The sequence below is a fragment of the Polaromonas sp. P1_F4 genome (genome assembly GCF_056405675.1).
The window spans coordinates 335,345-447,689 of sequence record NZ_JBFUBP010000003.1 but is presented as its reverse complement, the minus strand read 5'-3'; the positions used below and the strand labels follow the sequence as shown (position 1 = coordinate 447,689).

At 62.1% G+C, this 112,345-nt stretch carries 108 protein-coding genes (2 of these 108 cut by a window edge); 58 read left to right on the top strand and 50 right to left on the bottom strand.

Going from position 1 to position 112,345, the window contains the following annotated elements; all coding sequences use genetic code 11:
- Positions 1-2,126, top strand: the 3' portion of a protein-coding gene (locus AC1DYQ_RS09695) for a penicillin-binding protein 1A (protein WP_477686608.1). The gene continues 328 nt to the left of window position 1, outside the view; only the last 2,126 of its 2,454 coding nucleotides appear in the window; the start codon falls outside the window, past its left edge; the stop codon is at positions 2,124-2,126.
- A gap of 115 nt (positions 2,127-2,241) precedes the next feature.
- Here AC1DYQ_RS09695 and AC1DYQ_RS09690 read toward each other — a convergent pair whose 3' ends face one another.
- On the bottom strand, positions 2,242-3,339 hold the full coding sequence (locus AC1DYQ_RS09690; protein ID WP_477686607.1) for an ROK family protein: 1,098 nt from the start codon (positions 3,337-3,339) through the stop codon (positions 2,242-2,244).
- A 177-nt stretch (positions 3,340-3,516) separates the two neighbouring features.
- Positions 3,517-3,729, bottom strand: coding sequence for a CsbD family protein (locus tag AC1DYQ_RS09685; RefSeq protein WP_477686606.1), 213 nt, complete (start codon positions 3,727-3,729; stop codon positions 3,517-3,519).
- Positions 3,730-3,985: 256 nt separating this feature from the next.
- Here AC1DYQ_RS09685 and AC1DYQ_RS09680 point away from each other — a divergent pair, with 256 nt between their 5' ends.
- Both AC1DYQ_RS09680 and AC1DYQ_RS09675 read left to right on the top strand, forming a co-directional pair.
- The gene (locus AC1DYQ_RS09680; protein ID WP_457278742.1) at positions 3,986-4,435 is read left to right on the top strand and encodes a surface-adhesin E family protein; all 450 of its coding nucleotides are present in this window, start codon (positions 3,986-3,988) and stop codon (positions 4,433-4,435) included.
- A gap of 120 nt (positions 4,436-4,555) precedes the next feature.
- Positions 4,556-5,206 (top strand): FHA domain-containing protein, encoded by a 651-nt coding sequence (locus AC1DYQ_RS09675; protein ID WP_477686605.1) that lies wholly within the window; start codon positions 4,556-4,558, stop codon positions 5,204-5,206.
- Between the two features lie 25 nt (positions 5,207-5,231).
- Here the strand turns inward: AC1DYQ_RS09675 and AC1DYQ_RS09670 are convergent, their stop codons facing one another.
- Complete coding sequence (locus AC1DYQ_RS09670; RefSeq protein WP_477686604.1) at positions 5,232-6,002, bottom strand: PDDEXK family nuclease; 771 nt, start codon at positions 6,000-6,002, stop codon at positions 5,232-5,234.
- Between the two features lie 276 nt (positions 6,003-6,278).
- Here AC1DYQ_RS09670 and AC1DYQ_RS09665 point away from each other — a divergent pair, with 276 nt between their 5' ends.
- Together AC1DYQ_RS09665 and AC1DYQ_RS09660 are read left to right on the top strand one after the other, a co-directional pair.
- Entirely contained in the window at positions 6,279-6,638 is a 360-nt protein-coding gene (locus AC1DYQ_RS09665; RefSeq protein ID WP_477686603.1) for a translation initiation factor Sui1, read from the top strand.
- A gap of 8 nt (positions 6,639-6,646) precedes the next feature.
- Positions 6,647-6,856: a DUF3820 family protein gene (locus tag AC1DYQ_RS09660; RefSeq protein WP_477649268.1), complete on the top strand. Its 210-nt coding sequence runs from the start codon at positions 6,647-6,649 to the stop codon at positions 6,854-6,856.
- An 8-nt stretch (positions 6,857-6,864) separates the two neighbouring features.
- Here the strand turns inward: AC1DYQ_RS09660 and AC1DYQ_RS09655 are convergent, their stop codons facing one another.
- Positions 6,865-7,269, bottom strand: coding sequence for a RidA family protein (locus AC1DYQ_RS09655; RefSeq protein ID WP_477649267.1), 405 nt, complete (start codon positions 7,267-7,269; stop codon positions 6,865-6,867).
- Between the two features lie 150 nt (positions 7,270-7,419).
- Between AC1DYQ_RS09655 and AC1DYQ_RS09650 the strand changes: the two genes are divergently transcribed.
- The gene (locus AC1DYQ_RS09650) at positions 7,420-8,361 is read left to right on the top strand and encodes a LysR family transcriptional regulator (protein WP_477686602.1); all 942 of its coding nucleotides are present in this window, start codon (positions 7,420-7,422) and stop codon (positions 8,359-8,361) included.
- Positions 8,362-8,489: 128 nt separating this feature from the next.
- Here the strand turns inward: AC1DYQ_RS09650 and AC1DYQ_RS09645 are convergent, their stop codons facing one another.
- Positions 8,490-8,726 (bottom strand): hypothetical protein, encoded by a 237-nt coding sequence (locus tag AC1DYQ_RS09645; protein ID WP_477686601.1) that lies wholly within the window; start codon positions 8,724-8,726, stop codon positions 8,490-8,492.
- A 1,022-nt stretch (positions 8,727-9,748) separates the two neighbouring features.
- On the opposite strand from AC1DYQ_RS09645, the gene AC1DYQ_RS09640 reads away from it, so the two are divergent.
- Both AC1DYQ_RS09640 and AC1DYQ_RS09635 read left to right on the top strand, forming a co-directional pair.
- Positions 9,749-15,838, top strand: a complete 6,090-nt coding sequence (locus tag AC1DYQ_RS09640) for a calcium-binding protein (RefSeq protein WP_477686600.1) — start codon at positions 9,749-9,751, stop codon at positions 15,836-15,838.
- 202 nt (positions 15,839-16,040) lie between these two features.
- Entirely contained in the window at positions 16,041-16,814 is a 774-nt protein-coding gene (locus tag AC1DYQ_RS09635; RefSeq protein ID WP_477686629.1) for an AAA family ATPase, read from the top strand.
- A 13-nt stretch (positions 16,815-16,827) separates the two neighbouring features.
- Here the strand turns inward: AC1DYQ_RS09635 and AC1DYQ_RS09630 are convergent, their stop codons facing one another.
- Positions 16,828-18,942, bottom strand: a complete 2,115-nt coding sequence (locus AC1DYQ_RS09630; RefSeq protein WP_477686599.1) for an oxidoreductase — start codon at positions 18,940-18,942, stop codon at positions 16,828-16,830.
- 509 nt (positions 18,943-19,451) lie between these two features.
- On the opposite strand from AC1DYQ_RS09630, the gene AC1DYQ_RS09625 reads away from it, so the two are divergent.
- Both AC1DYQ_RS09625 and xth read left to right on the top strand, forming a co-directional pair.
- A complete protein-coding gene (locus AC1DYQ_RS09625) occupies positions 19,452-19,700 on the top strand; it encodes a hypothetical protein (protein ID WP_477670955.1) in 249 nt (82 codons plus the stop codon).
- A 32-nt stretch (positions 19,701-19,732) separates the two neighbouring features.
- On the top strand, positions 19,733-20,584 hold the full coding sequence (xth, locus tag AC1DYQ_RS09620) for an exodeoxyribonuclease III (protein WP_477686598.1): 852 nt from the start codon (positions 19,733-19,735) through the stop codon (positions 20,582-20,584).
- Between the two features lie 80 nt (positions 20,585-20,664).
- Here the strand turns inward: xth and AC1DYQ_RS09615 are convergent, their stop codons facing one another.
- Entirely contained in the window at positions 20,665-21,075 is a 411-nt protein-coding gene (locus AC1DYQ_RS09615; RefSeq protein ID WP_477686597.1) for a hypothetical protein, read from the bottom strand.
- Between the two features lie 47 nt (positions 21,076-21,122).
- Positions 21,123-22,190 carry a quinone-dependent dihydroorotate dehydrogenase gene (locus tag AC1DYQ_RS09610; protein WP_477686596.1) on the bottom strand — a complete coding sequence of 356 codons (1,068 nt, stop codon included), beginning with the start codon at positions 22,188-22,190 and terminating at the stop codon, positions 21,123-21,125.
- A gap of 121 nt (positions 22,191-22,311) precedes the next feature.
- Between AC1DYQ_RS09610 and rpiA the strand changes: the two genes are divergently transcribed.
- A complete protein-coding gene (gene rpiA / locus AC1DYQ_RS09605) occupies positions 22,312-22,995 on the top strand; it encodes a ribose-5-phosphate isomerase RpiA (RefSeq protein WP_477686595.1) in 684 nt (227 codons plus the stop codon).
- A gap of 70 nt (positions 22,996-23,065) precedes the next feature.
- On the opposite strand, the gene AC1DYQ_RS09600 is transcribed toward rpiA, so the two are convergent.
- The 3 genes from AC1DYQ_RS09600 to AC1DYQ_RS09590 all read right to left on the bottom strand — a co-directional run bounded on the left by AC1DYQ_RS09600 (position 23,066) and on the right by AC1DYQ_RS09590 (position 26,447).
- The gene (locus AC1DYQ_RS09600) at positions 23,066-23,731 is read right to left on the bottom strand and encodes a glutaredoxin family protein (protein WP_477686594.1); all 666 of its coding nucleotides are present in this window, start codon (positions 23,729-23,731) and stop codon (positions 23,066-23,068) included.
- 52 nt (positions 23,732-23,783) lie between these two features.
- A complete protein-coding gene (locus AC1DYQ_RS09595) occupies positions 23,784-25,853 on the bottom strand; it encodes a M3 family metallopeptidase (RefSeq protein ID WP_477686593.1) in 2,070 nt (689 codons plus the stop codon).
- A gap of 117 nt (positions 25,854-25,970) precedes the next feature.
- Complete coding sequence (locus AC1DYQ_RS09590) at positions 25,971-26,447, bottom strand: YhbY family RNA-binding protein (protein WP_477649259.1); 477 nt, start codon at positions 26,445-26,447, stop codon at positions 25,971-25,973.
- 42 nt (positions 26,448-26,489) lie between these two features.
- Between AC1DYQ_RS09590 and AC1DYQ_RS09585 the strand changes: the two genes are divergently transcribed.
- The 4 genes from AC1DYQ_RS09585 (at position 26,490) to glmM (ending at position 31,799) form a co-directional block, all read left to right on the top strand.
- Entirely contained in the window at positions 26,490-27,248 is a 759-nt protein-coding gene (locus AC1DYQ_RS09585; protein WP_477686592.1) for an RlmE family RNA methyltransferase, read from the top strand.
- Positions 27,249-27,378: 130 nt separating this feature from the next.
- Complete coding sequence (ftsH, locus tag AC1DYQ_RS09580; protein ID WP_477686591.1) at positions 27,379-29,301, top strand: ATP-dependent zinc metalloprotease FtsH; 1,923 nt, start codon at positions 27,379-27,381, stop codon at positions 29,299-29,301.
- A 194-nt stretch (positions 29,302-29,495) separates the two neighbouring features.
- Entirely contained in the window at positions 29,496-30,353 is an 858-nt protein-coding gene (gene folP / locus AC1DYQ_RS09575) for a dihydropteroate synthase (RefSeq protein ID WP_477686590.1), read from the top strand.
- A gap of 114 nt (positions 30,354-30,467) precedes the next feature.
- The gene (glmM, locus tag AC1DYQ_RS09570) at positions 30,468-31,799 is read left to right on the top strand and encodes a phosphoglucosamine mutase (RefSeq protein WP_477686589.1); all 1,332 of its coding nucleotides are present in this window, start codon (positions 30,468-30,470) and stop codon (positions 31,797-31,799) included.
- 85 nt (positions 31,800-31,884) lie between these two features.
- Here glmM and AC1DYQ_RS09565 read toward each other — a convergent pair whose 3' ends face one another.
- The 11 genes from AC1DYQ_RS09565 to AC1DYQ_RS09515 form a co-directional block, all read right to left on the bottom strand.
- On the bottom strand, positions 31,885-32,490 hold the full coding sequence (locus AC1DYQ_RS09565) for a DUF6151 family protein (protein WP_477686588.1): 606 nt from the start codon (positions 32,488-32,490) through the stop codon (positions 31,885-31,887).
- 29 nt (positions 32,491-32,519) lie between these two features.
- Positions 32,520-33,029 carry a hypothetical protein gene (locus tag AC1DYQ_RS09560; RefSeq protein ID WP_477686587.1) on the bottom strand — a complete coding sequence of 170 codons (510 nt, stop codon included), beginning with the start codon at positions 33,027-33,029 and terminating at the stop codon, positions 32,520-32,522.
- The gene (locus tag AC1DYQ_RS09555; RefSeq protein ID WP_457278722.1) at positions 33,022-33,321 is read right to left on the bottom strand and encodes a DUF705 domain-containing protein; all 300 of its coding nucleotides are present in this window, start codon (positions 33,319-33,321) and stop codon (positions 33,022-33,024) included. The genes AC1DYQ_RS09560 and AC1DYQ_RS09555 overlap by 8 nt, the downstream gene beginning before the upstream one ends.
- The gene (locus AC1DYQ_RS09550) at positions 33,318-33,749 is read right to left on the bottom strand and encodes a hypothetical protein (protein WP_457278721.1); all 432 of its coding nucleotides are present in this window, start codon (positions 33,747-33,749) and stop codon (positions 33,318-33,320) included. The genes AC1DYQ_RS09555 and AC1DYQ_RS09550 overlap by 4 nt, the downstream gene beginning before the upstream one ends.
- Positions 33,750-33,856: 107 nt before the next feature.
- Entirely contained in the window at positions 33,857-35,308 is a 1,452-nt protein-coding gene (locus tag AC1DYQ_RS09545) for an aldehyde dehydrogenase family protein (protein ID WP_477686586.1), read from the bottom strand.
- A gap of 19 nt (positions 35,309-35,327) precedes the next feature.
- Positions 35,328-36,338 carry an amidohydrolase family protein gene (locus tag AC1DYQ_RS09540; RefSeq protein WP_477686585.1) on the bottom strand — a complete coding sequence of 337 codons (1,011 nt, stop codon included), beginning with the start codon at positions 36,336-36,338 and terminating at the stop codon, positions 35,328-35,330.
- 30 nt (positions 36,339-36,368) lie between these two features.
- Complete coding sequence (locus tag AC1DYQ_RS09535; protein WP_477686584.1) at positions 36,369-37,313, bottom strand: YncE family protein; 945 nt, start codon at positions 37,311-37,313, stop codon at positions 36,369-36,371.
- 73 nt (positions 37,314-37,386) lie between these two features.
- The gene (locus tag AC1DYQ_RS09530) at positions 37,387-38,319 is read right to left on the bottom strand and encodes a dihydrodipicolinate synthase family protein (protein WP_477686583.1); all 933 of its coding nucleotides are present in this window, start codon (positions 38,317-38,319) and stop codon (positions 37,387-37,389) included.
- Positions 38,320-38,324: 5 nt separating this feature from the next.
- Positions 38,325-39,497, bottom strand: a complete 1,173-nt coding sequence (locus AC1DYQ_RS09525; protein WP_477686582.1) for an L-rhamnonate dehydratase — start codon at positions 39,495-39,497, stop codon at positions 38,325-38,327.
- Between the two features lie 72 nt (positions 39,498-39,569).
- Positions 39,570-40,613, bottom strand: a complete 1,044-nt coding sequence (locus AC1DYQ_RS09520) for a 4-hydroxythreonine-4-phosphate dehydrogenase PdxA (protein WP_477686581.1) — start codon at positions 40,611-40,613, stop codon at positions 39,570-39,572.
- Between the two features lie 31 nt (positions 40,614-40,644).
- Positions 40,645-41,607, bottom strand: a complete 963-nt coding sequence (locus AC1DYQ_RS09515; RefSeq protein WP_477686580.1) for a Bug family tripartite tricarboxylate transporter substrate binding protein — start codon at positions 41,605-41,607, stop codon at positions 40,645-40,647.
- A 166-nt stretch (positions 41,608-41,773) separates the two neighbouring features.
- On the opposite strand from AC1DYQ_RS09515, the gene AC1DYQ_RS09510 reads away from it, so the two are divergent.
- Both AC1DYQ_RS09510 and AC1DYQ_RS09505 read left to right on the top strand, forming a co-directional pair.
- A complete protein-coding gene (locus AC1DYQ_RS09510) occupies positions 41,774-42,652 on the top strand; it encodes a LysR family transcriptional regulator (protein ID WP_477686628.1) in 879 nt (292 codons plus the stop codon).
- Between the two features lie 225 nt (positions 42,653-42,877).
- Complete coding sequence (locus AC1DYQ_RS09505; RefSeq protein WP_477686579.1) at positions 42,878-43,375, top strand: hemerythrin domain-containing protein; 498 nt, start codon at positions 42,878-42,880, stop codon at positions 43,373-43,375.
- A 36-nt stretch (positions 43,376-43,411) separates the two neighbouring features.
- On the opposite strand, the gene AC1DYQ_RS09500 is transcribed toward AC1DYQ_RS09505, so the two are convergent.
- The 11 genes from AC1DYQ_RS09500 to AC1DYQ_RS09450 form a co-directional block, all read right to left on the bottom strand.
- Entirely contained in the window at positions 43,412-44,860 is a 1,449-nt protein-coding gene (locus AC1DYQ_RS09500) for an efflux transporter outer membrane subunit (protein ID WP_477686578.1), read from the bottom strand.
- A gap of 11 nt (positions 44,861-44,871) precedes the next feature.
- Positions 44,872-48,171, bottom strand: a complete 3,300-nt coding sequence (locus AC1DYQ_RS09495) for an efflux RND transporter permease subunit (protein ID WP_477686577.1) — start codon at positions 48,169-48,171, stop codon at positions 44,872-44,874.
- 694 nt (positions 48,172-48,865) lie between these two features.
- Positions 48,866-51,970: an efflux RND transporter permease subunit gene (locus AC1DYQ_RS09490; protein ID WP_477686576.1), complete on the bottom strand. Its 3,105-nt coding sequence runs from the start codon at positions 51,968-51,970 to the stop codon at positions 48,866-48,868.
- A 78-nt stretch (positions 51,971-52,048) separates the two neighbouring features.
- Positions 52,049-53,611: an efflux RND transporter periplasmic adaptor subunit gene (locus AC1DYQ_RS09485; RefSeq protein WP_477686575.1), complete on the bottom strand. Its 1,563-nt coding sequence runs from the start codon at positions 53,609-53,611 to the stop codon at positions 52,049-52,051.
- A gap of 310 nt (positions 53,612-53,921) precedes the next feature.
- A complete protein-coding gene (locus AC1DYQ_RS09480) occupies positions 53,922-54,845 on the bottom strand; it encodes a ribokinase (RefSeq protein WP_477686574.1) in 924 nt (307 codons plus the stop codon).
- A 185-nt stretch (positions 54,846-55,030) separates the two neighbouring features.
- Entirely contained in the window at positions 55,031-56,329 is a 1,299-nt protein-coding gene (locus AC1DYQ_RS09475; protein WP_457278706.1) for a TRAP transporter large permease, read from the bottom strand.
- The gene (locus tag AC1DYQ_RS09470) at positions 56,326-56,805 is read right to left on the bottom strand and encodes a TRAP transporter small permease (protein WP_457278705.1); all 480 of its coding nucleotides are present in this window, start codon (positions 56,803-56,805) and stop codon (positions 56,326-56,328) included. Before AC1DYQ_RS09470 ends, AC1DYQ_RS09475 begins: the two co-directional genes overlap by 4 nt.
- A gap of 27 nt (positions 56,806-56,832) precedes the next feature.
- Positions 56,833-57,849, bottom strand: a complete 1,017-nt coding sequence (locus AC1DYQ_RS09465; protein ID WP_477686573.1) for a sialic acid TRAP transporter substrate-binding protein SiaP — start codon at positions 57,847-57,849, stop codon at positions 56,833-56,835.
- Between the two features lie 71 nt (positions 57,850-57,920).
- Complete coding sequence (locus AC1DYQ_RS09460; protein WP_477686572.1) at positions 57,921-58,853, bottom strand: dihydrodipicolinate synthase family protein; 933 nt, start codon at positions 58,851-58,853, stop codon at positions 57,921-57,923.
- Positions 58,850-59,566 (bottom strand): GntR family transcriptional regulator, encoded by a 717-nt coding sequence (locus tag AC1DYQ_RS09455; protein ID WP_457278702.1) that lies wholly within the window; start codon positions 59,564-59,566, stop codon positions 58,850-58,852. Before AC1DYQ_RS09455 ends, AC1DYQ_RS09460 begins: the two co-directional genes overlap by 4 nt.
- A 3-nt stretch (positions 59,567-59,569) precedes the next feature.
- Positions 59,570-60,016 carry an RbsD/FucU family protein gene (locus AC1DYQ_RS09450; RefSeq protein ID WP_477686571.1) on the bottom strand — a complete coding sequence of 149 codons (447 nt, stop codon included), beginning with the start codon at positions 60,014-60,016 and terminating at the stop codon, positions 59,570-59,572.
- A 155-nt stretch (positions 60,017-60,171) separates the two neighbouring features.
- On the opposite strand from AC1DYQ_RS09450, the gene AC1DYQ_RS09445 reads away from it, so the two are divergent.
- The 3 genes from AC1DYQ_RS09445 to AC1DYQ_RS09435 are packed head-to-tail and all read left to right on the top strand — an operon-like array spanning position 60,172 to position 62,589.
- Positions 60,172-61,170: an aldo/keto reductase gene (locus AC1DYQ_RS09445; RefSeq protein ID WP_477686570.1), complete on the top strand. Its 999-nt coding sequence runs from the start codon at positions 60,172-60,174 to the stop codon at positions 61,168-61,170.
- Complete coding sequence (locus tag AC1DYQ_RS09440) at positions 61,167-62,003, top strand: amidohydrolase family protein (protein ID WP_477686569.1); 837 nt, start codon at positions 61,167-61,169, stop codon at positions 62,001-62,003. The genes AC1DYQ_RS09445 and AC1DYQ_RS09440 overlap by 4 nt, the downstream gene beginning before the upstream one ends.
- Positions 62,004-62,061: 58 nt before the next feature.
- The gene (locus AC1DYQ_RS09435) at positions 62,062-62,589 is read left to right on the top strand and encodes a GNAT family N-acetyltransferase (protein ID WP_477686627.1); all 528 of its coding nucleotides are present in this window, start codon (positions 62,062-62,064) and stop codon (positions 62,587-62,589) included.
- Between the two features lie 72 nt (positions 62,590-62,661).
- Here the strand turns inward: AC1DYQ_RS09435 and AC1DYQ_RS09430 are convergent, their stop codons facing one another.
- Positions 62,662-63,573, bottom strand: coding sequence for a LysR substrate-binding domain-containing protein (locus tag AC1DYQ_RS09430; protein ID WP_477686568.1), 912 nt, complete (start codon positions 63,571-63,573; stop codon positions 62,662-62,664).
- A 106-nt stretch (positions 63,574-63,679) separates the two neighbouring features.
- Here AC1DYQ_RS09430 and AC1DYQ_RS09425 point away from each other — a divergent pair, with 106 nt between their 5' ends.
- Positions 63,680-64,843 (top strand): mandelate racemase/muconate lactonizing enzyme family protein, encoded by a 1,164-nt coding sequence (locus AC1DYQ_RS09425; protein ID WP_477686567.1) that lies wholly within the window; start codon positions 63,680-63,682, stop codon positions 64,841-64,843.
- A gap of 29 nt (positions 64,844-64,872) precedes the next feature.
- Positions 64,873-65,865 carry a tripartite tricarboxylate transporter substrate-binding protein gene (locus AC1DYQ_RS09420; RefSeq protein ID WP_477686566.1) on the top strand — a complete coding sequence of 331 codons (993 nt, stop codon included), beginning with the start codon at positions 64,873-64,875 and terminating at the stop codon, positions 65,863-65,865.
- Positions 65,866-65,943: 78 nt separating this feature from the next.
- On the opposite strand, the gene AC1DYQ_RS09415 is transcribed toward AC1DYQ_RS09420, so the two are convergent.
- The 4 genes from AC1DYQ_RS09415 to AC1DYQ_RS09400 are packed head-to-tail and all read right to left on the bottom strand — an operon-like array spanning position 65,944 to position 68,810.
- A complete protein-coding gene (locus AC1DYQ_RS09415) occupies positions 65,944-67,179 on the bottom strand; it encodes an MFS transporter (protein WP_477686565.1) in 1,236 nt (411 codons plus the stop codon).
- Positions 67,180-67,225: 46 nt separating this feature from the next.
- On the bottom strand, positions 67,226-67,879 hold the full coding sequence (locus AC1DYQ_RS09410) for an aquaporin (protein WP_477686626.1): 654 nt from the start codon (positions 67,877-67,879) through the stop codon (positions 67,226-67,228).
- Between the two features lie 59 nt (positions 67,880-67,938).
- A complete protein-coding gene (locus tag AC1DYQ_RS09405; protein WP_477686564.1) occupies positions 67,939-68,391 on the bottom strand; it encodes an ArsI/CadI family heavy metal resistance metalloenzyme in 453 nt (150 codons plus the stop codon).
- A gap of 56 nt (positions 68,392-68,447) precedes the next feature.
- Positions 68,448-68,810: an ArsR/SmtB family transcription factor gene (locus tag AC1DYQ_RS09400; protein ID WP_477686563.1), complete on the bottom strand. Its 363-nt coding sequence runs from the start codon at positions 68,808-68,810 to the stop codon at positions 68,448-68,450.
- Positions 68,811-68,872: 62 nt separating this feature from the next.
- On the opposite strand from AC1DYQ_RS09400, the gene arsC reads away from it, so the two are divergent.
- The 3 genes from arsC to AC1DYQ_RS09385 all read left to right on the top strand — a co-directional run bounded on the left by arsC (position 68,873) and on the right by AC1DYQ_RS09385 (position 70,451).
- A complete protein-coding gene (gene arsC / locus AC1DYQ_RS09395) occupies positions 68,873-69,307 on the top strand; it encodes an arsenate reductase (glutaredoxin) (RefSeq protein WP_477686562.1) in 435 nt (144 codons plus the stop codon).
- Between the two features lie 339 nt (positions 69,308-69,646).
- Positions 69,647-70,012: an RNA recognition motif domain-containing protein gene (locus AC1DYQ_RS09390; RefSeq protein ID WP_477657925.1), complete on the top strand. Its 366-nt coding sequence runs from the start codon at positions 69,647-69,649 to the stop codon at positions 70,010-70,012.
- A 208-nt stretch (positions 70,013-70,220) separates the two neighbouring features.
- Complete coding sequence (locus AC1DYQ_RS09385; protein ID WP_477686561.1) at positions 70,221-70,451, top strand: hypothetical protein; 231 nt, start codon at positions 70,221-70,223, stop codon at positions 70,449-70,451.
- Positions 70,452-70,541: 90 nt separating this feature from the next.
- On the opposite strand, the gene AC1DYQ_RS09380 is transcribed toward AC1DYQ_RS09385, so the two are convergent.
- Positions 70,542-71,420 carry a LysR family transcriptional regulator gene (locus AC1DYQ_RS09380; protein ID WP_477686560.1) on the bottom strand — a complete coding sequence of 293 codons (879 nt, stop codon included), beginning with the start codon at positions 71,418-71,420 and terminating at the stop codon, positions 70,542-70,544.
- A 114-nt stretch (positions 71,421-71,534) separates the two neighbouring features.
- Between AC1DYQ_RS09380 and AC1DYQ_RS09375 the strand changes: the two genes are divergently transcribed.
- From AC1DYQ_RS09375 to AC1DYQ_RS09330, 10 genes are all read left to right on the top strand, one after another.
- Complete coding sequence (locus AC1DYQ_RS09375) at positions 71,535-71,984, top strand: VOC family protein (protein ID WP_477686559.1); 450 nt, start codon at positions 71,535-71,537, stop codon at positions 71,982-71,984.
- A 7-nt stretch (positions 71,985-71,991) separates the two neighbouring features.
- A complete protein-coding gene (locus tag AC1DYQ_RS09370) occupies positions 71,992-72,906 on the top strand; it encodes an amino acid ABC transporter substrate-binding protein (protein ID WP_477686558.1) in 915 nt (304 codons plus the stop codon).
- A 94-nt stretch (positions 72,907-73,000) separates the two neighbouring features.
- The gene (locus AC1DYQ_RS09365; protein WP_477686557.1) at positions 73,001-73,591 is read left to right on the top strand and encodes a flavin reductase family protein; all 591 of its coding nucleotides are present in this window, start codon (positions 73,001-73,003) and stop codon (positions 73,589-73,591) included.
- A gap of 86 nt (positions 73,592-73,677) precedes the next feature.
- On the top strand, positions 73,678-73,818 hold the full coding sequence (locus AC1DYQ_RS09360) for a hypothetical protein (protein ID WP_477670911.1): 141 nt from the start codon (positions 73,678-73,680) through the stop codon (positions 73,816-73,818).
- A 46-nt stretch (positions 73,819-73,864) separates the two neighbouring features.
- Entirely contained in the window at positions 73,865-74,710 is an 846-nt protein-coding gene (locus AC1DYQ_RS09355) for a YhjD/YihY/BrkB family envelope integrity protein (protein WP_477686556.1), read from the top strand.
- Positions 74,711-74,747: 37 nt separating this feature from the next.
- On the top strand, positions 74,748-75,968 hold the full coding sequence (locus AC1DYQ_RS09350) for a helix-turn-helix domain-containing protein (protein WP_477686555.1): 1,221 nt from the start codon (positions 74,748-74,750) through the stop codon (positions 75,966-75,968).
- Between the two features lie 45 nt (positions 75,969-76,013).
- Positions 76,014-76,709: a Vgb family protein gene (locus tag AC1DYQ_RS09345; protein WP_477686554.1), complete on the top strand. Its 696-nt coding sequence runs from the start codon at positions 76,014-76,016 to the stop codon at positions 76,707-76,709.
- Between the two features lie 149 nt (positions 76,710-76,858).
- Complete coding sequence (gene gstA, locus AC1DYQ_RS09340) at positions 76,859-77,470, top strand: glutathione transferase GstA (RefSeq protein ID WP_477686553.1); 612 nt, start codon at positions 76,859-76,861, stop codon at positions 77,468-77,470.
- 72 nt (positions 77,471-77,542) lie between these two features.
- Positions 77,543-78,331 carry a DUF899 domain-containing protein gene (locus AC1DYQ_RS09335; RefSeq protein ID WP_477686552.1) on the top strand — a complete coding sequence of 263 codons (789 nt, stop codon included), beginning with the start codon at positions 77,543-77,545 and terminating at the stop codon, positions 78,329-78,331.
- A 25-nt stretch (positions 78,332-78,356) separates the two neighbouring features.
- Positions 78,357-78,944, top strand: coding sequence for a hypothetical protein (locus AC1DYQ_RS09330; protein ID WP_477686551.1), 588 nt, complete (start codon positions 78,357-78,359; stop codon positions 78,942-78,944).
- A gap of 285 nt (positions 78,945-79,229) precedes the next feature.
- Here the strand turns inward: AC1DYQ_RS09330 and AC1DYQ_RS09325 are convergent, their stop codons facing one another.
- Together AC1DYQ_RS09325 and AC1DYQ_RS09320 are read right to left on the bottom strand one after the other, a co-directional pair.
- Complete coding sequence (locus AC1DYQ_RS09325) at positions 79,230-79,538, bottom strand: plasmid stabilization protein (RefSeq protein ID WP_477648835.1); 309 nt, start codon at positions 79,536-79,538, stop codon at positions 79,230-79,232.
- A 149-nt stretch (positions 79,539-79,687) separates the two neighbouring features.
- Positions 79,688-80,587 carry a LysR substrate-binding domain-containing protein gene (locus tag AC1DYQ_RS09320; protein WP_477686625.1) on the bottom strand — a complete coding sequence of 300 codons (900 nt, stop codon included), beginning with the start codon at positions 80,585-80,587 and terminating at the stop codon, positions 79,688-79,690.
- Between the two features lie 75 nt (positions 80,588-80,662).
- Between AC1DYQ_RS09320 and AC1DYQ_RS09315 the strand changes: the two genes are divergently transcribed.
- The 15 genes from AC1DYQ_RS09315 (at position 80,663) to AC1DYQ_RS09245 (ending at position 92,876) form a co-directional block, all read left to right on the top strand.
- Complete coding sequence (locus tag AC1DYQ_RS09315) at positions 80,663-81,790, top strand: MFS transporter (RefSeq protein WP_477686550.1); 1,128 nt, start codon at positions 80,663-80,665, stop codon at positions 81,788-81,790.
- 54 nt (positions 81,791-81,844) lie between these two features.
- A complete protein-coding gene (locus AC1DYQ_RS09310) occupies positions 81,845-82,351 on the top strand; it encodes a hypothetical protein (protein WP_477686549.1) in 507 nt (168 codons plus the stop codon).
- Positions 82,352-82,467: 116 nt separating this feature from the next.
- The gene (locus tag AC1DYQ_RS09305; protein ID WP_477686548.1) at positions 82,468-82,761 is read left to right on the top strand and encodes a hypothetical protein; all 294 of its coding nucleotides are present in this window, start codon (positions 82,468-82,470) and stop codon (positions 82,759-82,761) included.
- A gap of 111 nt (positions 82,762-82,872) precedes the next feature.
- Entirely contained in the window at positions 82,873-83,739 is an 867-nt protein-coding gene (locus AC1DYQ_RS09300) for a GNAT family N-acetyltransferase (RefSeq protein WP_477667214.1), read from the top strand.
- Positions 83,739-84,602: a UDP-2,3-diacylglucosamine diphosphatase gene (locus tag AC1DYQ_RS09295; RefSeq protein WP_477686547.1), complete on the top strand. Its 864-nt coding sequence runs from the start codon at positions 83,739-83,741 to the stop codon at positions 84,600-84,602. Before AC1DYQ_RS09300 ends, AC1DYQ_RS09295 begins: the two co-directional genes overlap by 1 nt.
- Positions 84,599-85,726 carry a glycosyltransferase family 4 protein gene (locus AC1DYQ_RS09290; RefSeq protein WP_477686546.1) on the top strand — a complete coding sequence of 376 codons (1,128 nt, stop codon included), beginning with the start codon at positions 84,599-84,601 and terminating at the stop codon, positions 85,724-85,726. The genes AC1DYQ_RS09295 and AC1DYQ_RS09290 overlap by 4 nt, the downstream gene beginning before the upstream one ends.
- Before the next feature lie 50 nt (positions 85,727-85,776).
- Positions 85,777-87,870, top strand: a complete 2,094-nt coding sequence (gene ppk1 / locus AC1DYQ_RS09285; protein WP_477686545.1) for a polyphosphate kinase 1 — start codon at positions 85,777-85,779, stop codon at positions 87,868-87,870.
- 1 nt (position 87,871) lies between these two features.
- A complete protein-coding gene (locus tag AC1DYQ_RS09280) occupies positions 87,872-88,345 on the top strand; it encodes a SixA phosphatase family protein (protein ID WP_477686544.1) in 474 nt (157 codons plus the stop codon).
- A 367-nt stretch (positions 88,346-88,712) separates the two neighbouring features.
- Entirely contained in the window at positions 88,713-88,982 is a 270-nt protein-coding gene (locus tag AC1DYQ_RS09275; RefSeq protein WP_477686543.1) for a hypothetical protein, read from the top strand.
- Positions 88,983-89,595: 613 nt separating this feature from the next.
- The gene (locus tag AC1DYQ_RS09270) at positions 89,596-89,964 is read left to right on the top strand and encodes a hypothetical protein (protein ID WP_477686542.1); all 369 of its coding nucleotides are present in this window, start codon (positions 89,596-89,598) and stop codon (positions 89,962-89,964) included.
- Positions 89,965-90,088: 124 nt separating this feature from the next.
- Positions 90,089-90,418, top strand: a complete 330-nt coding sequence (locus tag AC1DYQ_RS09265; protein WP_477686541.1) for a cupin domain-containing protein — start codon at positions 90,089-90,091, stop codon at positions 90,416-90,418.
- 61 nt (positions 90,419-90,479) lie between these two features.
- Positions 90,480-90,977, top strand: coding sequence for a GNAT family N-acetyltransferase (locus tag AC1DYQ_RS09260; protein WP_477686540.1), 498 nt, complete (start codon positions 90,480-90,482; stop codon positions 90,975-90,977).
- Between the two features lie 147 nt (positions 90,978-91,124).
- Positions 91,125-91,388 carry a TfoX/Sxy family protein gene (locus AC1DYQ_RS09255; RefSeq protein ID WP_477686539.1) on the top strand — a complete coding sequence of 88 codons (264 nt, stop codon included), beginning with the start codon at positions 91,125-91,127 and terminating at the stop codon, positions 91,386-91,388.
- 89 nt (positions 91,389-91,477) lie between these two features.
- Positions 91,478-91,894: a hypothetical protein gene (locus tag AC1DYQ_RS09250; RefSeq protein ID WP_477686538.1), complete on the top strand. Its 417-nt coding sequence runs from the start codon at positions 91,478-91,480 to the stop codon at positions 91,892-91,894.
- Between the two features lie 436 nt (positions 91,895-92,330).
- Positions 92,331-92,876 (top strand): DUF2867 domain-containing protein, encoded by a 546-nt coding sequence (locus AC1DYQ_RS09245; protein ID WP_477686537.1) that lies wholly within the window; start codon positions 92,331-92,333, stop codon positions 92,874-92,876.
- A 154-nt stretch (positions 92,877-93,030) separates the two neighbouring features.
- Here the strand turns inward: AC1DYQ_RS09245 and AC1DYQ_RS09240 are convergent, their stop codons facing one another.
- The 4 genes from AC1DYQ_RS09240 to AC1DYQ_RS09225 form a co-directional block, all read right to left on the bottom strand.
- The gene (locus tag AC1DYQ_RS09240) at positions 93,031-93,498 is read right to left on the bottom strand and encodes a hypothetical protein (protein ID WP_477686536.1); all 468 of its coding nucleotides are present in this window, start codon (positions 93,496-93,498) and stop codon (positions 93,031-93,033) included.
- A 103-nt stretch (positions 93,499-93,601) separates the two neighbouring features.
- On the bottom strand, positions 93,602-95,101 hold the full coding sequence (gene ppx, locus AC1DYQ_RS09235; RefSeq protein ID WP_477686535.1) for an exopolyphosphatase: 1,500 nt from the start codon (positions 95,099-95,101) through the stop codon (positions 93,602-93,604).
- Between the two features lie 61 nt (positions 95,102-95,162).
- A complete protein-coding gene (locus AC1DYQ_RS09230) occupies positions 95,163-96,296 on the bottom strand; it encodes an ABC transporter substrate-binding protein (protein WP_477686534.1) in 1,134 nt (377 codons plus the stop codon).
- A 168-nt stretch (positions 96,297-96,464) separates the two neighbouring features.
- Positions 96,465-96,944 (bottom strand): fasciclin domain-containing protein, encoded by a 480-nt coding sequence (locus AC1DYQ_RS09225; protein ID WP_477686533.1) that lies wholly within the window; start codon positions 96,942-96,944, stop codon positions 96,465-96,467.
- Between the two features lie 228 nt (positions 96,945-97,172).
- Here AC1DYQ_RS09225 and pstS point away from each other — a divergent pair, with 228 nt between their 5' ends.
- The 7 genes from pstS (at position 97,173) to phoR (ending at position 104,102) form a co-directional block, all read left to right on the top strand.
- Entirely contained in the window at positions 97,173-98,216 is a 1,044-nt protein-coding gene (gene pstS, locus AC1DYQ_RS09220; RefSeq protein WP_477648851.1) for a phosphate ABC transporter substrate-binding protein PstS, read from the top strand.
- Between the two features lie 117 nt (positions 98,217-98,333).
- Positions 98,334-99,299, top strand: coding sequence for a phosphate ABC transporter permease subunit PstC (gene pstC / locus AC1DYQ_RS09215; protein ID WP_477686532.1), 966 nt, complete (start codon positions 98,334-98,336; stop codon positions 99,297-99,299).
- Complete coding sequence (pstA, locus tag AC1DYQ_RS09210) at positions 99,296-100,156, top strand: phosphate ABC transporter permease PstA (RefSeq protein WP_457278656.1); 861 nt, start codon at positions 99,296-99,298, stop codon at positions 100,154-100,156. Before pstC ends, pstA begins: the two co-directional genes overlap by 4 nt.
- Positions 100,157-100,203: 47 nt before the next feature.
- Entirely contained in the window at positions 100,204-100,983 is a 780-nt protein-coding gene (gene pstB / locus AC1DYQ_RS09205; RefSeq protein ID WP_457278655.1) for a phosphate ABC transporter ATP-binding protein PstB, read from the top strand.
- A 168-nt stretch (positions 100,984-101,151) separates the two neighbouring features.
- Positions 101,152-101,853 carry a phosphate signaling complex protein PhoU gene (gene phoU, locus AC1DYQ_RS09200; RefSeq protein WP_411879881.1) on the top strand — a complete coding sequence of 234 codons (702 nt, stop codon included), beginning with the start codon at positions 101,152-101,154 and terminating at the stop codon, positions 101,851-101,853.
- Positions 101,854-102,024: 171 nt separating this feature from the next.
- A complete protein-coding gene (gene phoB, locus AC1DYQ_RS09195; RefSeq protein ID WP_431096707.1) occupies positions 102,025-102,750 on the top strand; it encodes a phosphate regulon transcriptional regulator PhoB in 726 nt (241 codons plus the stop codon).
- Positions 102,747-104,102, top strand: a complete 1,356-nt coding sequence (gene phoR / locus AC1DYQ_RS09190) for a phosphate regulon sensor histidine kinase PhoR (RefSeq protein ID WP_477686531.1) — start codon at positions 102,747-102,749, stop codon at positions 104,100-104,102. Before phoB ends, phoR begins: the two co-directional genes overlap by 4 nt.
- On the opposite strand, the gene AC1DYQ_RS09185 is transcribed toward phoR, so the two are convergent.
- The 5 genes from AC1DYQ_RS09185 to trxA all read right to left on the bottom strand — a co-directional run bounded on the left by AC1DYQ_RS09185 (position 104,090) and on the right by trxA (position 109,790).
- Positions 104,090-105,445: an MATE family efflux transporter gene (locus AC1DYQ_RS09185; RefSeq protein ID WP_477686530.1), complete on the bottom strand. Its 1,356-nt coding sequence runs from the start codon at positions 105,443-105,445 to the stop codon at positions 104,090-104,092. The two genes, phoR and AC1DYQ_RS09185, sit on opposite strands and share 13 nt — an antisense overlap.
- Positions 105,442-107,193, bottom strand: coding sequence for an ArnT family glycosyltransferase (locus AC1DYQ_RS09180; RefSeq protein WP_477686529.1), 1,752 nt, complete (start codon positions 107,191-107,193; stop codon positions 105,442-105,444). The genes AC1DYQ_RS09185 and AC1DYQ_RS09180 overlap by 4 nt, the downstream gene beginning before the upstream one ends.
- Before the next feature lie 205 nt (positions 107,194-107,398).
- Positions 107,399-107,680, bottom strand: a complete 282-nt coding sequence (locus AC1DYQ_RS09175; RefSeq protein ID WP_457278651.1) for a type B 50S ribosomal protein L31 — start codon at positions 107,678-107,680, stop codon at positions 107,399-107,401.
- 270 nt (positions 107,681-107,950) lie between these two features.
- Positions 107,951-109,213 (bottom strand): transcription termination factor Rho, encoded by a 1,263-nt coding sequence (gene rho / locus AC1DYQ_RS09170; protein WP_348050341.1) that lies wholly within the window; start codon positions 109,211-109,213, stop codon positions 107,951-107,953.
- A 244-nt stretch (positions 109,214-109,457) separates the two neighbouring features.
- Entirely contained in the window at positions 109,458-109,790 is a 333-nt protein-coding gene (gene trxA, locus AC1DYQ_RS09165) for a thioredoxin TrxA (protein ID WP_077594529.1), read from the bottom strand.
- A gap of 179 nt (positions 109,791-109,969) precedes the next feature.
- On the opposite strand from trxA, the gene AC1DYQ_RS09160 reads away from it, so the two are divergent.
- Positions 109,970-112,345, top strand: partial view of a PD-(D/E)XK nuclease family protein gene (locus AC1DYQ_RS09160; protein WP_477686528.1) — the 5' portion only. 189 nt of this gene lie beyond the right edge of the window; only the first 2,376 of its 2,565 coding nucleotides appear in the window; its start codon is at positions 109,970-109,972; its stop codon lies off the right edge, out of view.

The window sequence follows — 112,345 nt, the reverse complement described above, 5'->3', positions numbered from 1 at the left end:
ACGGCCTGGACATCAAGCGCACGGTGTCGGCCGTGCTGCACACCGCCGTCGGCAAGACGCAGGGCGGCTCGACCATCACGCAGCAGCTGGCGCGCAACCTCTACCCGGAAGAAATAGGCCGTTCGTTGTCGATCACGCGCAAGCTGAAGGAGGCCATCACGGCTTTCAAGATAGAGGCGGTTTATTCCAAGGACGAAATCCTGGAGAGCTACCTCAACACCGTGCCCTTTTTGTACAACGCCTACGGCATTGAAATGGCGGCGCGCACTTATTTCGACAAATCCGCCAACGAGCTGGACGTGCTGCAAAGCGCCACGCTGGTGGGCATGCTCAAGGGCACGGCCTACTACAACCCGGTGACCAACCCCGAGCGCGCCATGCAGCGCCGCAACACGGTGCTGGCGCAAATGGTCAAGCACGAGAAGCTGCCCGCAGCCCAGCTGGACGCGCTGAAAAAGAAACCGCTGCGCATCGACTTTGAACGCCAGGACGAAGAGCTGGGCTCGGCGCCGCACTTGGCACAGCAGCTGCGCCGCTGGCTGATTGAATGGGCCGACCGCAACGACTACAACATTTATGCCGACGGCCTGGTGCTGCGCAGCACCATTGATTCACGCCTGCAGGACATGGCCAACAAGGCGCTGGCGGTGCAGGTAGACCGCTTGCAAAAGACGGTGGCCGGTGACTGGCGCTTTAACTCGGGCTGGAAGGCCAAGAGCGGCGCGCCGCGCGAGCTGGCCCTGGCCTTCATACGCGACACCGCCGAATACAAGGCCCTGCGCACCAAGGGGCAGGCCGACGACCAGGCCACCAAGGCGCTGTTGGCGGACGCGGAGTTCATGCAAAACCTGAAGGACGACAAGACGCGCCTGCAGGCCGGCTTCATGGCGCTGGACCCAACCAACGGCCAGGTCAGGGCCTGGGTGGGCAGCCGCGACTTTGCGCGCGACCAGTTCGACCACGTGCAGCAGGCGCGCCGCCAGCCGGGCTCGACCTTCAAGCCGTTTGTGTACGGCGCGGCGTTTGAAAACGGCGCCAAGCCGTCCGACGTGTACCTGGACGGCGAGGTGGAAATCCCGCTGGGCAACGGCGCTTTCTGGCGGCCGACCGACGGTGGCGGCCCCAGCGGCGAGATGATGACGCTGCGCCAGGGCCTGATGTTTTCCAAGAACACGATCACCGCGCAGGTCATGCACGCGGTGGGCCCGGCCAATGTGGCCAGGCTGGCCAAGGCCATGGGCGTGCGCCAGAGCAAGCTGGAAGAAGTGCCGTCTCTCGCGCTGGGCACCAGCCCTGTCACGCTGAGGGAAATGGTGGCGGCCTACGGCACGCTGGCCAATGACGGCCGTTATATAGAGCCCGTGATCGTCACGCGGGTAGAAGACCGCAACGGCAAGGTGCTGGAAGCGTTTGAGCCCAAGCTGGCCGAAACCGTGATGCCGGCCACCGTGGCGCAGACGCTGCTGGACGTGATGCGCGGCGTGATTGACCAGGGCACGGGCGCCGCCATTCGCAGCCGCTACGGCATACAGGCCGACGTGGCCGGCAAGACCGGCACGACGCAGGGCAACACCGACGGCTGGTTCATCATGATGCATCCGCAGCTGGTGGCCGGCGCATGGGTGGGCTTTAACGACAACCGCGTGACCATGGCTGACAGCTATGGGCAGGGCGCCCGCAGCGCGCTGCCGATGGTGGGTGAGTTTTTCCAGGGTGCCATCAAGGCGAAAGTGGTCGACGTGAACCTGCGCTTTCCCGCACCCGTGGGTTCTGCCGTGACGGACCAGGAGAGGCAGCGCATCGAGGCCCTGTTCAATGGCGCCGAGCCGCCGCAGGAACGCCAACCAGGCCAGACCGGTGACGGCGGCATGCCCCAGCCCTTGGGGCAGCAAAGCGTACTGGGCGCGCCGTCTACCGACGGCGGCCCGCCGCGCGTGTGGCAGCCGGCGCCGGTGATCAAATACATCACCGTGAACGGGCCTGCCGCAGACGGCACGCCTGCACCCGGTGCACCGGGCGTGGTGCTGCCACCCGAGCAGCCGCGGCGTGTGCAGCCTGAAGGTACGGTGGAAAGCGTGCCTGTTGTGCCGGGCGTGGTGGTGGGTGCGCCCATCTCACCGCGCTAGCGCTGCGCAGGCGCACGCGCACGCCAGGTTGCTATTAAATAAATAGCTGCTTGCGCCCGTACTGATTGGGCTTCAGGCCTTTTTCTCTTGAATTATTGCAAGGCGGCGCGCGACGTCAGCGTCTGGCTTTGCGCGTCGCTGCCTGCGGGCCGGTGTTGACAAAGCTGGCGTTGCCCAGCCCGGTACCCACCGTCAGCACGGCCCAACGCTTCACGCCCTGCATGAAGGGCAGCTCAGACAGGCCCTGCACCACGGCATCGTTGTGCAGCCGCACCTGGGTGGTCCGGCCGTCCTGGCGCGGCAGCAGTTCGCTGAGGTCGTGCGCCAGGTTAAAGCGCGGGCTTTCCCAGTTGCCGGGCAGGTTCTGCGCGCCGGTGGCGATGGAGCCGTCGTCGCAGATCATGCCGGGGCAGGCCACCCCGACAAACGGCGCCAGGGTGATGCCTTTTCTGTCGGCCAGACGCTTGAGTTTTTTCAGCATGGCGGCAATGCCCTGCACCAGGTGTTCGCGGCGGGTCACATCGTCGTCGCCGCGGTGGCCCCACTTTTCCAGGCCCGCCACGCGCACGTCCGACAGGTCGGGCGACTTGTTCAGGCGCGGCCGCACAATGCCGCAGCGCACGTTGGTTCCGCCAATGTCTACCGCCAGGAAGCCGCCGTATTGCGACAACAGCTCGGGCGGCGCCAGGTGCACCCAGCCGATCAGCCCGCCTTCGTCGGGGTGGTGGCGCAGCGTCATCAAATGCACGCGGGCGTTTTGCTGGTAGAGCAGTTCGGCCGCGCGGTCGATGGCCAGTTCGCCCACCAGGCTTTGCTGAAAGCCGCCGCCCACCACGATGCGCTGCACGCCGTGCCATGTGGGGTGCGCCAGAAAACGCCGCACCACACGCACCAGCTGCCAGGCGTAGTCTTCCGATGCTGCGGAAATTACGGCGGCGGCCTTGCCGTCGCGTTGAAGGAGCAGGTCGAGCCGCTTTTTGCTGATGGCGGGCGTGGGCTTGGTGCCCAGCACGTCTTCACCGCTGATGCGTTGAAAAAGCCGGCGCCAGACTTCCAGCATTTCGCTGTAGGCAACGCGGCTGACGGTGTCGCCCAGAAAGCGCTCGCCGTCGTGCAGCTCCAGGCTGTAGCCGTTGATCGTCACGGCAGGCAGCTTCAGCTGGCCGTGCAACAGGTCGTCAGGCAGGGAAGCGGGGGAGGCTTTGCGCGGCATGTGGAGGCGTGTTGTGCTGTGGTGGAAGGTTTCATGATGCGGGCAAGGCGTGCCGCCGGCTATCAGCCAACGCGCCTGAACGCGTCAGCCAATGGCTGGTGTACGCGGCGATTTGCGCGCAAAAAAAACGGCCGGGAAGAGCCGGCCGATGGTGGGTGTGCAGCGTTTTATTGCTGCTTAGCGGCCCAGGGGGTCGCGGTTTTTGTCCAGATCCTTCTGGATGTCTTCTGCGTTCTCACGTGCGTCGCCGGCGGCCTTTTGTGCCTTGCCCTGGAATTCGCGGGCATGGCCCTTGGCCTGCTGTTCGGTATTGCCGACCAGCTTGCCGGTGTGTTCCTGCACTTCACCGGCAACTTCCTTGATCTTGCCTTTGACCTGGTCCTTGTTCATGGGATGTACCTTTCAGAGAGTTGCGCCATGGAAAATTCCATGCAGTTCAAGATAGCCCGCCGGCCCAGACCGCGCCGAAGGCATCGGGCCCATAGCCGTGTGGGTGTGTGCCTACAGGGCCTTTCGACGCACGCCTGCTACGGGTCGGGAAACAGTTGCAACAGAACGTTCGTTGCGTCAGGATTAAACTGGCATTGCAGACAATGGACTGTGCTTTGAAGTGACCGTGCAGTGGAGGAAGGAAGAAAAAAGTCATATGAAGAAATTAGCCATCGTTTTAGGGGCCCTGGTGTCCGGGGCTTCCCTGTGGGGCGCGCCAGCCGCCCCCACCACATGGTTTACCGTGATGGGTGACCCGGCTGACCCGGCCGTCAATACCATTGAGGTAGACCCGACCCCCATTGCCGCCAACGGCGACATGCGGGCCATGCAGGTACGCGTAAGCCGCGCGCTGCAACGCACCAGCTGGGACGGCGTGCCCTACCGTTCGTATGTTTCCACCGTGTTGTTTGACTGCGCAGACAAGAGCGCCAAGTACGTCACGCTGGCGTTTTACGTGCAGCCCCTGTGGAAAGGCGAGCCGTACAAGACTGTGACTTACCCCAACGAAGTGGTGCGTCCCATGGAGTTCCGCGACGTGACGCCCAACCCGACCCAGCGAATCATTCGCGCTGCATGCGAAACCGGCAAAATTACCACCAACTAGCGGCCATGTGGCGGCGCTGGCGGGTTGTGCCCCGCTTGTGCCTTTGGGGCGCTCGGGCTACGATGGTTTGTCGCTTACGCATGGGGCGTGTCCGGCGACTATCTTGAAGAAGGGTCCTGCATGCCGCAACTCATTGCAACGGTCGAAGGCGTCGAAATCAAGCATGTGTACCTGACGAACGACCGCACCACGCTGGGCCGCAGGCCCTACAACGACATCATCTTTGACAACCTGGTGGTCAGCGGCGAGCACTGCGTGTTCCTGCTGAAAGGCCTTGCGGACGTGTACCTTGAAGACCTGGGCAGCACCAACGGCACCTACCTCAACGGCCACATGGTCAAGTCGCGTGAGCTGCTGCACGACAACGACATCATCAATATCGGCAACTTCCGCATCCAGTACCTGGCCACCTCGCGGCACGAAGAAGAGGCTCCGCGCGAACATCAAACCACCGCCATGGCGCTGGACGCGCTGGGCCTGCCCGGCACCAGCGGCACGATGCACGCGAGCCTGAAGGTGTTGTCGGGTTCGTCAGCGGGGCTGGAGGTGCCGGTGGTCAAGGCCGTCACTACCTTCGGCCAGCCCGGTGTGGCCGTGGTGTCGATATCGCACCGGCGCGACGGCTACTACGTGGCGCACATGGACGGCGAGAAGCCGCCGACCTGCAACGGCAAACCCATCGGCGTGAAAGCCATTCCGCTGGCCCATCACGACATACTGAACCTGGCCGGAACCGAGATGGAGTTTTTACTCAAGAGCGCCGAGGCCTGAGCGGACCGGGGGCGTGCAGGCTCGCTCAGATGGTCGAGTTGCTGATGCTGGTGGTGGGAAAGCCCATGGGCCTGCGTGAACTCCGTGGCCTGTAAGAAGGCGGCTCGCCGGCCAGGCGCCAGGCAAAGGCCCGTGCCAGCGCCTTCAGCTTGAGCGTGGACTTCAGATGTAGCGGCGTCATGCCGGTGCGGGTCAGGTCCGATGCGTTGCTGGACACGCGTGACAGGCGGCGCTGCTCCAGCGCTGTGACGGGTTTGCGGGGCATGGCTGAGCGTGGCGTCTTTTTGATCGCCGCCTGCGTGGCGGCAGCACCAGTGAATTTTTCGCGCAACAGCGTGGCCTCGGGCCGGCGCTGGCTGTCCACAATCCAGTAGGGAATGCCGGCGCGGCCCAGCAGCTCGCGCTTGAAAGCATGCTTGCGGTCTGCCAGCTCGCCCCGGCCCAGCACGTCGACGCAGCCGAGCACAGCGCCCTTGCGGTCGGCCACGGCGCAGGCAAAGCTCACGGTGCTCAGCAGCGCCTGCCAGTGCGCGTCGCCGCCGCGGCTGTTGGGTTCAATAAAGCCGGTAAAGGGCACCTTGATCAATACATGGTGGTCCGGAAAAATGTCTGCCAGCCAGCGCCACACCGCGAGCTCGTCGCGGCTGGTGAGCGGCTTGCGGCGCAGCGCGTGGTTGCGCGCCACCTTCTTGCGGGCCGACACCACATGCGAGAGCCAGCGTTCATAGCCCAGCGCCCCCAGGGCCACGCTGCCCACAAAGATAAAGAAGCCGATCAGAAAAGAGGTGCCGGTCATGGTGCTGTCCTGGTGCTGGTACTGCGTTGATGTGCCGGGCCGATGCGCTGCCTGTTTTGATGATGTGGGTGTATGACCCTGAGCGGCTGCGCGGCGCTGGCTGAAAATCCCAGCCGTGTTTATAAGGTACATTTTTCATTTTTCGGCAATATGGCCCAGAACATTTGTGAACGTTCGTATTAGGCCGTGCTGACCATCCGGCCTGTGCCGGCCAGAATCGCTTCACACGCACCCGCCTTCCCAACGTTGCTGATCCTCCTGATTCCTTCCTGATCCATGAAGAAACTCCCTGCCAGCGGCGGCCTTGTGTATTCCACCGATGCCGGACGCATGTGCCCCGGCTGCCGCCAGCCCACCTCTGCCTGCACCTGCAAGCAGCAGGCCGCACCCAAGGGTGACGGTGTGGTGCGCGTCATGCGTGAAAGCAAAGGCCGCGGTGGCAAAACCGTCACCGTCATCAAGGGCCTGCCGCTCGATGGATTGGCCCTGGCGCAGCTGGGCAAACAACTCAAGGCCGCCTGCGGCTCGGGCGGCACGGCCAAAGACGGCATCATTGAAGTGCAGGGCGACCATTGCGACACCGTCATGCAGGCGCTGCAAAAACAGGGTTACGCGCCCAAGCGGGCAGGCGGTTAGGTTTAGGCATGAAACCCGAAGACCTCCAGCTGCTGGTGACCCGCGAAATGCCTTTCGGCAAACACAAGGGCACGCTGATCGCCGACCTGCCCGGCAACTACCTCAACTGGTTCGCCCGCGAAGGTTTCCCCAAAAGCGAAATCGGCCGCCTGTTGCAGCTGATGCAGGAGATCGACCACAACGGGCTGAAGCCGCTGCTGGATCCGTTGCGGCGGTAGTCGGTCGGTCAATCACCGCGAGACTCTGGAAGCTTCGCAATCACCTTGATCTCAAACTGAAAGCCATAGAGCCAGGTCACGCCGACACCTGTCAGCGTAGGGTGCGGTGCGTTGCCCCAGTAGTCGGGCACCACTTTCCAGGCTGTCTCGAACACCGATTCCGGATCCACCATGAAGACTGTGACGTCGACCACGTCGTCAAAGGTGCAGCCTGCGGCCTTGAGGATGGCGTTCAGGTTGTCGAAGGCGAGCCGGACCTGCGCCTCCAGGTCGGGCTCGGGGGATCCGTCTTCGCGGCTGCCAACCTGCCCTGAAACGAACAGGAAGCCGTTGGACTTCACCGCCGGTGAATACCGGTTGCGTTCATAGAGGGCCTGGCGCCCGGGGGGAAAAACGACTTCACGCTGGGTCATAAAAATCTCCTTCATAAAGGGCCATGGTCGGCCCGTGGTTAACGATGAAAGAACTTTAAAAGGCCGTGCCTTTCGGATAAACAGGCARGGCTAACCATCACTGTTCGTAAAATCCAAACAATCATCAACGTCACCGCATTTGGAGCAGAGATGGACCGTTTCGATGCAATGCAGGCATTCGCCCGCGTGGTGGAAGCGGGCAGCTTCACCAAGGCGGCCGAGACGCTTCACATGAGCAAGACCAGCGTGACGCAGCTGGTGCAGCAACTGGAAGCGCGGCTGCGGGTCAAGCTGCTCAACCGGACCACACGCAAGGTCAATGTCACCGCCGATGGCGCTGCCTACTATGAGCGGGTGGTGCGCGTCCTGGCCGAGGTGGACGATGCCGAGACCAGCCTGTCCAGCGCGTCAGCGTCGCCCAGGGGGCGGCTGCGGGTCGATGTACCCAGCCCGCTGGCCCGCATGATCCTGGTGCCGGCATTGCCGGAATTTCATGCGCGCTATCCTGAGATCCAGCTCGACATGGGTGTCAGCGACCGTATGGTGGACCTGATCGGCGACAACGTGGACTGCGTCGTGCGCGGCGGCGAGCTAACCGATCAGTCGCTGATGGCCCGCAAGGTGGGTGACCTGCAGTTGGGGGTATACGCTGCCCCGGCCTATCTTGAGCGCGCGGGCACACCGTTGCACCCGCGAGAGCTGGAAGACACGCATCACCGCATCGTGGGGTTCCTGTGGGCGCGCACCGGCAAGGCTTTTCCGTACGCCATGCACTGCAAGGGCGAGAGCATCAAGGTGCAAGGCCGGCACCTGTTCGCATTCGATGACGGCAATGCCTACCTCGCGGCCGGGCTGGCGGGATTGGGAGTCCTCTGGCTGCCGGACTATATGGCGAAGGCGCACCTGGCTGGCGGCGAACTGATGCCCCTGTTCAAGGGCTGGCGCCTTGACCCCATGCCCCTGTATGTGGCCTTTCCGCCGAACCGGCATGTCAGCGCCAAACTGCGGGTGTTCATCGAATGGGTAGCCGGGCTGATGGCGCAGCATGCGCCTGTTGCCGGCCGAGATGGAAACCCTCCCGATCTGAAGTGATCAAGGGTATTTATGAGTAGCCGAAACAAGGTATCACCCGTGGTTCTCCGGCTTTCAAACCGGCGAGGCGCATGCCCAGGTGGGTTAGGTTTCGATTTAAAAGCGGCCACCTTTAATCTGGCAGGCCTCTATTCAGGTAACTCCGATTCGAAACGTTCCAGCTCTTCATCGACTGTTCCACGGCTGTGGAAATTCTGATTCGCCTGACCGTACCAGTACTCCGCATTTCCCAGGTCGCCCTCCTGAATATGCAAGATGCCGTGCAGCCAGGCGGCCAGTTCTGACTCGTCACTTTGCACAAGCTTGTGCGCTTCGTTCCAGCGCCCCGCGCGCATATGAACCAGGGCTTGGCGAAGAATGGCCATTCGAAAACTCCTTGAATTGAATCGGGATGCATTGCGCACCGTCGAGAGTTGCTTGCATGCGCATGCCTGAATGTGTAACCAACGAACCACAGATTTTTTGATCTCGATAGCTTCTGTACTTCGTAGCTTAGAACTAAATTGCTCAAGGCGCTTTCAAGGCGCCAGTGTTTACCCGGCCCCCCCTGTTATATGTGACAGGGGTGTCACGTCATTTTGTCATTTGATTCGCGTAGATTAAGTTGCAGATCGGATTTTGGGGCGAGTCTTTGTGGGCGACTTATAAATTCGCAACTTCGAGATAGGTGCGGTGTCGGGTGATTGTGTATTGCTTGACCCCAGTTCGACGGGCTGGTGGCGAGAGTTGAGGAGACGGTAGCTGATTAAGCCTCGCAGTTCTTTTAATACTTTTGGAATTCAACAATGATTTTTGGGTTATCCATATTTTCTGGGGTGATCGCGTATGAGCTTCATAAACGAAAAAATCACTGGCTAGGAGTTGTTTTTGACTTGTGCGCGATTGCGCTAATCGTTATTTCATGGAGGTGATGTTGATGAACACTACTGGCGCTACYTTGGCCGCTATCTCTCAGAATCCGATATGGAGAGCAAGAGCTCTTATTCTTTATCACGAGACTGCAAATGCGCCGACGTTGTGGGATTTTGATCAGTTTGGCTATGCTCGACCGTCGAATGGGAGAACTGTGTCCCCATATGAACAAGATGAGCTTGATGATTACAACGCCCAGCGCGCGAGGATGAACGAGGCAACTTCAAAGGCTCTCGATAAGGCTGTACAAGACGTAGTTTTTCCGCGGGCTTCAGGGGTAGATCAGACTTGTTCTCGTGACTACGACAGTGCAAAAAAAGTAGTTGTACGTGTCGACCCGATAGTGCTGGACTTAGACGGGGATGGTCTTGAGCTTACCGGCGCTAACGGCAACACGCTCTTTGATCACAATGCCGATGGCATTAAGACTGGTACAGGTTGGGCTACAGGCGGTGATGGTTTTTTGGTTCGAGATTTGAATAACAACGACACAATAGACACAGGACGCGAACTATTCGGCGTAGACACCATCAAAAGCAATAATACTTTTGCGACTGACGGGTTTGATGCTCTGCGCGACCTGGACAGCAATGGCGACGGCTTTCTCACCAACGCAGATGCTGCTTACGGTGAATTGAAAATCTGGCGGGATGCTAACCAGGATGGTATTAGTCAGGCCGGTGAGCTTAAGACACTGACAGAGCTCAACATCACCAGCATCGGCGTCAGCGGTAGTGCCGCGGGGCCGCAGGCGGGGCAGGTGATCAACAATAATCTGGTGGCGTTGAGTGGGACCTTTACGCAAAATGGGGATACCCACACCGTGGGGGCCATCGATCTCGAAGCCAACAACTTTTTTACCGAATTCCCGCCTGAAGTAGTGGACGAAGCCGGTAACCCTGTTCCCGTCACCGAGCAGGCCCAGGCATTACCGCAGATGAACGGCTCCGGGATGGTGCGCAACATGCGGGCAGCTGCCAGCCTGGACAGCAACTTCGCCGACGCCCTGCAAACCTTTGCAACCACCTCTACCCGTGATGGCCAGCGCAGCCAGCTGGACAACCTTGTCACGCTGTGGGCCAATACTTCCACTTATTCCCACGGCGTGCTGTACGGGCTTAATGCCAACGTTACTTACAACCTGCCGCCAGGCGTGACCGAGGCTGAATACAAAAACATGATTTATGTGCTGGAAGCGTTCAATGGCAGCCGCTTCTACGGTGATGAGAATGGTGGCCCACGTCCGGCCGGGTTTGCCATCAACACCAGTACGGATCCGAACACTGGAAATATGGTGTACCACTACATCGTCAGTCCGCCGGCAGCGCAGGTGGAGCTATTGCAAAAAGCCTATGGCGCGCTCAAGGAAAGTGTTTATTCCGCACTGGTGGTTCAGACAAGACTCAAGCCGTACTTCGACAGCATTGAATTGATTTTCGGCGATCCCGGATTTTCGTTTGATACGACTGCACTGACCACTGTGCTTACAAATCATAGAACAGCAAATGAACGCAACGCGTTGATCGACCTGGTTGATCTCCATCACTACGCATCCTCTGCACTGTCCAGTATTGGGTATAGCGGAATACCGCTGCTGCGCAGCTGGATTGACGCCCTGGCCGTAGACTCGCCGTTAAGAGCCGAACTCGCATCTCTGGATGTGTATTCGAGTCTGACGACTGGCGGAAGCAGCCGGTCTGACATTTATTTAGGGGATGCCTCCGCAAATGCTTTCAACGCAGGCACGGGCAATGATTGGCTGGACGGCGGCGCAGGAAATGATGTGCTGCAAGGTGGTTTCGGTGACGACGTGCTGGACGGCGGCGCCGGTAACGACCTCCTGGCCGGAGGGGTGTACGACACCTGGAACGGCAACTACAACGGTGCGGGCAGCGACACCTATATGTTCGGTTTGGGCGATGGCCAGGACACGATTGCCGACAACGACACCACCGCCGGAGCCATCGACACGATTGTTTTCAAGTCAGGCATCCTGCCTGACAGCGTGCTGATCTCCCGCTCGGGCGACAGCCTGGTGCTGAAGATTCAGGGCACCAGCGACCAGATAACGGTTAACGGCTATTTCAGCGGGGACGGCGCTGGAGGCTGGGCCATCGAGCAGATTCAGTTTGTCGACGATCCGGCAACGGTCTGGGACGTTGCCAGCGTCAAAGCGCAAGCCCTGCTTGGAACAATCAACAACGACACGCTTCAGGGTTATGCCACCAACGACACGATCAATGCCGGGGACGGCAATGACACCGTGACCGGCAACGATGGCAATGACGTATTGAATGGAGAAGCCGGAGCCGACTCGCTCAGCGGCGGCAACGGCAACGACGTACTGGAGGGCGGCGTCGGTGCTGATTCCCTGATCGGCGGCAATGGCAACGACACACTCAATGGTGGCGCCGACGGGGACATCTTGCAGGGCGGTGCGGGTGACGACGTCCTGGATGGAGGCGCCGGCAACGACGTGTTGGGTGGAGGGGTATACGACACCTGGAACGGCAATTACGACGGTGCGGGCAGCGACACCTACCTGTTCGGCCTGGGCGATGGTCAGGACACGATCGTCGACAACGACACCACCGTTGGCGTCGTCGACAAGATCGTCTTCAAGACTGGAATATTGCCGGGCAGTGTGTTGGTTTCGCGCTCCGGCGACAGCCTGATCCTGGCAATCCAGGGCACCAGTGACCAGGTAACGGTCAACGGCTATTTCAATGGAGACGGTGCGGGCGGTTGGGCCATCGAAGAGATTCGCTTTGCCGATGATCTGAACACGGTTTGGACAGTGACAGACGTCAAGAATATGGCCCTGGTCGGTAGTGCCGGCAACGATGCCCTGACCGGCTACGCCACAGATGACGTGATCGTGGGCAACGACGGCAACGACACCATCAGCGGGCGAGCCGGGAATGACACGCTGTATGGCGGCAATGGCGGCGATTCACTGAGCGGGGAAGATGGCAACGACCTTATTCTGGGCGAAGCCGGTGCTGATTCCCTGAGCGGAGGCAACGGTGTTGACACCCTGTTGGGTGGGGCTGACAACGATACGCTGCAAGGTGGCGCCGGCGACGACATCCTGGAAGGCGGAGCCGGCAACGACCTGCTGGGCGGAGGGGTGTACGACACCTGGAACGGTAACTACAACGGCGCAGGCAGTGATACTTATCTGTTTGGCTTGGGCGACGGCCAGGACACGATCGCCGACAACGACACGACGGCCGGTGTCGTCGACAAGATCGTCTTCAAGGCTGGCATCTTGCCAGGCAGCGTGTTGATCTCGCGCTCGGGTGACAGCCTGGTTCTGAAGATCCAGGGTACCAGTGACCAGGTAACGGTCAACGGTTATTTCAATGGGGATGGTACTGGCGGCTGGGCCGTGGAAGAAATCCGTTTTGCGGACGACCTGAATACGGTATGGACGGTTTCCGACGTCAGGACAATGGCCCTTGTCGGCAGTGCCGGCAACGATGCACTGGTCGGCTACGGCACAGATGACGTGATCGTGGGCAATGATGGCAACGACACCATCAGCGCCCGGGCAGGCAACGACACGTTGTACGGCGGCAATGGCGCTGACACCCTCAGCGGTGAAGACGGCGACGACCTGCTTTTGGGTGAAGCCGGCGGTGATTCCCTGAGTGGCGGCAACGGCAACGACACGCTGAGCGGCGGGGCCGATGGCGACACACTGCAGGGCGGGTCGGGTAACGACATCCTGGATGGTGGAGCCGGCAATGACCTGCTGGGCGGCGGGGTGTATGACACCTGGAACGGCAACTACAACGGCGCTGGTAGCGACACCTACCTGTTTGGGCGCGGAGACGGGCAGGACACGATCGCCGACAACGACACGACCGCAGGTGTCATTGACAAGATCATCTTCAAAGCCGGGGTGCTTCCTGCGGACATTCTGGTTTCCCGTTCTGGCGACACGCTGGTGCTCAAAATCATCGGCACCAGCGATCAGATATCGGTGAGCGGCTATTTCAATGGGGATGGTGCCGGCGGCTGGGCCATCGAAGAGATTCGCTTCACTGATGACGTCAATGCGGTCTGGTCTGTAGCCAACGTCAAGAACATGGCGGCTCTGGTGGGCGGCGCCGGCAATGACACGCTGATTGGCTATGCCACCGACGATGTGATGGCGGGCAACGACGGCAATGACACCATGAGCGGGCGTGGCGGCAACGACACGCTGTACGGCGGCAATGGCGCGGACACGCTTAACGGAGAAGACGGCAACGACCTGCTTCTGGGTGAGGCAGGCGGCGACTCCCTGAACGGGGGCAACGGCAACGATACCTTGAACGGCGGTGCCGATGTCGACACACTGCAAGGAGGTGCCGGGAACGACACCCTGGATGGCGGGTCGGGCAACGACATTCTGGCCGGCGGCGTGTACGACACCTGGAATGGCGTCTACACCGGAACGGGCAGCGACACCTATCTGTTCGGGCGAGGTGATGGACAGGACACGATCTCCGACAACGACTCCACTGCTGGCGTCATTGACAAGATCATCTTCAAAGCCGGGGTGCTCCCCGGAGATGTCCAGGTTTCCCGCTCCGGTGACATGCTGGTACTCAAAATCATCGGCACCACAGATCAGATATCGGTGAGCGGCTATTTCAATGGGGATGGCGGTGGAGGATGGGCCGTCGAAGAGATTCGCTTCACTGATGACGTCAATGCGGTCTGGTCGATTGCCAATGTGAAGGTGATGGCTCTGGTCGGTACGGCCGGTAATGACACCCTGACGGGCTACGCCACCGACGACGTGCTCGTGGGCAATGACGGCAATGACACCATCAGCGCCCGGGCCGGAAACGACACGCTGTACGGCGGTAATGGCGCCGACACCCTCAACGGGGAGGACGGCAACGACGTGCTCCTGGGCGAGGCCGGTGGTGATTCACTGAGCGGCGGTAACGGCAACGACACGCTCAATGGCGGAGCCGATGTTGATACCTTGCAAGGCGGTTCAGGCAATGACACCCTGGAGGGTGGTGCCGGCAATGACATCCTGGCCGGAGGGGTGTACGACACCTGGAACGGCAATTACAACGGCGCGGGCAGCGACACCTACCTGTTCGGCTTGGGCGATGGCCAGGACACGATCTACGACAACGACGGCACCGCTGGCGTTGTCGACAAGATCATCTTCAAGGCCGGCATCCTGCCTGGCAGCGTGCTGGTTTCGCGATCGGGCGACAGCCTGGTACTGAAGATTCAAGGCACCACTGACCAGATCACGGTCAACGGGTATTTCAGTGGGGATGGCGCCGGAGGTTGGGCCGTTGAAGAGATTCGCTTCACTGATGATGTCAACGCGGTCTGGTCAGTTGCAAATGTGAAACTGATGGCGCTGACGGGCGGCTCAGGTAATGACACCCTGACGGGCTACACCACCGATGATGTGCTCGTGGGCAACGACGGCAACGACACCATCAGCGCCCGGGCCGGCAACGACACGCTGTACGGCGGCAATGGCGCCGACACCCTCAGCGGGGAAGACGGCAACGACACGCTGCTGGGCGAGGCCGGCGGCGACTCCCTGAGTGGAGGCAACGGCAACGACACACTCAACGGTGGTGCCGATGGTGACACCTTGCAAGGCGGCGCCGGTAACGACATCCTGATTGGTGGGTCGGGCAACGACATCCTGGCGGGTGGCATCTATGACACCTGGAATGGTGTCTACAACGGCACAGGCAACGACATCTATCGCTTCGGAGTGGGCGGCGGCCAGGACACCATTTACGACGATGATGGAACCGCAGGAAACATTGACCGGATTGAATTTGATGCGGGCATTGCGCCCTCAGGCATCACGGTGACTCGCAGTGGGAACAATCTTGTCCTGAGAATCACCGGGACGACCGACACTTTGACGGTGGGCAACTACCTGGCCAACAACTCGGTAACGACCTGGTCCATTGAGGAAATCGCGTTCGGTGATGGCACGGTGTGGAAGCCTGCGGACATCGACGCCATTTTGTTGAATGGCGGCGTCGTCGGGACAGCTACGACGGGTGCGGACAGTCTGATTGGCAACAATACCTCGGCAGACACGCTCAATGGGTTGGCCGGCAACGACATTCTCCGAGGCCTGGGGGGAAACGACACCTTGGTGGGTGGCACCGGAAATGACCAGCTCTTTGGTGGCTCAGGCGCTGATACCTACCTGTTTGCACGGGGTGACGGCGCCGACGTCCTCACAGACACAGATGCCACTGCGGGTGTGGCCGACACCTTGAGGTTTGACGCCAGCGTTGCTGCCGACCAGCTCTGGTTCCAGCAGGTAGGGCTCAACCTGGAGGTCTCTGTCATAGGCACAACGGATAAAGTGGCTGTCACCAACTGGTACCAGGGCGCCGGCAACCATGTGGAAATCTTTGAGCTGGCCAACGGGACACGTTTGCTGGACAGTCAGGTGCAAAACCTGGTTGATGCAATGGCGGCGTTCTCGCCACCGGCGGCAGGTGAGACCACATTGCCGGCCGGCTATCAAACAAACTTGTCACCGGTCATTGCTGCAAACTGGCAGTAGAAGGTGCCTGTTTGAATCCAGGGAGTACTGTCGCCCAGCCGCCGTACGCGGTGGATGATGGCGACAGGCTTCTCTTTGTGTTTGGGCAACAAATATTCTCGCCACAGGCTTGATGCTTGACGGGGAAGTGCCCCAGACTGGGCGGGTCTTCGTCAGCTATTTTCCAGCGTCGCCGCCACCTTAAACTCCGGTCATGTCATCGATCATCTCCAGCCAGTTTGCCAGCCGCGTCACGCTGGTGCGCGACAAGGTGGAGTCTTTCGCGGCCTACCCGTTTCATCTGCCGGCCGTCCGCACGCTGGAACATATTGACCTGCACCCGAAGGTGACGTTCTTCGTGGGCGAGAACGGTTCGGGAAAGTCGACGCTGCTGGAGGCGATTGCGGTTTCGTTGGGGTTTAACGCGGAAGGCGGTACCAAAAACTTCCGTTTCGGTACGCGCGTTTCCCATTCGGTGCTGAACGAATACATTCGCGTTGCCAAAGGCTTCAAGCGGCCGAAGACCGGCTTTTTTCTGCGTGCAGAGAGCTTCTTCAATGTGGCGACGGAGATCGAGAACCTGGACGCAGAACCTTCCATGGGGCCGCCGGTGATCACTTTCTATGGCTCGCGCTCGTTGCATGAGCAGTCTCACGGCGAGTCATTTCTGTCGCTGCTCAACCACCGGTTCGGCCCGGAAGGGATGTACATCCTTGACGAGCCGGAAGCGGCCCTGTCGTCGCAACGGCAGCTGGCGGTGTTGTCGCGCATGCATGACCTGGTGCTGGAGCGGTCGCAGTTTTTGATCGCGACGCATTCGCCCATCCTGATGGCTTACCCGGACGCCTGGATTTATGCGTGCTCAGAGTCCGGCCTGGAGCGCATTCAGTACGCCGAGACTGAGCACTACCGGGTTACGCGCGATTTTTTGCAAAACCCGGAGCGCATGCTTCGCCTGCTGCTGGAGCGCAAGGACGACCCTGACGCATCTGCGTGATGCGGGGCCTGGGTCACACCATCGCCGCCAGCCGCGTCCCCTGATCAATCGCGCGTTTGGCATCAAGCTCACTGGCTTCGTCGGCGCCACCGATCAAATGCGTCTTGACACCCGCTGCGCGCAGCGGCTCCAGCAGTTCACGCAGGGGTTCTTGCCCGGCGCACAGCACGATGTTGTCGACTTCCAGCACGGTGCCGTCCAGCCGCTTTTCGCCGAAGGTGATGAAGAGGCTGAGGCCTGAGCCCCCTTCGTTTTCACCAATGCGTTCGTAGTTGACGCCTGAAAGCATTTCGACGTTTTTCATCTTCAGCGCGGCGCGGTGGATCCAGCCGGTGGTCTTGCCCAGGCCCGCGCCCAGCTTGCCGGGCTTGCGCTGCAGCAGGGTGACATGGCGCGCCGGCGGCGTGACCTGCGGGCGCACGACGCCGCCGCGCACTTCGCCGGGATCGGCCACACCCCATTCGGCGAGCCAGGCGGGCAGGTCGAGTGCGGTGGAATGACCGGTGGGTGTGACGAGGAATTCGGCGACGTCAAAGCCGATGCCGCCTGCGCCTATGAGCGCGACGCGCTCGCCCACGGGTTGGTGGCCCAGCAGCACATCGATGTAGCTGAGCACCTCGGGGTGGTCTTGCCCGGGAATGCGCGGGTTGCGCGGCGTGACGCCGGTGGCCAGCACGACTTCGTCAAACTTTTGCGCAATGAGGTCGGCCGCCGAGACGCGGGTGTTCAGGTGCAGCTTCACGCCGGTGCCGGTGATGCGCTGGCCAAAGTAGCGCAGGGTTTCTTCGAACTCTTCCTTGCCGGGCACGCGCTTGGCCAGGTTGAACTGGCCGCCGATTTTGTCGGCAGCGTCATACAGGTCAACGCTGTGGCCGCGCAGGGCCAAAGTGGTGGCGGCGGCCAGACCCGCGGGGCCCGCGCCTATGACGGCAACGCGTTTTTTGGCGGGGGCGATGCGAATGACAAGTTCGGTCTCATGCCCGGCGCGCGGGTTGACCAGGCAGCTTGCCAGCTTGGCCTGGAAGGCGTGGTCCAGGCAGGCCTGGTTGCAGGCGATGCAGGTGTTGATCTCGTCGCGGCGCCCCTGTGCGGCCTTGTTGACGAACTCGGGGTCGGCCAGGAAGGGGCGGGCCATGCTGACCATGTCGGCGCTGCCGTCGGCCAGCACCTGTTCGGCCACTTCGGGCATGTTCAGGCGGTTGCTGGTGATGACGGGAATCGTGAGGCCGGCGGCACGCAGGTCGCCTCGCAGCTTTTTGGTGACCCAGGTGAAGGCACCGCGTGGTACTGACGTCGCGATTGTCGGCACACGCGCCTCATGCCAGCCGATGCCGCTGTTGATGAGCGTGGCGCCGGCGGCTTCGACGGCTTTGGCCAGCAGCACGACTTCTTCCCAGCTGCTGCCGCCGGGAATCAGGTCGATCATCGAGAGGCGGTAGATGATGATGAAGTCGCGGCCGACGGCTTCGCGCGTGCGGCGCACGATCTCCACTGCCACGCGCATGCGGTTGCCATAGCTGCCGCCCCACTCGTCGGTGCGCTGGTTGGTGTGGGTGACGAGGAACTGGTTGATGAAGTAGCCTTCACTGCCCATGATCTCGACGCCGTCGTAGCCGGCATCGCGGGCGAGCATGGCGCAGCGGATGAAGGCGCGAATCTGCCGCTCGACGCCGCCGGCGCTGAGCTCGCGCGGGGTGAAGGGCGAGATCGGGCTCTGGATGCGGGAGGGCGCGACGCACAGCGGGTGGTAGCCGTAGCGGCCGGTGTGCAAAATTTGCAGCGCAATCTTGCCGCCTTCAGCGTGCACGGCGTCGGTCACTTGCTTGTGGCGCCGCGCCGCGCCGGAGCTGGCGAGCATGCCGGCAAACGGTTTGGTCCAGCCGGCGATGTTGGGTGCGAAGCCGCCGGTAACCATGAGGCCCACACCGCCGCGCGCACGCTCGGCAAAGTAGGCAGCCATGGCGGGGAAGTGTTTGCGGCCATCTTCGAGGCCGGTGTGCATGCTGCCCATCAGCACGCGGTTTTTCAGCGTGGTGAAGCCCAGGTCGAGCGGGGCGAGCAGATGTGGGTAGGGGGATGCGGAAAAGGAAGCGGGGGGCGTCGTCGCCGAAGAGGGGGTCGCGGCCAAGGCAGGTCTCCTGTCAAAACTGCCTGCATGGTAGTCGTAACAAGGGGCGCCATAAAGGCCGCCGGGTACTCTAGGGGACAGGCTCTACCCGGTCTTGGGGGATACCCAGGCCCCCACGGTTGCTCACTTCGTGTAGCTCCCTGCCCCCCAAGGGGGCCGCTGCGCCTGCGGCCCGGCGAAGCCGGTTCCGCGGCCCCTGCTTGCATGAAGAGTTCAGCGGCGTAACCAGTGGGCGTATTTCACCAGTAGGGGCCGCGGGACTGGCTTGCCAGACCGCAGGCGCCGCCCCCTCGAGGGGGGAACAGGCTACACGCAGTGAGCCTGGACGGGGGTGGTTGATAGATCGCCCGGCGAAGCCGGTTCCGCGGCTCATGCTGGCCTGGCCGGCTCGCTTTGCATCGCCTTTGCTGGTGCCCTACCAGGGTATCGGGGCAGCGGCCTTGCGGTGTTGTCCGACACCCGCCCGCAGCCTGTGCTGGTACTTTGAAGCTTCGATTTCTGGAGCACCCATGGCAAAAAGCAACACCAGCCCGACACGCGCCAAAACCGGCGAAGGCGCGACGGTGCCGCATCCTCCGCACAGCGAGCCGGACGATGAAGCGGATGGCAACGATGCCAGCACCTTGATTGAAAACCCGGTGAAGCCCGGAAAGGCCGGCAAGCTCAAGCAGCACAGCTTTCCTGACGGCGGGGGCAGCGGCGGCGCCGAGGCTTTCCGGCGCGGGCCGGGCCGGGGCAAGCCCTCACCCGGCGTTTAACCGGTGTTTGACCGGGGTTTGGTGGGTGTCTGATGAAACTCGCGACCTTTAACGTCAACGGCATCAAGACGCGGTTGCCGCAGTTGCTCGACTGGCTGGCCAAAGAGTCGCCCGACGTGGTCTGCCTGCAGGAATTAAAAGCGCTGGACGGTGTGTTTCCCCAGGCCGACCTGCGGGAAGCGGGTTACAGCGCTTTATGGAAAGGCCAGCGTTCATGGAACGGCGTGGCGATTCTGGCCAGAGGTGAGGCGCCGGTTGAAATACGCCGTGAGCTGCCCGGCGATGCGGCGGACGACCAAAGCCGCTACCTGGAGGCCGCGGTAGACGGAATCATTGTGGCTTGCCTGTACCTGCCCAACGGCAACCCGCAGCCCGGCCCCAAGTTTGACTACAAGCTGGCCTGGTTTGAGCGGCTGCACCGGCATGCGCTGGCGCTCTACGGTTCGGGCCACCCGGTTGCGCTGGCCGGTGACTTCAATGTGGTGCCAACCGACTTTGATATCTACAACCCCAAGTCCTGGCGCAAGGACGCCTTGTTGCAGCCCGAAAGCCGGGCGGCCTATGAAAAGCTGCTGGCCCAGGGCTGGGTGGACAGTCTGCGGCATTTGCACCCGGACGAACGCATCTACACCTTCTGGGATTATTTTCGCCAGCATTGGCAGCGCAACGCGGGCTTGCGCATTGACCACATCCTGCTGAACGCTGAACTGGCGCCGCGCCTGAAGGCCGCCGGGGTAGACAGCTGGGTGCGCGGACAGGAGCATGCCAGCGACCATGCGCCGGTGTGGGTGGAGCTGGGGGCGGCGCGTAAAGCTGTGGGCGCGACGAAGAAGACAGCCAAAGTGGCCAGGCCGCGAGCGGCAGCGGTGCCGCGCAAACGGTGACGAAGAAGCTTCAACGGTGGGATACCGGTGGCGTCAAGCCGCAGTTAAACGGATGAATTCGTGTGCCTCGGTGCCAGATGTCACTGGCACTTATGGCGTGCTTCACCTTCACTTTTCACTTCCACCCCGTTGCAGTGAAAATACGGCGTGACGCACTCCAGATAGGGTCGTCCAAGGCTCTTGACGAGTTGAGGACTGTCTATCTCTTTAGGTGCATTCTTGATGGCGTCTGTTGTGCAGACACGCGCCTTCGCACTGATTTTCTCTTGGCATTCTGACGGTGACAGGTTGTAGTTGCCTCGGGCGTCGGCACACTTGCTCAATGCTTCTTGAGTAAAGAGAGCAAAGAATACGTCCTTTGGCACTGGTTTTTCTGCAACCATTCTGAGGCTGTACCCCTCCGTTGAGGTACTGATTCCACCGCGCTCATATTTGTTGTAGATGAAATACCCGAGTGCCCCCAGAACCAGCAGAACCACGATGCTTTTCATTTTTGAATCCTCCTCTTGCGTTTATACACGCTGGACGGAGAACACATTCATTCATTCCTATTGCTAGCGGCTCTTTTGATCGCAAGCGCGGCCTGGGTGACCAGTTCAGGGCCTTTGTAGATGAGGCCGGTGTAAATCTGGACGACATCGGCGCCGGCCTTGATCTTGGAGACGGCGTCCGCACCGCTCATGACGCCGCCCACGCCGATGATGGGAAAGCCTTTTCCAAGCGCTGCGCGCAGCTGGCCGATGACGCGGTTGCTGGCTTGCAGCACTGGGGCGCCGCTCAGGCCGCCGGCTTCTTCGGCATGGCGCATGCCTTTCACCGCGTCGCGGCTCAGCGTGGTGTTGGTGGCGACGACGCCGTCCATGGGGTGGCGCTTGAGCGTGGCAGCAATCACGTCGACCTGGGCTTCATCAAGATCGGGCGCGATCTTCACAAAAATCGGCACGCGCTTGCCATGTTGGTTGGCCAGGGTTTCGCGGCGTTCGGCGATGCGGCCGAGCAGGGCGTCCAGGGCTTCGTCGCTTTGCAGGGCGCGCAGATTTTTGGTGTTGGGGCTGGAGATGTTGACGGTGACGTAGTCCGCGTGCGGGTAGACGCCGTCCAGGCAGGTCAGGTAGTCGTCCACTGCGTTTTCAATTGGCGTGGCGGCGTTTTTGCCGATGTTCAGGCCCAGCAGCAGGGTGTTTTGCGCGCCTTGCTTGCGCACGCTGGAGCGCTGCACATTGGCCAGAAAAGCGGCCAACCCTTCATTGTTAAAGCCCAGGCGGTTGATGAGTGCGTTGGCTTCGGTCAGGCGGAACATGCGCGGTTTGGGGTTGCCGGGCTGACCCAGAGGGGTGACGGTGCCCACTTCGACAAAGCCGAAGCCCATGGCGGCCAGGCCGTCGATGCAGCGGGCATTTTTATCGAGCCCCGCGGCCAAACCCACACGGTTGGCGAATTTCAGGCCGGCCAGCTCGATCGGGTCGCTGACCCGGTTGCCGCAATACGCCAGCGACAGCGGTGTGCCCTGGGTGCGCGCCAGCGAAGCCATGGTCAGCTCGTGGGCGGTTTCGGGGTCAAGCCCAAATAAAAAGGGACGGGCCAGGGCGTAGGGGAGCAGGGACATTGGATAATTCGGCTGTTGGCGATGAGGCGATGAACCACCCGGGCAGGCCGGGCATGAGGCCTGATTGTCGCAAAACCCGTTTCGCCCCGGCCCGAACCCCCAAACATTCTTCAATACTTCCATGACCCAAGCCATTACCCAAGACGAACTCAAAACCCTGGTCGGCCAGGCGGCCCTGCACTATGTCGAGGAAGGCAGCATTGTGGGGGTCGGCACCGGCTCGACCGTGAACAAATTCATTGACGCGCTGGCCACCATGAAGGGGCGCATTGCCGGTGCGGTGTCGAGTTCAGTCGCCTCGACGGAACGCCTGCAGGCGCTGGGCATCAAGGTGTTTGATGCGACGGAGGTGGACGAGCTGGCGGTGTACATCGACGGTGCCGACGAGATCGACAACGCGGGTTATATGGTCAAGGGCGGCGGTGCGGCGCTGACGCGTGAAAAGATCGTGGCGGCCCAGTCGCGCAAGTTTGTCTGCATTGCCGACGAGTCCAAGCTGGTGCAGGTGCTGGGCAACTTTCCGCTGCCGGTTGAGGTGATTCCGATGGCGGTCAGGCGTATTGCGCGGCAGTTTGCGGCCATGGGCGGCACAGCCAACCTGCGGCTCAAGGACGGCAAGCCGCTGGTGACCGACAACGGCCAGCACATCCTGGACGTGACCGGCCTGAAGATCGCCGATCCGCTGGGTTTTGAATCGCAGGTCAATCAGTGGCCGGGCGTGGTGACGGTGGGGGTGTTTGCCCACCAGAAGGCGCATGTCTGTCTGCTAGGTGCGCCGGGCGGGGTGAAGACGCTGGTGTTCTAGGCATCCAGCTGCTGGAAGCAAAACGCCGGGCACAGCCCGGCGTTTTGCATTTCAGAACCTGCCTGGATACTTAGAACTTGATGCCGGCAGGGTTGCTGACGCTTGGCGGGGGTGCGGCTGGGGTAGCCGGCGGACGGGGCGCCGCAGCTGCGGCAGGGGTGGCCGCTGCGGCCGGTTTGTTCACCACAACCAAGGGTGTAGCCGCAGGGTTCCGATAGCTGGGAGGCAATGTGGAAGTGGCCGGATAGCCTGCAGCGTTCAGGAATTGCGTCCACTCTGCGTCTGAAAACCCCTTGAGCTGCTGGCTTCCGATGGTTGCGAAGGGCAGGGACGCATCGCCACTGAGCCGTTGCAGGGCATCAATGTCCTCATTGGTGTTGACGGTTTTTTCGCTGAACGGAATACCACGGCTCATCAGCATGGCACGAGCGGAACCACAGGGAACACATTTGTCGCCTGTATATAGCGTGACTGGGAATTTACCGGCGACCTGCCGCAATTCGAAAGGAAGACCTGAGGATGCTCCGCTGCCTGCACCTGGGGTGCCTGCGCTGATCTTGCCGGCGCTTGCCGCGGGCGGTGGCTGGTCCGAGAAGGTCACCTTGCCGTCAGGCCCCACGATGCGGTAGACCTGCTGCGCGTGCGACGGCAGCGCCATAGAAATAAGGCTTCCGCCAAGCAGCAGCATGGCCAGCAGAGCGTTGGGAGAGAAGGACCTAACAGCTTTTGATTTCATGGTTTCCCCAGTCAGTCTTGAAATTGAATTGAAGTGGCTTGGCTCAGGTGTTTCAAGCCATACCCTGGTGGCGCATCAGCGCATCCAGCGTTGGCTCTCGGCCCCGGAAGGCCTTGAATGATTCCATGGCCGGGCGGCTGCCCCCTGCTTCCAGGATGGCTTGGCGGTATTTTCGGCCGGTTTCTACATTAACGGTACCCGATCCTGTGCCGGCGTCAGTGTTTGTACCCGGATCGGCTGCAGGATGGGCGGACTCTTCAAACGCGGCATAAGCGTCGGCAGACAGGACTTCGGCCCATTTGTAGCTGTAATACCCGGCCGCATAACCACCGGAAAAAATGTGACTGAATGTATGCGCAGTACGGCTGTAGGCCGGGGCGGCAATCACGGCGACTTCCCGGCGCACCTCGTTCAGGAGATCCATCAGGTCGCCGGCCGGGTTGTGAGAGGTGTGCAGCAGCATGTCGAACAGTGAAAACTCGACCTGGCGCAGCGTCTGCATGCCGCTCTGGAAGTTTTTGGCGGCCAGCATCTTGTCAAACAGCTCGCGCGGCAGGGCGCCGCCGGTATCCACGTGGGCGGTCATGTGCTTGAGCACGTTCCACTCCCAGCAAAAGTTTTCCATGAACTGGCTGGGCAGCTCGACAGCGTCCCACTCGACACCGCTGATGCCGGAAACGTCCCGTTCGTTGACCTGGGTGAGCATGTGGTGCAGCCCGTGGCCGAACTCATGGAACAGCGTGGTCACGTCGTCGTGCGTGAGCAGGGCTGGCTTGCCGCCCACGCCTTCGGCGAAGTTGCAGACGAGGTGAGCCACCGGGGTTTGCAGCTGGCCGTTGTCGGGGCGTAGCCAGCGGGCGCGCACATCGTCCATCCAGGCACCGCCGCGTTTACCGGTGCGGGCGGGCTGGTCCAGATAGAACTGGCCCACCAGCTGGCCGTTACGTTCGATACGGAAAAACTCCACGCCGGGCTTCCACACGGGTGCCGAGTCCTTGCGGATGGCGACCTCAAACAGGGTTTCCACGATCCTGAAGAGGCCTGCCAGCACCTTGGGGGCGGTGAAGTACTGTTTAACTTCCTGTTCACTGAAAGCGTAGCGCGCTTCCTTGAGTTTTTCGCCGATGTAGGCGTAGTCCCAGGCTTGCGGGTCAGGCAGGCCCAGCTGGCTGGTGGCAAAGGCGCGCAGGTCTGCGACGTCTTTTTCTGCATAGGGTCGGGCGCGCCGGGCAAGGTCACGCAAAAACGTGATGACCTCGTCGGGGGATTTGGCCATCTTGGCGACCACGGATACCTCGCCGAAATTACTGTAGCCCAGCAGCTTTGCCTCTTCGAGGCGCAGCGCAAGGATTTCTTTCATGATGGCGCTGTTGTCGAATTTGCTGAATTCGGGTGCAGCCTGGTCGCTGGCACGGGTGGTGTAGGCCTTGTAGAGGGTCTCCCGCAGTTTGCTGCTGGTGGCGAACTGCATGACCGGCAGGTAGCTCGGCATTTTCAGGCTGAGGCGGTAGCCGGCCTTGCCTTCGGTTTCGGCCTGGCTGCGTGCGTTCTGGAGCACATCGGCGGGAATGCCGGCGACTTCGGCTTCCGTGGCGTAGTAGGCAAAAGCGTCGGTGGCGTCCAGTGCGTTTTCGCTGAATTTCTGGCTCAGCTCGGCCTGGCGTTCCTGGATCTCGGCAAAACGGTCGCGGTCTGCGCCCTTCAGTTCCGCGCCCGACAGCACAAAGTTGCGGATGGCATTTTTGTGCGCCTGACGCTGCTCGGTGTTCAGGGTGGCCACGTCGATGGCTTTGTACTTGGCGTAAAGGCGCTCATCGGCGCCCAGGCGGGTCCAGAACTCGGTCACGCGCGGCAGGGCGGCGTTGTAGGCTGCGCGCAGCTCGGGCGTGTCGGCCACGCCATTGAGGTGGCTGACGGCACCCCAGGCGCGGCCCAGGTTCTCGGTGGCTACGTCCAGCACGCCGGCGATGCTGCTCCAGGAGGCCGGAAAATCCGCTGCCGTGACCTGCTCAAGGGCGCTTTCGGCCCTGGCCAGCAGCTCGTCGAGGGCTGGCGCCACATGTTCGGGCTGAATCCGGTCAAACAGGGGAAGGTCGGAAAAATCGAGAAGGGGATTGGTCATGACGTACAGCTGTGGGCGAAAGTCTCGAATCTAAAGGCCTGGGGCTACCGGACCAGGAAGAATGTGTCTGTCAGGGCACTATCGGGGCAATTACCCCGTACCTTGCGGGCGGGAAATTCAGCCCTGTGCACTCTTCTTGGCGCTTTTCAGCTGGGGCTTTTTGGCGCGCTTGACCGTGCCGCCGGGCGTGAGGCGCTGGTTGCCGAGCACGCGCAGGGTTTTGACTTCGGGGCGCTGGCCGTAGCGGGAGCTGTTTTTCAGTACCTTGACATCACGGGGGCCGGGCATGCGGTCTTCATTGACCTTCTTTTCCTTTTCCGGCATGGGGCGCCACAGCACCAGCAGCTTGCCGATGTGCTGGATGGGGGCGGCGTTGAGTTCATCTGCCAGGGCCTGGAAAATCGCTTCGCGGCCGGTGCGGTCGTCTGATTGAACCCGCACCTTGATGAGGCCGTGCGCGTTCAGGGCCGCGTCGGTTTCTTTCTTGACGGCAGCGGTCAGGCCATCGGAGCCGATCATCACCACTGCGTTCAGGTGATGGGCATCGGCGCGGTGATCCTTGCGCTGGGCGGGGGTAAGTTGTATTTGAGCCATGACCCAATTATCGGGGGAGTCGGGAAGAGGACAATAGACCCCATGAAAGTAAATGCCAAGACCGACTTCAAACCCGGCACCCAGACCGACGCGAAGGCCGCTGCCAAAGCCGTATCGAAAGCCAGCGCGAAAGGGAAAAAGGTCAACAAGGCGTGGTTGCATGACCACATCAACGACCCCTATGTCAAATTGGCCCAGAAAGAGGGCTACCGTGCCCGGGCTGCTTACAAATTGAAGGAAATTGACGAAACCTTCGGCCTGATCCGGCCGGGCGACTGTGTGGTCGACCTCGGTAGCACGCCCGGGGCATGGAGCCAGTACGTGAGGCGCAAGCTGTCGCCCACAGGCGCGGCGGCGGGGGAGCTCAATGGCCGCATCATCGGGCTGGACCTGCTACCCATGGAGCCGATCGAGGGGGTGACTTTTATCCAGGGCGACTTCCGCGAGGCGGAGGTGCTGCAGAAGCTGGAGCAGGCGCTGGCCTCGTCCGAAGGGCAGATCCGGGTCGATCTTGTGATTTCGGACATGGCGCCCAACCTGTCGGGTATTGAATCGGCCGATGCGGCCCGGATTGCCCACCTCATAGAGCTGGCCGTGGACTTTGCCCAGAACCGGATGAAACCGGACGGCACGCTGGTGGTGAAGCTTTTTCACGGCAGCGGATACGATCAGCTCGTGAAGCTTTTCAAGGACACCTTCAAGACGGTGAAGCCCCTCAAACCCAAGGCATCGCGACCGGGATCGTCCGAGATTTTCCTGATTGGCCGGGGGCTTAAGAGGCGTGCCGAAGCTGCACAATGAGTGCGATACGGTGGCAAAAATCACCTAAACCCGCTTCAATCCAGGGGCTGGCAGGGGATTACGCGGTTTTTGCCCTTGAAACGCCTAAAATCAGGCGCATGTGACTTTTGTTCTTATACCGGAGTAGTCCTTGAACAATCAGTGGTTTTCCAAAATTGCAATCTGGCTGGTTATCGCCATGGTGCTGTTTACCGTATTCAAGCAATTTGATCCACGCGGTAGCGCCAGCTCAAACTACCTGGGTTACTCCGAGTTCCTGGAAGAAGTGCGCGGCAAGCGCATCAAGCAGGCCACCATCGCCGAAGGCCAGGGCGGCACCGAGATTTCCGCCACCACGGTGGATGATCGCAAGGTTCGCACCACCGCAACCTACCTTGACCGCGGCCTCGTCGGCGACCTGATCGCCAACGACGTGAAGTTTGACGTCAAGCCCCGCGAAGAAACCTCCCTGCTCACGTCCCTGCTGATCAGCTGGGGCCCCATGTTGCTGCTGATCGGCGTGTGGATTTATTTCATGCGGCAGATGCAGGGCGGCGGCAAGGGCGGGGCCTTCAGCTTCGGTAAATCCAAGGCGCGCCTGCTCGATGAATCCACCAATCCAGTCACTTTTGCTGACGTGGCGGGCTGCGACGAGGCCAAGGAAGAGGTCAAGGAAGTGGTCGACTTCCTGAAAGACCCCGCCAAATTCCAGAAACTGGGCGGCCGCATTCCGCGTGGTTTGCTGCTGGTCGGCCCTCCGGGCACCGGTAAAACCCTGCTGGCCAAGAGTATTGCCGGCGAAGCCAAGGTTCCGTTTTTCTCGATTTCCGGCTCTGACTTCGTTGAAATGTTTGTCGGTGTCGGCGCATCGCGCGTGCGCGATATGTTCGACAACGCCAAGAAAAACGCGCCCTGCATCATCTTCATCGATGAAATCGACGCCGTCGGCCGCCAGCGCGGCGCTGGCCTGGGCGGCGGCAATGACGAACGCGAGCAGACCCTGAACCAGATGCTGGTCGAGATGGACGGCTTTGAAACCAATGTCGGCGTGATCGTGGTGGCTGCCACCAATCGCCCCGACATCCTGGACGCCGCCTTGCTGCGGCCTGGCCGCTTTGACCGCCAGGTCTATGTGACGCTGCCCGATATCCGCGGCCGCGAGCAGATCCTGAACGTGCACATGCGCAAGGTTCCGCTAGGCCAGGATGTGAGCCCTGGGGTTATTGCCCGCGGAACGCCCGGCATGTCGGGCGCTGACCTGGCCAACCTGTGCAACGAAGCCGCCCTGATGGCTGCACGCCGCAACGCGCGCACCGTCGAGATGCAGGACTTCGAAAAAGCCAAAGACAAGATACTGATGGGCCCCGAGCGCAAGAGCATGGTCATGCCCGAAGAAGAGCGCCGCAATACGGCCTATCATGAGTCTGGCCATGCGCTGCTCGGCAAGATGCTGCCCAAGTGCGACCCGGTCCACAAAGTCACCATCATCCCACGCGGCCGTGCCCTGGGTGTGACGATGAGCCTGCCGGCGCAAGACCGCTACAGCTATGACCGCGAGTACATGCTGAGCCAGATCAGCATGCTGTTTGGCGGCCGTATCGCCGAAGAAGTCTTCATGAACCAGATGACCACGGGCGCCAGCAACGACTTTGAACGTGCCACAGCGCTGGCCCGTGACATGGTGACCCGCTACGGCATGACCGAGGCCCTGGGCCCCATGGTGTACGCGGAAAATGAAGGCGAAGTGTTTTTGGGCCGTTCGGTCACCAAGACCAACAACATGAGCGAGTCAACCCTGCAAAAGGTGGACGGTGAAGTGCGCCGCATCATCGACCAGCAGTACGCCCAGGCGCGCAAGCTGATCGAGGACAACCAGGACAAGATGCATGCCATGGCCAAGGCCTTGCTCGAATGGGAAACCATTGACGGCGACCAGCTGGACGACATCATGGCCGGCAAGGAACCCCGGCCACCCAAGGATTGGACGCCGCGCAATTCGTCGGTAGGCGGCGGTAGCGGCCCCAGCGGCGGTACACCTGCTGTCAGTACCGATCCGGCACCTACGGTAGCCTGATTCCTCCACAAGCATGAAGACGACTGCCAGGCAGTCATCACAACCGGGGCCAGTCCCCGGTTTTTTCATGGTGGAGAACATGACTCCTGTGCTTGCCACTTTGTGTGGCTTCGGCAACGCACCGTTCGTTGCGCGGTATTGCATTGCGTACCGGCCTGTGGTTTAACCCTTCATTCGTTTCGGGACATCCATCCATGATCTGGCAAACCTCCCGCTTTCAGATTGACCTGTCAAAGCCGCGCGTCATGGGTATCGTCAATGTTACGCCCGACTCATTTTCGGATGGGGGCAGGTATTTCACCCTCGGTGGTGGTTTTTCAGGCGTCTTTGCTCATTGTGAGAAATTGATCCGGGATGGCGCTCACATGCTGGACATTGGCGGTGAATCAAGCCGGCCTGGCGCACCGCCCCTACCGCTGGAGGAAGAGCTTGAACGGGTGCTGCCGGTGGTTCGCCATGCGGTCAGCCTCGGTGTGCCGTTGTCGGTCGATACGTACAAACCTGAAGTGATGCAGGCTGTGCTCGACCTGGGCGCCGATGTCATCAACGACATCTGGGCCCTGCGCAAGCCAGGTGCGGTGCAGGTGGTGGCGCAGCACCCGAATTGCGGTGTCTGCCTGATGCACATGCACCGCGAACCGCAGACCATGCAGGTTGCTCCCATGGAGGGCGATGTGGTGCCGCAGGTGAGGGCTTTTCTGGAAAGCGCCGCATCTGGCCTGCAGGCCGCCGGCGTTGATAAAACCCGCATCGTGCTGGATGTGGGTGTGGGCTTTGGCAAAACCGTGGCGCAGAATTTCGCATTGCTCGCGCGCCAGCAGGAATTCCTCGCTGCCGGCTATCCGTTGCTGGCCGCCTGGTCGCGCAAATCGTCTTTGGCCGCCGTGACCAGCACTTCGCTCGCTGCTGTTGCCCAACTCGACGTGACCGACCGCATGGTGCCCAGCGTGGTGGCCGCCGTGCTGGCGGTGGACCGCGGCGCCCGTATTGTGCGTGTGCATGATGTGCGCGAGACCGTGCAGGCCCTGAAGGTATGGATGGCAGCGCATTAGCAGTTTTATCGCTATCCGGCAAAGATGGCGGCTTTGACTGACAAAGGGCTGTACGGGCACACCTAAAATAGGCCCCTGTTTCAAGAACAACAAGCTCCACAGGGACAAAACTCCATGACCAGAAAATACTTCGGCACCGACGGCATTCGCGGAACGGTGGGCCAGCCGCCCATCACGCCCGACTTCGTCTTACGGCTTGCGCACGCGGTCGGCCGGGTCCTTCGCAAGACCGAATCCCGCCCTACGGTGCTGATCGGCAAGGACACCCGCATTTCCGGCTACATGCTGGAAAGCGCGCTGGAGTCCGGCTTTAACTCCGCCGGTGTCGATGTGGTGCTGCTCGGCCCCTTGCCTACGCCGGGTGTGGCCTACCTCACGCGGGCCCAGCGCGCCAGCCTGGGTGTCGTCATCAGCGCGAGCCACAACGCCTACCCTGACAACGGCATCAAGTTTTTCAGCGCGCAGGGCACCAAGCTCGATGATGCCTGGGAACTGGCCGTGGAAGCTGCGCTCGACGAGCCACCCGTCTGGGCCAATTCTGCGACTTTGGGCAAAGCCCGCCGTCTTGATGATGCGGCAGGGCGCTACACAGAGTTCTGCAAAAGCACCTTTGCCAATGACCTGACGCTGCGTGGCCTGAAGATCGTGGTCGACGGCGCCCACGGTGCGGCCTATCACATCGCCCCCATGGTGTTCCATGAACTGGGTGCTGAAGTCATTGCCATCGGCTGCGCACCCGACGGCCTCAACATCAACCACGAAGTCGGTGCGACGCACCCCGAGGCTCTGATCGCCAAGGTCAAGGCCAGCAAGGCGGACTACGGCATTGCGCTGGACGGCGACGCCGACCGGCTGCAGATTGTGGACGCCGAAGGCCGGCTCTTCAATGGCGACGAGGTGCTGTACCTGATGGTCAACGAGCGGCTGGCGCGCGGCGAGAAAGTACCCGGCACCGTGGGTACCCTGATGACCAATATGGCCGTGGAAGTCGCGTTGAAGGCCAAAGGCGTGGAATTTGTACGCGCCAAGGTTGGCGACCGCTACGTGCTCGAGGAGCTTGAAAAGCGTGGCTGGCTGCTGGGGGGTGAGGGTTCGGGCCACCTGCTGGCACTCGACAAGCACACCACCGGTGACGGCCTCATCAGCGCGTTGCAGGTGTTGCAGGCCTGTGTGCGCAGCAAGAAAACTCTCGCCCAACTGCTGAGCGATGTAGTGTTGTTCCCGCAGACACTGGTCAATGTGCGCCTCAAGCCCGACCAGGACTGGCAGAGCAGCAAACCCCTGGCCGACATGACCAAAACGGTGGAAGCCGAGTTGGGCAACACGGGCCGCCTGTTGATTCGTGCCAGCGGCACCGAGCCGCTGCTGCGTGTGATGGTCGAGGCGCGCGATGCCGCCCAAGCAAAAAGCTGTGCCGAGCGGGTGGCGGATACGGTGCGGTCCTGAGCGATTTATTCAGGAAAATAGTGGCTGAAACCCTTTAAGGCCGGGCGCAGGCAGCTATTAAATCTATAGCGCCTCGTAAAACAGGCTAGGAAGCCTCTACGGCCTCCATCAAGCGGGCCCGCTCATCCGGCGTGAGCACCTTGGGTGATACGCGTGGCATCCCATCATCCGGGTTAAAGAAGGGCGTGATCTTGTAGCCGCCATTGAGCCTCGTGCGTATCAGTGTCGCCATGAACCGGAGAATGGACACGCTGGTGCTGATCGGCATGGCTTTGGGGTTACCTTTGGCGCTCTTCATGCCGACTTTCATGCGCACAAGGCCGAAGGCGGCGTCGAGACTTGTTGACGGATCTTTCAGGCAGTTGTGCAGCAGGCCGACATGCGAGACCTTGAAGTCACGCGAGGTGTTGCCGATCGGTGTGTTGCAACAGCTGGCATACCAGCGCAACATGCCCTTGTCACTGAGCGACATGCAGGTGAGCGCTTCCAGGCCTTGGGTGAAGGTGACGTGCCGGGGAAGCGTGGCGATCACATCTGAACCGCCCATTTCATCCAGAATCTCGCTGGCCTTGCCCAGGAAGTGCGCGTAAGCCTGGCAGTCCTTGCAGTAGCAGACGCCTCGGCATACGGACTCGGTATGGGTGACATGGCCTTTTAAAGTGCCGCATTGACAGCGCAGTGGGTGGTTCATGTGAAAGCCTTCTTTGCAGGGTAAGCCATTCAATGCCCAGTTGCACGGAACCCCTGATTCTCGTCTGGTAGAGCAGTCTGGTCTGTGCGCGTAGGGTGCTTTCTGATGCCGATGAGTGCAATAGCGCCCGCAGCCTGCGTCGCAATCATGACCAATGGATAAAGCAACCCAATACCGAGAGTCGCCACGATAAAGCCGGTGCTGGCGTAAAGCGTGGATTCACGTTTGTATTCGGAACAAATCGCCAGGACGAGGCCAAGTCCGGCAAGAATGAACGCGAGGCAGGTTAACCAGATAACAGCGTTGGCGTCATTCAGCGCAAAGACGCTGCTTGGCCGGAGTTCGGCAATATAGCTGCGTTCTTGCCGCACCATGCCCAGCCGGTTCAGCGCGTTCAATAGCTTGCCCCCGAAGAGCACACCGCCGGCGCGATGGAGGCACCACAACGCAAGAAACAATGAGAAGGCGACGAGGGCCGAGGCAAACGACAGTTTCCCCAAAGACACTCTTTCGCCGGCACCGAGCAATCGCTTAAGCATTCTCAGCCTGCGAAGGGTAGAGATGTTTGCAGAATCGCCACTCATGCACCGGCTGGTCATCAATGTAGGCTGTAGGCTTTGGCAGATAAGCTTCAAAACACTCGCTGATCCCTAGTTCGATGGCTGTGGTTCGGCAGTATTCAGCGCCTCCCGAGCTCCAGAGAAACAAGGTTGCGCCTTCGGATTTCAGCCGCCTGACCTGGGCAATTACCGCAGGCATGGGAATACGCTTCGCACCAACGGACCTGACCATGGTGTCGTCGACATCGATAAAAACGACTTGTGGGGTCATGGGTGTTGAACCTTTGTTTGACCCCGGAATATGTGTGACGCCAGCAGCCACAAGGCTACCGGCAGCAAAAGTGCGGCGGCAAGTACCTCCGAAAGAATTGTGACGTTGGCGATCAGAGGATGAAACTCGATGGGGGCCAACGCATAGTGGCCCAGGCCGTCAAAACCTAACGCCGCGTAAACAGCCATCAGCAGCAGGCCCATAGCCACGAATTTTTTGCGCATGAGCAGCAAGCCAACGGCACCCACCGAAGTGATGGCAGCCCACACCCCATAAACCTGCGCACGTGTTAGCCAGGCCGGCAGGTTCGGATATTCGCAGATGAACTCGGCGTTGTGGCTGAAATGGCCGAGACTGGCGAGGAAGTAGGCTGCTGTCAGGGCGAGCAGCAGTTTGGGAAAGTCGTTGAAGCTGCGAAAGAAACGCATCGTTCAGGCCTGTGGTTAGAGGGGTGGACCCGCAGGCATCTGGCCTGTGGGTTACCAGTCTAACCAACCGGGCAGCCGCGCCGCTCGACGGCCTATTGTTCGCTAACTCAAGCCAGCGTATATGCCGTCTTCACCGTCGTGAAAAACTCCTGCGCATACTTGCCCTGCTCACGCGGGCCGTAGCTGGAGCCTTTGCGGCCGCCGAAGGGCACGTGGTAGTCCACGCCGGCGGTTGGGAGATTCACCATGACCATGCCGGCCTGGCTGTGGCGCTTGAAGTGGGTCGCGTATTTGAGGCTGGTGGTGGCGATGCCGGCTGACAGGCCGAATGGCGTGTCATTGGCAGCGGCGAGTGCGGCCTCGTAGTCCTTCACCCGGATGATGCTGGCAACGGGACCGAAAATTTCTTCGCGGTTGATGCGCATGCCGGCGGTGCTTTCACTGAAAAGCGCCGGCGTCATGAAGTAGCCTTCGGCGCCGCTGCCAGAGTGGCAACGTACCCGGTCGCCGCCAAATGACAAGGTCGCGCCTTCCTGCTGGCCGATGGCGATGTAGCTTAAGTCCTGCTCCAGCTGGGCTTGTGAAGAAACCGGGCCGATGTCGGTTCCGGCAGTCAGGGCGTCGCCCACCTTGATGCGGGCCATGCGTTCGTGCAGCGCCTTGACGAAAGCAGGGTAAATGCCTTCAGTCACGATGAGGCGGCTTGATGCCGTGCAGCGCTGTCCGGTGGAGTAAAAAGCGCTCTGCGCGCTGAGTTCCACGGCCTGTGTCAGGTCGGCGTCGTCCAGGATGACCTGGGGGTTCTTGCCGCCCATTTCCAGTTGCACTTTCTTGAGGTTTTTTGCGCAAACCTCTGCAATGCGGCTGCCCACGCCGACCGAGCCGGTAAAGCTGATGGCATTGACGCCCGGATGGTTGACCAGCGCATCGCCGATGACGCGGCCGGGGCCCATCACCAAGTTGAAGACGCCCGCCGGAATACCTGAGCGCGAGATGATCTCGGCCAGGGCCCAGGCACTGCCCGGAACCAGGTCTGCCGGCTTGAGCACCACGCAGTTGCCAAAGGCCAGCGCCGGCGCAATCTTCCAGGCCGGGATGGCGATGGGGAAATTCCACGGCGTGATCAGGCCGACCACGCCGACAGGTTCGCGCGTGATTTCCACGCCGATGCCCGGGCGAACCGACGGCATGGTTTCACCACCCAGGCGCAGGCATTCGCCGGCAAAAAATTTGAAAATGTGGCCCGCGCGGGTGGCTTCGCCAATGCCTTCGGGCTTGGTTTTTCCTTCTTCGCGCGAGAGCAGGGTGCCCAGCTCTTCGCGGCGTGCCAGGATTTCAGTGCCAATCTTGTCGAGCGCATCGGAACGGGCCTGGATGCCTGAGGTAGACCATGCAGGAAAGGCGGCCTGCGCGGCCTGGACCGCGGCATCCAGCCCTGCCGCGTCGGCCTGCGTGTACTCGCCAATGACGTCGGCGAGGTTGCTGGGGTTCAGGTTGGGGCTGTAGCTGCTGCCGGCCAGCCATTGGCCGGCGATGAGGTTGTCGTGTTTGGTGGTCATGAGGTGGCTCCAGAAGAAATCAGGGTTGATCAGGGGCGAGAGGGCGCGCAGGTTGTGGGGGTGCCACAGGCGACGCCACATCAATCGCATAGAAACGCAGGGCGTTATCGCACATCATCGCATGTTGCTGGTTTGCCGGCAGGTGGCCCAGCATGCCGGCCACACTGCCAACCAGGTCCGGATAGTTTATGCGCAGGCCCGCCACCGGAAAGTTGCTGGCAAACATGCAGCGCTGCCAGCCGAAAATGGCAACCGTTTCGCGCACAATGCGCGCGTTTTCGTGCCAGTCCCAAGCCTGGTCGCGCAGGCCGAACTCGGAAAGCTTGACGTGTACGTTTTCCTGCCGGGCCAGCGTTTCCATCCAGCTGCGCCAGCGCGTCAGACCTTCTTCGCTGCGGTCCCAGGCAAAGCCGTGGTGGTTCAGGGCGATGGGTACCTTCGGAAACATCGCTGCCACGGTGGCCGCCTCGGGCAAGTGCCAGGCGGGCACGCGCAGGTCCCACCGCAGGCCGAATTTCTCCAGCAATGAAAAGCCGCGCAGCCAGTTTTCGTGTTGCATGGTGCCTGCCTGCCCTTTGACGCTTTGGTCCGCTGCAGTAGATGTGACGGGTTTGCTGCGGATGCCGCGCACCAGGGGAAACTGCGACTGCGCGAGGAGGCATTCCTCGCTATCAGGCCGGTCAAACCAGGCGTGCGCCACGATGGCGTTCGGAAACCCGTGCCTGGCGTTGACCTCATGCAGCCATGCAGTTTCTGCAACCTGCTCAAGGCGGCTGCGCTCGGCTTCCACATGCACGGTTGCCACCACGTCGCAAGGCCCTACAGCGGCCCGGTAGTCCGTTGCGAGGAAATCCCGGCAAATCGGCCGGTAGTCGCCGAGGAAGAAGGCGCCAGGATCGTACGCTTCCTGCAACCAGGGGTAGTGGCCTTTCGACAGGTCCCACAGGTGGTGATGGGCGTCGACGACGGGCCCTGTAAACGCCTTCACAGGTGCGGACAGTGAGGTGGGCGATGTGCCTGTGCTCTTCATGAACCGGGAGTGGATACAGACCTTGCTGAATCAATGCCGCCAGACGTAGGACGAATCCGGCTCACGCAGCGTCCTGATTTCCTGCTCGAACGCAAAGCTGTCCAGATTGAGGCGGCGCACCGTCTCGTCCTGAAATGAGATATAGGCCGCCCGGTCCACCGGGTGAAACGACAAGGCCAGCGGGTTGCTGGGCAAGGCAAAGCAGCGCTGCTCCTGCAGGTCCAGGCCGAATATCGACAGCGAATGCTCGCCCGAGTTGGTGGTGAGCAGCAGGTCCTGGCCTTGCGCGCCCCGGAAGCGGTAGACCCGGTTGGGGTCGCGCCGTGTCTTGCCCGACGCCACGACTTTCATGCTGGCCGTGTCGACGGCGACGATGGTGTCGTCGCCGCGGTTGGCCACGTACAGCAGCGATTCGTCACTCGACAGCACATTGCCTTCGGGCACGGGGCCCGGCATCATCGCGACCGGTGCGAAGGTCGGATCATTCGGCTTGATTTTGGTGACGGTGTTCGACAGCAGGTTCAGCGCATAAGCCGTCTGTGCATCTTTCGTCAGCGCAAACAGGTGGGTCTTGTAGCCGCCCGAAGACACAGCCAGGTCCGGTACATGCACCTTTGCCGGATCCGAGAAGCGCAGCAACACGTTGTGCGCCTCAGACATCACGAACAGGCGGCCCTGGCCGTCCACTGTCAAGCCATGCGGCCGGTAATACGGCCACAGGTTCAGCGTGGCCACATGCTCGCGTTTGTCCAGGTCAATCACAAAGACCGAATGCCCGCCTGCGTCCCCCAGGTGGCTGGCGGTTTCGATGCCATAGTGGCCTACGTATGCAAGCCGGCGCACTGGATCTACCGTGAACTCGTGCGGAAAGTTGGGCAAGACGATGTGTTCTTCCGCCAGGCCGGTAGCCAGGTCGTAAAAGCTGAAGGTATGGGCGCATTTCTGCACCAGCAAGAGTGTTTCCCGAAGGGGCATGGATGTCCTGAAGATGGGGGAGCCTGAAAGGAAACAGAGAGAGAGAACGCGTGAAGAGGCCGGCCAAAGCCGTTTACCTGTCCCAGCGTAGCACCAGCGGGTCCAGCCGCTGTGCGGTGGCGATCAACCCCTTGCGAACCTCAGGGTGCATGGCGGGAAACGGGTGGCGCGGCGCCTCGCAGGCGATCACGCCGCCTTCCTTCATCAAGGCCTTGGCCGTCAAGATACCGCCCTGGCGGTTTTCATAGTTGATCAGCGGCAACCAGCGGGTGTACTCGGCAATGGCTTCATCCCGCTTGCCGGCGACCCATGCATCCATGATCCTGCGAATGCCGTCCGGGTAACCGCCACCCGTCATCGCACCGGTGGCGCCGGCTTCCAGGTCGGGTAGCAGGGTAATGGCTTCTTCGCCGTCCCATGGGCCTTCAACCGCATCGCCGCCCAGGCGGATCAGCTCGCGCAGCTTGGAGGCCGCACCCGGCGTTTCGATCTTGAAGTAGGCCACATTGCGGATCTCTTTGGCCATGCGTGCCAGGAAGGTTGCCGACAGGGTGGTGCCGCTGACAGGTGCGTCCTGGACCATGATGGGAATGTCAATGGCGGCCGACAGCGTGGCGAAGAACTCATAAGTCTTTTCTTCCGTCACGCGGATGGTGGCGCCGTGGTACGGCGGCATGACCATGACCATGGTCGCGCCCAGGTCCTGCGCGCGCCGGCTGCGTTCGGCACACACCCGCGTGCCGAAATGCGTGGTCGTCACAATCACCGGCACGCGGCCAGCCACGTGCTTGAGGATGGTGGCGGTGAGGACTTCACGCTCATCATCGGACAGCACGAATTGCTCGGAGAAGTTGGCGAGGATGCACAGGCCCGTCGAGCCCGCATCGATCATGAAGTCAACACAGCGCTTCTGGCTTTGCAGGTCGAGCTCGCCTGCATCGGTGAAAGTGGTGGGCACGACCGGGAACACGCCGGCATATCTTTTACCGCTGCTTGTTGCTTTCATGCGGCTCATTCGACGATGTTGAAGTCTTTGAGGAACTCGGTCTTCATCGTCAGGCCCAGGCCGGGCTTGTTGTCGTCGAGTTGCAGGAAGCCGTTCTCCGCCACAGGTTCGCCGTCAAAGATGTAATAGAACAGCTCGTTGCCGACTTCCACATCGAACATCGGAAAGTACTCGCTCATGGGCGAGGCGAGGGTGCTCATGGTCAGGTGGTAGTTGTGCATCTGCCCGGCGTGCGGAATCACCGGCACGCTGTAGGCCTCGCACAGCGCATTGATCTTGTGCGCCGCCGTGATGCCGCCCACGCGGTTGGTGTCGTACTGCACGACCGACACGGCTTTTTTATCCAGCAGCTGTTTGAAACCGTAGAGGCTGAACTCGTGCTCGCCGCCCGAGATCGGGATGCTGGTGAGCTGGTTGAGCTCGGCATAGCCGTCGATGTCGTCAGCAATGACAGGTTCTTCCACCCAGCGCGGTTGGTACTTTTCCAGTTTGGGCAGCATGCGCTTGGCGTATTCCAGGTTCCAGCCCATGTAGCACTCCATCATCAGGTCGTTGTCGTAGCCAATGACTTCGCGGATCGCCTCCACGGCCTTCAGGTTTTCAGACACGCCCTTGGTGCCGTGCGCCGGGCCGTAGCCAAAGCGCGACTTGAACATGGTGAAGCCCTGGTCCAGGTATTTCTGCGCCTCGTCCTGCATGGCCTTGGTGTCGGTGCGGTAGAGCTTGGAGTAGTAGCAGGGGATCTTTTCCTTGGTGCGGCCGCCCAGCAGCTTGAACACCGGCTTGTTCACCGACTTGCCCAGGATGTCCCAGATCGCCAGGTCCACTGCGGAGATAGCAGCCATGGTCACGCCCTTGCGGCCCCAGGCATGCGTGCTGCGGTACATGCGCTGCCACAGGTATTCGTAATCCCAGGGGTCTTGGCCCAGCACCAGCGGCGTGAGGTACTGGTCGATGATCGCTTTGGCGATATGCGGCGCCAGCGCCACGTTGCCCAGGCCAACGATGCCGTCGTCGGTTTCAATTTCGACCACCGTCCAGGAGTGAAAGCGGAAGGTGCTCATCGACTCCGTCTTGGAGTAAACGAGGTCCATGGCGTTGGAGCAGAAGTTGCCTTGGGGTGGAACGGTTTTGCCTTTCCACTCGAATACACGTGCGCGAACTGATTTGATTTTCATTTAAAAGTCCTGTGTGAGATGAATCTTTCGAGCCCTCCCTGGAAGGGGAGGGTTGGGGTGGGGTGAGCCGTATTACTCCCTTTGGGGAGGCGCCGCCAGGCGTCCTCCCATGCGGCAGGCGATGCGAAAAGCGTTGAGCGTGGCGTTGACGTTGGCCACGCCCTGGCCGGCGATGTCATACGCTGTGCCATGCGCCGGCGTGGTGATGGGCACCGGCAGGCCACCCTGCACGGTGACGCCCTTGCTGAAGCCCATGAGCTTGATGGCGATCTGGCCCTGGTCGTGGTACATGGTGACGATGGCCTGGTACTGGCCGGCCTGCGCTTTCAGGAAGATGGTGTCGGCCGGGAAGGGGCCGTCTACCGGCACGCCGCCGGCTCGCAGTTCGGCCACCGCCGGTTCGATGATGTCGATTTCTTCGCGGCCGCAGACACCGCCGTCGCCACCATGTGGGTTGAACGCCGCCACCGCTACTTTGGGGCTGTTGTTGCCGCTGGCCTTGAGCGATGCGTAAATCAAGCGGGTCGCGTCGACGATGCGCTCCTTGCTGAGCATGGCCGCTGCGTCTTTCAGCGGAATGTGCGAAGACACACGCGCGGTCCACAAGTCGCCCAGGGTATTGAACTCGCAGAAATATCCGGTCACGCCCAGGTATTCGGCAAAGTGGTGCAGCTCGTCTTCATGCTTCAGGCCACCCAGCTTCATGGCCTGTTTGTTCAACGGGGCGAAACAGATGGCGTCAACCTCACCGCATTTGGCGCCGTCCATGCAGAGGTTGAGTACCTGCAGCACTGCGGCGCCGCAGGCGGCTTGCGCCTGGCTGCGCTGTACTTGCGCTGGCTGAATCGTGTCTGTGGCCAGGAAGGCCGGCAGGCGGGTGTCGGCGCGGCGACGCACTTCGGCCAGGCTGGTCACGGCCTGCGTGGACACCGCCTGGTTGGCGATGTCCTGGCCTTGCTGCCAGAGCCAGGCATCGCCCACCAGCACGATATTGGCGCCCGCCGTGATGCCGGGCTGACTCAGCAGCCGGGCAATCAGCTCGGGGCCTATGCCGGCCGCGTCGCCCAGTGTCAGGGCGACGACAGGCACCGGTTCTGCTGTCTGCTGCTTGCTCATGGCATCTTTCCCTTGTTCAGGATCATCAAAATCAGTCCAGCTTGATGTTTTTCTTGGCAATCAGGTCACCATAGCGCTTGTTTTCGTCATTATGAAATTGCGCGAACTGCGCCTGCGTCATCGGGGTCAGGTCCGCACCGATGGCACCCAGGCGGGATTGCGTCTCGGGCATGGCCAGCACCTTGGTGACCTCGGCGTAGACACGTTCCTGCACCGCCTTGGGCGTGGCGGCCGGCATGTAGATGCCATACCAGGCGCTCATCTCGACACCCTTCACGCCGGCTTCCGCCATGGTCGGCACATTGGGAAGCTGCGGGTTGCGTTTGGCGCTGGCCACCGCCAATGGTTTGATGCGGCCGTTCTTGATCTGGCCGATCACCGAGGGCATGGTGTCAAAGCTCAGCTGCACCTGCCCGCCGACGAGGTCGATCAGCGCCGGGCCGCTGCCGCGGTAGGGGATGTGCGTGATGAAAACGCCGGCCTGGTCCTTGAAGAGCTCTGCCGCGATGTGTTGCGTGCTGCCCGAGCCGCTGGTGGCGTAATTGAGCTGTCCAGGCTTTGACTTGGCCAGCTTGATGAGCGACTGCACCGAATCTACCGGCAGGGCGTTGTTGACCACCAGCACATTGGGCACCGCGCCGACAAACACCACGGGCACCAGATCCTTGTTGTTGTCGTAGCCGAGTTTCAGCAGGTGCGGGGCAATCGCATGCGCGGTCGAAACACCCATCAGCAGGGTATGGCCGTCGGTCGCCTTGGCCGTCAGGTCGGCCGCCAATGTGTTGGAGGCGCCGGGGCGGTTCTCGACCACCACCGGTTGCTTGAGCAGGGGGCCCAGCCGGTCTGCGACCGCGCGGGCCATGGCGTCGGTGCCGCCGCCGGGGGCCGAGCCCACCAGGATGCGTACCGGTTTGGCCGGCCAGTCTTGCGCAAATAGCGGGGCATGGGCGGCAAACGTGCACGCCGCTGCCAGCAAGGCAGGCAAATATTTCATGGTTGTCTCCGTCATCGTTATGAATCAATGCGGTGATAGTAGGGAAGACAACAGTTAACGTAAATTGAAAATCCATGATTATTTGATAATCTATGGTTATCAATTGAATTGACCACCCAACGTGCCCAACGCATCACTGATTCCCCAGCTTCTCAACCGCCTGCGCATGCGCCAGGTCGCCCTCATCCTGGCCGTGGGTGAACACGGTACCTTGCGCAAAGCCTCCGCGGAGCTGGGCATGACGCAGCCGGCTGCCACCAAGATGATCCAGGAGCTGGAGTCCGCCCTGGGCCAGCGCCTGTTCGAGCGGGTGGGGCGCGGGCAGAAGCTCACGCCGGCCGGCGCCAGCGTGCTGCGTTATTTCCGCGGCATGCGCGGTTCGGTAGAGTCCATGACGCGTGAACTGGCCGAGCTGCAGCTGGGCAGCTCGGGGCGGGTGTCGGTCGGCAGCATCATGGCGCCTTCGCCAAACTTGTTGACACACGCGATCATCACGCTCAAGAAAGCCTATCCGCTGCTGTCAGTTGACGTCATGCTGGACACCAGCGACCGGCTGTTCGAGCTGCTGCGCGAAGGTGTGCTCGACGTTGCCATTGGGCGCATCCGCGACGAGCACCGGGCCGACTACGCCTTTACCCCGCTTGAAAACGAGGCGCTGGCGGTGGTGGCGGGGGTGCACCATCCGCTGGGGCAAAAGAAGGCGGTGAAGTTTGCCAGCCTGCTGGACTACCCGTGGATACTGCAGCCCAAGGGTAGCCCGATGCGTGAGGTGCTGGAGCAGGAGTTCCGCATGCTGCAGGCGCCCACACCCAAGGGCCTGATCGAAACCGCGTCCATCCTCACCACGACCAACCTGATTGCCGAAACCGACATGGTGGGCGTCATGCCGCAGTCGATTGCCGACCACTACGCCCGGCACGGTCTGCTGAAGGTCCTCCCCTGCTTTATCCAGCACAAGATGGAAGCGTTTGGTTCCATCACCCGCAAGGACAGGCCGATGAGCGACGCGGCACGGTTTTTCCTGGCGGCGCTGCACCAGAAATAGCCGCCGGAGGCCGATGGCAATCCGCTGCAGGGAAATTTCCGGAAAATTTCGGACCCTGGTCCAGGGAGTGAGTGCCGGCCGCTATGAAGTATGTCGTCAATGCCGGCGAAGAACAGAAATTGAAATCGGCGTGCGTGGTCATGGATGAACACTCCATGACCTGGATCAAGCTTTTGCCCCGTGCCATTGCTTACGCTTGGCGTATTGCCAACATTGGAAGCACACATGCCGAATCTTCAATGGTCAGACGCCCTCGTGCTCGGACTCCCCCTCATGGATGACACTCACCGGGAGTTTGTCCAGTTGCTTGCGCTGGCAGAAAACGCGGCGGATGATGCGTTGCCGGGCCACTGGCGAGCGTTGGTGGACCACACCGATGAGCACTTCAGGCGCGAAGACCGGTGGATGCTGGACACGCGGTTTTCATCCTCCAATTGCCACACCGTGCAGCACAAGGTGGTGCTGCAGGTCATGCGAGAAGGCTTGCTCATGGCCCACGCCGGGGATCTCACGTCTTTGCGCCATATGGCAAGGGAGCTCGCGCTGTGGTTTCCGCAGCATGCGCAGACCATGGATGCCGCGCTGGCCCTGCATCTGCGCGGTATTGGCTACGACCCGCTAACGGGAGTGGTCAGCATGCCGCAAGCTTTGCCCAGGGACGTCATCCACGGTTGCGGTGGCCTGAGCTGTTCAGATGGCCAGGCGCTTGAACACACCGCATAAAGGCGGCACGCTGTTGGGCCCGCTGGGTCATGCAATTTATTGCCCCGTTTGCCAACCCCCGCCCAGCGACTGGATCAATGCCACCGCGGTGGTCTGGCGGTCGGCCATGGCTTGCACCAGTGCGCGGCGCGCACTCAGCGCGGTGGCCTGGGCGGTGATGACTTCGGTGTACCCCACCTGGCCGCTGCGGTAGCGGTTGAGCACCTGCTGCTCGACCTGGTCGGCCGCCTGCGATGCCTGGCGGCGCAGCTCCTGCTGGGTCAGCAGCACGCGGGTTGCCGACAGCTGGTCTTCCACGTCCTGGAAGGCGGCCAGCACGGCCTGGCGGTAGCGCGCCACTGCCTGCTGGTGGGATGCCTCGGCGCCTTCCACGCGGGCGCCTGTGGCTCCGGCGTTGAAGAGCACCTGCGCGGCCGAGATGCCGATGGACCAGACGCTGCTGGAAGCCTTGAAGAGGTCCGCCACCCGGCTGGCGCCCTGGCCCGCCGATGCGCTCAGCGACAGGCTGGGGTAGTAGGCGCTTTTGGCGATGCCGATCTGTTCATTGGCAGAGGCTACGCGGCGTTCGGCGGCGGCGATGTCGGGGCGGCGCTGCAGCAGCTCGGACGGTATGCCGACCGGCACGTCAGGCACGGAAGGGTTCCAGGCCACAGGGGCAATCGAGAAATTGCCGGGCGCTTCGCCGACCAGCACCGCGATGGCGTGCTCCAGCTGGGCGCGCTGGCGCACCAGGCCGGCGTCGTCGGCCTGCGCGTTGGCGAGCTGCGTTTGCGCCTGCAGCACATCGGTTTTGGCCGCGATGCCGGCGTTGTAGCGGTTCTGCGTGATGTCCAGCGCGCGCTTGTAGCCGTCAATGGTGTCCTTGAGCAGCACCTTTTGCGCGTCTGTCTGGCGCAAGGACAAATAATTGGTCGCCAGCTCACCCTGCGCCGACAGTTTGGCTGAAGCCAGGTCGGCGGCGCTGGCCTGCTCGCTGGCCTTCGCGCCGTCCACGGTGCGGCCCAAGCGGCCCCATACATCGGGCTCCCAGCTGCCGCCAATGCTGAGCTGGTAGTTGTTGCCGACCCGGCCACCGACATTGTTGCCCGTCGTGCTGCTGCTACTGCTGCCCGAGCGGCTGGCGCTGCCATCCAGCGAAACCGTCGGGAACAGCGATGCCCGCTGCTCGCGCACCAGGGCGCGCGCCTGCGCGTAGGCGGCAACAGCCACCGCCACGTTCTGGTTGGACACTTCCACACGCGATGCCAGCTGGTCCAGCACCGGGTCCTTGAAGAGCGACCACCACGGGCCGCGCTCCAGCGTATCGGCGGGCGCTGCCGGAACCCAGCCTTGCGCTTCTTTGTAGGTGCTCACGTCGACCGTGGCGGGGCGCTGGTAGTCGGGGCCGACCGCGCAGCCGCCGACGGCAAGCACCAACGCAGCGCATAGCAGGCGAAGCTGAAAGCGTGAACGGTATGCGGGGTGAGTGTCGGAAAAGTGTTTCATGGCGTTGTCAGTCATTGCAGTTGGAGCGGGGCGCCGGGCGGCGGCGCATCGGACTCGTCCGGGTGACGGCTGAGTTGGCGCTCGGAAGGACTGCGCCGGCGCAGCTTGTCCATCAGCACATAGACCACCGGTGTGGTGAGCAATGTCAGCAGCTGGCTGGCGATCAGCCCGCCGATGATGGCGATGCCCAGCGGGCGGCGCAGCTCGGCGCCTTCGCCGAAGCCGATGGCCAGCGGCAGCGCGCCCAGAATGGCGGCCAGCGTGGTCATCAGGATGGGGCGAAAGCGCAGCAGGCAGGCTTCGCGCACAGCCTCAATCGCGGAAAGGCCACGCGCCCGCTCGGCTTCCAGCGCGAAGTCGATGATCAGGATGGCGTTCTTCTTGACGATGCCGATCAGCAGGAACAGCCCGATCAGCGCGATGATGGAAAAATCCAGCTTGAACAGCAGCAAGGCCAGCACAGCGCCCACGCCAGCCGAGGGCAGGGTGGACAACACCGTGATGGGGTGCACCAGGCTTTCGTACAGGATGCCCAGCACAATGTAGATGACCACCAGCGCCGCCAGGATCAGCAGCGGCTGCTCGTTTTGCGATTGCTGCGCATTCAGCGCCGTGCCGGAAAAACTGCCGCGCACGTTGTTGGGCAGCCGGATGTCGGCTTCCGCCTGGTGCACCGCGGCCTGGCCGTCGCTCAGCGTGCTGCCATCGGCGAGGTTGTAGGAAACCGTGGTGGAAAGCTCGCCGTCTTCGTGGCTGACCGAAGCGGCGGTGGGGTTTTCGCTGAAGGTGGCAATGGCCGACAAGGGCACCATGGTGCTGGCCGAGGCGCTCAGGACCTGGCCCGACGAAGAATCACGCAGGGATGGGTTGGCCACAGAGGTGGCGGTGGCCACCGTGGCTGCAGCCGGGGTGCCGGTGCTGCCGGTGTTGTTGGTGCTGTTGGTGCTGTTGGCTGTGCTGCCTCCAGCTCCCTTGGCCGGCACGTAGATATCTTTCAGCGACTCGGGGCTGCGGGTGTAGCGCGGCGCCACTTCCATGATCACGTGGTACTGGTTGAGTTCGGCGTATATCGTGGCCACCTGGCGCTGGCCGAAGCCGTCATAGAGCGCGTTGTCCACATCGCGTGAGCTGATGCCCATGCGCGCCGCGCTTTCCTTGTCCACGGTGACCATGGTCTCCACGCCGTTTTCCTGCTGGTCGGTGTCCACGTCGGTCAGGGCAGGCTGCAGCTTCATCTGGTCGGCCAGGCGTGTGGCCCATACGCGCAAGTCGGCGGCGTTGTCGCTTTTGAGCGTGTACTGGTAGGTCGAGTTGGTCTGGCGGCCGCCGCCGCGCAGGTCCTGCACGGGGTTCAGGAAAAGGCTGACGCCGGTCACCCGTGCCAGCTGCGGGCGCAGCCTCGCAATCACGGCCTGGCCGGCCACGTCGCGTTGCCCCACCGGCTTGAGGTTGATGAACATGAAGCCTCCGCCGGCGCGGGAACCACCGGTAAAGCCCACCACCGTGTCCACGGCCGGGTCGGCACGGATGATGTCGACCAGCTGCTTGAGCTTGGCCTGCAGCGCCTGAAATGAGATGCTGCGGTCGGCGCGCAGGCCGCCGTTGATCTGCCCGGTGTCCTGTTGCGGGAAGAAGCCTTTTGGCGCCTTGACGAAGAGAAAACCGTTGAGCCCGATCACGGCCACCAAAATCAGCATCACCAGCAACTTGCTGTGCAGGGCCCAGTCCAGACTCACTTCGTAGCTGCGGTGCACGCGGTTGAAGGCACGCTCGAACCAGCGCCCCACAAAAGCAAAACGCCCGGGCTTCTTCTCATGCGCGTCAGGCCTCAGAAGCCAGGCGCACATCATGGGCGTGGTGGTCAGCGAGATGACCAGCGAGATCATCACCGCAGCAGACAGCGTGACCGCGAATTCGCGGAACAGCCGGCCCACCTGCCCGCCCATGAAGAGCAGCGGGATAAACACGGCCACCAGCGACAGGCTGATCGACAGCACGGTGAAGCCGACCTCCCTCGCACCCAGCAGAGCGGCCTTGAAGCGGTCCATGCCGGCTTCGATATGCCGGCTGGTGTTTTCCAGCACCACGATGGCGTCGTCCACCACGAAGCCGGTAGCCACGGTGAGCGCCATCAGGCTCAGGTTGTTGAGGGAAAACCCAAGCATGTACATCACGCCGAAGGTACCCAGCAAGGAGACGACAGTGGCCACGGCCGGGATGATGGTGGCGCGGGCGCTGCGCAGGAAGGCGCTGACCACCAGCACCACCAGCACGATGGAAATCAGCAGCGTGACTTCGATCTCGTGCAGCGAGGCACGGATGGAGTTGGTACTGTCGGATGCCACCTGCAACTGCACATCCTGCGGCAGGGCCGCCTGCAGCTCGGGAATCAGGGCGCGCACGCCGTCGACAGTGGCAATCACGTTGGCATCGGGTTGGCGCGTGACCAGCACGATCACGGCGGGCTCGCCGTTGAAAAGGCCGAGCGTGTTGATGTTCTCCACACCGTCCTGCACCTCGGCCACGTCCTGCAGCCGGATGGCGGCGTTGTTGCGCCAGGCTACGACGAGATTGCGGTAGTCGACGGCCTTGAGTCCGCCGCTGGCGGTGTTGGAGCCTGAGTAGATCTGGAAGCGCTGGCCGTTGCCTTCGATCGCACCCTTGGGCCGGTTGGCGTTCGATGCCTGCAGGGCTGCGCGCACGTCTTCCATGGCAACGCCATAGCGGTTAAGCGCAAACGGCAGCAGTTCCACGCGCACCGCCGGCAACGAGCCGCCGCCAAGCTCTACATCGCCGACCCCGGGTACCTGGGCGATTTTTTGCTGCACGAGGTTGGAGACCTCGTCATAGATCTGGCCCGGTGAGCGCGTCTTGGACGTGAGCGCCAGGATGATGACCGGCGCCGAAGCCGGGTTGGCCTTGCGGTAGGTCGGGTTGCTGCGCAGCGTGGCCGGTAGGTCGGCGCGCGAGGCGTTGATGGCGGCCTGTACCTCGCGCGCTGCCGCGTCGATCTTGCGGTTCAGGTCAAACTGCAGGCTGACGCGGGTTGAACCGTTGCTGCTGTTGGACGTCATCTCGTTGACACCCGCGATCACGCCGAGGCGCCGCTCCAGCGGCGTCGCCACACTGCTGGCCATGGTGGAGGGACTGGCCCCCGGCAACGAGGCGCTGACCGAGATCACCGGGAAATCCACTTGCGGCAGCGGTGAGACCGGCAAGACGAAGAATGCGGCGATGCCCGCCAAGGCCAGGCCTATGGTGAGGAGGACTGTGGCTACCGGGCGGCGGACGAACGGTTCGGAGAGGTTCATAGAGCGGCTCCCCTGTCCGCGCTAGGCCTGTCTTGGGCTGTTGTTGATTTTTGGGTGGTGCTCTTTTGCGAGGACGGCTGGCCGGGGGTTGCCCGGCGGCAAGTGACTTTCTTTTGCTTCGCCAAAAGAAAGTCACCAAAGAAAAGGCGACCCTGCTGTCTGCGACCCCTGCGCTTCGCTCCGGGGCAACCTGCGGTGCTCGGCTCAGGCGGGGTCTCGCTCGAACTCGCTTCGCTCAGACAATCGCGATCCCTGATCCGCCTGAGCCTGCGCTCCTCGGCGCATACAGAAGGGGCTAACGGGAGCGGGGACCGAATACCGAAATACCAGGAAACCAATACCAACAAGGACTCGCCACGGCGAGTCCTTGTTTCTTCATGTATTCGGGATTCTGTCTGCGGCTGTTTGGCATTCGGGTATTGGTATTCCTTGCCCACCCCTTGTGGATGCGCCGAGGAGCGCAGGGCCAGACGGATCAGGGCAAAAACTTGTTTGAGCCGAAGGCGAGTTGTTTTTGACCCCGGCTGGACCGAGTACCGCAGGTTGCCCCGGAGCGAAGCGCAGGGGACGCAGGAACCAGGGTCGCCTTTTCTTTGCTTACTTTCTTTTGGCGAAGCAAAAGAAAGTGAGTTGCCGCCGGCAACCCCGGCCCCGGGACAAAGCACACCCCGAAAGAACGAAAGAGCAACAGGCCTCACGCGGAAACCTCCTTCTCTTTCCCTTTCCCCCGAAACCTCCGCCCCAACCGATCAAACGCCAAATAAATCACCGGCGTCGTAAATAGCGTCAACACCTGACTCACAATCAACCCGCCAAAAATCGCCAACCCCAGAGGCCTCCGCAATTCAGCGCCTTCGCCGAAGCCCAGCATCAGAGGCACAGCAGCAAACAGCGCCGCCAGTGTTGTCATCAGGATGGGCCGGAAGCGCAGCAGCGCGGCCTGGTGAATGGCGTCCTGCGGTGACTTGTCCTGGTTGCGTTCGGCGTCGATCGCGAAGTCAATCATCATGATGGCGTTCTTCTTCACGATGCCGATCAGCAGGATGATGCCAATGATGCCGATCACCCCAAGGCCTGACCCGCTGATCATCAGCGCCAGCAGCGCGCCCACGCCGGCGGAGGGCAGGGTCGAGAGGATCGTCAGCGGGTGGATGTAGCTTTCATACAGCACACCCAGCACGATGTAGACGCAGATCACGGCCGCCAGGATGAGCCAGAGCTGGTTGGACAGCGAGGCCTGGTAGGCGCCCGCCGCGCCCAGAAAGGTCATGGTCACGCTGGCGGGCATGGCGATGTCTTTGGCGGCCAGCCGGATCTCGTCGACCGCCTTGCCCAGCGAGACGCCGGGCGCCGTGTCAAAACCCAGTGTGGTGGCCGGGTACTGGGCTACGCGGGTAACCTGCAGTGGGGCCGCTTGCTCCGTGATGGTGGCGATGGCCGACAGCGGTGTTGGCGTGCCGGAGCCGGTTTTGAGTTGCAGGCTGCCCAGCGATGCGGGCGTGCGCAAGGAGTCGGGCATGGCTTCGAGGATCACGCGGTACTGGTTGGTCTCGGTGAAGATGGTCGAGACAATGCGCTGGCCGAAAGCGCTGTAAAGCGCATCGTCAATGGACGAGGTCGTGACGGCCAGGCGCGACGCGGTGTCGCGGTCTACCGTGATGTAGGCCCCCGCGCCGCTGGAGCCCGCATCGGACGACACGTTGCGCAGGCTTTCGAGCTGCCGCATGCGCTGCGTGAGCTTGTTGGCCCATTCGACTACGGTGGCGTTGTTCGAGCCTTCGAGCGATACGCGGAACTGCGTGGGCCCGGTTTCAGCGTCGATGGTCAGGTCTTGCGTGGGTTGAAGGTAGAGCGTGACCCCGGCCACCGCGGCGGCCCTGCGCTGCAGCCGGTCCATGGTTTCCTGCTGGCTGCCGGTGCGCTCTTTTTTCAGATTGATCAGCATGCGGCCGGTGTGCAGCATGGTGTTGTTGGCTGCGTCCACGCCAATGAAGGAGCTCAGTGTTTCGACGTCGGGGTCTTCCAGGATGGCCTTGGCCGTGGCTTGCTGCAGCGCGGCCATGCGGTCATAGGACACCGATTGCGCGGTTTCCACGCGAGCCTGCAGCTGGCCGGTGTCCTGCGTCGGGAACAGGCCCTTGGGGATCAGTACATACAGCAACACCGTGAGCAGCAGGGTGGCCAGTGCCACCAGCAGCGTGGCGCCCTGGCGTTTGAGCACCCAGGTGAGCCACACGTCGTAGCGCGCGATCACGCCGTCAAAAAAACGCTGGAGCCGCGCGCCCGCCTGGGCCAGCCGGCCTTCGCCCGCCGTTTCCGGCACGTGCTTGAGCCATCTCGCCGACATCATGGGCACGAGGGTGAGCGACACCACGGCCGAGATCAGGATGGTGATGGCCAGCGTCACGGCAAACTCGCGGAACAGCCGGCCGACCACATCGCCCATGAACAGCAGCGGAATCAGCACCGCGATCAGCGACACCGTCAGCGAAATGATGGTGAACCCGATCTGCGTCGCACCCTTGAGGGCTGCGGCCATCGGTTCTTCGCCTTCCTCGATGTAGCGCGAGATGTTTTCGATCATCACGATTGCATCGTCCACCACAAAGCCGGTGGCGATTGTGAGCGCCATCAGGCTCAGGTTGTTGAGGCTGTAGCCCAGCAGGTACATCAGGCCGCAGGTGCCGACGAGTGAAATCGGCACGGCCAGGCTGGCGATCACGGTGGCGCGCAAGCTGTGCAGGAAAGCAAAGATCACCAGCACGACCAGCACCACGGCCAGAAGCAGTTCAATCTCAACATGCATCACCGAGGCGCGTATGCCGGTCGTGCGGTCGCTCAGCACATCGACCCTGAGGGAGGTGGGCAGGCCGGCCTGCAGTTCGGGCAGGCGTGCCTTGATGGCATCCACCGTGGCAATCACGTTGGCGCCGGGCTGGCGCTGCACATTGAGAATAATCGCCGGCTTCAGACCAGACCATGCGCCCAGTTTGATGTTCTCGGCGCTGTCCACGACCTGTGCCACGTCGGACACGCGCACCGCCGCACCGTTGCGAAAGGCAATGATGAGGTTTTTGTAGTCGGCCGCGGCGACCAGCTGGTCGTTGGAGTTGATTGAATAGGACCGCGTGGGTCCGTCGATGCTGCCCTTGGCGCCGTTGGCATTGGCTGCGGAGATCGCTGTGCGCAGTGAATCAAGCCCGAGGCCGTAGGAAGCCAGCGCCCGCGTGTCGGCCTGGATGCGCACCGCGGGGCGCTGCCCGCCGCTGAGCGACACCAGCCCCACGCCATTGACCTGGCTGATCTTCAGGGCCAGCCGGGTGTTGACGATGTTTTGCACCTCCGTCAGCGGCATGGTGTCGGACGTGATGGCCAGTGTCAGCACCGGGGCATCCGCCGGGTTGACCTTGGCATAGAGGGGCGGGGCGGGCAGGTCAGCCGGCAACAGGGAGCCGCCCGCGTTGATGGCGGCCTGCACCTGCTGCTCGGCGACGTCCAGTGCCAGGCCCAGGCCGAACTGCAGCGTGACGATGGAGACACCGGCGGCGCTGGTGGAGCTCATGCGAGAGAGGCCGGCCATCTGGCCGAACTGGCGTTCCAGCGGCGCTGTCACGGTCTGCGCCATCACTTCCGGGCTCGCGCCGGGATACAGCGTCTGCACCTGGATGGTGGGGTAATCGACCTGCGGCAGGGCCGACAGCGGCAAAAACTTGAAACCCACGAGGCCGGCCAGCACAATGGCCACCATCAGCAGCGAAGTGGCCACCGGGCGCAGGATAAACGGGCGTGAGGGGCTCATTCAATAACCTTCGTGCTTCGCACTGCGATGCTATTCGCCTTGGGAACGGCCCGGCGGCTCATTCTTGAGAGTCCCGGGTCATTGCGCTGGCCGTTCGCCCTGGCGGCGGTCCTTCATGCCTTGCCAGCGTGCCAGGGCTTCCGGGTCGCCTTTGTCGATTTGCTCCAGGAAGCGCTTGCGGCGTTCCAGCGCGGCCGGGTCGTCCTTGACCTGGTCGAGCATGCGCTGGCGCTGCTCGGCCGTGGGGCCGGCAATGGAAGGCGGCGCGGCGCCGGGCTGCAGTGCCGCTGCCGGGGAAGGTGCCGCTGCCGGTGCGCTGCCGGCGGTGTCAGATGCGGGGCGCTGGCGCCCGGCCGCGGAAGCGCCGCCGCCCGGTGCACTGGCGCCGCGGCGCTTGYCGCCCATGCCGGCGCCGGGCGCGTCGCCCGGCAGCACCACACTGGCGCCGTCCTTCAGGCGGTCGGCGCCTTCGGTGATCACGCGCTCGCCGGCCTTCAGCCCGGAGGTGATCACGATCTTTTCGGCTGTGGCCTGGCCGCGCTGCACCGGCCGCAGGGACACCGTACGGTCGGCGGCGTTCAGCACATAAACGTAGTCGCCGGTGCTGCCCAGGCGTACGGCGGTGACGGGCACCACCACCGCGTCTTCCAGTGTCTTGACCTGCAGCTGTATGTTCACGAACTGGCTGGGGAACAGCGTGAGCTTGCTGTTGGCAAAGCGCGCCTTGGCCCGTACGGTGCCGGTGGTGGTGTCCACCTGGTTATCGAGCGAGGCAAAAACGCCGGTATCAAGTGTGGCGGTGCGCGTGCGGTCCAGCGCAACGACTTTCATGGCAGTGCTGCCGCCGGCGTTCTGTTGCAGCTCGCCCGCCCGGTCCTGCGGGATGGAGAAGACCACGTCAATCGGGCTGACCTGGGTAATCAGCGCAATGCCGTTGGTGTCGCTGTTGCTCACCACATTGCCGACGTCTACGGTGCGCAGGCCCACGCGCCCGCTGACGGGCGCGACCACGCGGGTGTAGCCCAGGTTGAGCCGCGCCGTGCCTTCGTTGGCCTTGTCAATGACGACCGTGCCTTCAAGCTGCTTGACGAGCGCGGCCTGCGTGTCCACATCCTGGCGGGCAATCGAGTCCTGTTCCAGCAGGGTCCTGAACCGCTGCAGGGTGACGCGGGCGCTGTCGAGCTGGGCCTCGTCGCGCTGGCGCTGGCCGACGGCCTGCATCAGCGCCATCTCAAACTGGCGCGGGTCGATGGTGGCCAGCAGTTCACCGGCCTTGACCATCTGGCCTTCCTTGAACAAAACCTTTTCCATCACGCCGGAAACCTGTGGGCGCACCCTGACGGTGGCCTGGGGCGTGACGGTGCCCAGGGCTTCCAGGACGATCGGGATACTGGCCTTCTCGGCGGTGGCGACACCCACCGTGGTGGCCGGTGCACCGCGCCTGAAGGCTCCGCCCGGACCGCCCGGGCCGCCGCCCGTCGGGGTGTCTGCGGAAGGATGGGTCAGGTGCCAGGCCAGCCAGCCGGTGCCGGCCAGTGCCAGCACGGCGATCACGCTACCGATGATGGACGCGCGGCGGCTCAGTCGTTTACGGGATGGGGTAGGGGCGCCGCTTTCCGGCGTCTCGGCTTTCGGGTCCATCAGCTGTCCTTGGTGCCCGCTGCGCCAGACGGGCCGGCGCAGCATTTTTTTGTGTTTGATGGTGATTCATGCGCCGGCAGCCAAAGCCCTCGGACCCACCTGACGGCGCTCAATAATTATCACTGCAAGCCTTGGGGGCGCAGATAAAGCGCCTGAAAGAGGCGCGTAAATATCCGGTAAAGCGGCGATTGGCCTACACGACTTCGGGCAATAACAGGCGCGGGGCCTGAGTTTGCCGGTTGCTATCGTTTTAATAGCTGCTTGCGCCCGATACTATTAGGCTGCAGCCATTCTTGCCAGGTAGCGGTGTTTAGCCCAGCAGCGCCGCCGCTTCGGCGAAGGACGGCATGCCGTCGATGGCACCGTGCCGTGTGACCGACAGTGCGGCAGCTGCATTGGCCCACTGCATGGCAGCAGGCAGCAGCTCTCCGCGTGCGAGCGCAGCGGCCAGCGCGCCGGTGAAGGTGTCGCCCGCGCCTATGGTGTCGCGCACTGCCATGGGGCGGCCCGGCAGTGAAATGGGCGGCTTGCCGGCCTGGAAGAGCCGGCAGCCGTCAGCGCCCAGCGTGACGAGCACGGCGCGTGTACCGCGGTTGAGCAACTGCAGGGCTGCGTCGTCCACCGAACCGGCATGCGCTGCACCGGCCAGCAGGTAGAGTTCGTTTTCATTGGGCGTGAGCACATCGACCACCGCCAGCAGCTCGTCAGGCAGCGGGCGAGCAGGCGCGGGGTTCAGGATGGTGATGGCCCCTGCGCCGCGGGCCAGGCGAAACGCCTCCAGCGTGGCGTCTGCAGGCACCTCGCACGAAGCCATCACGACACGGCAAGCGCCCAGCACCTGCTGCGCGGCCTGCGCATGCCGCGCGGCCAGGCCTTTGCCGGCACCGGGATACACCGCAATGCTGTTGTCACCGTCCTCGTAGACGAGAATTTGCGCAACACCGCTGCGCTCACCGGCTACCTGCTCGACGTGTGTGGTGACGATGCCTTCCTCATGCCAGAGCTTCATGCCCATGCGACCGAAATCGTCGTCGCCGATACGGGCAATGAGTGCCACACGCGCACCCTGGCGGGCAGCGGCCACTGCCGCATTGCTGCCCTTGCCGCCCGGGCTGATGCTGAAATCGGTGGCCATCAGCGTTTCACCGCGCGCGATGGGCCGCTCGACGCGGGAGATAAGGTCAGCGTTCCAGCTGGCAACGCAAACGACCTCGGCATTCAATTCGTCATTCATATTGCAATATCAGAGGTGAAGAGAATCCCAAAAACCGAGAGACGCCGCGGAACCGGCTTTGCCGGGCCGCTAGCGTCGCCCCTCGAGGGGAAGGCGCCGCAGGTGCCTCGGGGGGAGTCATTTTCTCCGGGCCGCTGGCGTCGCCCCCTTGAGGGTGGAGGCGCCGCAGGCGCTTCGGGGGTGGATCATTTCCCGCCATAGCCCATTGTTTGTGGCAGCCACAGCACGATCTGCGGAAAGCACGTCATGGCCAGCAACAGCAGCAGCAGCATGACGAGGAAAGGCCAGCCTTCCTTCATCATTTCGCCGATGGGAATGCCGGTAAGGGCTTTCGTCACGAACAGCAGCATGCCGAAAGGCGGGTGGATCAGGCCGATCATCATGTTGAGCACCACCAGCACGCCGAAGTGCACCAGGTCCACGCCCAGCAGCTTGGCCGCGGGCAGCAGCATGGGCACAAACACCAGTAGCAGCACCGAAACATCGAGGAAGCAGCCCAGCACCAGGAACATGACGTTCACCATCAGCAAAAAGCCGATCTGCGAGAAGTGCATGCTGTCGACCCACGCGGCCATGGCCTGCGGCACGCCTTCGGCGGTGAAGGCGTAGTTGAGCATGAAGGAGCCGGCCAGGATCATGGTGATCACCGCGCTGGCGCGTGTGGATTCCATGACCACGACCCAGAAGCTGCGCCACGTCAATGCGCGGAACACCAGCGCCGCCAGGATCAATGCATGCAGCGCGGCCACGGCGGCGGCTTCGGTCGGCGTGAAGATGCCGGAGTAAATGCCGCCCAGCAGCACGATGGGCATGGACAACGGCAGCGCACCACGGAAGATCAGGCCGGCCCATTCCGAGCGTGGCACAGGTTCGTCGCGTGGCATGTTGCGCTTTTTCGCGATGACCGCGACCACGCCCATCATCAGCCCGGCCATCAGGAAGCCCGGCACCACGCCGCCCAGGAAGAGCGCGCCGACCGAAGCGCCCGACACCAGCGCGTAAATCACCATGGGGATCGACGGCGGGATGATGGGGCCCAGCGTGGCGCTGGCCACCACCACCGCGCCGGCAAAGCCGCGCGTGTATTCCGGTTTTTTCAGCATCTGGCGAATCGTGACCAGGCCGGGACCGGCCGCGTCGGCGATTGCACTGCCGCTCATGCCCGAGAAAATCACGCTGACCAAAATGTCCACCTGCGCCAGGCCGCCGCGAAAGCGGCCCACCAGGATGCGGCAGAAGTCAAAAATCCGTTCACTGACCGTGCCCGCGTTCATGATGTTGGCGGCGAACACAAAAAGCGGCACCGCCAGCAGCACGTAGCTGTTGTAAAGGCCGTTGCCGATCTGCTCGGCCACCAGGCCGATGTCCTGTCCCTTGACCACGAGGTAGCCGATGCCCGCCGCGATCATCGAAAAACCGATGGGCATGCGCAGCAGCATGCCGCCCGCCAGTACCCCAACCAATACCCAGATAGCGCTTGTCATATCCGCAGCTCCGCTTCAAGACCCTTGCCCCGGATCGCGTTCCAGATCGCCCAGGCCGAGCGCACCGCCAGAGCAGCAAGCAGCAGCACAAAAGGCATGAAAACCCATTGGAAAGACACGCCCAGCACGGGCGTTCCTTCGCGGGCCATGAAGTGCACATAGTCCCAGCAGCCCGGAATGCCCCAAGCCGCCAGGCCACCCACGATCAGGTTGCCGGTAATCGCCATGGCCTGTCGGCCACGGTAGGGCATGTTGTTCCAGACCAGGTCGAACACCACGTGCTCGCGCTCGGGTACCACCACGGCGGCCGCCCACAGGATGACCCAGACATAGAGGATCACGGCTGCCTCATCCGTCCAGGCCAGCGGCTTGTTGAAGAAAAACCGCGCCGTGATCTGGATCACGAACACGATGAACAGGGTCAGGAAGAGTCCGCCGCCAATCAGATTGGCGGTTTTTTGGAGCCAGCTTTTCATGGTTGTTTTCAGGGAACTCTGCAGGAATTACTTCGTGCTGTTGATGCGCTCAAGCAGGCCTTTGGGCCACGCCTTGGCGTACTCGGAGTTCTGGTAAGTCGTCTGCACCGTCTTGCGGAAAGCGTCCACATCGGGTGTCGTAACGGTCAGGCCTTCCTTCTTGAAGAATTCGACGAGCTGGCCTTCTTCCTTGATGCGGTTTTCATTGTTGTAGGCGGAAGCAGCCTGTGCAGCGGCCTTGACCTTGGTTTTTTGCGTCGCGTTCATGGCGTTGTAAGCCTTGTTCGAAATCGCAATGAAGATGCCGTCCACCAGATGGCTGGTCAGCACGATCTGCTTGGTCACTTCATAGAATTTCGCCGCGCGCACGGAGGGCAGGGGGTTGTCCTGGCCGTCGATGGTGCCGGTCTTCAGGCCCAGGTAAACCTCGCCAAAGGCCAGCGGTGTGGGCGTGGCGCCCAGTGCCTCACCCAGGAACAACCATTCCTTGGAACCGGGCATGCGCAGCTTCACGCCCTTGAGGTCTGCAGGAACCTTGACGTTGCGGGCCTCACGCAGGTTGACCTGGCGTGTGCCGAGGTACACGGTGGACAGCGGCGTCACTTCCATTTTCTCGGAGACCAGCTTGAACATCTCGGTGCCGATGGGGCCGTTGAACACCTTTTGCTGGTGGTCCGGGTCGCGCACGATGTAGCCAGCCGTGAAGATCGAGAATTCGGGAACCAGCTTGGCGATGTCAAAAGCGGAAATCGATGACAGCTCAAGGTTGCCGCGCGCCATGGCGGCGGGCTCTGTGCCCTGCTTGAAGAGCGATGCATTCAGGTTGATCTGCACGTCGAACTCGCCGGGCGCGCTTTTTTCAAGGTTCTCCTTGAAGACGGTCCACATCTTGGCGTGCCAGTCATCCGGCACGGCCGGCGTGGAAACGCGCAGCACGACCTTGTTCTGTGCCTGTGCGGCGGGCAGCAGGGCGCCCATCAGCAGCACGGCGGAAGCGGTGCCCAGCAGGCTGCGGCGGAAAATACCTTTGAGGGAAGCTGTCATGTTGTCTCCTTACTTTGTCGTTAAGTCGCGTGAAATTATCGAAACCGTACCGGGACCAGCCCGGCGTGGCGTCACTCGGATTTTGTATTAATCCCGAAGGCGCTGATGGTTTTTTCCAGCGCCGTGTATTCGTCGGCAGTCAAAGCCACCAGCGGTGCGCGCACGCGCAGCCAGGTTTTGTCTCCGCTCAGCATGGCCATGATCCCCTTGAGTGCGGGCATCAGTGAATAGGGGCCCAGCATGCCGATGAGCTCGACAACGCGTTCCCGCTCGGCGGGCGTGGTGGGGGCGTCGGGCTCTGTGACAAGCCGCTTGACCAGGCGCGGCATGAAATTGGCCAGGCCGCTGATGGCGCCGGTGCTGCCGCGGCGGCCCATCTCCGGCAGGTCGGGCTCGAACCCGACATACACCGTCATCTCCTTCATGAACGCATCGGACAGGCCGACCGAATGTGCGGTGGTGCAGGCGCTGTCCTTGATGCCCACGATGGTGTCCGGGTACTGCTTCTTGAGCGTGCTGATCACATGGTGCGACAGCGGCACACCGGTGACCTGGGGGATGTGATACAGGTACAGCTTGAAGGGCGTGCCGGCCATGGCGTCGATCACATAGCGGTAGCTGTCGATGATGCCCTGGTCAGACACGCCCTTGAGGAAAAATGGCGGCAGCATCAGGCAGCCGTGCACTCCCGCCTTGACGGCGTGGCGCGTCAGCTCCAGCGTTTCGGGCAGGGCGGCGCAGCTGGTTGACACCATGATCTGCGCGGCCGGGATGCCATTTTTGATGAGTTGGTCAATGGCTTCCTTGCGCTCGGCCAGGGAAAAAGACGGTCCTTCGCCAGTGGTGCCGAAAGCGGTCACACCGGGGCAACCGCTGGCGATCAGCGCCTTGCAATGGGCTGCGAATTTTGCGTGGTCAATGTTCAGGTCGGCAGTGAGTGGCGTCAGCAGGGCGGGCCAGATACCGCGAAACGATTTTTCGGCGGCGGGGAAAGAACTCGTCATTCAGGGGTCTCCAAAGACCACGGCATATCGGGCCGCGGCAGTCCTAGCACACGTCGGTGCGCGCTTTCAATATGGTGGCTCAGGCGTTCGATCACGGCAGGCGCGTCGCGCCGCTTGAGGGCGTCGATAAACCAGAGGTGCTCTTCCATGGCTGGAATCAGCACGTCGGGTGAAAGGGTCGAGCCTTCGAGCTTGATCAGTCGCACGCGCAGGCTGTTGATGCGGTAGACCTCGGAGATCAGCTCATTGCCCAGTGCGTCGATCATCAGGTCGTGCAGGCCCCAATCCACCGCGGTGGCGTCCTTGAGCAGGCTGTCGTCAATGGCCTTTTTCCGCGCACGCTTGACGATGTTCAGGTGCGCCTGCTCGATGGCTGCGAGGTCTGCGTCCGACACGGTGGTGACAAAGCGGGTGGCGGCCTCGCGCTCCAGCAGGCGGCGCAGCTGAAAGGCGTTGTTGATCAGCTTGAGGTCCACGTGGGCGACCTGCAGGCCGCGCTGCGGCACGGTCTTGAGCAAGCCCTCGGCCTCCAGGCGGGGAATGAGCTCACGCACGGCACCCAGCGGCATACCCAGCAGCTGCATCAGTTCGCGCTGCGAAACAAACTGCCCGGGGCGAATGTTGGCATCGACGATCTGCTGCTGAAAGCTCTCATAGGCCTGCGCACGCAGGCTGATGGGCGGGGCGTGAGGCGCTTGCGCCGTACTGCTCATGGGTCAGCCCGCGTCGCTGGATATGACGCCCTTGCGCAGCAGGATGTTGCCGTACTTGCGCTGCTCGCCCGTCTGCAGGATCAGGAAGGCGGCTTCGGTGCGCGCATAAAACTCAAACCGTTCCAGCGTGGCGGCGGGCCGCTCGGCCGCCTGGGCCAGCAGCGCGGAAAATTCGGCGACAGGGGCGGGCACAGCGCCGGCATCACCCACCACCTGCATCGTCCAGGCAACGTCGCGCACGTAGCTGTCCAGCGGCAGAAGTTGCAGCACGGCCTGCAATGCCTGCGGCGACGTGACACCCGCCAGCTGCACCAGCCGGGCGCCGCCCCGGGCCGCCACGGCAGCGGCTGGAAAGTTGGCGTCCACGATGGCGACGTCATCCCCATGGCCCATGCTGCAGAGTCCATGCAGTGCGTCAGGGACCAACAGTGGCGGAATATTCTTGAGCATGCGTTGGGGCTGAGGTATTGAAAGGCAATGGCCCAGATCCGCCCGGCTTTTCAGGCTGCGGGTTTCTCCGGGTTGGATGACTGACATGTTAGCTATAACATTGCTGAACTTTTATTGGTGTTTACCCGGAACTGCGGCTTTGCCGGCATGTTGAAATGACTTCCACCTCTTCCAGTCTCACATCCCTTCGACTCGGGCTCGGCGGTGCGCCGCTGGGGAACCTGTTTTCGGCCGTCAGCAACGAAGAGGCGAAGGCACTGGTGGATGCCGCCTGGGCCGGCGGCTGCCGCAGTTTTGACACGGCACCGCATTACGGCCATGGGTTGTCGGAGCGGCGGATGGGCGATGCACTGCGCTTGCGGCCACGGGACAGCTTCACGCTCTCCAGCAAGGTGGGCCGCATCCTGACGCCCGACGGGCATGCCGCGACCGCCCAGCACGGCTATGTCGACATCCTGCCTTTTAACCAGCATTGGGACTTCAGCGCTGGGGGCACGCGCCGCAGCGTGGAAGACAGCCTCCAGCGGCTGGGCATGTCCCGGCTCGACAGCGTCTACATTCACGACCCGGATGCACAGACCCATGGCACCAATGCGAATGCTGTGCTGCGTCAGCTGATTGACGAAACGTTGCCGGCACTGCAGCAACTGAAACGCGAAGGCCTAGTACGCGCAATCGGGCTGGGCACCAATGATGTCGGCGTCGTACTGGACGTATTGCGCGAAGCCGAGCTGGATGTGCTGATGCTGGCCGGCCGCTACAGCCTGCTGGACCACAGTGCGCTGCCCGTTTTGCTGCCGCAGTGCCTGGCGCGCGGCGTGCGCATCGCACTGGGTGGTGCTTTTAACTCGGGCATTCTTGCCACCGGGACGCGCGGCGGTGCTGCAACTTTCAACTACGCGCCGGCCGCGCGCGAATGGCTGGAGCGGACCGCAAAAATTGAAGGGGTTTGTGAAGCGCACGGTGTTCCACTGCGCGCCGCTGCGCTGCAGTTTCCGCTGGCACACCCGGCCGTGCACAGCCTCATGCTGGGTGCCCGCAAAGCCGGCGAATGGACGGACGCCGTGGCCATGATGGCGCACCCCATCCCGCCGGAGTTCTGGACAGCGCTGCGCACGCAGGGCCTGCTGCCCGCCGAGGTGCTGACGCCATGACGTCGTTTCCGGTGATTGACGCGCACTTTCATTGCTGGCAGCTGGCGCGTGATGACTACGGCTGGCTGACACCAGAGCTGGCGCCGATCTACCGCGATGTGGCCGTGAAGGACTGGCAGGCGCAGTCTGCGCCATGGGGTGTGCGGGGCGGCGTGCTGGTGCAGGCCGCAGCCACTGAAGCCGAAACACATTTTTTGCTGACGCAGGCCGATGCGAGCCCCGGTGTGCTGGGTGTGGTCGGCTGGGTGGACATGCTGGCGCCCGACGCACCTGCCCGCATAGCGGCGCTGGCCCGCCACCCCCGGCTCAAGGGACTGCGCCCGATGCTGCAGGACATTGCCGATGCGCAATGGATACTGCAGCCAGCGCTGGCGCCGGCCCTGCATGCGATGGTGGAATGCGGCCTGGTGTTCGATGCGCTGGTCAAGCCTGTGCACCTGCCGCATATCGTGACACTGGCGCGCCGGCACCCGGATTTGCGCATGGTGATAGACCATGCCGCCAAACCTGACATCGCTGCGGGCCAGTGGCAGCCCTGGGCCGACGACATGCTGCGCATTGCCGGCGAGACACAGGCCTATTGCAAACTGTCGGGGTTGATGACCGAGGCCGGGCCTAAGCCGGCTGCCGGCGCCGTCACGCGCTGGGGCAAGCGTGTGCTCAAAAGTTTTGGTGAGCAGCGTGTGGTGTGGGGCAGCGACTGGCCGGTGCTGGAGCTGGCCGGCAGCTACGCGCAGTGGTGGGGCGAGACGCAACAATTGCTTGCGCCGCTCGACGTAGCGAGCCAGGCGGCCGTCATGGGCGGCAACGCCAGAGAGTTGTACTGGCTTTAAATCCCGGTTTTGCGCTCTGTCTTTGTGCGCCGTCTTTAGAATCACCCGATTGTCTGCACTGAAAGCGCATCGCGTGACCGAATCCTCCAACCCTTCCGAAAGCCCGCTGCAGGTTTGCCGGGCCGACTACGGCAACCCCGTGCATGCCGCCGCTGTCGTGCAATTGCTCGACGCCTATGCGCAAGACCCGGCCGGCGGCGGCAAGCCGCTCAGCGATTTCGCAAAGAAATATCTCGTCAGTGAACTCGCCAAACGCCCGCATGCCTTCAGCGTGCTGGCCTTTAGCGGCGACAAGGCTGTCGGCCTTGTCAATTGCATCGAAGGTTTTTCCACCTTCGCCTGCCGCCCGCTCGTCAACATCCATGACGTGGCCGTGCTGCCTGGCTACCGTGGCCAGCGTATCGGCGAGCAGATGCTCGCGCTGGTGGATGAGATTTCACGCGAACGCGGCGCCTGCAAACTGACACTGGAGGTACTGCAAGGCAACCGCAGCGCCATCAAGCTCTATGAACGCATCGGTTTTGCCGGCTACCAGCTGGACCCGGCCATGGGCCAGGCGCAGTTTTTTCAGAAGTGGCTGGACTGAGCACACTTGACGCCCCGATCTGGTTCAACAAAACTTCCTCAGCCGGCCAAGAGCGGGAGCTAGAGGCACGCGTCAACTGGCACCGCCGACCGGCTTCGTCACCGCATCCCAAAGCGCCTCCGCGGCTCGCCCCATGGAGTTGCGGGACCGGAAGAGTTTGATTTCAAGGGGGACGCGTAACGCAGGCACACCCGCCTCGACCACACGACCCGTTGCCAGGTCGTCATGAACCAAGGTTTGCGGCAACCATGCGACGCCCCGGCCTTCAAGGACCATGGTTCTCAACACCGAGGCCAGGTGCGCGGTGAACACCGTTTGTGTGAGGACATTCTCCATGGCTTCAAACCTTGTTTCGCGCAAGATGCGGCCAAGCCCGGATTCGACGCTGTAGCCAAGAAGAGATACCGGCGCCTTGCACGCTTGCAGCCTGTGCAGGGGTTGGCCGGAGGCATCAACGGCCGTCACCGGCACGAGACTGTCAGCGCCAATCTGGATGGAGAGAAAACCGCCGGACTCAAGACGCCCGGGAGCGTCAGGGTGGGCGTGGCACACCACAAACTGCACCTTGCTTTGCTCCATCAGCGCCTCGCATCGCGCCAGCACGTCTGACTCCAGGTGTATCGTTCCGGCCATGGTGTGCGCTTCAAAACTCCGCAGCCAACCCGGCATGAAGGTAAACGACAGAGCATGGGTTGCCGCAAACCGCAGGGAATGTGTGCTTGCCTCGGCGAGGATCCGGGCCTCGCCCGGAACGCGGGCCACCTGAGCCTTCAAATCCTCGGCAATGCCCTGGAACCACTGGCCAGCTTCCGTCAGCCGGACGGGCTGTGAGCTTCTGTCAAAAAGTTCGGTGCCGATCCATTCTTCCAGGGCGCGCACCCGGCGCCCGAAAGCAGGCTGCGTCATGTGGCGCTCTTCGGCAGCACGGGAGAAATTGCCCGTGATAGCCAGCGCAGAAAAGTCTTCGAGCCAGGAGAAATTCATGCCCAGTGCTTTGAAAGCATTGAAGAGAAGAAAAACAGCATTGGTCAAATGCGGCAGCCTTCGCGATCATAACGATCCTCACCACAACCTGTCATAGAGCCAGCCCATGAAAATCGTTGAAATCAGAGAGAAGACCCTGCCCATCAGTTCACCCATCCGCAACGCGTACATCGACTTCAGCAAGATGACCTTGAGCCTGGTGGCAGTGATCACGGACGTGATCCGGGACGGCAAGCCGGTCGTGGGCTACGGGTTTAATTCCAACGGCCGTTATGGACAGGGCGGGCTTATCCGCGAGCGTTTCCTGGACCGCATCCTTGACGCGGCGCCCGAAAGCCTGATTGACGCCAAAGGCACGAACATCGACCCCGCCAAGGTCTGGTCGGCCGCCATGAGCAACGAGAAACCGGGTGGGCATGGCGAACGCTCTGTTGCCGTGGGAACCATTGATATGGCTGTATGGGATGCGGTCGCCAAGATCGAGAGCAAACCCCTGTTCCGTATGCTGGCTGAACGCCATGGGCGCGAGGCGAATCCACGAGTCTTTGTCTACGCCGCCGGCGGTTATTACTACCCGGGAAAGGGTAACGAAGCGCTCTGCGCCGAGATGCGCAGCTACCTCGATCGTGGCTACAACGTTGTCAAGATGAAGATCGGTGGCGCCTCCATTGATGAAGACCGGGCGCGCATCGAGGCGGTGTTGAAGGAGATCGGTTCACAGGCCCGGCTTGCGGTGGATGCGAACGGCCGTTTCGACCTTGAAACCGGCATTGCGTACGCCAAGATGCTCCGCGAATTTCCGCTGTTCTGGTACGAAGAGATCGGGGACCCGCTCGACTACGCCTTGCAGGCGGCGATTTCAGAGTTCTACCCCGGTCCCATGGCAACCGGCGAGAACCTGTTCTCGCATCAGGACGCCCGCAACCTCCTGCGTTATGGCGGCATGCGCCCCGACCGCGACTGGCTGCAGTTCGACTGCGCGCTGTCCTATGGCCTTGTTGAATACCTGCGCACGCTTGAAGTGCTGAAGCAATTCGGGTGGTCGCCTTCGCGCTGCATTCCCCACGGCGGGCACCAGATGTCCCTCAACATTGCTGCCGGACTCGGCCTGGGCGGGAACGAAAGCTACCCCGATCTTTTCCAGCCCTACGGCGGTTTTCCCGATGGCGTGAAGGTGATCGACGGCCATGTGACCCTGCCTGAACTGCCCGGTATTGGTTTCGAAGGCAAGGCAGACCTTTACGACCAGATGCAAGCCCTTTCCGCCTGATTCTTTAGCAACTTCAAAGGAGACAATGCATGAAAAACAATAAGTTGGTGTTCAAACGGGTTCTGGTTCCGGCGCTGCTGAGCCTGGCGGCAGTGTCGGCGGTTTGGGCTCAGTACCCGGACAAGCCGGTGACGCTGGTGGTGCCCTTCGCCGCCGGCGGACCGAGCGACAAAATTGCCCGCGACCTGGCTGAAGCGCTGCGCAAGCCGCTGGGCCAGACCGTCATCGTTGACAACACTGCCGGCGCCGGCGGGACCATCGGTGCGGCGCGCGTTGCGCGAGCCAAGGCCGACGGCTACACGCTGCTGGTGCATCACATCGGCCTTGCCACTGCGCCGGCCCTCTATAAAAAATTGCCCTATGACACCCTGAAGGACTTCGAGTACCTGGGCCTGATCAACGAAGCGCCTTCGGTACTGATTGGCCGCATGACACTCGCGGCCAACAACCTGGCCGAACTGCGCAAATGGATCGCAGAGTCCGACGGCCGTGTGAACCTGGCCAACGCGGGTGTCGGGTCGGCTTCGCACCTCTGCGGCTTGATGCTGCAGGGTGCGCTCAAGTCCAGGATGGTGGCGGTCCCCTACAAGGGAACCGCCCCGGCCATGACAGACCTGATAGGTGGGCAGGTAGACCTGATGTGTGAGCAGGCGACCAACGCCGTGCCGCAAATCGAGGGTAAAAAAGTGAAGGTGTACGGCGTCAGCAGCAAAGAGCGCCTGAACCTGCCCTCACTGGCGCAAACGCCGACACTGGCCGAGGCCGGCCTTCCGGACTTCAATGTCACGGTCTGGCATGGCGTGTATGCCCCGCAGGGCACGCCGCCAGAGGTTCTTGCCAGGCTGAATGCCGCAGTGCGTGAAGCCCTCAAGGACCCGGACCTGATCAAGCGCCAGGAAGCGCTGGGCTTGCGTCTTGTGACCGATTCCAGGCTCAGCGCAGCCGGCCACAAGGCTTACGTTCAGGCGGAAATGGTGCGCTGGGGAAAGGTGATCAAGGATTCAGGCGAGACGGCTGAGTAACTTGCCAGGCGTCACTCGACGTGACGTGCGGGCTGGCAGAGGAATGGTGCCTGGCAGATCGCACGTCAATTGCGGTGCCTAGGGCTTCACGTGAGAAGCGTCCCTCAGCATCAACAGCGCCGCAAACGCCACCAACCCGAGCGCCGCTGAGAACCACAGCGCACCGCTTCCAAAACGGTCAATCGCCAGACCGAACAGCCACGGCGCCGTCGCCTGCGCAAAGCGGGCCGGCACCATCAACAATCCCTGGCGGGCGCCGTAATCCAGCACGCCAAACAGCACCAGCGGCAGCGTGCCTTTGGCAATCGTGAGCACGCCATTGCCGGCGCCGTGCAGCAGGGTGAACACCGCGCCGGCCGGTACGCCGAAAAACAGGAACGCCATTGCGCCCAGCGTGTGCAGGCTGCCCGCCACCCGCGCCGACACCAGCGGGTGGATGTTGCGCAGCAGGCCGTATTCGAGCAGCCTGCCCGCAACCTGTGCAGGGCCGACCAGCCCGGCAAAGACCAGTGCCGTAGCCAGTGGCACGCCATGGGCTTGCAACAGCCGCGGCAGGTGTGCGGCCATGGCCGTGCTGATGAACCAGGTGACGGCAAACACCAGCGCCAGCAGGACTGCGGTGCGGGTGCTGCTGGAGGCGGAAGAGGTGAGAGAAGAGGTGGATGTGGATGGTGCGGACGCAGCCAGGGCATCGGGCGGGCTTGCCGCTGAATGAGCCCCGGTGGAAATGCCTGGCGCGGGCGAAGCCGGAAGCCGCCAGTTCAGCGGCAGCCCCACCAGCAAGTGCAATGCGGCCCAGACCAGACAGGTCGCACGCCAGCCCCATTCAAGCTCCAGCCAGGTCGACAAGGGCCAGCCCACCGTGCTGGCAAAACCGGCAAACAGGGTGATTCCGGTGATGGCGCCGCGAGCGTCTTTGCCGTACAGATGCACCAGCGCGGCAAAGGCCGCTTCGTACAGGCCCGCGGCCATGGCCACACCCAGGATCACCCAGCCGGCAAACAGGCCCACCGGCCCCTGTGCCAGGGCCAGCACCAGCAGGCCGGCGGCAAAAATCAGGCTGTTCGCGGCCAGCACCGGCCTTCCGCCGTGCCGGTCAATGGCCTTGCCCGCAGCCGGGCCCAGCAATGCGGAGACCACCAGTGCGGCAGAAAAAGCGGCAAACACCGTGGGCGTGCTGACGCCGAGGTCGCGTGCCATGGGCACCGCCAGAATTGCCGGCAGGTAGTAGCTGGAGGCCCACGCCAGTGTTTGGGCGATGCCCAGCTGGACGATGGTGGCGGTGCGGCTTGTCGTTTTCGGTGTCACAACCACAAGAGTACCAAGGACGGACGCGGCGCCTTGATTCGCCGCCTGCGTTTCAGCCTTGGCTCACGGCCTGCTGCCGGCCGAGCGCATGGTGCAGGGCGACGCCCGCCAACGCACCGGCAGCCTGGGCAGCCACAAAGCCCGCTGCACTAGCGGGTGCGATGCCGGAAAAACTGTCTGACAGCATGCGGCCCAGCACAGCCGCCGGGTTGGCAAACGAGGTGCTGGCGGTGAACCAGTACGCTGCGCCGATGTAGCAGGCGACCAGCGCCGGCGCCTTGGCCGCAGGGGCGCGCAGCACGACAAGGATCAACCCGCCCGTGGCCACCGCTTCGGCCAGCCACTGGCCCCAGCCGCTGCGCAGTTTGGTGCTGAACTGCAGCACGCTCATGTCAAACATGGCGTGTGCCAGCCAGGCCCCTGCTACGGCGCCCAGCAATTGAAGTGCTATGAAAAAAATAGCTGCTTGCGCCCGTCTCTTATGGTTCTCAGGGCCTTTTGACCACATAACAAGGGTGACCAGTGGATTGAAGTGCGCACCGCTGACCGGCCCGAGCAGCTCGATCAGCACGTACAGCGCCCACACGGTGGCCAGTGTGTTGGCCAGCAGGGCCACACCCATGTTGCCGCCGCTCAAGCGCTCGGCCATGATGCCCGAGCCGATGACGGCGCAGAGCAGGGCGGCAGTGCCGACGAATTCAGCCAGCGCCTGACGCGCGAGCGAGGGCGCGTCAGGGGAGCGGGATGCCTCCGCTACGGCAGGGCTTAACAGCACGCCGCTTTTGTGCTGGAAGCTGCGCCAGCGGGCGCGGCGCAGCAGGCCTTGCCGGCGGCGGGCTTGGCTTCGCTGAACACTGGAATGCTGTCCAGCGTATGGAACTGCTCCCAGGCGATGCCTTGCGGGTCGGTCAGCCAGTATTTGTCGCTGCGGGCGTAGCAGCAGGTGGTGGGGCCTTCGTCCAGCAGCGTCATGTCGGCGCGGGTGGCGCTGGCTTTCAGGGCCTGCAGCTCTTCGGGCCTGTCGACCTGAATGCCCAGATGGTCTACGCCGGGCGCACTTCCCCGGGTAGAGATGGCAAAGTTGACCGGCGGGTCGCTGAGCATCCACTTGGCATAGTCGGCTTCGGTGCGGGCCGGCTGCTGGTCAAACATGGCCGAGTAAAAGGCTATGTTCTTTTCGAGGTCTGTCACGTGGACGTGGACATGGAAGCGTTTCATGAGGCTCTCCTTGGTTGGTTGTGTAGGGTGGCTGTGCGGGATGGAGGTGGTGGTGTTCAGCAGTTGCTGCAATCGGCCTGGGTGGCTACTTCGCAAGCGCCGCCTTCACAGCAATGCTCTGTCAGGTAGCCGAGCAGCGCATTCATTTGCCCGAAGTTGGCGCGGTAGATCAGGTTGCGCCCGCGCGCCTCGCTGCTGACGAGGCCGGCGTGTGAAAGTTCTTTGAGGTGAAAAGACAGCGCGCTGGGCGCTACGCCCAGCTGCTCGGCCATCGTGCCCGGCGTCAACCCCTCGGGTCCGGCGACGACGAGGGCGCGGAACGCGCGCAGGCGCTGGGCTTGCGCCAGCGCTGCCAGGGCCTTCACGGCAGAACCTTCTTCAAGCGGCGGAAAATCAAGGTTTGGGATTAATGTTTCCATAATTCAAATATAATTGAATTATTGAATCGATGCAACCAATCCCTTTTTCAGGAGTGAAACATATGCCTTCCGCCGTCACGATTTACCACAACCCCCAATGCGGCACGTCGCGCAATGTGCTGGCGCTGATACGTAATGCCGGCATCGAACCCGAGGTCATCGAATACCTGAAAACCCCGCCTACGCGTGAGAAGCTGCGGGAGCTGGTTGCGCAAATGGCGGTGCCGCTGCGAGAGGTAATCCGGGAAAAGGAATCCGTCTACAAGGATCTGGGCCTGGACGATGCCACGCTGGCCGACGAAGCCCTGATCGACGCGATGCTGGCCCATCCCATCCTGATCAACCGGCCCATCGTCGTTACGCCGTTGGGCACGCGCCTGTGCCGGCCTTCGGAAGCCGTGCTGGACATCCTGCCCACGCCACAGCGGGGTGCGTTCAGCAAGGAAGACGGTGAACAGGTCGTCAATGACAAAGGGGAGCGTGTGGCGGGCCGTTGAGCTTCCCGTCCTTGGCGCAACGCAGTCCGGGCCGTCCGACTGCTCGGCCGGTTGCACGGGGTCTGTCCATGGTCATGCATCCGCGGTAATGGCGTCTTTTCGGTCATTTCCGCTGTTTAACCGAGGGAATGGGCACCTGATTTGACAAATGCTGCGCTTATAGGCAGAAGAATGCTGGTGCCGCCGCGTTTCCTCACGCATAATCGGGAGGTGCGGCTGCCATTGCATTCGCACAGGTTAGGTGATCGGTCAGTTTCGCGCGCTACGGCGGTACTTTTTAGGTTTGTTGTGCTTTCGGGACCCCATCGCTTTTGTTTTATGTATTTTTGAGGAGTCCCCATGGGCAATAAACTTTACGTCGGCAATCTGCCATACACGGTCCGCGACGAAGACCTGCAACAATCTTTCGGCCAATACGGCTCTGTCTCCAGCGCCAAAGTCATGATGGAACGCGACACCGGTCGCTCCAAAGGTTTTGGCTTTGTCGAAATGGGCAACGATGCCGAAGCACAAGCTGCAATTTCCGGCATGAACGGCCAGTCGCTCGGCGGCCGCAGCATCACCGTGAATGAAGCGCGTCCAATGGAAGCACGTCCTCCACGTAGCGGCGGCTTCGGCGGCGGCGGTGGTGGCGGCTACGGTGGTGGCGATCGTTCCGGCGGTGGCGGCTACGGCGGCGGCGGTGGTGGTCGCGGCGGCTACTAAGCCCTGCAAACCCCGTCAACGGCAGAGATGCCGTTGCCAACCCGCTCTCTCGGCGTTAAGTTGAGAACGGCAAAAAAGGCTTCGAAACTTCGGTTTTGAAGCCTTTTTTCTTTGGGGCTGGGTAATATTTACCTGCGAGCACTTTGCCGGGCCGTCACAACGTTTGCAGTTCACGTGTGCAGGGTGTTTCGTGGCCTAATGCCTCTCTATGAAGGTTCACAAGGTGCACGACGCGACCATCCTCATGCTGGGTGACAGTCCTCCACCGGGCGACTTCGATCTATGCATCTATGAGGCAGAAGACGGCGACGGATGGCAAGGCTTTGTTGCCGGGCGCGCCGGGTCGGCCAGTGCCGAATTTCGGCTTGCAAGTGCCTCGGCTACCTATGAAGCCGCACTGGCCAGCTGGATGGAGTCCAACCGGGGTCTCGGCCGATGACCATCTGGACGGCATCTGGCACGACGGTGATGAGCCTCCGGCAGCATCTCCCGGCGCCACAAGCGCTGCCGATCTTGATGGCAAAAAACTTTATGGAACAGGCGGCGACAGGGCCTCGCGAAGACATCTTTCCAGGGCCTGCGTGACGCGCCGGCGGGAACTCATGCCTTTGCGCAGGATGCCGATCTCGCGGTAAAAAGTCTTTTCACCCAGGGAGATTGCGCGCACACCCGGTGGCATGGGCAGGTAGGCCTCCACCATCGGCACCAGCGCAACTCCAAGGCCTTCGGCGACAAGGTTCATCAGGCCCGTGATCTCGTCAAGCTCGATGGAGTCCTGCACCGCCAGTTTGTTCTCGCGCAGGAACCGGGTCACCAGACGCCCGCCGAAGGACGTGCGCTCATAGCGCAAAAAAGGCTGCGACTGGAGCAATGCGCGCCAGTCCCGCCCTTTGATTTCCTTGCGCACGAGCAACTTGAAGGGTTCGTACATCAAGGTTTGCCAGGTCATTTCCGGCAGGATGCCGAACGGAGGCCGGATCATCACCGCTGCGTCGATTTCAGCGCTGTCGAGCTGGTCCATGAGCTTCATGGACACGCCGGGAGCAATGTGGACGAGCAGTTTCGGGTTCTCCTTCCTCAGCGCTGCCAGTGCTCGGGGAAGCACCGAAGACTGAACAGATGCAATGGCGCCGATCCGCAAGGTGCTGGCAAGCTCGTCATCGGTGCCCGCATCGCCCAGCTTTGAAAACTGCAGAACAATCTCTTCGGCACGCGCGAGCACCCTGGCACCCGCTTCGTTGAGCACCGCGGAACGCCGTGTCCGGTCAAAGAGCGCAAGCCCGAGGGATTCTTCCAGCCGCTGGATCTGGCTGCTCACGGCGGACTGGGTCAGTCCAATCTGGCCGCCGGCGGCGGAAAAGCCGCCGTAACGCACCACCGCGATCAAGGTTTTCAATTCGGTAATCACATGGGTTTCTCATTAATTCATCGAAATTATTGATTCTCAGGTTGAATATATATCGTTTTTCAAAGTGCATCAATCGACCTAAAGTGCGGCTTCCACGACTCAAAGAGGCTTTCGATGACCCCGCAAAACGCAACCACTCCCGCCAAAGCGCTTCCGCCATTTCATCTGGCATTCCCTGTCCACGACCTCGCCGTCGCACGCCGGTTTTACGGTGAGCTTCTGGGTTGTCCCGAAGGACGAAGCTCCAGCGAATGGGTCGACTTCAACTTCTACGGCCACCAGATCGTGGCGCACCTGGCGCCCGACGAATGCGGCCACCGCCAGACCAGCGCTGTTGATGGCCACAACGTTCCCGTTCGCCACTTCGGCGCGATCCTGTCCCTCGGCGAGTGGGATGTCCTGGCGGCCCGATTGAAAGCGGCGGGCACGCAGTTCGTCATCGAACCCTACGTTCGCTTCAAAGGCGAGCCTGGTGAACAGGCCACCATGTTCTTCCTCGACCCGTCCGGAAACGCCATCGAGTTCAAGGCCTTCGCCACGCTCGACAGCCTGTTTGCCAAGTGAAGGAAGCATGATGATGAAATTGGTAGCCTGTTCGGGCATTGCCGCAGCGTTCACCCTGGCGGGAGCTGCGGCCACCGCGCAGCCAATCGACACGCTCAAGAAGATCAAGGAGACGGCAGCCGTCACCATGGGCGTCCGTGAAGCCTCCGGCGCCATGTCCTATACGCTGGGCGCAGGCGAATACACAGGGTTTCATGTGGACATCTGCAAAAGGGTGATCGCGGATATCCAGAAACAGCTGGGCCTGGCGAAGCTGGACGTACGCTTTCAGTCCGTCACCGCGCAAAACCGGATCCCGCTCGTCCAGAACGGCACGGTAGACCTGGAGTGCGGGACAACGACGAACAACACCGCACGTCAAAAGGATGTTGCCTTCGCGCCGACGCTCTATATTGAAGAAGTCCGGGTCGCCACCAAAACCAGGACCGGAATCACCAGCCTGTCCCAGCTTGCCAACAGGACTGTGTCGGCCACATCCGGCGCCACGGCTGTTCAGCTCATCCGCAAGCACGAACGCGCGGCGGGCGTCGACTTCAAGGAGGTTTATGGCAAGGACAACAGCGAAGGTTTCCTGCTTCTTGAAAATGACCGGGCCGAAGCGTTCGTGGCGGACGGCCAGATCCTGGCCACCATGATTTCCCAGTCAAAACAGCCGAAAAACTATGTGGTGCTGAAAGAAGTCCTGAGCGTCGAGCCGATTGCGATCATGCTGCCCAAAGGGGATGCCTCCTTTAAACAGGCGGTGGACGCCAGCATTGCCAGAATGGCGAAAAGCGGCGAGGTCGCAAAGCTCTATGACAAATGGTTTGTCCAGCCGATACCGCCGAACAACACACAGGTCGGCATGCCCGCATCGGAGCTGACCAGGGCGGCATGGGCCAACCTGAGCGACAAGCCGCTGGAAGACTACACGAAGAAGTAGCGAGGAAGAGGGCGAGGGCGAGGGGAGCAGCCCACCCTGAAACGCATCGGGCCCAACATAATCGGCGGCATGAAATGCACCGGGAAGAAATGACATGACACACTTCAAGGAAGTCGCCCTCGCACACGCCAGCCGCCTGATCAACCATGGGCCAACGGTTTTGGTGACGAGCGCGCACGGCACGGCGCGCAACGTGATGGCCGCCGCCTGGTCGATGCCCGTGGAGTTCACGCCGCCTCGCATTGCCATCGTGATCGACAAGAAAACCTATACGCGTGAACTCATCACCGCCAGCGGCGGCTTCGGCATATGCCTTCCATGCACGGCCCTGGCCGGTTTGGCGCACGCGGTCGGCAGTCAGTCCGGCCGCACGGGCGACAAGTTTGCGCAACACGGCTTGAAGGCCCGCAAGGGACCGGTGCTTGGCATGCCCTTGCTGGAGGAGGGCTGCGCGGCATGGCTGGAGTGCCGGCTGATCCGCGAGCCGCATACCGAAGACGCCTACGACACCTGCTTTGCGGAAGTGGTCGCTGCCGCCGCCGATGAGCGTGTGTTCCAGCAGGGGCACTGGCGCTTCGGCGACGACAACCTCGATCTGCAGACTATTCATCATCTGGGAGGCGGAAATTTCGTCAGGCCGGCGGGAATGTTTCGTGCTGGGGATTTGGCGAAAAATATTTCCTGACGTTATCGTCAACCAGGAGTTGGTTTCACCCCACAACCTTCCCCGCACATCATCGAGGGCCAGGCGAAGGCTTTACCATTGCGGGCATGAAAACAACCTACATTCTCGGCGCCATCCTGGCTTGCAGCGTCATCGGCGCATTGGTCGGTGCCCGTTCGGTGAAAACCGGACTTCTGGTGACATCGGGACTTCTCTCTCTCTATGGCTTGTTTCGCCTGCTGGGCTGAGCGAGCCGGCACTTCCTGACCGGCGCGACGCAAGCCCATCGACTCCATGGCGACCACAAGCCGAAACCAGGGCAACCTGATCAGCCTGCTCCTGCGGCGCGGCCGGGAAGAGCGCATCGCCCAGGCGGCGGGCGGCCTCACGTTCACGATGGTGATGTCCATGGTGCCGATGCTGGCGGTGAGCTTCGCACTGTTCGCGCGTACGCCAGCGCTGCATGCCACCGGTGACGCGATTCGCGAGCACCTGCTGCGCGGCCTGTTGCCGGAGGGCATCGCCAAGACGGTGCTGAAGCACCTGGCGCAGTTTGCGGGCAATGCCAATGGCCTCACGCTGGTGGGCTTTGCGCTGCTGCTGGTGTCGGCCCTGACGCTGCTGCTGAGCATGGAAAACACGCTGAACCGGATATGGCAGGTGAAGAAGTCACGCCCGGTTCTGCGCCGGTTGGGCCTGTACGCCGGCATGCTGCTCACGGGGCCGGTGCTCATCGGCGCCAGCCTGTGGGCCGCGTCTTATCTGGTCGCGGCTTCCAGCGGGCTGGTGGGCGCGCGGCCTGCCTGGGTGCCGCATGCCATTAACCTGGGGCCCGCCATTCTGAGCGCCATCGGTTTCACCTGCCTGTTCCGCTTTGTACCGAACACCGTCGTGCGCTGGACTCATGCGATCGCAGGTGGCCTGCTGGCCGGCATCGCGTTTGAGCTGGGCAAGTACGGCTTCGCGATTTACCTGGCCAACGTGCCCACCTACCGCACGATCTACGGCGCCTTCGCGCCACTGCTGGCTTTTCTGGTGTGGGTGTATTACTCGTGGCTGGTCACGCTGGCCGCGGCGCTGGTCAGCGCCAGCCTGCCGCGCACCGGGGTGCAGCCGGCGCGTCGGTTGTCACGGGCCTGACCTGGCTTGCGTCGGCCGGGCCGTGTAGCCTCTTGCCATGGATTCTCTGATTGCCGCCTCCGCCCGCGCACTGGCCGCCGGTGATGCGCTCGGCGCGCTCAAGCACGTCGCCCTGCGCGACGACCCGCCGGCGCTGGCCCTGCGCGGCATCGCCATGGCCCAGCTGGGCGAGCACCCGCGCGCCCGCGAACTCCTGAAACGCGCCGCACGCGGCTTCGGCGTGCATGAAGAACTGGCGCGAGCGCGCTGCGTAGTAGCCGAGGCCGAAGTGGCGATGGCCATGCGTGACTTTGCCGGCTCACCACGCGCACTGGCGGCTGCGGCAGCCACGCTGGAGGCGCATACCGACACGGCCAACGCGCTGCAGGCCTGGCTCATCACCGCACGGCGGCTGTTGCTGCTGGGACGGCTTGATGAGGCCGCAGCGGCGCTGGCGAAGCTGGATGCGCGCGGCCTGCCGCCTTCACTGCGGGCTGTCGCCGAACTCACATCCGCCGAGCTGGCATTGCGATCGCTCCGCGTGGGCGAGGCGCGAATGGCACTGGCACGTGCACACGCAGCAGCCGAACGCGCGCAGGTGCCGGCGCTCATGGCCGAAGTCACCGAAGCGCGTGCTGCGCTCGACAGGCCCGCCGCCCGGCGCCTCACAGCTAGCGGAGAGCAGGCGCTGCGCCTTGACGAGGTCTCGGCGCTCCTGGCCTCGGATGCACTGGTGGTCGATGCCTGCCGCCGCGGGCTGGGCGCCGGAGACCAGTGGCGGCCGCTGGCGCGCCGGCCGGTGTTGTTCTCCCTGGCACGTTCACTCGCCGAAGCATGGCCGGGCGATATCAGCCGCGAAGCGCTGATCGAATCCGCCTTTCGCACCACACGCCCCGACGAGACACACAGGGCGCGCCTGAGGGTCGAAATCGGCCGCCTGCGCGCGTTGGTCAAAACACTCGCAAGCATCGAGGCCACCGAGCGGGGCTTCATCCTGAAGCCGCTTGGTGAACGCGACGTGGCTGTGCTGGCTCCGCCCATTGACGGCGAGCAGGCCTCGCTGGTGGCGCTGCTGTCGGACGGCGCGGCCTGGTCCACTTCGGCCCTGGCGTTGGCGCTGGGGGTGAACCAGCGCACCGTGCAGCGGGCGCTGGCCGACCTGGAAGCTGGCGGGCGGGTGCGCTCCATCGGTCGGGCACGGGCGCAGCGTTGGCTGGCGCCGCCGCTGGCCGGATTCACGACGATCTTGTTACTCCCCGCTTCTCTGCCGATTGGATAGAGTTGACTCCATCGCATCACGAATGGTGCAACACAAGGAGCAACGATGAGCAGCAAGACACTCAATAGCAAAGCCGAGCCCAAGGCGCGCCCGGCCGAGATCGTGCGCGAGTACGGCTTCCCCGGCGTCGATGACGTCGCTGGCGTCACCCACGACGGCAAGCGCGTCTGGGCCGCCACCGGTGCCAGGCTGATCGCCTTCGACCCCGCCAGCGGCGAGCAGACACGCACACTGGAACGTGCCTGCGACGCCGGCACCGCCTTCGACGGCAAACACCTCTACCAGATCGCCGAGACGCGCATCGACAAGATCGACCCGGCCACCGGCAAGGTGGTGGCCTCCATCCCGGCGCCCGGCAGCGGCAGCGACTCGGGCCTGACCTGGGCCGAAGGCAGCCTGTGGGTGGGCCAGTACCGCGACCGCAAGATCCATCAGGTCGACCCGAAGACAGGTGCCATCCAGCGCACGATTGAATCCAACCGCTTCGTCACCGGCGTGACCTGGGTGGACGGCGAACTCTGGCACGGCACCTGGGAGGGCGACGACAGCGAGATCCGCCGCATCGATCCGAAGAGCGGCGCCGTGATTGAGCGGCTGGAAATGCCGAAAGGCGTCGGCGTCAGCGGCCTGGAGTCCGACGGCGCAGACCTCTTCTATGCGGGCGGCGGCAAGAGCGGAAAAGTCCGAGCCGTGCGGCGGCCTAAAGCAGCAAAAGCAGCAAAAGCGGCAAGGGCCGCATAGAACACAGCGCAGGCCTCCCTGCGCTGACAACCCCATTCGGTCACAAGGACCGATAACGAGCGCACCTGTTACCAGCACGGGTCGGGCAGCGCATTGACCCACGCAACGCAAACCGAAGCAAACGGCTCATCGAGCCAAGGAGAAAAACCATGAAGCTTTACTACAGCCCGTCCGCCTGTTCTTTGTCGCCGCACATCGTGGCCAATGAGTTGGGCCTTGCCATTGAACTCGTGAAGGTCGACGTGGTCGCCAAGCGCACCGAGCACGGCGAAGACTTTCTTGCCATCAATCCCAAAGGCCTGGTGCCTGTGCTCCGGCTGGACGACGGCACCCTGCTGACGGAAGGCCCCACCGTTGTGCAGTACCTTGCCGACCTGAAGCCTGAGGCGAAGCTGGCACCCGCCAGCGGCAGCATGGCGCGCTATCGCCTGCAGGAGATGCTGGGCTACATCAATTCAGAGCTGCACCAAGGCTACATGCCGCTGTTCAACCCGGCTTGCAGCGATGAGGTTCGCAGCGCACGCATGGCCCATCTGCACAAACACTACCGTCTGCTGGAAGCCGCGCTGGACCGCACGCCGTTCCTGCTGGGCGACCGTTTCACGGTGACCGATGCCTATCTGTTTGTGGTCACGCGCTGGGCGGAGTTCGTCAAGCTGGACCTGTCGGCCTTCCCGAACCTGCTGGCGTTCCAGGCACGCATCGCGGCCCGGCCTGCCGTGCAGACGGCGATGCGCCGTGAACAACCGGCCGTTGCCTGATCCCAGACCGCCTGCCGCTTATCCACTTAATCACCGACTTAATCACTCATTTGTTCAACCCAGGAGAACACCATGAATACCACCATGACCGAAACATCCCCCATGAAGCACTCCGTCGTGTCCAGAGACAAATGGCTGGCCGAGCGCAAGACGCTGCTGGCGCAGGAGAAAGAACTGACACGCCTGCGCGACCGGATCGCCGGCGAGCGCCGCGCGCTCCCCTGGGTCCGTATCGAGAAAGACTATGTCTTCGACACGCCCGAAGGCAAACGCTCGCTTGCCGACCTGTTCGAAGGGCGCCGCCAGCTGATGGTGCAGCACTTCATGTTCGGCCCGGGCTGGGAGCAGGGCTGCCCGAGCTGCTCTTACATGGCCGACCACACGGCCGGCATGCAGATCCACCTGGAGAACCGCGACGTGAGTTTTGTGGCCGTCTCGCGCGCCACGCTGCCCGAGATCGAGCGTTTTCGCCGCCGCATGGGCTGGAACTTCAAGTGGGTTTCTTCGAACAGCAGCGACTTCAACTACGACTTCCACGTGAGCTTCAAGCCCGAGGAAAGGGTCAACGGCACCGTCAACTACAACTACGGCATGACCGAATTCCCGGCCGAGGAAGCGCCCGGCATCAGCCTGTTCTACAAGGATGACGCAGGCGAAGTCTTCCACACCTATTCGACCTACGGGCGCGGTGTGGAGGTGATGATGGGCACCTACAACATGCTGGACCTCACGCCCAAGGGGCGAAGCGAGCATGACGGGTTTTACAAGATGGACTGGGTGCGCCACCACGACCGCTACGAAACTGCGTCCGCATTCACGCCCGCGCCCGAAGCCGATTCGTGCTGCAGCACCAAGGCCTGAGCAGTCCGCCACCGGCGCGCACATCATGTCAAGCTTTTGGCCGTGGCTTGTGGTGGCAGGGGTCGGCGCCCTTCATGGGTTGAACCCCGCTACCGGCTGGGCGGTCGCCGCTGCCTGGGGCGTGCGTGCGCGTGACCGGTCGCAGGCGCTGCGGGCGCTGCTGCCGATTGCGGTCGGGCACACCGCTTCGATCGCGCTGGTGGCTGGCGCGGTAGCAGGGGGCCTGGCGCTGGATCGCTTCACCCTGCAGGTACTGGCAGGCGGCCTGCTGGCCGCCTTCGCCGTGGTTCACCTGTCGGGCCGCGCACCCAGGGCGGCGCGCGCGCCGGCGGGGCACGCCGGGCTGGCGCTCTGGTCTTTCATGATGTCCACCGCGCATGGTGCTGGCTTGATGCTGGTGCCGGCCCTGGTCCCGTTGTGCGCAGGGGAGGCGTCGGCCGCAGGGTTAACCGGATCAGGACCGCTGGCGCTGGCTCTCGCGGCGGTAGGCGTTCATACCGCGGCGATGCTTGTCGTCACCGGTTTGGTCTCCACCGGGGTTTGCCGTGGTCTGGATGCCGGTGCGCGTTGGATTGGCAGCCGCAGGCGGGAGCCGCCTCCAGCCCCGCGTTGAAAAGCGGCCGTTGGCGGCGGGATAATTGTCGAGTTGCTATCTTTTTAGTAGCTGCTTGCGCCCGTCCCTGTTGGATTCGATGGCTATTTCATGCCTGAAAACAGGCCAGAACACTGATTTTCAGGGCGTTGCGGCGCTTTTTCACTCCTCAAGCGCCTTTTCAGTGTCTGGATGGCTTGTTTTGAGGGTTATTTCGACCCGTAAGCCAATAGGGACGGGCGCAAGCAGCTATTAAAAGCATAGCGATTGGATGCCCCCGCTACACGCAGGCCAGTCTCGCTGTGGCTATTTCCTGGCCGCATTCCGCTTGCGGGTGGCGGCGGCTTTTTTGGCAGAGGCTGACCGCTCTTCCGCACTGCGGGAAGCTGCGGCGGCGCCGCCAAGGCGCCCGCCTTTGCGGGACGGCGCATGGTTTTCCGCCTTGCCGCGGCCCGAGCCCGACTTTTTGCCGCCGCCGGTTTCCTTGTTGACGGTGGCCCAGGCGCGGCGCTCGGCTTCTTCCTTGCCGACACCGCGGTCTTCGTAGCCTTCTTCAATGTGTTCAGCCTTGCGCTTTTGCTTGTCGCTGTAGGCAGATTTGTCGCCTCTGGGCATGTCGGTTCTCCTTGGCTGGGTTTTCTTCGCCGTGATCGCTGTGATGGCGAGAGCTTGAAAATACTGCGCCGGGGCAGGGCGCTTCGCGCGCGACATTCCCGAAAAAAGGTCGGTGATCTCCTACGCGGCGCGGCGCTTCGCTGCCGGTCTCAATCTTCCGCCGAAGGCGTGGCGTTCAGTTCGTCCATGAGCCATTGCGCAAACTGCTGTGTCTCCGGGGCGGCATTGGGCGCAAGGCCAAAATAGTGGCGACCCAGCGCCATCCGCAATTCCGGCAAGGGGCTCATCAACCGCCCCGCCGCCATGTCATGGGTAATTTGCGATACCGGTGCCAAGGCAAAACCCAGCCCGTCGACGGCGGCCTGAAGCACAAAGTGCAAATGGTCAAATTGCAGGCAACTGGCGGGATTCAACTCTGGCGCGTTCACCTGCTTTTTCCAGTTTTCCCAATCATGGTTGCGCGATTTGGATAACAGCAGGACATGGGACGCCAAAGAGTGCGGGCTGGTGACGGGGCGGCTGGCAAACAGTGCAGGCGACCCCACAACAAGAACTTCGTCTTCCAGAAATGGATGAATCTGCATCGCCGGCGGCCACCCCTTGGTGCTCCGCCGGATGGCCAGATCGAATTCATCCACCGCTTTGTCCGGCGGCAAGGTGCTGGTCATCACCTGCGGTTCGATGTCCGGGTGCTTCGCCACGAACGCTGACAACCTTGGAATCAGCCAGCGCACCGCGAACGTGGGCCGGACGTTGATCTTGACGGCGCGCAATGGCGTTCCACCCCTGAGTGATTCGGCGGCTGCGCCAATCTGCTCGAGTGCGGGGCCTACCTGCGTATGGAACTGATGGCCGGCCGCCGTTAGAAGAACTTGCCGGGTTTTTCGCTCGAACAGGTCCACGCCAAGATAGGTTTCCAGCGCCTTGATCTGGCGGCTGATGGCGCCGTGCGTCACATGCAATTCCAGGGCAGCCCGGCTGAAACTCTGATGGCGCGCCGCCGCCGCAAAAGCGCGGACCGCGTTCAACGGAGGCAGGCGAGGCAACATGCGTGCAATTTTCTCACACGTGCCGCGCACTAATATCGTTTGTCGGGAGAGGCGGCCCTGCGCACCATACAAGCCATGCAACAGATCACGGCTTCTACTTCTGACCGCAACTCGCGCCATGCCGCCATGGTGCTCGGGCTCTCACTTCCGGGGGACACGGTGCTCTACCTGCTCCTGCCGATGTTCGCTCCTGCGTTTGGCGTCACCTTGCCCGAAGCGGGCATTCTTCTGGCCGCCAACCGCCTGGTGCGCATTGCGGGCTATGGAGCAGTTGCAAGGTTTTACGCCCACAACGGTGAACGGCTCACCTGCTCACTGGCGGCGCTGGCGGCCGCGGTGTGCGCGCTGGGTTACGCGATGCTGACCGGGTTCGTCGCCCTGTTGTTCTTGCGGCTCTTGTGGGGCCTGGCCTTCGCAGCCCTGAACCTGGCCACCCAAGCATTGGCCACCGCCGAACCGGCGGGCGCGGCGCGTCGGGCAGGGCGGTCCCGCGCATTCACGGCACTGGGGCCCATGCTTGCCCTTCCTTTGGGCGGCGTGTGTGCGCTTTGGTTTGGCCCCAAAGTTATTTTTTTCCTGTTCGCGGCTGTTGCGTTGAGTGCCTTGCTGGTCGCACGGCAGCTGCCAACCGCCGCACATGCCGAGCCGGCACCACGGAAAACAGGAATCAGGCTCCCGGGCGGGCTGGACATCTTTTCCTTCACGGAAGGCCTGGTGCTGGACGGCCTGTTCATCATCGGCCTCTCTTATCTGGGCCGTGACCTGTTGCCCGGCAACCCGGTCATCGTGGCGGGGCTTCTGCTGTCGGTCCGTTACCTGGCGGAAATTGTCTTGAGTTCTGCCGGCGGACACATGGCAGAAAAGCATGGCGTCGAAGTTCTTATGGTGACTTTCTCCGTGCTCACTTCTGTTGCCCTGGTGGGCTTTGGCTTCGGCTGGCTGTGGACTTGCGCACTTGCCATTGTGGTTTTGCGTGCCTTGCTGTTGCCGCTGCTGCCGCCGCTGGTCGCACTGCGCACGCCGGGGCCCGGACGCATACAGGCCCTCGCCACACGCTCGGTCTGGCGCGACATGGGAGCCGGCGCAGGCCCGGTGCTGGCCGGCCTGTTGTTGCCCATCGTGCCCTCCGCATGGATTTACGGCGTTGCTGCACTTCTTCTTTCGGCCACCGCCATGGCCTGCCTGAGGCAGCGCAGCAACTGAGAGCGCATCCGATGTCACTCTTTTCATTCCCTCGCTTCTTTTGGAGATTTTCACTTGGACATTCACCACACACTCATCAATTGCGCCGGCGGCACGGTCGCGTTACCCGCCACGCCGATGAACCATCGAAGCGATGGCGGACATTTGCTGGTCAATCCGCCCCGGCCGGTGTGGGAAAGAAGTGAATTGACGCCCAATGAACTGGCGCTATGGGGCTGCCTGGTCGCAGCCACCGCAAGAGCCATGCTGGAAACACTGCCCCAACTCGCCGGAGGTTGCCTGAATTACTGGGAGGCAGGTAACAACGCGCTCAACGAACTGGCGCATCCACCCGGACCAAAAACCCCTCAACTTCACCGAAAAATGCATCTGCACATTTTTGGAAGAAGCCCAAAAGCGAGTCACCCTGATTGGCAATGGGGCGAACCTCCGCAGTTTCCAAAATTTGCTTCATCCAAAGCCTGGGCAGCCCAGTTCAGCCGTCTGGAGGCGGACGAATGCGAAGCCATAAAAAAGAGGCTCGAAGTGCTGTTGGCAACCAGGTACGCGGTCGGCTCTTAAACGCGTTGCGCAGGCGGCCGACGCGTGCCCGCCGCACGGCGCGAATTTCTTCCGGTGTCACACAACTGCCATTGAACTGACACGAACGCGTCACTCCCGGATCCCAGAATCACGCCATGACCAGCATGACGGAGCACTCGATGGGAGCGAATCCACAACAGGCCAGCCTGGCTAATGACGGACAGGCGCAGGGCCCCAGCCGCACCCTGAGCAGCGGCATCCAGGACTTCAACAAGCAGTGCCTGCGCATCCTGCGCTGCACCGCGCAAGCCTTGGCCAACAGCCCGGGCGGCTTGCGCTTCAAGGCGGGCACCCGGCCCTGGCTTGAGGGTCTTTCGAACGCGCGGCCGATGCTGGCCGCCGGTTTGGGGCGACGTGACAAGGTGGTTTCGCTGACCGCCGGTGATTGAGAGTCAAAGCCCCTTTTTTGGGGCTTTTTTACAGCGCGATTTGAAGTTGCTGAATTGCCGAGTTGATGAGTTGCCGAAGTTGTTGAGACACCAGGAAACAAGGAGTTAGCCATGAAAGAACTGCCCAATCCCACCTTTGCATTGTCGCCAGTCGCAATGCCACGGGGGTCACTTCATCAAAGCGGTCATGCTGTCATTCCCGCCGTTGTTCAAAGGCCTGCCGTGGGGAAAATCACGGTCAGCTGGGCCCGGCACCAGGACGAGGTCCGGCAGGCGCAGCGCCTGAGGTACCAGGTTTTTGCGCTCGAAATGGGTGCCAACCTTTCCAAGGTGCTGCCCGGCCACGACGTCGACCTGTTTGACGACTATTGCGAACACCTGCTGGTGCGTGATGCCGACAGCCAGGAAGTCATAGGCACCTACCGCGTGCTGACGCCGACCCAGGCAAAGCGCGTGGGCAGTACCTACAGCGACACCGAGTTCGACCTCACTCGCCTGCGCTCCCTGCGTGAGCGCATGGTCGAGCTGGGCCGCAGCTGCGTGCATGCCGACCACCGCCACGGCGGCGTCATCCTGGCGCTGTGGGGTGCGCTGGCTGAATTCATGGCGCGCAACCAGCTGGACACGATGATCGGCTGCGCCAGCATTCCGATGCAGCACAACGGCGTGTCGAGTGGGCACGCGGCCGCCAGCATCTGGCGCCAGGTGCGCCAAACGCATCTGGCGCCCATTGAATACCGCGTCACACCGCGCCTGGCGCTGCCGGTGGAAAAGCTGGACGACACGCTGGACGTGGAGCCGCCCGCACTGATCAAGGGCTACCTGCGCCTGGGCGCGAAAGTGCTGGGCGCACCGGCCTGGGACCCGGACTTCAACTCGGCCGACCTGCCCATGATGATGCGCATCGCCGACCTGCCACCGCGCTACCTCAAGCATTTTTCCGGCAAGCCTGTGTCGGGCAGCCCTTCGGAGGCCTGATGCGCAGCATGTTTGACGCCATGGGCGCGCTGGGCAACGGCTTCAGCGGGAACAGCGACGACCATGATGACGACGACTCGCTGCGCAAGCGCTACCGCACCATCTTTATTTCCGACATCCACCTGGGCACGCCCGGCTGCCAGGCGGCCGCGCTGCTGGATTTTTTGAAGGCCCACCCGAGCGACAACCTGTACCTCGTGGGCGACATCGTCGACGGCTGGCAGCTGCGCCGGCGCTGGTACTGGCCGCAGTCGCACAATGACGTGGTGCAAAAACTGCTGCGCCGCGCCCGCAAAGGCTGCCGCGTGGTTTATGTACCGGGCAACCATGATGAGTTTGCGCGTGAATTTATTGGCAACCAGTTCGGCGGTATCGAGGTGATCGATGAAGCCGTGCATACCACCGCCGACGGCCGGCAGCTGTGGATCATCCACGGCGATTACTTCGACGCGGTGGTGCAGTGCGCCAAGTGGCTGGCGTACGTGGGCGACAACCTCTATGAATTCACACTCAAACTCAACCGCCACCTCAACAGCCTGCGCGCCCGTTTGGGCCTGCCTTACTGGTCGCTGTCGGCTTACCTGAAGCAAAAAGTCAAAAGCGCGCTCAATTACGTCACCGACTTTGAAGAGGCCGTGGCCAATGAAGCCCGCCGCCGCGGCCACCAGGGCGTGGTCTGCGGGCACATCCATCGCGCCGAGATGCGCGACATCAACGGCGTGCTGTACTGCAACGACGGTGACTGGGTGGAAAGCCGCACCGCGCTGGTCGAGAACTTCGACGGCACGCTGGAGCTGGTGCACTGGGCGCCTGCGCACGAGACGCAGGGCCGCGGCCACATAGCTTCCACGGTGACTGCATGAGGGTCGCTCTTGTTACGGACGCCTGGCAACCGCAGGTCAATGGTGTTGTCACCACCCTGGTGGAGCTGGTGCGGGAGCTTCAGGAGCTGGGGCACCAGGTGGAAGTGATCCAGCCGGGCCTTTTCAAGACGCGGCCTTGCCCGGGTTATGCCGGCATTGACCTGGCGGTGCGCCCCAAACGCGGCCTGACCGAAAAGCTCGATGCCTTTGCGCCCGAGGCCATCCACATTGCCACCGAAGGCCCGCTGGGCTGGGCTGCGCGCAGCTATTGCCTCAAGCGCGGCCTGAAGTTCACCACCGCGTTTCACACCAAGTTCCCCGAGATCCTTCATGCGGCATTGAAGATTCCGCTGTCCTGGGGTTATGCGCTGTTCCGCCATTTCCACAGGCCCTCGTCGGGTGTGATGGTGCCTACCCACGGCGTGTTGCGCATGCTGGAGCAGCGGGGCTTTCAGAACCTGCGCAGCTGGACGCACGGCGTGGACACGGAGCTTTTCGGCTTTGAGCCGCAAGCGCGGCTGTACCCGCCCATGGGGACGGTGGTGCGGCCGGTGTCGCTGTTTGTGGGCCGGGTGTCGTATGAGAAAAACATCGAGGCTTTCCTCAAGCTGGACATTCCGGGGACCAAGGTGGTCTGCGGGGTAGGGCCCCTGGAGGCGACACTCAAGGAGCGTTATCCGCAGGTCCGCTGGATGGGCGTTCTGCCCCGGGATGAGCTGGCCAAGGTCTATGCCGCCGCCGATGTGTTTGCCTTTCCCAGCCGGTCGGAAACTTTTGGCCTGGTGATGCTCGAAGCCATGGCAGTCGGCACGCCGGTGGCGGCTTACCCGGTCGACGGCCCGCTGGAAGTGCTTGGAAAACCCGATGGAAGCTGTCACGGTGGTGTCATGCATGAGGATTTGCAACAGGCTTGTTACAGCGCTTTGGCTGTGCCCCGCCATGAGGCCCGTTCGCGCGCGCTGGACTTCAGCTGGGCCCATGCGGCGCAGCTTTTCGAGTCTTTCCTCGTAACTGCCGGGAAGAACAGCGCTCAGGCCAACCCCGGCAATAACAGGGGCAGTGCTTGCGTACCCCTTCAGGCGGGCGCACCATCAGTCAAAAGTACTGTCACGCCTTTGTCATGAAACACGTCAACACTGTGACTTGTTACCAATGACACGTAAATGCCTTGTTGATGCCCACTTCACCCGCCTCGGTGGCTGCCGCCGCACCGCCGGTCCAGTTCCTGGACCGCGACCACAGCATTCTTGCCTTCAATGAGCGGGTGCTGGACTGGGCGAAGCGGCCCGACGTGCCGCTGCTGGAACGGCTGCGGTTTCTGTGCATTGTTTCGTCCAACCTGGACGAGTTTTTCGAGGTTCGCACCGCGCCCCACCTGACGGCGGCGCAGGCCAATGAACAAAAAGCACTGTATTCGGTGCAGTCTTTCGCGGCACTTTCAGCGGCAGCCCACGACATGGTGGCGCGCCAGTATTCGCTTTACAACGACGAGCTGTTGCCGGCCTTTGAGCGGCAGGGCATACGCATCGTCTCGCACGGTGAGCGCAATGCGGCCCAGCGGCGCTGGGTGAAAGAATATTTCGAAAGGGAAGTGCGGCCGTTGCTGATTCCAGTCGGGCTGGACCCTTCGCACCCGTTCCCCCAGGTGGCCAACAAGTCGCTCAACTTCATTGTGCGGCTGGGCGGGCACGACGCTTTCGGGCGGGACAACGACATTGCCATCGTCAAGGTGCCGCGCGTGTTGCCGCGGCTGATTCATATGCCCTCGCACGGCAAGGACAAGAGCCGGCTGTTCGTGTCGCTTTCCAGTGTGATTCGGGCCCACCTGGCCGAGTTGTTTGCCGGCCGCGAAGTGGGGCAGTTTTCGCAGTTCCGCGTCACCCGGCATTCTGACCTGGCCGTGGATGAAGACGACGTGAAAAACCTGCGCACCGCCTTGCGCCAGGGCCTGGAGCAACGCCATTACGGGCAGGCTGTTCGGCTGGAGGTTTCCGCGGGCTGTTCGGAATACCTGGCCAGCTTCCTGCTCAGGCAATTCAACCTGCCGACACAGTCCCTGTACCGTGTGCACGGCCCCGTCAATCTGGTGCGGCTGACGCAGCTGGTGGACCTGGTCAATGACCCCAAACTGCTCTTCCCCGGGTACAGCGCGTGTTACCCCACCCAGTTGCAGCCCGGCCAGTCGTTCTTTGAGCGGCTCAAGGAGGGTGACGTTTCCATTCACCAGCCTTTTGAAAGTTTTGACGGCGTGCTCGCCTTCCTGCGCGAAGCGGTTAACGACCCGCAGGTACTGGCGATCAAACAGACCATTTACCGCACCGGTACCGACTCGGAGCTGATGGTGCTGCTGCGCGAAGCCGTGCGCCGCGGCAAGGAAGTGACGGTGGTGGTGGAGCTCAAGGCGCGCTTCGATGAGGAAGCCAACATCAACTGGGCGGAAATGCTGGAGTCGATAGGCGCGCAGGTGGTGTATGGCGTGGTGGGCCTCAAAACCCACGCCAAGATGCTGCTGGTGACGCGGCGCGAAGGCAAACACCTGGTGCGTTATGCCCATCTTTCCACCGGCAACTACAACCCGCGCACGGCGCGCTTGTACACCGACCTGAGCTATCTGACGGCCGACCCCTTGACGACGGCCGACATCGACAACGTGTTCGTGCACCTGGCCAGCCAGAGCCGCCTGCCCAAGCTGCACCATTTGCTGCTGGCGCCGTTCCAGCTGCACCGCAAGCTGATCGAGAAAATCGATTCGCTGGGAGAGGCCGCCCTGCAAGGCAAAGACACACGCATCGTGGCCAAGATGAACGCGCTGACCGACGAAGACCTGATGCAGGCGCTGGTGAGGGCAGGGCAGCGTGGCGTGAAGATCGACCTGATTGTGCGCGGCGCCTGCATGCTGCCGGCGCAGGTGCCCGGTGTGACGGACAACATCCGCGTGCGCTCCATCATCGGCCGCTTCCTCGAGCATTCACGGGTGTTTTATTTCCGCTGTGCTGAAGAGGAAACCTTGTTACTCTCCAGTGCCGACTGGATGAACCGCAACATGCTGCGCCGGGTGGAGCTGGCCTGGCCTGTGACTGACCCCGTTCTGCGCCAGCGCATCATCGACGAATGCCTGGTGGCCTACCTGCATGACGGGCGCGACGCCTGGGATCTGCAGCCTGACGGCACCTACCTGCGCGTGAACCTGCAGGGTGATGCCCCGCGCCACGGTGCGCAGGCTGCCTTGATGGCGCGCTATTCGGCCCCCCATCACCAGGAAAAATGACATGGACCTCATCCTGTGGCGTCATGCAGAGGCAGAAGACTGGCCCGAGGGTGACCCGCAGGGCGCCAGCGATCTTGAGCGCTCGCTGACGTCAAGGGGCGAAAAGCAGGCGGCCCGCATGGCCAACTGGCTGGACCGTCAGTTGCCCGAAGGCGCGCGCATTTTTGTCAGCCCGGCACGGCGCTGCGAGCAGACCGCGCTGGCGTTGGGACGCAAATACAAAATCCGCAGTGAGCTGGCGCCCGACGCCACGGTTGAACAGCTGCTGGAACTGGTGCAATGGCCGTCGGCCAGGTCGCCGATTCTGTTAGTGGGCCACCAGCCCACACTGGGGCAAACCATTGCGCAGTTGCTGGGCCTGCAGGAAAGCGAATGCCCGGTCAAAAAAGGTGCACTCTGGTGGCTTCGCAGCCGCGACCGCGACGGCATTGACCAGACTGTTGTGGTCACTGTGCAGTCGCCTGAAGTTCTTTGAGCTGCACGGGGCCGGCGCGGGTCGCGATGACGGTTCCACTTCGCGTGCTCCCATATCGCGCGGATACGTCATGTGGCCGTTGCGGCCATGCCAGCAGACAAAAAAACAGACCCAATACAGGCAAGTTTTCTCGGTGCCAAGGCTATAGTGCAGATACCGAGCCCGCTCCCGAACCTGGTCCAGCAAGCGGGCAGACTGCAGCGGAGGATTGCGGAGTTTCACGGAATTTTTATAACTGTATAAATTTATAGTGTATTGCTTTGAAATCCAGCGTGAAAGCGGCTCACAGGGGTTTTTGATGTCCAGATTAGATTGCAAGCGCAAGGTTATACGGCAGGTTTTGCGGCATACATTACGTTAAATTGCCATGCCGCTCTATACCTACATCGCCGCATTCAAAGGAGCGACATATGCCTCGCAGGGCAGCTATAGCAACTTCAAAGGATTCGTCTCGGCATGGTCAGACCTGCCAGCGAACGCACTCCCCGGACTGACGCCCGCCTTGAAGAAAGAACTAGCGCAGAAGGCATATCGTGGTGAGTTCCTCGAAGTACCGAACAAGAAGCATCTTTGGCGAAAGTCTATTGATCTCAATGGAGATGAATTCGTTGTTTATGCTGTTCAAACGCAAATTTAACTGGTTGCTCCATCGGACGGCTTCGCCGCCCGATGAGCGTCAACGTTAGGGAGCCAATGCCACCATCGCTTTACGTCCGAGGCTTTGCGTCGTTGATGCTTGCGATACTTGCCACGAGTTGCGCATCCAACTTCGACCACCGAGGCGATGCCTCGTGTGCCATCCAGGTCCCACCAGCAGATTCTGGTGAACTAGGCATTCATGGCAAGCTGATGAAAGTGCACCCGAGAATTTCCAGCATGCCTGCCGGCTTCAGTGGATGCCAGACATTGTGGGTGGACTCCCCAGGTGGCTGGGAGATGTCACGTCTTCTGGTGCACCGTGGCCGAGTCGTTAAGCTGTTCGATTCGAAGCTCGAATGCAAATACGCTGGAGGGGAGTTGCAAAGCGCTATTGGCGGAGAATGCCCTGCCTCCGAGCCCGAAGTCTTGCCGTCTGAGCCTGCTGGATGTATTTCGCAGCACGTAGGCGGCCCTAAGCCAAGAGAGGTTTGCGTTGATGACCATCCGTCTCCCTAACCAGTCGGCCAACTCGGAACCGCAACTGCGGGCTGCGGCTTCGCCGCAAGGGTTGCGGTTCGGTTGCCTCCAACGTTAGACCGCCGCAGTTTGCAATGCAGAACACTATAAAGATCGCTATTGCCTCGGCTATCTTGTTGCTTCTCGGTTCCGGGTTCTTGTTCCTGGGTGGTGGCGCACTCATGCGGGGGTTTTTTTACATTAGCAGATACCAAATTACGATCATTCATCAAGACCAGTCGCCCTTATTCTTCTACGCTTATGTAGCTTTCATGCTATTTTTTGGGGGGCTTCTGCTGGCTGCCGGAGTCGCGGTATGGTTCAGCCTCGGCGAAATTAGAAGAGAGGTTATTTCTTTTGTGGACTCAGCTATCTTGAGTCACCCCAGTCCGCGCTGGTCGCTGATGGCTTTAATGATTGTCGTAGCCGCTGTTTTTATCGGCATAGCACTATTTGTTTTATGAGTTCCTATTTTGATCCGTTTCTCGGCTGCCTGTCTAACATCGCAGTCAAGTGGACGCCTAGCGGCCCCGCTTACCTCGAGCGTTAGGCGTCATATTCCACCTCACATAGAAAGAGTGCAACGCAATGAACTCTGTCAACCTTTCGGCAGTGCTATCAAGTGTTTCTGAACCATGGCAACCCGAAACGGTTGCGCACTTCAATGGCAACGAAGTCATGGTTGCCAAAGCCATGGGCTCGTACGCTTGGCACAAGCATGAAGACACAGACGATTTCTTCTTGGTACTCAAGGGCAGCATCACAATCGAAATGCGCAATCGCAGTGTTCACCTCGGCCCGGGAGAAATGTTCGTCGTTCCACGAGGCGTCGAGCATCGCCCAGTAGCCACTGAGGAGGCTCACTTCATACTTATCGAACCGCCGGGTACCGCGAAAGACGGAACTATGCTTGTCTAAAGTTTCCCTACCACGCCGCCGCCCGTCGTTCGGCTCAAACTTCGCCGCCAGAATAGAACCAATGATTCAAATCGTCCCCTTCTCTCCGGCACACGCCGATGGTGTCGTGTCTGTGATCCTGCCGATTCAACAGTCCGAGTTCGAAATCCCGATCACACTGGAAGCACAACCAGACCTGCAGGACATTGCCGGCTTCTATCAGCATGGCATCGGCAACTTCTGGGTCGCCCTAGAGGCGGGAGTCGTTGTCGGCACACTTGCTCTGCTAGACATCGGAAGCCGTCAGGCAGCTCTGCGCAAGATGTTCGTGGCCAGCTCGCATCGCGGGCCGGAGCATGGCGTCGCCAGGGAGCTGCTTCAAACGCTGCTCAACTGGTGTCGTGCTCAAGGTGTACGAGAGGTCTTCCTGGGCACAACAGCCAAGTTCCTTGCCGCCCACAGGTTCTACGAGAAGAATGGCTTCCACGAGATGGTCAAAGAAGCTCTGCCAGAGAGCTTTCCCGTCATGGCTGTTGACACCAAGTTCTATGGGTTGTCACTGCAACGCAATGACGCCTAACCCTTCCATCGAGGGGACGTGCCCCGGCAAGCCGGATCACGCCTCTCATCTCAAACGTTAGGCGTTTCAATCATGGCCTTCGACCCTGTCCTGGCTCAGCGTGTTCGCGAAGTACTTGAGGGGTAGCCTGGCATTACAGAGCGCAGGATGTTCGGCGGCCTTGCGTTTCAGGTTCATGGCAAGATGTTTGTTGGCATTAGGAACTCAAGCTTGATGGCGCGGGTTGGGCCGGAACGCCACCACGACGCACTGGCAATGCCAGGCGTCAGAGTCATGGATTTCATTGGCCGACCGATGAGCGGCTACGTCTATATTGATCCACCTGCCATTGCTGAAGAGCGGGATCTGAAAGCCTGGGCATTTTGGTGCTCAGAGTATGTCGCGCGACTCCCGGAGAGGAAGAAAAAGTGAGGGTTCATGTCAGAGGCCGATCTAACAGTACCTCGCCCACGAAAGATGCCAACCCATCATGTCAAACCGTAGACGTCGCAAGGAATTCCATGCCGTTGCTCAAGCCGCTTGTTGCCTGGCTAGTCATACTTGCCCTGGCAGTTGCCAACGGAGCGCTTCGCGAGATCGTTCTGATTCCTGTTCTTGGAAAGATCACTGGTCTGGTCATGAGCGGGGCGTTACTCTCCCTTCTCGTGGTGCTTGTGTCTTTCGCCTTTGTTCGCCTCAGCCACGGCATCACAATCTTGCAAGGTCTTTGCGTTGGCGCTTCCTGGTTGTGTCTCACACTGGTCTTCGAGTTCAGCTTTGGCCGCTACGTCCAGCACAAGTCCTGGTCTGAGCTGCTCGAAGCGTATTCATTCAAAGACGGCAATATCTGGCCTGTTGTGCTTCTCGTCATTCTTCTGGCGCCACCGGCCATAGTCCTCCTTCGGGCAAGATTTCAGCATGAAAACGGCAGCGCCTGACCCTTCCTTCAAGCGGACCCCCCACGGCAGGCCGCTTAAGTCAAACGTTAGATATCAATGAGTCTTCGAAAAGTTGTCCGCGTCACGCTCTGGGTTCTGGCCGCCATAACCGTTGCGGTATGGTGGTTTCTGCTCGGTGGTTTATGCGACGCACCCATCAAGCCTGTTATTGCTACGAACAACGTCGTCCCCTACAACTGCCACGGAAAGACAGTTTTCCTTACCGAACTGCAGGATATCGTACGGCTGTGGTTACCATGCGTATGGATTTTGGTCCTGTTCGGCCTTCACCTGCTAAAGGAGCGCCAAGATGAGAAACCTTTCTAACTGGTCAACCGGCGAGGACACGCAACTACAGAAGGCCGCTCTGCGGCATGAGTTGCGCGCCGGTCGTCTTCAACGTTAGACCTCAGAACCCAACTACTGGCTCGAACACATGACAACCCAACAGCACCGCGTAATGCCTGTATCACTTCCTCCAGAGTCGGCAGTTACCAGAGCCTACGCATCGACGAATCTCGCAGATGCCTATTCGATCGAACTTCCACCCGGAGCGTCGACCAATCCTGAACTGTTGGCGAGGTTCATCTTTTCCCATCAAGCACCGTGGGTTGGTACCCTCATGGCGGTCCGGGATGCGGTCGTCGGCAGGGTCGGCCTCAAAACTGCCAGGCAACTCACGTCACTTGAAGCGCAGGGCAAAACAGGCCGTCTTGGCATCTTCAAGATCTACGACACAAGCCCGACCGAAGTTGTCTTTGGAGAAGACGACAAGCACCTGGACTTCAGGCTTTCTGTCCTCTGCTCCAGTCAGCCGTTGCCGGAAGGCAAACGCCACCTGACTTTATCAACCGTGGTCCATTGCCACAACCGCTTGGGTCGTCTCTATATTCTTGTCATCGCCCCGTTCCACCGCTTGGTCGTTCAATCCAGTCTTCGTCGTGCTGCCCGAATCGGCTGGCCGCCGGCAGCGGAGGCGTAAACCAGATTCTCGGTCCCCACGTGTGGCCCGCTGAGGGCTAACCCCTTCATCGAGGGGACGTCCGCAAGCAAGCTTCGCATGCTTGCGGCCACAGCTCGTGTCAAACGTTAGTTGGCATGAAAGCTGGGAGCTCCTGCAGTTGCCTTTGCGTGGCTTAAGAACCGAGCGTAGGCCGGCCGGTCTTGATGGCGGGGACCTGCTCGAGCGCCGTCAGGAAGGCGGCGTCGGACAGGCTGGCCAGCAGCTTGATGCCTGCGCGCAGCAGCTCGCTTTTCTTGGCGGGGCGGGTGAGCTTGGCGGCGCGCTGCTTCAGGTCGTCAAGCACCACGTATTCGACTTTGGGGATGGTGAAGCTGTCGCGCACCAGCTTCGGCTTTTTGGTTTTTTCCGGCTTAGCGGTTTTGGCGGGCTTGGCAGGCTTAGCGGTGGCCTGCGGTTTGGCCGCAGGCTTTTTGGCGCCGGCCTTTTTCACGATGGCTTTCTTGACCGTGCCTTTGCCGGCCGGGGCCTTGGCGGGGGACGCCTTTTTCGGGGCAGGCTTGGCGGCGGTTTTCACCGGTGCTTTGGGCGTGGCAGGTGCCGGCGCGGCGGGTTTCGCAGTTGCTTTTTTGCTGGTAGCCATGGATTGATCCTTTTTGATGTGCGGTCAAATAAACCGTATATATAGTTTATATGGTTTTTTAAAAAACCGTCAAGGCCTGGTCGGCGAGGCAGAAGGAGGGTGCTCAGGGGCCGGGAACAACCAGTGTCCACGGCGTCTTTTGCCATGCCAGGACTTCTTCCTGCAGCAGATGGGCTGACTGCGGGAAGGTCTGCGCCCAGCCGGGGCGGCAGTTTAGTACAAAAATCTTTCCGGGCTCGGCGCTGCTTTCGAGCTGGAGGCCTTTGAGGTCGGGGTCGCGCCGGGCGTGGCAGAGGATGACGGCCAGGCGCAGGCACAGCAGTTGCTGGATGAACACGCGGTCTTCAAAATTGACTTCAAGCTTGCGCAGCTTGCCGCGGTGGCCCAGCACCAGAAGGCTCAGGCGATGCAGTTCGGGCAGGGCAAAACCCGGCGCGTCGGCGTTGTCCAGGATGTAGGCGCCATGCTTGTGATAGTCGCTGTGCGAGATCTGGCTGCCGATCTCGTGCAGCTCTGCGGCCCATTCGAGCTTGCGCTGGAAGCGCTCCGACTCTGCGCGAGGCATGCCGGCACTGGCCATGACGAACAGCTGCCTGGCGACTTTGCTGACGCGCTGGGCCTGTGCATTGTCGGTATTGAATTTGCTGGCCAGGCGCTGCACGGTGGTGGAGCGCAAATCGGTCAAATCCTGCTCACGGTCCACCAGGTCATAGAGCACACCGTGGCGCAAGGCGCCTTGTGCGGCTTCCATTTGCGCGATGCCCAGCAGGTCGAACACGGCCCTTAGCACGCTCACACCGCCGCCTATGACGGCACGCCTGTCGTCCTTCATGCCGTCGAGCTTGATCCGGTCGGCACTTTGCGCCTTGAGCAGCCGGTCCAGCAACCAGTCGAGGCCTTCTTGCGTGACCATACCCGTGGGCCAACCCGAAGCTGTCAGTACGTCGCTGACGGCGCCAATCGTGCCGGAAGACCCATAGGCGGTGTCCCACGCATCGGCGCGGTAGATGTTGACGGCTTCGTCAAGCACCGCCTTGGCGGCGACCTCCGCCGTCTGGAAAGCGCGTGGGGTGAACTGCCCGTCGGGGAAATACTTCATGGACCATGCCACGCTGCCGACACGGTAGGACTCCATGGTGCGTGCGTCCAGCCCCTTGCCGAGGATCATTTCGGTGGAGCGTCCTCCAATGTCCACTACCAGCCGGCGTTCATCGGACTGTGGCAGGAGGTGGGCGACGCCCTGGTAAATCAGGCGGGCTTCTTCGCGGCCCGGGATGACGTCGATGGCAAAACCGAGGATTTTGTGGGCGCGCGCCAGGAATTCCTCGCGGTTGCGCGCTTCACGCAGGGTCTGCGTGGCGACGGCGCGAACCTGGTACTTCTTGAAACCGGCCAGCCGTTCGCCGAAGCGCGCCAGGCAGTCCCAGCCGCGCTGCATGGCTTCCGGGGTCAGGTTGCGGTCGGCGTCCAGCCCGTTGCCCTGGCGAACGGTTTCCTTGAGGTATTCGGTGCGGTGAATCTGGCCGGCATCAAAGCGGCCGATTTCCAGTCGAAAGCTGTTGGACCCGAGGTCCACAGCGGCGAGCAGCGTTCCATTTTGCATACCTGAGTTTAAGCTCCCAACATAGCCATCGCGCGGGACTCTCATCAGCAGTCCGGGCCGCCTAGCCGATCAACCGGCCGTCGATCGTCATCATGCTTTGCGTGACGTAGGTGCCGCTTCTGCGCTGGGGATTGAAGCTGATGCTGAATCCGCCCACATCGAACTTTGTGCGGCGCTGAAAGGCGGCGAGAACGCTCTGGCGGTTCAGGGGGCCGTCGACGTCATTGAGCACTTCGTAGGTGTAGCGTGCTGCAATGAATCCTGCCAGGCTCAGCGGTGTGGGCGGTTCGTCGAAGAGGCGTGAAAGCGTTTCACGGTAGCTTCTGACCACCGGAAGGCTGGCATTGACCAGGGGCACCGGCTGGGTGGCGATGACCGGCGTGTTGCGCGCCGCGCCCATCTGCAGCATGGTTTGCAGGTTCACGTCGGCCAATGCCACGACATAGCGCTGGCGAGCCTGCTTTTCCAGGCCCTGGGTGAATTCGGCGAGCTCCGGCGTTCCGCCCACAAAAAGCAGTACGGCGGGTGTACGGGGCGTGAGTTTCTGGCCCAGCGCGCGCAGGTCGTCTGTTGCCTTGAAGGGCTGCAGCTTCAGTTGCATGTCCAGGGCAATGCGCTCGACATCCGCGTGATAGGCAGCGTGATCCTGTGCTGTGGCGTAAATCGCACCCAGCTCCTTGAGGCCCATGGTTGAAAGGCTTTTGAGCGCATAGGCAATCTGTTCCTGGCGCGCGGCGAAGATGGGAAAGGTCTTATCGTCGATTTCGAGGCTGGAGTTTTGCAGCCACGGGGCGGCGTGGGGGATGCCCAGCCCGCCCTGGCGGGACAGCGCCACGATCTGGCTGGCAACCTGGTCGCCGACACTGCCGGAAAGCACCATGCAGAGGGGGTTGTCCTTGACCGAGTCCAGTGCCGTGCGCAGACTTGCGGGAGTGCCGTCCGTTTCCAGCGCCAGATGCTGGACCGGCCTGCCGCGGACGCCGCCGCGCAGGTTGATGTCCTGCCAGGCGGCGCGTGAGCCGATCAGGAAATCCTTGGAGACATCCTGCTGCGCCTGGGAAAAGTCAACCGGCTGGGCCACGATGACGCTGCGCGATGAGGCGCCCTTGCCGGGCTGGGCCCAGGCCGGGCTTGCAATTGCTGCGGCGACCAGGCCGGCGCGACGCAGCAGCTGGCGGCGACTGACTAAAGGCATTTGAGCTGGCATGGATGTTCTCCGGTGCGAGGTGACTCGCCGTGCATGATTGCTATTAAAACGATAGCTGCTTGCGCTCGTCCCATAAGGGCTGGAGCACGAAATTGCACGTATTCAATAAAAAACGGGTCAAGCCTTCCGGCTTGACCCGTTGCAGTACCTGCGGGCTTATTTGGCGGGTGGGATCAGCACGCTGTCCACAATGTGAACGACGCCGTTGGTTGCAGAGATATCAGCGGTCTGGACCATGGCGTCCTCGATGGTGACGAATTCGCCGGCCTTGGAGAGCGCCACATTGGCGCCGTTGACGGTTTTGGTGTTGCTGTTTTTGACGTCGGCGGCCATCAGCTTGCCAGGAATGAGGTGGTAGGCCAGAACCGCCTTGAGTTTGGCCGGGTCTTTGGCGAGCTCGTCCATGGTTTTGGCTGGCACTTTGGCGAAAGCCGCGTTGGTGGGCGCGAACACGGTGTAGGGGCCGGTGCCCTTGAGTGTGTCGGTCAGCCCGGCTTTGGCTACCAGGCCATTGAGGGTGCTGAGCTGCGATTGGGTGGCTATCGTGTCTGCCACGGACACCGGGGTGGAGGTGGTGGCGCAGCCGGCGAGGGTGGCAACGGCGGTGGCGAGGACCAGAAAGCGGCGGTTCAACATGAAAGATTCTCCTGATTAATCCTGATTAAGACGAGGCCAAGGGTAGGAGAACCCCGTGACAGATTCGTGACGGTAATTTGAAGGTTTTGTGACGCCATAGAGGGGCGGCAGCCCGCCGGGAGGCTGTCATATTTGTCACATCCTTGTCACACAAGATTTCTACAGTCGACGCATCTTCCCGATCAATCCCAACCAGCTTCGACCAATCCCAACCCAAGAGGTGTTCTGATGAACCTGACTTTCAAAGCTTCCCTGACCACTGTGATGGGCGTTGCCCTCGCGTCGTTTGCCACGCTGGCTGCAGCCCAGGACGTGACAGGCGCCGGCGCCAGCTTCCCCGCCCCCCTGTATTCCAAGTGGGCCGCTGATTACAACAAGGCTACCAGCGTCAAGATCAACTACCAGTCAGTGGGTTCCGGCGCCGGTTTGCGCCAGATTGAAGCCAAAACCGTTGATTTCGGCGCTTCCGATGCTCCCCTGAAAGATGAAGAACTGGCCAAAAAAGGCCTGATGCAATTCCCCACGGTGATCGGCGGCGTCATTCCTGTGGTCAACATCAAGGGCATCACCCCCGGCCAGCTCAAGCTGAGCGGCCAGGTGCTGGGCGACATCTACCTCGGCAAGATCACCAAGTGGACCGACCCGGCCATCAAGGCCCTGAACCCCACGCTGCCCCTGCCTGACGCCGCCATCGCACCGGTGCGCCGCGCCGACGGCTCCGGCACCAGCTTTATCTTCACCAACTACCTGAGCAAGGTGAATGCCGAGTGGAAGTCCAAAGTGGGCGAGGGCACCGCAGTGAACTGGCCAGTGGGCGCAGGCGGCAAGGGCAATGAAGGCGTGGCGGCATTCGTCGGTCGTCTGCCCAACTCGATCGGCTACGTGGAATACGCTTACGTCAAGCAGAACAAGATGACCTTTGCCCAGCTGAAGAACGCGGCCGGCAATTTCGTGTCGCCGGAAGATAACGCCTTCAAAGCAGCCGCCGCGGGTGCCGAATGGTCCAAGAGCTTCTACCAGATCCTGACCGAGCAGCCTGGCAAGGATTCGTGGCCCATCACCGGCGCTACTTTCATCCTGATGCAGAAAGTCCAGGACAAGCCTGCCCAGGCCGCCGCTTCGCTCAAGTTCTTTGAGTGGGCTTACAAAAACGGCGACAAAACCGCCGACGACCTGGACTACGTGCCCATGCCTGCCGCTGTGAAGACCATCATCGAAAAAGCCTGGGGCGACATCAAGGACGCATCGGGCAAGACGGTTGCCTACAAGTAAGCACAGTCAGCTGATTTTTCCCAGTCGTTACACACCATAGGGGTTTCTCACGTGTCCTCTACACTTCCGGCTAGCCGGGCCACTTTTGACCACCCGGCAAAAGCGACCGGACGCGCTATGACCAATCCTCCTCCTGGCAGCACTGTGCGCAGAAGCCCCCTGGCAGACCGGCTTTTCGGCTGGGCTGCGCAGGGCGCGGCCTGGCTGACACTGGCCCTGCTGGCCGGTATCCTGGTTTCCCTCGTCATCGGGGCGTGGCCAGCGATCAGCAAATACGGCCTCGGCTTCCTGACCAGCAGCGTCTGGGACCCTGTCAAGGGCGAGTACGGCGGGCTGGTCATGATTTACGGCACCATCGCCACGTCGCTGATCGCTCTGGTCATCGCGGTGCCTGTGAGCTTCGGCATTGCGCTGTTCCTGACCGAGCTGTCGCCAGCATGGCTCAAAAGGCCGCTGGGCACCGCCATCGAGCTGCTTGCTGCCGTGCCGTCCATCGTTTACGGCATGTGGGGCCTGCTGGTGTTTGGCCCCATCCTGGCCACCTATGTGCAGCAGCCGCTGCAAAGCCTTCTGAGCGGCGTGCCTTACCTGGGCGCACTGGTGTCTGGCCCTCCTGTGGGCATTGGTATTTTGTCGGCCGGCATCATCCTGGCGATCATGATCATTCCTTTCATCGCCTCGGTGATGCGGGACGTGTTCGAGGTCACGCCGGTGTTGCTGAAAGAGTCGGCCTATGGGCTGGGCTCCACCACCTGGGAAGTCGTCTCCAAAGTCGTGCTGCCTTACACCAAGGCCGGCGTGGTGGGCGGCATCATGCTGGGCCTGGGCCGTGCGCTGGGCGAAACCATGGCAGTCACCTTCGTCATCGGCAATTTCAACCAGCTTGATTCGCTCAGCCTCTTCCAGGCCGCCAACAGCATCACGTCGGCGCTGGCCAACGAGTTCGCTGAAGCCGGCGAGGGCTTGCACCAGGCGGCGCTGATCTACCTGGGCCTGGTGCTGTTCTTCATCACGTTTGTCGTGCTGTCGCTGTCCAAGCTGCTGCTGGCCCAACTGCGAAAGAGTGAAGGGGTGAAAACATGAGTACCGCTGCACACGACGCGCGCCTGGCCAAGTTCGCCAGCCGCAAGCGGGTCAACCGGATCGCGCTGGTCCTCTCCCTGGCGGCCATGTCCTTCGGCCTGTTCTGGCTGGCATGGATTTTGTGGGAAACCATACGCCTGGGCGTGGGCGGGCTTTCGCTGGCCACGCTGACGCAGATGACGCCTGCGCCCAATGAAGAGGGCGGTATCGCCAACGCGATTTACGGCTCCTTCCTGATGGTGCTGCTGGCCACCTTTGTGGGCACGCCGATCGGCATCATGGCGGGCATCTACCTGGCTGAATACAACACCAAAGGCATGCTGGCGTCCGTGACGCGCTTTGTCAACGACATCCTGTTGTCTGCGCCGTCCATCGTGATCGGTTTGTTCGTCTACACGGTCGTCGTGTCGCAGTTCAAGTCCTATTCGGGCTGGGCCGGTGTCCTGGCGCTGGCGTTGATCGTGATTCCCGTGGTCATTCGCACGACGGAAAACATGCTGCAGCTGGTGCCGCCAGGCCTGCGTGAAGCGGCTTACGCCCTGGGCGCGCCGAAGTGGAAGGTGATCACCAGCATTACGCTGCGGGCTGCACGCGCCGGTGTGACGACCGGCATCCTGCTGGCCGTGGCGCGGATTGCCGGTGAGACAGCGCCATTGCTGTTCACGGCGCTGAACAATCAGTTCTGGACATCCGACTTGAGCCAGCCCATGGCGAGCCTGCCCGTGACGATCTTCAAGTTTGCACTGAGCCCTTATGAGAACTGGCAGCAACTGGCATGGGCAGGCGTATTCCTGATCACCATGGCAGTGCTTGGCCTGAACATCCTGGCGCGTGTATTGACACGTGCCAAAAACTGACCGGCTGACGCCTTTCCTTTAGACCACACAACACAACAAGGTCACAGATGGATACCCCTACTGCATCACGCGAACAATCGAAAATTTCGGTCAAGAACCTCGACTTCTACTACGGCAAGTTCCACGCCCTCAAAAGCATCAACCTGGAAATTCCCGAGAAGAAGGTCACGGCCTTCATCGGCCCCTCGGGCTGCGGCAAGTCCACGCTGCTGCGCATCTTCAACCGCATGTATGAGCTCTATCCTGAGCAGCGCGCCGAAGGTGAAATCATGTTCGACGGCGAGAACCTGCTGACGTCCAAAAAAGACGTGGCATTGATCCGCTCCAAGGTCGGCATGGTGTTCCAGAAGCCCACGCCTTTCCCGATGTCGATCTACGACAACATCGCCTTTGGCGTGAAGTTGTTCGAAAGCCTGAACGCCTCGGACATGGATGAGCGTGTGGAATGGGCCCTGCGCAAGGCCGCGCTGTGGACGGAAGTCAAGGACAAGCTGAACCAGAGCGGCTCAAGCCTCTCGGGCGGCCAGCAGCAACGCCTGTGCATTGCCCGCGGCATCGCCATCAAGCCTGAAGTATTGCTGCTGGACGAGCCCTGTTCGGCGCTGGACCCTATTTCCACCGCCAAGGTGGAAGAACTGATTGCCGAGCTCAAGAACGAATACACGGTGGTCATCGTGACGCACAACATGCAGCAGGCTGCCCGCTGCAGTGATTACACCGCCTATATGTACCTGGGCGACCTGGTTGAGTTTGGCGCCACCGAAGACTTGTTCTTCAAGCCAAAACGTAAAGAAACCGAAGACTACATCACCGGCCGTTTCGGATGAACCAAGTTGCCCCCTGTCTCGGCTCACTGCGTGTAGCCGGAATCCCCCTCAGGGGGACGGCGCCTGCTGCCCGGCAAAGCCGGTTCAGCGACGCCTGCTGGCCTGGCACTGAGTGGCTCATGCGTTGCGGCCCTGATCGCGACGGCGAATAAATTCAAAGGGAAAAACATGCCTGATAAACACTTATCGACCCAGTTTGACAGCGAACTCAACGGCGTCTCTTCGCGCGTGATGGAGTTGGGCGGCCTCGTCGAGTCGCAGATTCGCCTGGCCATCTATGCGCTGTCCCAGTTCAGCGCCGAAAGCGCCAACCAGGTGATCGAGACCGAATCGCGCGTCAACGCGATGGAAATCGACATCGACCGCGAGCTGTCGTCCATCATTGCGCGGCGCCAGCCTACGGCTCGCGACCTGCGTCTGCTGATCGCCATTTCCAAGACCACGGCCAACCTCGAGCGTGCCGGCGACGAAGCCGAAAAGATTGCCCGTATGGTCAAGTCCATCATCGAGAGCGGTTCGGCCCGGGCCCTGCCTTCATCCGACCTGCGCATCGCGGCGGAACTCGCCTCCGGCCTGCTGCGCAAGGCTCTGGACGCGTTTGCCCGGCTGGACACCGCGGTTGCGGTCTCCATCCTCAAGGAAGACGACCAGATCGACCAGGAATTCGACGGTTTTGTGCGCAAGCTCATCACTTACATGATGGAAGACCCGCGCACGATTTCGCCTAGCCTGGACCTGCTGTTTGTGGCCAAGGCCATCGAGCGCGTGGGCGACCATGCCAAGAACATCGCAGAATTCATCATTTACATCGTCAAGGGCGCCGACGTGCGGCACACGCCGATGGAACAGATTGAATCCGCCGTGAAATGAGCCCCCACGGTCGCTCACTTCGTGTAGCCTCCTGCCCCCCGAGGGGGCCGCTGCGCCTGCGGTCTGGCGAAGCCAGTCCCGCGGCCCCTGCTGGTATGAAGAGCTTGCAACTGTCGGGGGGATTTTCCGCATGGGCGCTTCGGTGTCTTTGCCTTTGAACGAATATTCATCATGAAACACCTGCCACGCATACTGATTGTTGAAGACGAGCCGGCCATTGCCGAGTTGATTGCGGTCAACCTGCGGCATGGCGGCTTTGACCCCGTGGTGGCGGAAGACAGTGTGTCGGCCCAGCGCGAACTCGACGCTGTGTTGCCCGATGCCATCCTGCTCGACTGGATGCTGCCGGGGCAAAGCGGCCTGGCGCTGGCGCGCCACTGGCGCAAGCAGGCGCGTACCAAGAGCATTCCCATACTCATGTTGACGGCACGCGGTGACGAACCCGACAAGGTGGCCGGACTGGATGCCGGCGCCGACGACTACATCACCAAGCCGTTTTCTACCCAGGAACTTCTGGCGCGCATACGCGCCGTGCTGCGCCGCCGCGCGCCCGAGTCGGTGAACGACAGCGTGACGGTGGGCGGGCTGGTCCTGGACGCCGCCACGCACCGCATCTCTTACCTGGGCCAGGAGCTCAAGCTGGGCCCGACCGAGTTCAAGCTGCTGCATTACCTGATGAAACACGCCGAACGCGTGCACAGCCGCAGTTCCCTGCTCGACAAGGTGTGGGGCGACCATGTGTTCATTGAAGAGCGCACCGTTGACGTCCACGTCAAGCGCCTGCGCGAGGCCTTGGGCGCGGCGGGCACCATGGTGGAAACCGTGCGCGGCGCAGGTTACCGGCTGACGGCGATGGCCGCCAACAACCCGGTCGCTGCTGCACAATCCAGCGCATGATCAACCGCTGGATTATTTTCGCTGCCTGCATGCTTGCCGGCGGCGGTTTGGGCTTTTGGGCGCGCACCGCAAACGGCTTGACCTTCGGATTGGGCATAGGGCTGGCAGTGGGAGCGATGCTCTGGTTGGTGATCGACAGCGTTTATATCGGCCGCCTGCTGCGCTGGCTGCGTACCGAACAGAACAACGACGCGCCAGCCGTGATGGCAGGCAGCGCCCCCAGCCTTCCCGGTGTATGGGGCGAGGTCGTGGACCGGACCCGCCGGCTGCTCAAGAATCGCGATCAACAGTTGCAGGAAAGCCAGGCGCGCCTCGATGAATTCCTGGCGGCCATGCAAGCCTCGCCGAGCGGCGTGGTGCTGCTCGACGCGCAAGGCCGTATCGAGTGGTGCAACCAGATGGCCAGCCAGCACTTCGGCTTTGACGCCCAGCGCGACGTGCTGCAGCACATCGCCAACCTGGTGCGTGACCCGGCCTTCAAAGCTTATATGGCAGCGGGTGATTTCTCGCACGACGTGGTGATCCCCGGCAACTTCAGCACGCCGGCCCGTCCGGTGAAGCTGTCGGTGCATGTACATTCCTATGGCAAAAACCGCAAGTTGCTGCTGTCGCGGGACATCACGGCCGTGGAGCTGGCAGAAGCCATGCGTCGCGATTTCGTGGCCAATGTGTCGCATGAGATCCGCACGCCGCTGACGGTCTTGTCGGGTTTTATCGAAACCCTGCAGACGCTGCCGCTCAAGGAGCCGGAGCGGGCCCGCTACCTTGCGCTGATGTCGCAGCAATCGCAGCGCATGCAAACGCTGGTGAATGACCTGCTGACCCTGTCGCGGCTGGAAGGCAGCCCGTTTCCGGGTGCCAATGACTGGATGACCGTCAGTGCGCTGATGGCCCAATCAGAGCAGGAGGCAAGGGCCTTGTCGTTGGTGATTGCGCCGCAGGGCCACCAGCTGGAATTTGACCAGGGACCAGGCACCGAAATTGCCGGGGTTCAGACCGAGCTTTATAGCGCGATGTCCAATCTGGTGACCAATGCGGTGCGCTACACGCCCGAGGGAGGTCTGGTCCGCGTCAGCTGGACGCTGCTGGCGGACGGGCGTGGTGAGTTCAAGGTCAAGGACAGCGGGCCGGGTATCGCGCCCGAGCACCTGCCCCGCCTGACGGAACGGTTTTACCGTATTGACCGCAGCCGATCACGTGAAACCGGGGGCACCGGCCTCGGCCTTGCTATCGTCAAACATGTGGCCCAGCGTCACGGTGCTGAACTCAATATTCAAAGTGAACCGGGGCACGGCTCCTGCTTTTCCATCATCTTTCCCGTCGTGCGGGTTCGCCGGACTCAAACCGTTTGAGTCACCTTCAGGCTGCGCCTGACCGCATGCCACAACAGGGCCAGAAAGCATGCCGCAACGAGGCCGATGGCGAGCGTGCTGGCCGCCCAGAAACTGCTGGCGGACTGCGTCGCGGCCCGGCCTGCAATGCCGTCGTAAGCCAGACGGTAACCACCCAGAAGCCCAAGGCCCCAGAGCAGCACGCCATAAAGGGCCAGCGGCGCAATGGTGATGCGGTAGCAGCGAAGCAAAAAGGCCGTCAGGGCCTGTGTTGCATCAGCGACGTGATAGAACGCAACCCACACCAGCAAAGCGGAGGCCAGCGCGACAATTTCCGGGTTGCCGGAGTACCAGCCTGCCAGCACGGGGCCGGCCATTGAAACCACGGCCGCGAGTGTCAGCGCCGCGAGCCCTGTGAGCTTCAGCCCCAGCAGCACCACGCGTTTGGCGTAATCCGGGCGTCCCGCGCCTATCCAGAACGAGACACGTGCACTGCACGCGATGGCCATGGACAGCGGCATCATGTAGAGAACCGCAGCCACGCTGGATGCAATCTGGTGGCTTGCGGAGGCCACGGTGCCGAGGCGGGCGATGAAGAGAGCCATCAGCGTGAATGACGTCACTTCCACCAGATAAGCCAGGCCGCCGGGAATGCCGAGCCTGGCGAAGTGACCTATTTGCAGCCAGTCCGGCCGTTCCATGCGTTGCCAGATGCGATAGGGCTGGTACAGCCTCTGTGTGCGCAGCATCACGATGGCCAGCGCCAGCAGCAGGTAGTTCACAATCAGCGTGGCCCATGCGCAGCCGACAGCGCCCATGGGTTCTACGCCGGCACCGCCGGCCACCAGCCAGATAGACAGGGGGATCTTGACCAGCAGGGCGCCGACCTGCAGCCAGGTGACCAACAGCGGCTTGCCCAGTGCCTGGTTGAAGGTGCTGTAGATGCGAAACAGCAGGGATGGTGCGAACGCAAAGGCCAACACCGCCAGGTAATGCTGTACCTCGTCACGCATCAGTTCAGGCACTTGTGCCCAGCGCAGCAGGGGCCCGGGGAAGAGCATCGCGGCCATGCCCACCACCACGATAAAACCGCACAGGTACATGCTTTGGCGCAGCGAAGCACCTACCGCCTCATGGCGGCGCGCGCCCATCATTTCGGCCCAGATGGGCAGCAGCGCCTGGACAATGCCGATCAGGCCGACGTAAACACTGATGTAAAGCGCCGACCCTACCGACAGCGCGGCCAGGGCCTCGTCGCTGTAGCGGCCTGCAATCACCGTGTCGGCCACACCGAAGGCCATGACGGCCAGTTGCCCGACGAGCACGGTGCCCGCGTGCTGGCTGATGATCTTGAGTTCGCTCAAGGGCTGGTTCTTGAATTCGGGCGGGGAAGCCCCACTCGCTTGAACAGCAGGACGTTTTCAGTCTTGTCCGTGGGGCGGCGCACTGTCGCCTGGAAGGCCCAATCGGGCAAATTAACGACGCGGCTGAGCGTTGGCTGCGCCTCGACATCCACAATCAGGTAGGGGCAGCTTGCCTGCGTTCCGGCTTGCCGGAGCTCGAGCCCGCCGTGGTACTGCAGCGCGGCGGCCTGCGCACTGCCTACGCCGTAAATCTCAACGCAGGCGCTTTTGTCGACGAGATTTGCGATCTGGCGCGACAGGGGCGCAAGGCTGCGGGCGTAGTCGAGCAGCGGTAGCCAGAGTGTCATCAGCAGCAGCCAGCACAGGGTGGCGCCGCCGGCAGGCAGTACCAGCGATTTCCAGATGGCCGCACGCTGCGCGCCGGCGCGCCATTTGACGAGCCAGGCCCAGGCCAAGGTGGCCAGCAGTGCGGCCAGGAATGCCAGCCACGAGAAGCTGGGTTCAAACCCCGGTGCGAGTTTGGCGACGTTGGCTGCGGGTTGACGCGGAACGCCGGTCTGCATGGCAATCCAGACCACCCAGATGATGATGCCGCAGCCGGTGAAAAACAGCAGTGTGAACCAGTCAATCAACGAGGCCACGCTGCGTTTGAGTGTGGGGAGCGCGAAGGCAGCCAGCGCTGCCAGCGGCGGCAGGCTCAGCAGCAGGCTGCGGTCCGAGGCTGTGGTCGTCAGCGTGGCGGCCACGGCCATCGCGGCGAACCACAATGGCAAGGCGACATGGCGGCTGGCCAGTTGCCTGCGCCAGCGGTAAAGTGTCCACATCGCCAGCGGCCAGGCCGGCCAGGTAAACCACAGCAGCAGGCGTCCCAGGCTGCGCCAGTCTTTCAAGGCCGATTGACCGTCCGCACCGGGCAGGTGAATCCTCCAGCGCCACAGGTTCAGCCCATAGGCCAACAGTGCTACCAGCAGCGTGATGCCGGTGATCAGCAGCACCCAGTGCCATGACTGCTGCCTGGCCGCAGGGTCGGACTGGCCGGTGCCCCAGCGCATGTGGGTCCATTCCACCAACGCTCCGCCCATGCCAATCAGAAGTGCCAGTGTGGGCGCGCCGCTCAGGGCCAGCCCTGCAAGCCCGACCAGCAGGCCGAATGCCGGCCCCAGGATCTTGGTGGCCGGGCGGTAGGGGCTTGCGGCCATGGCGTAAAAGGCCAGTGCCGTGAAGCCGAGCTGCGCCAGGGCCGGTGTGGTTTCATGGGAGAGCTGTGCCAGGCCAAGACTGGCAATCAGCGCCAGCAGGGCGGTATCGGCAATGGCCCGGGCATAGTCGACCGGGCCGGCTTCGCCGCCGAAAGCAAAGGCGACTGGCTGCGCTTGAGGACTGCGCGCCAGGTAGTAGACGGCGTACCACGTGGCCAGCATCGTCAAAACCAGCAGTCCTACAAATGGAATGCGTACAGCCCATGCCGGATCCAGAAAGGGGAAGACCTTGATGGCGAATGCGCCTAACCAATATGGCACCAGGGCGTCGAATTCCGTGACCTGGCCCAGCAGTTGTGGACGCAGCCAGTTGCCCGCCATGGAGGCGAGTTCACGCATTACGCCAAACGCAGCAATGTCTTCGTTTTTCCAGGGGCCACGCCCGAGAAAACCTGGCAGCGCATAGGCTGCGCAAAACAGCAACAGTGCGAGTCGCGGCAGGCGGCGCACAGCGGACTGGGCAATGATGGCAGGAGACGGTTTATTCAAAACGTATGGGTCGGATAGATCTGGGAGATCGAAAGGGAGCGCGGCTGCTGTCAGGTCGTTCAGTCTTGGCTACGGGTGATTCTGCGTCAAACCAGGCTGAGGCACATCGCGGGACCTGGCAAATTTTGCCGAAAAAAAAGCAGCCTGAAATTCAGGCTGCTTTTTTGCAGGCTGGCGAAAGTTTTTTCGCAGCTTATCCGGCAGCTTACTTCGCAGCTTCGGGTGCGGCCTCTTTGGCTGCGGTCTTGCCGAAACGGTTGCGGAATTTCTCGACGCGGCCACCCATGTTGTCCACGGATTTTTGCGTGCCGGTGTAGAAAGGGTGCGATTCGCTGGACGTATCGAGCTTGTACAGGGGCAGTTCGCGACCGTCGTCCATCTTCACCATTTCTTTGGTGTTCACGCAGGAGCGGGTGACGAACTTGAAGTTGTTGGACAGGTCCAGGAAACAAACTTCGCGGTAGTTGGGGTGAATGCCTTCTTTCATGATCTTTCCTTATTCGTTGCGGGAGCCACACCAAGCCAGTCCTGGGCACTTTCCGCTAAGCCGCATATTATGGCATGAAATCAAGCACTTAGCGCACTTTCGACCTGATGAGTGGGCGATTTTCTGGTGGAAACGGCCTCAGAAGCCTTGGAAGGGCTGGATTTAACCCAGCCGGGGCCGCGGAACCGGCTTTGCCGGGCCGCAGGCGCAGCGCCCCCTCGGGGGGCAGCGCATTACACGGAGCCGAAGGCGAAGTGAAAAGCGTGGGGGCTAACCACCCCTCCTCATCATGTCGAAGAACTCGTGGTTGTTCTTCGTCGCTTTCATGTTCTTGAGCATGAGCTCCATGGATTCGATTTCATCCATGTTGTACATGAATTGACGCAAAATCCGCGACTTTTGGAGGATTTCGGGTGCAAGTAACAGCTCTTCCTTGCGGGTGCCGCTGCGGTTGAGGTGAATTGCCGGGAACACGCGTTTTTCGTACAGGCGGCGGTCCAGGTGGATTTCGCAGTTGCCGGTGCCCTTGAATTCTTCAAAGATCACTTCGTCCATGCGGCTGCCGGTGTCGACCAGCGCGGTGCCGATGATGGTCAGGCTGCCGCCTTCTTCAATATTGCGGGCCGCACCGAAGAAGCGCTTGGGACGCTGCAGCGCATTGGCGTCCACGCCGCCGGTCAACACCTTGCCGGAGGAGGGCAGCACGTTGTTGTAGGCGCGGGCCAGGCGGGTGATGGAGTCCAGCAAAATGACCACGTCCTTGCCGAGTTCGACCAGGCGCTTGGCGCGCTCAATCACCATTTCGGCCACATGCACGTGGCGCGCGGCGGGTTCGTCAAAAGTGGAGGAGATGACTTCGCCGCGCACGCTGCGCTGCATTTCGGTCACTTCTTCAGGGCGCTCGTCCACCAGCAGCACCATCATGACCACTTCAGGGTAGTTGGCGGTGATGGCGTGGGCGATGTTCTGCATCATCACGGTCTTGCCGGACTTGGGCGGTGCGACCAGCAGGGCGCGCTGGCCCTTGCCGATGGGCGCGACGATGTCGATGATGCGGCTGGTCAGGTTCTCTTCGCCCTTGATATCGCGTTCGAGCTTGAACTGCTCGCGCGGGAACAGCGGCGTCAAGTTCTCGAACATGACCTTGTGCTTGTTGTCTTCGGGCAGGCCGTCGTTGACCTTGTCCAGCTTGTTCAGGGCAAAGTAGCGCTCGCCGTCTTTCGGGGTGCGCACTTCGCCTTCAATCATGTCGCCGGTGTGCAGGTTGAAGCGGCGGATCTGGCTGGGGCTGATGTAGATGTCGTCGGTGCTGGCCGTGTAGCTTGAATCCGGAGCGCGGAGGAAACCAAAACCATCGGGCAGGACTTCCAGCACGCCGTCGGCCACGATGGTCTCGCCGGTTTTTGCACGTTTTTTGATGATGGCGAACATCAGCTCCTGCTTGCGCATACGGCCAACGTTTTCGATCTCAAGGGCTTCGGCCTGCTTGAGGACTTCAGACACGTGCAGTGCCTTGAGTTCGTTTAAGTGCATGGAGTTACTCCTTGCGGAGTTCATTGATGGAAATGGGGGAGGTTTGAAAAGAAGCCGCAGAAGATGGCTTACAAACCGGGAACTCGAACCAGGCGGCGAGTGCCGTCTGGTGAATTAAGCACATTATGACAGGAAATTCAGGCAGGAAATCAGGGTATTTTTCCTGCGTCCGGCCAGCGGCCGGGAGACCTGCGCCGGTCGGGAAGCGGCGGTGTGCCGTGCTTCCCTTCCAGCGCGAAAAACCTCAGGCCAGTTGCTGGTCGATGAAGGCGGTCAGCTGGGCCTTGCTCATGGCGCCGACCTTGGTAGCGGCAAGCTGGCCATCCTTGAACAGCATCAGGGTGGGGATGCCGCGGATGCCGAATTTGGCAGGGATGTCGCGATTTTCGTCGACGTTCATCTTGGCGATCTGCAGACGGCCGTCGTAACCGGTGGCCACTTCGTCCAGAATCGGCGCGATCATCTTGCAGGGGCCGCACCATTCAGCCCAGTAGTCCACCAGCACTGGTTTGGAGGCTTGCAGCACGTCGGCTTCGAAGGTGGCATCGGTGGTATGTTTGATCAGTTCGCTCGCCATGGCGGCTCCTTTGTCTGTTTAGGATGGTTACGATACGGTACGGCTAAAGTTGTAGTCATTGTGGCAGAAAGCAAGTGGCCGGGTCGGGCGTGCGGGGGCTATGGCCCCGATAGAGATTATTCAATTTGCGGCTTCCGGCCCCATTTCTTTCTTGCCAACCTCTTTTCCCCAACCTCTGTATGCCACCTGCTCCAACCTCTGATGCCGCATGGTCCGCGCCTGATGCGCTGTGCTGGCACCAGGCCATGGGCCGGCTTGCAGAAGCAGTGCAGGCGCGCGGCGTCCATCCCGCAGAAGCCGTGGTGCTGCTGCCCTATGCCCAGCTGATCCAGCAAGCGCGCCGCGCCTGGGCTGCGCAGGCGGGCGAGACGTTTTTTGTTCCCCGCTTTGAAACCACCATGAATTGGGCCAGCGGCTTGGGCGGCACGCTGGGCCTTTATGTGCCCTCGGGCGACGATTTGCGCATGGATGTGGCGGTCGACATGCTGACAGCCGCATCGCTGCTGGGCCGCGCCGGCTTGGGCGCCCAGCAGGATGCGCTGGCCGGCCGGCTGGTCGAAGCGGCCTGGAGCCTGGCCGGTGTGGCCGCTGCCGTGGTGCCGGCCGGGCGCCGGGCCTGGAGCGAGCGGCTGGCGTTGACGCTGGGCGCTGGCCTGGATTCGCCGGTGCTGGCCCTCGAAGCTGCCGTGGGGCGCATCGCGCTGGCCTGGGCGGCGGCGTCCGCCTATCCGACTGACCGGCTTTTCCAGGCGAAACCTCAGCTGTTCGCCGTGCTGGAAGGCTTTCAGGCCGACCCCTTGACCGAAGCCCTCAAGGCGCATTTCGGCGACCGGTCGGTTTCCATCCCGCTGTGCATCTCGCTCGAAGAGCCCTCGGCACCACCCGCGCTGCACATTGCGCAAGACGCTGAAGACGAAGCCGGCCGTGCCGCCGCCTGCGTGCTGGCACACCTGGCGCAAGGCCGCAGCCCGGTCGCGCTGATTGCGCAGGACCGGCAACTCACACGCCGTGTCGGCGCCATGCTCGCCGAGCGCGGCATCGCCATGCGCGATGAAACCGGCTGGAAGCTTTCAACCACTCGCGCCGCTGCCGCCCTGATGAGCCTGCTACGCGCCATGCCTTGGGATGCATCGACAGATGCCGTGCTGGACTGGCTGAAAAATGCACCGGCATTCGACTTTGCCCTGGTCACCGCCGCCGAAACCGAGCTGCGCAAGACCGGCGTACGCGCCTGGCGCGACCTGCCGGACTTTGCGGAAGAAGCCATCTTGCCGCCCGCGTTTGCCGCAACAGGGCCGTTGGCGCGCGAAGTGAACGCATTGCGCAGCCCTTTCGGCCGTGCCCGTCCGCTGGCGATGTGGCTGCGCGACCTGCGCACTCTTTTGCAATCCGCCGGGCAGTGGGACGCACTGGCGCAGGACGAAGCCGGGCAGACGGTGCTGGATGTATTGCGCCTGCACGAAGGCGCTGAGACCGAATTCGAAGCATCGCCGGTGATGCGGCTGCATGACTTCACGCAGTGGGCCAACCAGGCGCTGGAAGGCGGCAAGTTCTCCCCTATGCATCCACCTGCAGAGCAAGTGGTCATCTTGCCGCTGCCGCAGCTGCTGGGCCGGCCCATGCAGGCCGTGGTGCTGCCCGGCTGCGATGAAATCCGCCTGCCGGTGTCCCCGGAGCCTGCCGGCCCCTGGACACCCGGCCAACGCGAGCTTTTGGGCCTGCCGCCCCGGGAAGTGCTCGCCGCTGCCCAACGCCAGGCCTGGCACTACGCCTTGCACATACCGCATCTTGATGTGCTCTGGCGCACCAGTGAATCGGGCGAGCACCTCATCCCCAGCGGCTTTGTGCAGGAGCTGCTGCTGGACCAGGACGAGGAAGCGGTACAGCGCATGGCCACCGACCCTCGCAGCCTGCGTGCCGTGGCAACCCAGCCCACGCCGCACCCCTTTCCGACCGGCGAGGCCTTGCCCGTCACCCGGCTTTCGGCCAGCGCGTATGAAGACCTGCGGCGCTGCCCCTACCGCTTTTTTGCGCTGCGCCAGCTTAGGCTGCAGGAGTCCGAAGAGCTTGAAAGCGAGCTGGGCAAGCGCGACTTCGGCAACTGGCTGCACAGCCTGCTGCGGCATTTTCATGAAGCCCTCAAAGCGGCGCCAACCCCCGATCTATCAGCGCGGGTAGCTATGCTAAACATAGCGGCCGAGCGCGCCACGCAAGAGCTGGCGCTCAGCGACAGCGAGTTTTTGCCCTTTGCCGCGGCCTGGCCCGGCGTGCGCGAGGGCTACCTGAAATGGCTGGCCGACCACGAAGCCAGCGGCGCGGTGTTCGACGAAGCCGAAGTCTGGCGCGAAGTGCCCGTCGGTACGCTCACGCTGCTCGGCCAGCTGGACCGCGTGGACCGTCAGCCCGACGGACACGCCCTGGTGATCGACTACAAGACCGAGCCGCGCACGACCACGGCCGAACGCATCAAGAACGGCCAGGAAGACACCCAGCTTGCCTTTTATGCCGCCCTGATGAGCGACGACACGTTGGCAGCGGCCTATGTCAACCTCGGC

Coding starts and splice junctions, on each gene's coding strand:
- AC1DYQ_RS09315 (WP_477686550.1), top strand. CDS start 80,663: ATGCAACAGATCACGGCTTCTACTTCTGACCGCAACTCGCGCCATGCC.
- AC1DYQ_RS09475 (WP_457278706.1), bottom strand. CDS start 56,329: ATGACAAGCGCTATCTGGGTATTGGTTGGGGTACTGGCGGGCGGCATG.
- AC1DYQ_RS09665 (WP_477686603.1), top strand. CDS start 6,279: ATGAAGAAACTCCCTGCCAGCGGCGGCCTTGTGTATTCCACCGATGCC.
- AC1DYQ_RS09470 (WP_457278705.1), bottom strand. CDS start 56,805: ATGAAAAGCTGGCTCCAAAAAACCGCCAATCTGATTGGCGGCGGACTC.
- AC1DYQ_RS09330 (WP_477686551.1), top strand. CDS start 78,357: ATGTCAAGCTTTTGGCCGTGGCTTGTGGTGGCAGGGGTCGGCGCCCTT.
- AC1DYQ_RS09245 (WP_477686537.1), top strand. CDS start 92,331: ATGACAACCCAACAGCACCGCGTAATGCCTGTATCACTTCCTCCAGAG.
- AC1DYQ_RS09595 (WP_477686593.1), bottom strand. CDS start 25,853: ATGACCAATCCCCTTCTCGATTTTTCCGACCTTCCCCTGTTTGACCGG.
- AC1DYQ_RS09500 (WP_477686578.1), bottom strand. CDS start 44,860: ATGAAACACTTTTCCGACACTCACCCCGCATACCGTTCACGCTTTCAG.
- AC1DYQ_RS09270 (WP_477686542.1), top strand. CDS start 89,596: ATGCAGAACACTATAAAGATCGCTATTGCCTCGGCTATCTTGTTGCTT.
- AC1DYQ_RS09690 (WP_477686607.1), bottom strand. CDS start 3,339: ATGCCGCGCAAAGCCTCCCCCGCTTCCCTGCCTGACGACCTGTTGCAC.
- AC1DYQ_RS09505 (WP_477686579.1), top strand. CDS start 42,878: ATGCCGAATCTTCAATGGTCAGACGCCCTCGTGCTCGGACTCCCCCTC.
- AC1DYQ_RS09535 (WP_477686584.1), bottom strand. CDS start 37,313: ATGCCCCTTCGGGAAACACTCTTGCTGGTGCAGAAATGCGCCCATACC.
- AC1DYQ_RS09375 (WP_477686559.1), top strand. CDS start 71,535: ATGACCCCGCAAAACGCAACCACTCCCGCCAAAGCGCTTCCGCCATTT.
- AC1DYQ_RS09555 (WP_457278722.1), bottom strand. CDS start 33,321: ATGACCCCACAAGTCGTTTTTATCGATGTCGACGACACCATGGTCAGG.
- phoU (WP_411879881.1), top strand. CDS start 101,152: ATGCCTGATAAACACTTATCGACCCAGTTTGACAGCGAACTCAACGGC.
- AC1DYQ_RS09260 (WP_477686540.1), top strand. CDS start 90,480: ATGATTCAAATCGTCCCCTTCTCTCCGGCACACGCCGATGGTGTCGTG.
- AC1DYQ_RS09325 (WP_477648835.1), bottom strand. CDS start 79,538: ATGCCCAGAGGCGACAAATCTGCCTACAGCGACAAGCAAAAGCGCAAG.
- AC1DYQ_RS09305 (WP_477686548.1), top strand. CDS start 82,468: ATGACCAGCATGACGGAGCACTCGATGGGAGCGAATCCACAACAGGCC.
- AC1DYQ_RS09565 (WP_477686588.1), bottom strand. CDS start 32,490: ATGAACCACCCACTGCGCTGTCAATGCGGCACTTTAAAAGGCCATGTC.
- AC1DYQ_RS09510 (WP_477686628.1), top strand. CDS start 41,774: ATGCGCCAGGTCGCCCTCATCCTGGCCGTGGGTGAACACGGTACCTTG.
- ppx (WP_477686535.1), bottom strand. CDS start 95,101: ATGCAAAATGGAACGCTGCTCGCCGCTGTGGACCTCGGGTCCAACAGC.
- AC1DYQ_RS09360 (WP_477670911.1), top strand. CDS start 73,678: ATGAAAACAACCTACATTCTCGGCGCCATCCTGGCTTGCAGCGTCATC.
- AC1DYQ_RS09520 (WP_477686581.1), bottom strand. CDS start 40,613: ATGAGCAAGCAGCAGACAGCAGAACCGGTGCCTGTCGTCGCCCTGACA.
- AC1DYQ_RS09650 (WP_477686602.1), top strand. CDS start 7,420: ATGGACCGTTTCGATGCAATGCAGGCATTCGCCCGCGTGGTGGAAGCG.
- pstC (WP_477686532.1), top strand. CDS start 98,334: ATGACCAATCCTCCTCCTGGCAGCACTGTGCGCAGAAGCCCCCTGGCA.
- AC1DYQ_RS09345 (WP_477686554.1), top strand. CDS start 76,014: ATGAGCAGCAAGACACTCAATAGCAAAGCCGAGCCCAAGGCGCGCCCG.
- AC1DYQ_RS09175 (WP_457278651.1), bottom strand. CDS start 107,680: ATGAAAGAAGGCATTCACCCCAACTACCGCGAAGTTTGTTTCCTGGAC.
- pstS (WP_477648851.1), top strand. CDS start 97,173: ATGAACCTGACTTTCAAAGCTTCCCTGACCACTGTGATGGGCGTTGCC.
- folP (WP_477686590.1), top strand. CDS start 29,496: ATGATCTGGCAAACCTCCCGCTTTCAGATTGACCTGTCAAAGCCGCGC.
- AC1DYQ_RS09455 (WP_457278702.1), bottom strand. CDS start 59,566: ATGAGCAGTACGGCGCAAGCGCCTCACGCCCCGCCCATCAGCCTGCGT.
- AC1DYQ_RS09445 (WP_477686570.1), top strand. CDS start 60,172: ATGACTTCCACCTCTTCCAGTCTCACATCCCTTCGACTCGGGCTCGGC.
- phoB (WP_431096707.1), top strand. CDS start 102,025: ATGAAACACCTGCCACGCATACTGATTGTTGAAGACGAGCCGGCCATT.
- AC1DYQ_RS09320 (WP_477686625.1), bottom strand. CDS start 80,587: ATGTTGCCTCGCCTGCCTCCGTTGAACGCGGTCCGCGCTTTTGCGGCG.
- AC1DYQ_RS09390 (WP_477657925.1), top strand. CDS start 69,647: ATGGGCAATAAACTTTACGTCGGCAATCTGCCATACACGGTCCGCGAC.
- AC1DYQ_RS09450 (WP_477686571.1), bottom strand. CDS start 60,016: ATGCTCAAGAATATTCCGCCACTGTTGGTCCCTGACGCACTGCATGGA.
- AC1DYQ_RS09280 (WP_477686544.1), top strand. CDS start 87,872: ATGGACCTCATCCTGTGGCGTCATGCAGAGGCAGAAGACTGGCCCGAG.
- AC1DYQ_RS09490 (WP_477686576.1), bottom strand. CDS start 51,970: ATGAGCCCCTCACGCCCGTTTATCCTGCGCCCGGTGGCCACTTCGCTG.
- AC1DYQ_RS09440 (WP_477686569.1), top strand. CDS start 61,167: ATGACGTCGTTTCCGGTGATTGACGCGCACTTTCATTGCTGGCAGCTG.
- AC1DYQ_RS09610 (WP_477686596.1), bottom strand. CDS start 22,190: ATGTCCCTGCTCCCCTACGCCCTGGCCCGTCCCTTTTTATTTGGGCTT.
- pstA (WP_457278656.1), top strand. CDS start 99,296: ATGAGTACCGCTGCACACGACGCGCGCCTGGCCAAGTTCGCCAGCCGC.
- AC1DYQ_RS09425 (WP_477686567.1), top strand. CDS start 63,680: ATGAAAATCGTTGAAATCAGAGAGAAGACCCTGCCCATCAGTTCACCC.
- AC1DYQ_RS09365 (WP_477686557.1), top strand. CDS start 73,001: ATGACACACTTCAAGGAAGTCGCCCTCGCACACGCCAGCCGCCTGATC.
- pstB (WP_457278655.1), top strand. CDS start 100,204: ATGGATACCCCTACTGCATCACGCGAACAATCGAAAATTTCGGTCAAG.
- AC1DYQ_RS09370 (WP_477686558.1), top strand. CDS start 71,992: ATGATGATGAAATTGGTAGCCTGTTCGGGCATTGCCGCAGCGTTCACC.
- AC1DYQ_RS09680 (WP_457278742.1), top strand. CDS start 3,986: ATGAAGAAATTAGCCATCGTTTTAGGGGCCCTGGTGTCCGGGGCTTCC.
- AC1DYQ_RS09495 (WP_477686577.1), bottom strand. CDS start 48,171: ATGAACCTCTCCGAACCGTTCGTCCGCCGCCCGGTAGCCACAGTCCTC.
- glmM (WP_477686589.1), top strand. CDS start 30,468: ATGACCAGAAAATACTTCGGCACCGACGGCATTCGCGGAACGGTGGGC.
- rho (WP_348050341.1), bottom strand. CDS start 109,213: ATGCACTTAAACGAACTCAAGGCACTGCACGTGTCTGAAGTCCTCAAG.
- AC1DYQ_RS09550 (WP_457278721.1), bottom strand. CDS start 33,749: ATGCGTTTCTTTCGCAGCTTCAACGACTTTCCCAAACTGCTGCTCGCC.
- AC1DYQ_RS09420 (WP_477686566.1), top strand. CDS start 64,873: ATGAAAAACAATAAGTTGGTGTTCAAACGGGTTCTGGTTCCGGCGCTG.
- AC1DYQ_RS09230 (WP_477686534.1), bottom strand. CDS start 96,296: ATGCCTTTAGTCAGTCGCCGCCAGCTGCTGCGTCGCGCCGGCCTGGTC.
- phoR (WP_477686531.1), top strand. CDS start 102,747: ATGATCAACCGCTGGATTATTTTCGCTGCCTGCATGCTTGCCGGCGGC.
- AC1DYQ_RS09660 (WP_477649268.1), top strand. CDS start 6,647: ATGAAACCCGAAGACCTCCAGCTGCTGGTGACCCGCGAAATGCCTTTC.
- AC1DYQ_RS09460 (WP_477686572.1), bottom strand. CDS start 58,853: ATGACGAGTTCTTTCCCCGCCGCCGAAAAATCGTTTCGCGGTATCTGG.
- AC1DYQ_RS09480 (WP_477686574.1), bottom strand. CDS start 54,845: ATGAATGACGAATTGAATGCCGAGGTCGTTTGCGTTGCCAGCTGGAAC.
- AC1DYQ_RS09335 (WP_477686552.1), top strand. CDS start 77,543: ATGAATACCACCATGACCGAAACATCCCCCATGAAGCACTCCGTCGTG.
- AC1DYQ_RS09430 (WP_477686568.1), bottom strand. CDS start 63,573: ATGAATTTCTCCTGGCTCGAAGACTTTTCTGCGCTGGCTATCACGGGC.
- ppk1 (WP_477686545.1), top strand. CDS start 85,777: ATGCCCACTTCACCCGCCTCGGTGGCTGCCGCCGCACCGCCGGTCCAG.
- AC1DYQ_RS09385 (WP_477686561.1), top strand. CDS start 70,221: ATGAAGGTTCACAAGGTGCACGACGCGACCATCCTCATGCTGGGTGAC.
- AC1DYQ_RS09645 (WP_477686601.1), bottom strand. CDS start 8,726: ATGGCCATTCTTCGCCAAGCCCTGGTTCATATGCGCGCGGGGCGCTGG.
- arsC (WP_477686562.1), top strand. CDS start 68,873: ATGCCTTCCGCCGTCACGATTTACCACAACCCCCAATGCGGCACGTCG.
- AC1DYQ_RS09250 (WP_477686538.1), top strand. CDS start 91,478: ATGCCGTTGCTCAAGCCGCTTGTTGCCTGGCTAGTCATACTTGCCCTG.
- AC1DYQ_RS09355 (WP_477686556.1), top strand. CDS start 73,865: ATGGCGACCACAAGCCGAAACCAGGGCAACCTGATCAGCCTGCTCCTG.
- AC1DYQ_RS09585 (WP_477686592.1), top strand. CDS start 26,490: ATGAAAGTAAATGCCAAGACCGACTTCAAACCCGGCACCCAGACCGAC.
- AC1DYQ_RS09465 (WP_477686573.1), bottom strand. CDS start 57,849: ATGACAGCTTCCCTCAAAGGTATTTTCCGCCGCAGCCTGCTGGGCACC.
- AC1DYQ_RS09670 (WP_477686604.1), bottom strand. CDS start 6,002: ATGACCGGCACCTCTTTTCTGATCGGCTTCTTTATCTTTGTGGGCAGC.
- AC1DYQ_RS09625 (WP_477670955.1), top strand. CDS start 19,452: ATGGCAAAAAGCAACACCAGCCCGACACGCGCCAAAACCGGCGAAGGC.
- AC1DYQ_RS09350 (WP_477686555.1), top strand. CDS start 74,748: ATGGATTCTCTGATTGCCGCCTCCGCCCGCGCACTGGCCGCCGGTGAT.
- AC1DYQ_RS09405 (WP_477686564.1), bottom strand. CDS start 68,391: ATGAAACGCTTCCATGTCCACGTCCACGTGACAGACCTCGAAAAGAAC.
- AC1DYQ_RS09515 (WP_477686580.1), bottom strand. CDS start 41,607: ATGAAATATTTGCCTGCCTTGCTGGCAGCGGCGTGCACGTTTGCCGCC.
- AC1DYQ_RS09675 (WP_477686605.1), top strand. CDS start 4,556: ATGCCGCAACTCATTGCAACGGTCGAAGGCGTCGAAATCAAGCATGTG.
- xth (WP_477686598.1), top strand. CDS start 19,733: ATGAAACTCGCGACCTTTAACGTCAACGGCATCAAGACGCGGTTGCCG.
- AC1DYQ_RS09530 (WP_477686583.1), bottom strand. CDS start 38,319: ATGAAAGCAACAAGCAGCGGTAAAAGATATGCCGGCGTGTTCCCGGTC.
- AC1DYQ_RS09225 (WP_477686533.1), bottom strand. CDS start 96,944: ATGTTGAACCGCCGCTTTCTGGTCCTCGCCACCGCCGTTGCCACCCTC.
- AC1DYQ_RS09275 (WP_477686543.1), top strand. CDS start 88,713: ATGCCGCTCTATACCTACATCGCCGCATTCAAAGGAGCGACATATGCC.
- gstA (WP_477686553.1), top strand. CDS start 76,859: ATGAAGCTTTACTACAGCCCGTCCGCCTGTTCTTTGTCGCCGCACATC.
- AC1DYQ_RS09540 (WP_477686585.1), bottom strand. CDS start 36,338: ATGAAGAGCACAGGCACATCGCCCACCTCACTGTCCGCACCTGTGAAG.
- AC1DYQ_RS09600 (WP_477686594.1), bottom strand. CDS start 23,731: ATGAAATCAAAAGCTGTTAGGTCCTTCTCTCCCAACGCTCTGCTGGCC.
- AC1DYQ_RS09615 (WP_477686597.1), bottom strand. CDS start 21,075: ATGAAAAGCATCGTGGTTCTGCTGGTTCTGGGGGCACTCGGGTATTTC.
- AC1DYQ_RS09560 (WP_477686587.1), bottom strand. CDS start 33,029: ATGCTTAAGCGATTGCTCGGTGCCGGCGAAAGAGTGTCTTTGGGGAAA.
- AC1DYQ_RS09265 (WP_477686541.1), top strand. CDS start 90,089: ATGAACTCTGTCAACCTTTCGGCAGTGCTATCAAGTGTTTCTGAACCA.
- AC1DYQ_RS09655 (WP_477649267.1), bottom strand. CDS start 7,269: ATGACCCAGCGTGAAGTCGTTTTTCCCCCCGGGCGCCAGGCCCTCTAT.
- AC1DYQ_RS09685 (WP_477686606.1), bottom strand. CDS start 3,729: ATGAACAAGGACCAGGTCAAAGGCAAGATCAAGGAAGTTGCCGGTGAA.
- AC1DYQ_RS09255 (WP_477686539.1), top strand. CDS start 91,125: ATGTTCGGCGGCCTTGCGTTTCAGGTTCATGGCAAGATGTTTGTTGGC.
- AC1DYQ_RS09545 (WP_477686586.1), bottom strand. CDS start 35,308: ATGACCACCAAACACGACAACCTCATCGCCGGCCAATGGCTGGCCGGC.
- AC1DYQ_RS09240 (WP_477686536.1), bottom strand. CDS start 93,498: ATGGCTACCAGCAAAAAAGCAACTGCGAAACCCGCCGCGCCGGCACCT.
- AC1DYQ_RS09400 (WP_477686563.1), bottom strand. CDS start 68,810: ATGGAAACATTAATCCCAAACCTTGATTTTCCGCCGCTTGAAGAAGGT.
- AC1DYQ_RS09290 (WP_477686546.1), top strand. CDS start 84,599: ATGAGGGTCGCTCTTGTTACGGACGCCTGGCAACCGCAGGTCAATGGT.
- AC1DYQ_RS09295 (WP_477686547.1), top strand. CDS start 83,739: ATGCGCAGCATGTTTGACGCCATGGGCGCGCTGGGCAACGGCTTCAGC.
- AC1DYQ_RS09590 (WP_477649259.1), bottom strand. CDS start 26,447: ATGGCTCAAATACAACTTACCCCCGCCCAGCGCAAGGATCACCGCGCC.
- rpiA (WP_477686595.1), top strand. CDS start 22,312: ATGACCCAAGCCATTACCCAAGACGAACTCAAAACCCTGGTCGGCCAG.
- trxA (WP_077594529.1), bottom strand. CDS start 109,790: ATGGCGAGCGAACTGATCAAACATACCACCGATGCCACCTTCGAAGCC.
- AC1DYQ_RS09525 (WP_477686582.1), bottom strand. CDS start 39,497: ATGAAAATCAAATCAGTTCGCGCACGTGTATTCGAGTGGAAAGGCAAA.
- AC1DYQ_RS09300 (WP_477667214.1), top strand. CDS start 82,873: ATGAAAGAACTGCCCAATCCCACCTTTGCATTGTCGCCAGTCGCAATG.